This is a genomic window from Synechococcus sp. WH 7805 (assembly GCF_000153285.1).
Lineage (GTDB): Bacteria > Cyanobacteriota > Cyanobacteriia > PCC-6307 > Cyanobiaceae > Synechococcus_C.
Genome location: NZ_CH724168.1, coordinates 1 through 107031, shown reverse-complemented (window position 1 = coordinate 107031; position 107031 = coordinate 1). Strand labels below are relative to the sequence as shown.

Annotated in this window: 131 protein-coding genes, 1 tRNA gene and 2 pseudogenes (1 of these 134 only partly in view); 71 read left to right on the top strand and 63 right to left on the bottom strand. The window is 58.8% G+C overall.

Annotation, left to right across the window (positions count from 1 at the left end):
* Nucleotides 1–595, top strand: the 3' portion of a protein-coding gene (locus WH7805_RS00650; protein WP_006040965.1) for a PhzF family phenazine biosynthesis protein. 188 nt of this gene lie to the left of the window's left edge; the window shows 595 of its 783 coding nt (coding positions 189–783); the start codon falls outside the window, past its left edge; it ends in the stop codon at nucleotides 593–595.
* A 30-nt stretch (nucleotides 596–625) separates the two neighbouring features.
* Here WH7805_RS00650 and WH7805_RS00645 read toward each other — a convergent pair whose 3' ends face one another.
* From WH7805_RS00645 to WH7805_RS14615, 5 genes are all read right to left on the bottom strand, one after another.
* Nucleotides 626–1957 carry an FAD-binding oxidoreductase gene (locus WH7805_RS00645; protein WP_006040964.1) on the bottom strand — a complete coding sequence of 444 codons (1332 nt, stop codon included), beginning with the start codon at nucleotides 1955–1957 and terminating at the stop codon, nucleotides 626–628.
* Nucleotides 1958–2013: 56 nt separating this feature from the next.
* On the bottom strand, nucleotides 2014–3267 hold the full coding sequence (locus tag WH7805_RS00640; protein WP_006040963.1) for a carbohydrate porin: 1254 nt from the start codon (nucleotides 3265–3267) through the stop codon (nucleotides 2014–2016).
* Nucleotides 3268–3430: 163 nt separating this feature from the next.
* A complete protein-coding gene (locus tag WH7805_RS00635; RefSeq protein WP_006040962.1) occupies nucleotides 3431–4081 on the bottom strand; it encodes a hypothetical protein in 651 nt (216 codons plus the stop codon).
* A gap of 41 nt (nucleotides 4082–4122) precedes the next feature.
* Nucleotides 4123–4602 (bottom strand): nucleoside deaminase, encoded by a 480-nt coding sequence (locus WH7805_RS00630; RefSeq protein WP_006040961.1) that lies wholly within the window; start codon nucleotides 4600–4602, stop codon nucleotides 4123–4125.
* A gap of 59 nt (nucleotides 4603–4661) precedes the next feature.
* Nucleotides 4662–4838 carry a hypothetical protein gene (locus WH7805_RS14615; protein ID WP_006040960.1) on the bottom strand — a complete coding sequence of 59 codons (177 nt, stop codon included), beginning with the start codon at nucleotides 4836–4838 and terminating at the stop codon, nucleotides 4662–4664.
* A 76-nt stretch (nucleotides 4839–4914) separates the two neighbouring features.
* On the opposite strand from WH7805_RS14615, the gene WH7805_RS00625 reads away from it, so the two are divergent.
* Nucleotides 4915–5349: a secondary thiamine-phosphate synthase enzyme YjbQ gene (locus WH7805_RS00625; RefSeq protein ID WP_006040959.1), complete on the top strand. Its 435-nt coding sequence runs from the start codon at nucleotides 4915–4917 to the stop codon at nucleotides 5347–5349.
* The gene (locus WH7805_RS00620; protein WP_006040958.1) at nucleotides 5334–5627 is read left to right on the top strand and encodes a hypothetical protein; all 294 of its coding nucleotides are present in this window, start codon (nucleotides 5334–5336) and stop codon (nucleotides 5625–5627) included. Before WH7805_RS00625 ends, WH7805_RS00620 begins: the two co-directional genes overlap by 16 nt.
* Before the next feature lie 6 nt (nucleotides 5628–5633).
* Here the strand turns inward: WH7805_RS00620 and WH7805_RS00615 are convergent, their stop codons facing one another.
* Both WH7805_RS00615 and WH7805_RS00610 read right to left on the bottom strand, forming a co-directional pair.
* A complete protein-coding gene (locus WH7805_RS00615; RefSeq protein WP_006040957.1) occupies nucleotides 5634–5933 on the bottom strand; it encodes a hypothetical protein in 300 nt (99 codons plus the stop codon).
* A gap of 29 nt (nucleotides 5934–5962) precedes the next feature.
* Nucleotides 5963–6214 (bottom strand): hypothetical protein, encoded by a 252-nt coding sequence (locus tag WH7805_RS00610; RefSeq protein ID WP_006040956.1) that lies wholly within the window; start codon nucleotides 6212–6214, stop codon nucleotides 5963–5965.
* A 137-nt stretch (nucleotides 6215–6351) separates the two neighbouring features.
* Here WH7805_RS00610 and WH7805_RS14610 point away from each other — a divergent pair, with 137 nt between their 5' ends.
* From WH7805_RS14610 to WH7805_RS00600, 3 genes are all read left to right on the top strand, one after another.
* Nucleotides 6352–6510: a hypothetical protein gene (locus WH7805_RS14610; RefSeq protein ID WP_006040955.1), complete on the top strand. Its 159-nt coding sequence runs from the start codon at nucleotides 6352–6354 to the stop codon at nucleotides 6508–6510.
* A complete protein-coding gene (locus WH7805_RS00605; protein WP_006040954.1) occupies nucleotides 6507–6980 on the top strand; it encodes a hypothetical protein in 474 nt (157 codons plus the stop codon). Before WH7805_RS14610 ends, WH7805_RS00605 begins: the two co-directional genes overlap by 4 nt.
* An 85-nt stretch (nucleotides 6981–7065) precedes the next feature.
* Nucleotides 7066–7299, top strand: a complete 234-nt coding sequence (locus WH7805_RS00600) for a hypothetical protein (RefSeq protein WP_006040953.1) — start codon at nucleotides 7066–7068, stop codon at nucleotides 7297–7299.
* Nucleotides 7300–7310: 11 nt separating this feature from the next.
* On the opposite strand, the gene WH7805_RS14215 is transcribed toward WH7805_RS00600, so the two are convergent.
* A complete protein-coding gene (locus tag WH7805_RS14215; RefSeq protein ID WP_156783563.1) occupies nucleotides 7311–7853 on the bottom strand; it encodes a hypothetical protein in 543 nt (180 codons plus the stop codon).
* Between the two features lie 199 nt (nucleotides 7854–8052).
* Between WH7805_RS14215 and WH7805_RS00590 the strand changes: the two genes are divergently transcribed.
* A complete protein-coding gene (locus tag WH7805_RS00590) occupies nucleotides 8053–9504 on the top strand; it encodes a hypothetical protein (RefSeq protein ID WP_006040950.1) in 1452 nt (483 codons plus the stop codon).
* Nucleotides 9505–9517: 13 nt separating this feature from the next.
* On the opposite strand, the gene WH7805_RS00585 is transcribed toward WH7805_RS00590, so the two are convergent.
* Nucleotides 9518–9835: a TIGR03894 family protein gene (locus WH7805_RS00585; RefSeq protein ID WP_006040949.1), complete on the bottom strand. Its 318-nt coding sequence runs from the start codon at nucleotides 9833–9835 to the stop codon at nucleotides 9518–9520.
* A gap of 228 nt (nucleotides 9836–10063) precedes the next feature.
* On the opposite strand from WH7805_RS00585, the gene WH7805_RS00580 reads away from it, so the two are divergent.
* On the top strand, nucleotides 10064–10447 hold the full coding sequence (locus WH7805_RS00580; RefSeq protein WP_006040947.1) for a DCC1-like thiol-disulfide oxidoreductase family protein: 384 nt from the start codon (nucleotides 10064–10066) through the stop codon (nucleotides 10445–10447).
* Between the two features lie 229 nt (nucleotides 10448–10676).
* On the opposite strand, the gene WH7805_RS00575 is transcribed toward WH7805_RS00580, so the two are convergent.
* The 4 genes from WH7805_RS00575 to WH7805_RS00565 form a co-directional block, all read right to left on the bottom strand.
* Nucleotides 10677–10850, bottom strand: a complete 174-nt coding sequence (locus WH7805_RS00575) for a Nif11 family protein (RefSeq protein WP_071933719.1) — start codon at nucleotides 10848–10850, stop codon at nucleotides 10677–10679.
* A gap of 100 nt (nucleotides 10851–10950) precedes the next feature.
* The gene (locus WH7805_RS14605) at nucleotides 10951–11127 is read right to left on the bottom strand and encodes a hypothetical protein (protein WP_006040944.1); all 177 of its coding nucleotides are present in this window, start codon (nucleotides 11125–11127) and stop codon (nucleotides 10951–10953) included.
* A complete protein-coding gene (locus tag WH7805_RS00570) occupies nucleotides 11124–11597 on the bottom strand; it encodes a hypothetical protein (RefSeq protein ID WP_006040943.1) in 474 nt (157 codons plus the stop codon). Before WH7805_RS00570 ends, WH7805_RS14605 begins: the two co-directional genes overlap by 4 nt.
* Before the next feature lie 13 nt (nucleotides 11598–11610).
* A complete protein-coding gene (locus WH7805_RS00565) occupies nucleotides 11611–12399 on the bottom strand; it encodes a prohibitin family protein (protein ID WP_006040942.1) in 789 nt (262 codons plus the stop codon).
* 130 nt (nucleotides 12400–12529) lie between these two features.
* On the opposite strand from WH7805_RS00565, the gene WH7805_RS00560 reads away from it, so the two are divergent.
* The 8 genes from WH7805_RS00560 (at nucleotide 12530) to pstS (ending at nucleotide 17503) form a co-directional block, all read left to right on the top strand.
* Nucleotides 12530–12772, top strand: a complete 243-nt coding sequence (locus WH7805_RS00560; protein WP_006040941.1) for a hypothetical protein — start codon at nucleotides 12530–12532, stop codon at nucleotides 12770–12772.
* Nucleotides 12773–12775: 3 nt separating this feature from the next.
* Nucleotides 12776–13285, top strand: a complete 510-nt coding sequence (locus WH7805_RS00555; protein ID WP_006040940.1) for a hypothetical protein — start codon at nucleotides 12776–12778, stop codon at nucleotides 13283–13285.
* An 8-nt stretch (nucleotides 13286–13293) separates the two neighbouring features.
* Complete coding sequence (locus WH7805_RS00550) at nucleotides 13294–13743, top strand: low molecular weight phosphatase family protein (protein ID WP_006040939.1); 450 nt, start codon at nucleotides 13294–13296, stop codon at nucleotides 13741–13743.
* Between the two features lie 55 nt (nucleotides 13744–13798).
* Nucleotides 13799–13930, top strand: coding sequence for a hypothetical protein (locus WH7805_RS15060; RefSeq protein ID WP_255344556.1), 132 nt, complete (start codon nucleotides 13799–13801; stop codon nucleotides 13928–13930).
* 111 nt (nucleotides 13931–14041) lie between these two features.
* On the top strand, nucleotides 14042–14452 hold the full coding sequence (locus WH7805_RS00545) for a WbuC family cupin fold metalloprotein (protein WP_369775968.1): 411 nt from the start codon (nucleotides 14042–14044) through the stop codon (nucleotides 14450–14452).
* Between the two features lie 110 nt (nucleotides 14453–14562).
* A complete protein-coding gene (locus WH7805_RS00540) occupies nucleotides 14563–15708 on the top strand; it encodes an ABC transporter substrate-binding protein (protein WP_006040936.1) in 1146 nt (381 codons plus the stop codon).
* Between the two features lie 11 nt (nucleotides 15709–15719).
* Nucleotides 15720–16490 carry a DUF4239 domain-containing protein gene (locus WH7805_RS00535; RefSeq protein ID WP_006040935.1) on the top strand — a complete coding sequence of 257 codons (771 nt, stop codon included), beginning with the start codon at nucleotides 15720–15722 and terminating at the stop codon, nucleotides 16488–16490.
* Nucleotides 16490–17503: a phosphate ABC transporter substrate-binding protein PstS gene (gene pstS, locus WH7805_RS00530; RefSeq protein WP_006040934.1), complete on the top strand. Its 1014-nt coding sequence runs from the start codon at nucleotides 16490–16492 to the stop codon at nucleotides 17501–17503. The genes WH7805_RS00535 and pstS overlap by 1 nt, the downstream gene beginning before the upstream one ends.
* A gap of 188 nt (nucleotides 17504–17691) precedes the next feature.
* Here the strand turns inward: pstS and WH7805_RS00525 are convergent, their stop codons facing one another.
* Nucleotides 17692–18006, bottom strand: coding sequence for a DUF3303 domain-containing protein (locus tag WH7805_RS00525; protein WP_006040933.1), 315 nt, complete (start codon nucleotides 18004–18006; stop codon nucleotides 17692–17694).
* A 67-nt stretch (nucleotides 18007–18073) separates the two neighbouring features.
* Nucleotides 18074–18745: an SOS response-associated peptidase gene (locus tag WH7805_RS00520; protein WP_006040932.1), complete on the bottom strand. Its 672-nt coding sequence runs from the start codon at nucleotides 18743–18745 to the stop codon at nucleotides 18074–18076.
* 6 nt (nucleotides 18746–18751) lie between these two features.
* Between WH7805_RS00520 and WH7805_RS00515 the strand changes: the two genes are divergently transcribed.
* A complete protein-coding gene (locus WH7805_RS00515) occupies nucleotides 18752–18943 on the top strand; it encodes a hypothetical protein (protein ID WP_006040931.1) in 192 nt (63 codons plus the stop codon).
* A 243-nt stretch (nucleotides 18944–19186) separates the two neighbouring features.
* Here the strand turns inward: WH7805_RS00515 and WH7805_RS00510 are convergent, their stop codons facing one another.
* Nucleotides 19187–19717, bottom strand: coding sequence for a DoxX family protein (locus WH7805_RS00510; RefSeq protein ID WP_006040930.1), 531 nt, complete (start codon nucleotides 19715–19717; stop codon nucleotides 19187–19189).
* Between the two features lie 193 nt (nucleotides 19718–19910).
* Nucleotides 19911–20339, bottom strand: a complete 429-nt coding sequence (locus tag WH7805_RS00505; protein ID WP_006040929.1) for a nuclear transport factor 2 family protein — start codon at nucleotides 20337–20339, stop codon at nucleotides 19911–19913.
* Nucleotides 20340–20413: 74 nt separating this feature from the next.
* Here WH7805_RS00505 and WH7805_RS00500 point away from each other — a divergent pair, with 74 nt between their 5' ends.
* Nucleotides 20414–20629, top strand: a complete 216-nt coding sequence (locus tag WH7805_RS00500; protein WP_006040928.1) for a chlorophyll a/b-binding protein — start codon at nucleotides 20414–20416, stop codon at nucleotides 20627–20629.
* Here the strand turns inward: WH7805_RS00500 and WH7805_RS00495 are convergent.
* The 5 genes from WH7805_RS00495 to WH7805_RS00480 form a co-directional block, all read right to left on the bottom strand.
* Complete coding sequence (locus WH7805_RS00495) at nucleotides 20622–21371, bottom strand: NAD(P)-dependent oxidoreductase (protein ID WP_369776009.1); 750 nt, start codon at nucleotides 21369–21371, stop codon at nucleotides 20622–20624. The two genes, WH7805_RS00500 and WH7805_RS00495, sit on opposite strands and share 8 nt — an antisense overlap.
* Nucleotides 21305–21445: a hypothetical protein gene (locus WH7805_RS15145; protein WP_006040926.1), complete on the bottom strand. Its 141-nt coding sequence runs from the start codon at nucleotides 21443–21445 to the stop codon at nucleotides 21305–21307. The genes WH7805_RS00495 and WH7805_RS15145 overlap by 67 nt, the downstream gene beginning before the upstream one ends.
* Entirely contained in the window at nucleotides 21442–21765 is a 324-nt protein-coding gene (locus tag WH7805_RS00490) for a hypothetical protein (protein WP_006040925.1), read from the bottom strand. The genes WH7805_RS15145 and WH7805_RS00490 overlap by 4 nt, the downstream gene beginning before the upstream one ends.
* Nucleotides 21766–21816: 51 nt before the next feature.
* Nucleotides 21817–23067 (bottom strand): glutathione S-transferase, encoded by a 1251-nt coding sequence (locus WH7805_RS00485; protein ID WP_006040924.1) that lies wholly within the window; start codon nucleotides 23065–23067, stop codon nucleotides 21817–21819.
* A 66-nt stretch (nucleotides 23068–23133) separates the two neighbouring features.
* The gene (locus WH7805_RS00480) at nucleotides 23134–23406 is read right to left on the bottom strand and encodes a DUF3303 domain-containing protein (RefSeq protein ID WP_006040923.1); all 273 of its coding nucleotides are present in this window, start codon (nucleotides 23404–23406) and stop codon (nucleotides 23134–23136) included.
* An 80-nt stretch (nucleotides 23407–23486) separates the two neighbouring features.
* Between WH7805_RS00480 and WH7805_RS00475 the strand changes: the two genes are divergently transcribed.
* Nucleotides 23487–23972, top strand: coding sequence for a hypothetical protein (locus tag WH7805_RS00475; protein ID WP_006040922.1), 486 nt, complete (start codon nucleotides 23487–23489; stop codon nucleotides 23970–23972).
* Here the strand turns inward: WH7805_RS00475 and WH7805_RS00470 are convergent.
* From WH7805_RS00470 to WH7805_RS00460, 3 genes are read right to left on the bottom strand one after another with little or no spacing between them, the layout of a single operon-like run.
* Nucleotides 23962–24546 (bottom strand): pyridoxamine 5'-phosphate oxidase family protein, encoded by a 585-nt coding sequence (locus WH7805_RS00470; RefSeq protein WP_006040921.1) that lies wholly within the window; start codon nucleotides 24544–24546, stop codon nucleotides 23962–23964. The two genes, WH7805_RS00475 and WH7805_RS00470, sit on opposite strands and share 11 nt — an antisense overlap.
* Nucleotides 24536–25270, bottom strand: a complete 735-nt coding sequence (locus WH7805_RS00465; RefSeq protein WP_006040920.1) for a peroxiredoxin-like family protein — start codon at nucleotides 25268–25270, stop codon at nucleotides 24536–24538. The genes WH7805_RS00470 and WH7805_RS00465 overlap by 11 nt, the downstream gene beginning before the upstream one ends.
* A gap of 25 nt (nucleotides 25271–25295) precedes the next feature.
* A complete protein-coding gene (locus WH7805_RS00460) occupies nucleotides 25296–26288 on the bottom strand; it encodes an NAD(P)-dependent alcohol dehydrogenase (protein ID WP_006040919.1) in 993 nt (330 codons plus the stop codon).
* A 190-nt stretch (nucleotides 26289–26478) separates the two neighbouring features.
* On the opposite strand from WH7805_RS00460, the gene WH7805_RS00455 reads away from it, so the two are divergent.
* On the top strand, nucleotides 26479–26727 hold the full coding sequence (locus WH7805_RS00455) for a DUF1651 domain-containing protein (protein ID WP_038004789.1): 249 nt from the start codon (nucleotides 26479–26481) through the stop codon (nucleotides 26725–26727).
* 32 nt (nucleotides 26728–26759) lie between these two features.
* Here the strand turns inward: WH7805_RS00455 and WH7805_RS00450 are convergent, their stop codons facing one another.
* Together WH7805_RS00450 and WH7805_RS00445 are read right to left on the bottom strand one after the other, a co-directional pair.
* Nucleotides 26760–27029 carry a cupin domain-containing protein gene (locus WH7805_RS00450; protein WP_006040917.1) on the bottom strand — a complete coding sequence of 90 codons (270 nt, stop codon included), beginning with the start codon at nucleotides 27027–27029 and terminating at the stop codon, nucleotides 26760–26762.
* Nucleotides 27030–27052: 23 nt separating this feature from the next.
* Entirely contained in the window at nucleotides 27053–28375 is a 1323-nt protein-coding gene (locus WH7805_RS00445; protein WP_006040916.1) for a Rieske 2Fe-2S domain-containing protein, read from the bottom strand.
* A gap of 61 nt (nucleotides 28376–28436) precedes the next feature.
* Between WH7805_RS00445 and WH7805_RS00440 the strand changes: the two genes are divergently transcribed.
* Together WH7805_RS00440 and WH7805_RS00435 are read left to right on the top strand one after the other, a co-directional pair.
* On the top strand, nucleotides 28437–29072 hold the full coding sequence (locus WH7805_RS00440) for a bestrophin family ion channel (RefSeq protein WP_006040915.1): 636 nt from the start codon (nucleotides 28437–28439) through the stop codon (nucleotides 29070–29072).
* A gap of 26 nt (nucleotides 29073–29098) precedes the next feature.
* Nucleotides 29099–29518: a DUF1499 domain-containing protein gene (locus WH7805_RS00435; RefSeq protein WP_006040914.1), complete on the top strand. Its 420-nt coding sequence runs from the start codon at nucleotides 29099–29101 to the stop codon at nucleotides 29516–29518.
* Nucleotides 29519–29811: 293 nt separating this feature from the next.
* Here the strand turns inward: WH7805_RS00435 and WH7805_RS00425 are convergent, their stop codons facing one another.
* Both WH7805_RS00425 and WH7805_RS00420 read right to left on the bottom strand, forming a co-directional pair.
* Nucleotides 29812–30942: an NAD(P)-binding protein gene (locus tag WH7805_RS00425; RefSeq protein WP_006040912.1), complete on the bottom strand. Its 1131-nt coding sequence runs from the start codon at nucleotides 30940–30942 to the stop codon at nucleotides 29812–29814.
* A gap of 103 nt (nucleotides 30943–31045) precedes the next feature.
* Nucleotides 31046–31750 (bottom strand): SDR family oxidoreductase, encoded by a 705-nt coding sequence (locus WH7805_RS00420; protein WP_006040911.1) that lies wholly within the window; start codon nucleotides 31748–31750, stop codon nucleotides 31046–31048.
* A gap of 205 nt (nucleotides 31751–31955) precedes the next feature.
* On the opposite strand from WH7805_RS00420, the gene WH7805_RS00415 reads away from it, so the two are divergent.
* Nucleotides 31956–32186, top strand: coding sequence for a TIGR02450 family Trp-rich protein (locus WH7805_RS00415; protein ID WP_006040909.1), 231 nt, complete (start codon nucleotides 31956–31958; stop codon nucleotides 32184–32186).
* Here WH7805_RS00415 and WH7805_RS00410 read toward each other — a convergent pair.
* Nucleotides 32169–32837 carry a class I SAM-dependent methyltransferase gene (locus tag WH7805_RS00410; protein ID WP_006040908.1) on the bottom strand — a complete coding sequence of 223 codons (669 nt, stop codon included), beginning with the start codon at nucleotides 32835–32837 and terminating at the stop codon, nucleotides 32169–32171. The two genes, WH7805_RS00415 and WH7805_RS00410, sit on opposite strands and share 18 nt — an antisense overlap.
* Nucleotides 32838–32935: 98 nt before the next feature.
* The gene (locus tag WH7805_RS00405; protein WP_006040907.1) at nucleotides 32936–34471 is read right to left on the bottom strand and encodes an NAD(P)/FAD-dependent oxidoreductase; all 1536 of its coding nucleotides are present in this window, start codon (nucleotides 34469–34471) and stop codon (nucleotides 32936–32938) included.
* A 115-nt stretch (nucleotides 34472–34586) separates the two neighbouring features.
* On the opposite strand from WH7805_RS00405, the gene WH7805_RS00400 reads away from it, so the two are divergent.
* Complete coding sequence (locus WH7805_RS00400; protein ID WP_006040906.1) at nucleotides 34587–35363, top strand: SIMPL domain-containing protein; 777 nt, start codon at nucleotides 34587–34589, stop codon at nucleotides 35361–35363.
* Nucleotides 35360–35899, top strand: coding sequence for a rhomboid family intramembrane serine protease (locus tag WH7805_RS00395; protein WP_006040905.1), 540 nt, complete (start codon nucleotides 35360–35362; stop codon nucleotides 35897–35899). The genes WH7805_RS00400 and WH7805_RS00395 overlap by 4 nt, the downstream gene beginning before the upstream one ends.
* Here the strand turns inward: WH7805_RS00395 and WH7805_RS00390 are convergent.
* Nucleotides 35878–36105 (bottom strand): hypothetical protein, encoded by a 228-nt coding sequence (locus WH7805_RS00390; protein WP_006040904.1) that lies wholly within the window; start codon nucleotides 36103–36105, stop codon nucleotides 35878–35880. The two genes, WH7805_RS00395 and WH7805_RS00390, sit on opposite strands and share 22 nt — an antisense overlap.
* 66 nt (nucleotides 36106–36171) lie before the next feature.
* Here WH7805_RS00390 and WH7805_RS00385 point away from each other — a divergent pair, with 66 nt between their 5' ends.
* Entirely contained in the window at nucleotides 36172–36414 is a 243-nt protein-coding gene (locus WH7805_RS00385; protein WP_232198901.1) for a hypothetical protein, read from the top strand.
* 7 nt (nucleotides 36415–36421) lie between these two features.
* On the opposite strand, the gene WH7805_RS14595 is transcribed toward WH7805_RS00385, so the two are convergent.
* Nucleotides 36422–36595: a hypothetical protein gene (locus tag WH7805_RS14595; protein WP_006040902.1), complete on the bottom strand. Its 174-nt coding sequence runs from the start codon at nucleotides 36593–36595 to the stop codon at nucleotides 36422–36424.
* Between the two features lie 77 nt (nucleotides 36596–36672).
* On the opposite strand from WH7805_RS14595, the gene nth reads away from it, so the two are divergent.
* From nth to WH7805_RS14210, 3 genes are all read left to right on the top strand, one after another.
* Complete coding sequence (gene nth, locus WH7805_RS00380) at nucleotides 36673–37326, top strand: endonuclease III (protein ID WP_006040901.1); 654 nt, start codon at nucleotides 36673–36675, stop codon at nucleotides 37324–37326.
* Nucleotides 37327–37384: 58 nt separating this feature from the next.
* Nucleotides 37385–37621 carry a high light inducible protein gene (locus tag WH7805_RS00375; RefSeq protein WP_038004786.1) on the top strand — a complete coding sequence of 79 codons (237 nt, stop codon included), beginning with the start codon at nucleotides 37385–37387 and terminating at the stop codon, nucleotides 37619–37621.
* Nucleotides 37622–37730: 109 nt separating this feature from the next.
* Nucleotides 37731–37883: a hypothetical protein gene (locus WH7805_RS14210; RefSeq protein ID WP_006040899.1), complete on the top strand. Its 153-nt coding sequence runs from the start codon at nucleotides 37731–37733 to the stop codon at nucleotides 37881–37883.
* Nucleotides 37884–37999: 116 nt separating this feature from the next.
* Here WH7805_RS14210 and WH7805_RS00370 read toward each other — a convergent pair whose 3' ends face one another.
* Complete coding sequence (locus tag WH7805_RS00370; RefSeq protein WP_006040898.1) at nucleotides 38000–38617, bottom strand: hypothetical protein; 618 nt, start codon at nucleotides 38615–38617, stop codon at nucleotides 38000–38002.
* Nucleotides 38618–38785: 168 nt separating this feature from the next.
* Here WH7805_RS00370 and WH7805_RS00365 point away from each other — a divergent pair, with 168 nt between their 5' ends.
* Entirely contained in the window at nucleotides 38786–39625 is an 840-nt protein-coding gene (locus tag WH7805_RS00365) for a hypothetical protein (protein WP_156783561.1), read from the top strand.
* A gap of 1013 nt (nucleotides 39626–40638) precedes the next feature.
* Here the strand turns inward: WH7805_RS00365 and WH7805_RS14205 are convergent.
* From WH7805_RS14205 to WH7805_RS00355, 3 genes are all read right to left on the bottom strand, one after another.
* Nucleotides 40639–41004, bottom strand: coding sequence for a hypothetical protein (locus WH7805_RS14205; protein ID WP_156783560.1), 366 nt, complete (start codon nucleotides 41002–41004; stop codon nucleotides 40639–40641).
* Nucleotides 41005–41207: 203 nt separating this feature from the next.
* Nucleotides 41208–42572 carry a leucine-rich repeat protein gene (locus WH7805_RS13465; protein ID WP_006040895.1) on the bottom strand — a complete coding sequence of 455 codons (1365 nt, stop codon included), beginning with the start codon at nucleotides 42570–42572 and terminating at the stop codon, nucleotides 41208–41210.
* 239 nt (nucleotides 42573–42811) lie between these two features.
* Nucleotides 42812–43021: a hypothetical protein gene (locus WH7805_RS00355; RefSeq protein WP_156783559.1), complete on the bottom strand. Its 210-nt coding sequence runs from the start codon at nucleotides 43019–43021 to the stop codon at nucleotides 42812–42814.
* A 133-nt stretch (nucleotides 43022–43154) separates the two neighbouring features.
* Between WH7805_RS00355 and WH7805_RS00350 the strand changes: the two genes are divergently transcribed.
* The gene (locus tag WH7805_RS00350; protein WP_006040893.1) at nucleotides 43155–43628 is read left to right on the top strand and encodes a hypothetical protein; all 474 of its coding nucleotides are present in this window, start codon (nucleotides 43155–43157) and stop codon (nucleotides 43626–43628) included.
* A 780-nt stretch (nucleotides 43629–44408) separates the two neighbouring features.
* On the opposite strand, the gene WH7805_RS00345 is transcribed toward WH7805_RS00350, so the two are convergent.
* Nucleotides 44409–44642 carry a hypothetical protein gene (locus tag WH7805_RS00345; RefSeq protein ID WP_006040891.1) on the bottom strand — a complete coding sequence of 78 codons (234 nt, stop codon included), beginning with the start codon at nucleotides 44640–44642 and terminating at the stop codon, nucleotides 44409–44411.
* Nucleotides 44643–45199: 557 nt separating this feature from the next.
* Between WH7805_RS00345 and WH7805_RS00340 the strand changes: the two genes are divergently transcribed.
* From WH7805_RS00340 to katG, 5 genes are all read left to right on the top strand, one after another.
* Nucleotides 45200–45469, top strand: a complete 270-nt coding sequence (locus WH7805_RS00340; RefSeq protein ID WP_038004782.1) for a hypothetical protein — start codon at nucleotides 45200–45202, stop codon at nucleotides 45467–45469.
* A gap of 80 nt (nucleotides 45470–45549) precedes the next feature.
* On the top strand, nucleotides 45550–46116 hold the full coding sequence (locus WH7805_RS00335; RefSeq protein ID WP_006040888.1) for a hypothetical protein: 567 nt from the start codon (nucleotides 45550–45552) through the stop codon (nucleotides 46114–46116).
* On the top strand, nucleotides 46085–46954 hold the full coding sequence (locus tag WH7805_RS00330; RefSeq protein WP_050751971.1) for a PfkB family carbohydrate kinase: 870 nt from the start codon (nucleotides 46085–46087) through the stop codon (nucleotides 46952–46954). Before WH7805_RS00335 ends, WH7805_RS00330 begins: the two co-directional genes overlap by 32 nt.
* A 33-nt stretch (nucleotides 46955–46987) precedes the next feature.
* Complete coding sequence (locus WH7805_RS00325; protein WP_232198900.1) at nucleotides 46988–48208, top strand: amidase family protein; 1221 nt, start codon at nucleotides 46988–46990, stop codon at nucleotides 48206–48208.
* 40 nt (nucleotides 48209–48248) lie between these two features.
* Complete coding sequence (gene katG, locus WH7805_RS00320; protein ID WP_006040885.1) at nucleotides 48249–50444, top strand: catalase/peroxidase HPI; 2196 nt, start codon at nucleotides 48249–48251, stop codon at nucleotides 50442–50444.
* On the opposite strand, the gene WH7805_RS00315 is transcribed toward katG, so the two are convergent.
* From WH7805_RS00315 to psbA (WH7805_RS00305), 3 genes are all read right to left on the bottom strand, one after another.
* Nucleotides 50433–50921, bottom strand: coding sequence for an HIT family protein (locus tag WH7805_RS00315; protein ID WP_038004779.1), 489 nt, complete (start codon nucleotides 50919–50921; stop codon nucleotides 50433–50435). The two genes, katG and WH7805_RS00315, sit on opposite strands and share 12 nt — an antisense overlap.
* Nucleotides 50922–51104: 183 nt before the next feature.
* Complete coding sequence (locus tag WH7805_RS00310) at nucleotides 51105–52145, bottom strand: FUSC family protein (protein WP_006040882.1); 1041 nt, start codon at nucleotides 52143–52145, stop codon at nucleotides 51105–51107.
* Nucleotides 52146–52272: 127 nt separating this feature from the next.
* Nucleotides 52273–53352 (bottom strand): photosystem II q(b) protein, encoded by a 1080-nt coding sequence (psbA, locus tag WH7805_RS00305; RefSeq protein WP_006040880.1) that lies wholly within the window; start codon nucleotides 53350–53352, stop codon nucleotides 52273–52275.
* A gap of 152 nt (nucleotides 53353–53504) precedes the next feature.
* Between psbA (WH7805_RS00305) and WH7805_RS00300 the strand changes: the two genes are divergently transcribed.
* A complete protein-coding gene (locus WH7805_RS00300; protein WP_038004112.1) occupies nucleotides 53505–54578 on the top strand; it encodes a metallophosphoesterase in 1074 nt (357 codons plus the stop codon).
* 95 nt (nucleotides 54579–54673) lie between these two features.
* Here WH7805_RS00300 and psbA (WH7805_RS00295) read toward each other — a convergent pair whose 3' ends face one another.
* Complete coding sequence (gene psbA, locus WH7805_RS00295) at nucleotides 54674–55753, bottom strand: photosystem II q(b) protein (protein ID WP_006040880.1); 1080 nt, start codon at nucleotides 55751–55753, stop codon at nucleotides 54674–54676.
* A 267-nt stretch (nucleotides 55754–56020) separates the two neighbouring features.
* On the opposite strand from psbA (WH7805_RS00295), the gene gap reads away from it, so the two are divergent.
* A complete protein-coding gene (gap, locus tag WH7805_RS00290) occupies nucleotides 56021–57025 on the top strand; it encodes a type I glyceraldehyde-3-phosphate dehydrogenase (RefSeq protein WP_006040878.1) in 1005 nt (334 codons plus the stop codon).
* Nucleotides 57026–57115: 90 nt separating this feature from the next.
* Here the strand turns inward: gap and psbA (WH7805_RS00285) are convergent, their stop codons facing one another.
* Nucleotides 57116–58192 (bottom strand): photosystem II q(b) protein, encoded by a 1077-nt coding sequence (psbA, locus tag WH7805_RS00285; protein ID WP_006040877.1) that lies wholly within the window; start codon nucleotides 58190–58192, stop codon nucleotides 57116–57118.
* 166 nt (nucleotides 58193–58358) lie between these two features.
* Entirely contained in the window at nucleotides 58359–59717 is a 1359-nt protein-coding gene (locus WH7805_RS00280) for a YcjF family protein (RefSeq protein WP_006040876.1), read from the bottom strand.
* Between the two features lie 153 nt (nucleotides 59718–59870).
* On the opposite strand from WH7805_RS00280, the gene WH7805_RS00275 reads away from it, so the two are divergent.
* The 4 genes from WH7805_RS00275 (at nucleotide 59871) to WH7805_RS00260 (ending at nucleotide 63352) form a co-directional block, all read left to right on the top strand.
* The gene (locus WH7805_RS00275) at nucleotides 59871–60776 is read left to right on the top strand and encodes a cation diffusion facilitator family transporter (RefSeq protein ID WP_006040875.1); all 906 of its coding nucleotides are present in this window, start codon (nucleotides 59871–59873) and stop codon (nucleotides 60774–60776) included.
* Between the two features lie 80 nt (nucleotides 60777–60856).
* Nucleotides 60857–61390 carry a hypothetical protein gene (locus WH7805_RS00270; RefSeq protein ID WP_006040874.1) on the top strand — a complete coding sequence of 178 codons (534 nt, stop codon included), beginning with the start codon at nucleotides 60857–60859 and terminating at the stop codon, nucleotides 61388–61390.
* A gap of 3 nt (nucleotides 61391–61393) precedes the next feature.
* Entirely contained in the window at nucleotides 61394–62407 is a 1014-nt protein-coding gene (trpS, locus tag WH7805_RS00265) for a tryptophan--tRNA ligase (RefSeq protein WP_006040873.1), read from the top strand.
* Between the two features lie 219 nt (nucleotides 62408–62626).
* Nucleotides 62627–63352 (top strand): glycoside hydrolase family 104 protein, encoded by a 726-nt coding sequence (locus WH7805_RS00260; RefSeq protein ID WP_006040872.1) that lies wholly within the window; start codon nucleotides 62627–62629, stop codon nucleotides 63350–63352.
* On the opposite strand, the gene WH7805_RS00255 is transcribed toward WH7805_RS00260, so the two are convergent.
* Complete coding sequence (locus WH7805_RS00255) at nucleotides 63353–63748, bottom strand: DUF2752 domain-containing protein (protein ID WP_006040871.1); 396 nt, start codon at nucleotides 63746–63748, stop codon at nucleotides 63353–63355.
* Nucleotides 63745–64062 carry a DUF2605 domain-containing protein gene (locus WH7805_RS00250; protein ID WP_006040870.1) on the bottom strand — a complete coding sequence of 106 codons (318 nt, stop codon included), beginning with the start codon at nucleotides 64060–64062 and terminating at the stop codon, nucleotides 63745–63747. The genes WH7805_RS00255 and WH7805_RS00250 overlap by 4 nt, the downstream gene beginning before the upstream one ends.
* A 28-nt stretch (nucleotides 64063–64090) precedes the next feature.
* Here WH7805_RS00250 and thrS point away from each other — a divergent pair, with 28 nt between their 5' ends.
* The 6 genes from thrS (at nucleotide 64091) to WH7805_RS00220 (ending at nucleotide 72216) form a co-directional block, all read left to right on the top strand.
* On the top strand, nucleotides 64091–65926 hold the full coding sequence (gene thrS, locus WH7805_RS00245; protein WP_006040869.1) for a threonine--tRNA ligase: 1836 nt from the start codon (nucleotides 64091–64093) through the stop codon (nucleotides 65924–65926).
* On the top strand, nucleotides 65923–66342 hold the full coding sequence (locus WH7805_RS00240; RefSeq protein ID WP_006040868.1) for a DUF1824 family protein: 420 nt from the start codon (nucleotides 65923–65925) through the stop codon (nucleotides 66340–66342). The genes thrS and WH7805_RS00240 overlap by 4 nt, the downstream gene beginning before the upstream one ends.
* 89 nt (nucleotides 66343–66431) lie before the next feature.
* Entirely contained in the window at nucleotides 66432–67508 is a 1077-nt protein-coding gene (locus tag WH7805_RS00235) for a glucokinase (protein WP_038004776.1), read from the top strand.
* A gap of 14 nt (nucleotides 67509–67522) precedes the next feature.
* Entirely contained in the window at nucleotides 67523–68470 is a 948-nt protein-coding gene (gene thrB, locus WH7805_RS00230; protein ID WP_006040866.1) for a homoserine kinase, read from the top strand.
* Nucleotides 68471–68526: 56 nt separating this feature from the next.
* Nucleotides 68527–70098 carry an NAD(P)H-quinone oxidoreductase subunit 4 gene (locus WH7805_RS00225; protein WP_006040865.1) on the top strand — a complete coding sequence of 524 codons (1572 nt, stop codon included), beginning with the start codon at nucleotides 68527–68529 and terminating at the stop codon, nucleotides 70096–70098.
* A 6-nt stretch (nucleotides 70099–70104) separates the two neighbouring features.
* Nucleotides 70105–72216, top strand: a complete 2112-nt coding sequence (locus WH7805_RS00220; RefSeq protein ID WP_006040864.1) for a M3 family metallopeptidase — start codon at nucleotides 70105–70107, stop codon at nucleotides 72214–72216.
* A gap of 39 nt (nucleotides 72217–72255) precedes the next feature.
* Here the strand turns inward: WH7805_RS00220 and WH7805_RS00215 are convergent, their stop codons facing one another.
* The 5 genes from WH7805_RS00215 to WH7805_RS00195 all read right to left on the bottom strand — a co-directional run bounded on the left by WH7805_RS00215 (nucleotide 72256) and on the right by WH7805_RS00195 (nucleotide 79987).
* Nucleotides 72256–72894 carry a triacylglycerol lipase gene (locus WH7805_RS00215; protein WP_006040863.1) on the bottom strand — a complete coding sequence of 213 codons (639 nt, stop codon included), beginning with the start codon at nucleotides 72892–72894 and terminating at the stop codon, nucleotides 72256–72258.
* Nucleotide 72895: 1 nt separating this feature from the next.
* On the bottom strand, nucleotides 72896–73279 hold the full coding sequence (locus WH7805_RS00210; RefSeq protein ID WP_006040862.1) for a dihydroneopterin aldolase: 384 nt from the start codon (nucleotides 73277–73279) through the stop codon (nucleotides 72896–72898).
* A complete protein-coding gene (locus WH7805_RS00205; protein ID WP_006040861.1) occupies nucleotides 73279–74586 on the bottom strand; it encodes a glutamate-5-semialdehyde dehydrogenase in 1308 nt (435 codons plus the stop codon). The genes WH7805_RS00210 and WH7805_RS00205 overlap by 1 nt, the downstream gene beginning before the upstream one ends.
* Nucleotides 74587–74656: 70 nt before the next feature.
* Nucleotides 74657–75547, bottom strand: coding sequence for an ROK family protein (locus WH7805_RS00200; RefSeq protein ID WP_006040860.1), 891 nt, complete (start codon nucleotides 75545–75547; stop codon nucleotides 74657–74659).
* Nucleotides 75548–75550: 3 nt separating this feature from the next.
* On the bottom strand, nucleotides 75551–79987 hold the full coding sequence (locus WH7805_RS00195) for a translocation/assembly module TamB domain-containing protein (protein ID WP_006040859.1): 4437 nt from the start codon (nucleotides 79985–79987) through the stop codon (nucleotides 75551–75553).
* Between the two features lie 64 nt (nucleotides 79988–80051).
* Here WH7805_RS00195 and WH7805_RS00190 point away from each other — a divergent pair, with 64 nt between their 5' ends.
* The 11 genes from WH7805_RS00190 (at nucleotide 80052) to WH7805_RS00140 (ending at nucleotide 89248) form a co-directional block, all read left to right on the top strand.
* A complete protein-coding gene (locus WH7805_RS00190; RefSeq protein WP_006040858.1) occupies nucleotides 80052–80492 on the top strand; it encodes a Ycf51 family protein in 441 nt (146 codons plus the stop codon).
* Nucleotides 80492–80896 (top strand): DUF4332 domain-containing protein, encoded by a 405-nt coding sequence (locus WH7805_RS00185; RefSeq protein ID WP_006040857.1) that lies wholly within the window; start codon nucleotides 80492–80494, stop codon nucleotides 80894–80896. The genes WH7805_RS00190 and WH7805_RS00185 overlap by 1 nt, the downstream gene beginning before the upstream one ends.
* A gap of 108 nt (nucleotides 80897–81004) precedes the next feature.
* Nucleotides 81005–81250 carry a hypothetical protein gene (locus WH7805_RS00180; RefSeq protein WP_006040856.1) on the top strand — a complete coding sequence of 82 codons (246 nt, stop codon included), beginning with the start codon at nucleotides 81005–81007 and terminating at the stop codon, nucleotides 81248–81250.
* The gene (locus WH7805_RS00175) at nucleotides 81240–82847 is read left to right on the top strand and encodes a CocE/NonD family hydrolase (protein ID WP_006040855.1); all 1608 of its coding nucleotides are present in this window, start codon (nucleotides 81240–81242) and stop codon (nucleotides 82845–82847) included. The genes WH7805_RS00180 and WH7805_RS00175 overlap by 11 nt, the downstream gene beginning before the upstream one ends.
* Nucleotides 82848–82870: 23 nt before the next feature.
* Complete coding sequence (locus tag WH7805_RS00170) at nucleotides 82871–83617, top strand: DUF3887 domain-containing protein (protein WP_006040854.1); 747 nt, start codon at nucleotides 82871–82873, stop codon at nucleotides 83615–83617.
* Nucleotides 83618–83695: 78 nt separating this feature from the next.
* The gene (glgB, locus tag WH7805_RS00165) at nucleotides 83696–85981 is read left to right on the top strand and encodes a 1,4-alpha-glucan branching protein GlgB (RefSeq protein ID WP_006040853.1); all 2286 of its coding nucleotides are present in this window, start codon (nucleotides 83696–83698) and stop codon (nucleotides 85979–85981) included.
* Nucleotides 85982–86099: 118 nt separating this feature from the next.
* Nucleotides 86100–87158 carry a uroporphyrinogen decarboxylase gene (gene hemE, locus WH7805_RS00160; RefSeq protein ID WP_006040852.1) on the top strand — a complete coding sequence of 353 codons (1059 nt, stop codon included), beginning with the start codon at nucleotides 86100–86102 and terminating at the stop codon, nucleotides 87156–87158.
* 10 nt (nucleotides 87159–87168) lie between these two features.
* Nucleotides 87169–88161, top strand: a complete 993-nt coding sequence (locus tag WH7805_RS00155; RefSeq protein WP_006040851.1) for an NAD(P)-dependent oxidoreductase — start codon at nucleotides 87169–87171, stop codon at nucleotides 88159–88161.
* 34 nt (nucleotides 88162–88195) lie between these two features.
* Nucleotides 88196–88555: a plastocyanin gene (gene petE, locus WH7805_RS00150; protein WP_006040850.1), complete on the top strand. Its 360-nt coding sequence runs from the start codon at nucleotides 88196–88198 to the stop codon at nucleotides 88553–88555.
* A gap of 133 nt (nucleotides 88556–88688) precedes the next feature.
* Entirely contained in the window at nucleotides 88689–89051 is a 363-nt protein-coding gene (locus WH7805_RS00145) for a c-type cytochrome (RefSeq protein ID WP_006040849.1), read from the top strand.
* A complete protein-coding gene (locus WH7805_RS00140) occupies nucleotides 89048–89248 on the top strand; it encodes a Nif11-like leader peptide family natural product precursor (protein WP_006040848.1) in 201 nt (66 codons plus the stop codon). The genes WH7805_RS00145 and WH7805_RS00140 overlap by 4 nt, the downstream gene beginning before the upstream one ends.
* Before the next feature lie 4 nt (nucleotides 89249–89252).
* On the opposite strand, the gene WH7805_RS00135 is transcribed toward WH7805_RS00140, so the two are convergent.
* Nucleotides 89253–89468, bottom strand: a complete 216-nt coding sequence (locus tag WH7805_RS00135) for a hypothetical protein (RefSeq protein WP_006040847.1) — start codon at nucleotides 89466–89468, stop codon at nucleotides 89253–89255.
* A 141-nt stretch (nucleotides 89469–89609) separates the two neighbouring features.
* On the opposite strand from WH7805_RS00135, the gene clpB reads away from it, so the two are divergent.
* On the top strand, nucleotides 89610–92228 hold the full coding sequence (clpB, locus tag WH7805_RS00130; RefSeq protein ID WP_006040846.1) for an ATP-dependent chaperone ClpB: 2619 nt from the start codon (nucleotides 89610–89612) through the stop codon (nucleotides 92226–92228).
* On the opposite strand, the gene WH7805_RS00125 is transcribed toward clpB, so the two are convergent.
* The gene (locus WH7805_RS00125; protein ID WP_006040845.1) at nucleotides 92188–92688 is read right to left on the bottom strand and encodes a 6-carboxytetrahydropterin synthase; all 501 of its coding nucleotides are present in this window, start codon (nucleotides 92686–92688) and stop codon (nucleotides 92188–92190) included. The genes clpB and WH7805_RS00125 overlap by 41 nt on opposite strands.
* 68 nt (nucleotides 92689–92756) lie before the next feature.
* On the opposite strand from WH7805_RS00125, the gene hisIE reads away from it, so the two are divergent.
* Nucleotides 92757–93425 (top strand): bifunctional phosphoribosyl-AMP cyclohydrolase/phosphoribosyl-ATP diphosphatase HisIE, encoded by a 669-nt coding sequence (gene hisIE, locus WH7805_RS00120; RefSeq protein WP_006040844.1) that lies wholly within the window; start codon nucleotides 92757–92759, stop codon nucleotides 93423–93425.
* A gap of 9 nt (nucleotides 93426–93434) precedes the next feature.
* Here the strand turns inward: hisIE and WH7805_RS00115 are convergent, their stop codons facing one another.
* The 3 genes from WH7805_RS00115 to WH7805_RS00105 all read right to left on the bottom strand — a co-directional run bounded on the left by WH7805_RS00115 (nucleotide 93435) and on the right by WH7805_RS00105 (nucleotide 95402).
* On the bottom strand, nucleotides 93435–94169 hold the full coding sequence (locus WH7805_RS00115; protein ID WP_006040843.1) for a L,D-transpeptidase: 735 nt from the start codon (nucleotides 94167–94169) through the stop codon (nucleotides 93435–93437).
* Nucleotides 94170–94240: 71 nt separating this feature from the next.
* Entirely contained in the window at nucleotides 94241–94891 is a 651-nt protein-coding gene (locus WH7805_RS00110; RefSeq protein WP_006040842.1) for a matrixin family metalloprotease, read from the bottom strand.
* Between the two features lie 19 nt (nucleotides 94892–94910).
* Nucleotides 94911–95402 carry a DUF2214 family protein gene (locus WH7805_RS00105; protein ID WP_006040841.1) on the bottom strand — a complete coding sequence of 164 codons (492 nt, stop codon included), beginning with the start codon at nucleotides 95400–95402 and terminating at the stop codon, nucleotides 94911–94913.
* A 250-nt stretch (nucleotides 95403–95652) separates the two neighbouring features.
* On the opposite strand from WH7805_RS00105, the pseudogene WH7805_RS00100 reads away from it, so the two are divergent.
* From WH7805_RS00100 to WH7805_RS00080, 5 genes and pseudogenes are all read left to right on the top strand, one after another.
* A pseudogene (locus WH7805_RS00100) lies at nucleotides 95653–96680 on the top strand (RNA polymerase sigma factor RpoD/SigA).
* Nucleotides 96681–96758: 78 nt separating this feature from the next.
* Nucleotides 96759–97133, top strand: coding sequence for a YkvA family protein (locus WH7805_RS00095; RefSeq protein WP_038004772.1), 375 nt, complete (start codon nucleotides 96759–96761; stop codon nucleotides 97131–97133).
* Nucleotides 97130–97462: a hypothetical protein gene (locus tag WH7805_RS00090; protein ID WP_006040837.1), complete on the top strand. Its 333-nt coding sequence runs from the start codon at nucleotides 97130–97132 to the stop codon at nucleotides 97460–97462. Before WH7805_RS00095 ends, WH7805_RS00090 begins: the two co-directional genes overlap by 4 nt.
* Nucleotides 97463–97542: 80 nt before the next feature.
* Nucleotides 97543–97758 carry a hypothetical protein gene (locus WH7805_RS00085; protein WP_232199021.1) on the top strand — a complete coding sequence of 72 codons (216 nt, stop codon included), beginning with the start codon at nucleotides 97543–97545 and terminating at the stop codon, nucleotides 97756–97758.
* Between the two features lie 6 nt (nucleotides 97759–97764).
* Entirely contained in the window at nucleotides 97765–98328 is a 564-nt protein-coding gene (locus WH7805_RS00080; protein WP_006040835.1) for a phosphate-starvation-inducible PsiE family protein, read from the top strand.
* Here WH7805_RS00080 and WH7805_RS13645 read toward each other — a convergent pair.
* Nucleotides 98291–98752: pseudogene (locus tag WH7805_RS13645) on the bottom strand (Nif11 domain/cupin domain-containing protein); the annotation flags it as partial. The gene WH7805_RS00080 and the pseudogene WH7805_RS13645 sit on opposite strands and share 38 nt — an antisense overlap.
* Before the next feature lie 85 nt (nucleotides 98753–98837).
* Here WH7805_RS13645 and WH7805_RS00065 point away from each other — a divergent pair.
* Both WH7805_RS00065 and WH7805_RS00060 read left to right on the top strand, forming a co-directional pair.
* The gene (locus tag WH7805_RS00065; protein ID WP_006040832.1) at nucleotides 98838–99083 is read left to right on the top strand and encodes a DUF3136 domain-containing protein; all 246 of its coding nucleotides are present in this window, start codon (nucleotides 98838–98840) and stop codon (nucleotides 99081–99083) included.
* A 23-nt stretch (nucleotides 99084–99106) separates the two neighbouring features.
* The gene (locus WH7805_RS00060) at nucleotides 99107–99448 is read left to right on the top strand and encodes a c-type cytochrome (RefSeq protein WP_038004100.1); all 342 of its coding nucleotides are present in this window, start codon (nucleotides 99107–99109) and stop codon (nucleotides 99446–99448) included.
* Here WH7805_RS00060 and WH7805_RS00055 read toward each other — a convergent pair.
* Nucleotides 99424–99693: a YciI family protein gene (locus WH7805_RS00055; RefSeq protein ID WP_038004770.1), complete on the bottom strand. Its 270-nt coding sequence runs from the start codon at nucleotides 99691–99693 to the stop codon at nucleotides 99424–99426. The two genes, WH7805_RS00060 and WH7805_RS00055, sit on opposite strands and share 25 nt — an antisense overlap.
* 94 nt (nucleotides 99694–99787) lie before the next feature.
* On the opposite strand from WH7805_RS00055, the gene WH7805_RS00050 reads away from it, so the two are divergent.
* Nucleotides 99788–100159, top strand: coding sequence for an AbrB family transcriptional regulator (locus WH7805_RS00050; RefSeq protein ID WP_006040829.1), 372 nt, complete (start codon nucleotides 99788–99790; stop codon nucleotides 100157–100159).
* A gap of 3 nt (nucleotides 100160–100162) precedes the next feature.
* On the opposite strand, the gene trpA is transcribed toward WH7805_RS00050, so the two are convergent.
* From trpA to WH7805_RS00035, 3 genes are read right to left on the bottom strand one after another with little or no spacing between them, the layout of a single operon-like run.
* Nucleotides 100163–100966, bottom strand: a complete 804-nt coding sequence (gene trpA, locus WH7805_RS00045) for a tryptophan synthase subunit alpha (protein ID WP_006040828.1) — start codon at nucleotides 100964–100966, stop codon at nucleotides 100163–100165.
* A 31-nt stretch (nucleotides 100967–100997) separates the two neighbouring features.
* Nucleotides 100998–101354: a DUF3007 family protein gene (locus WH7805_RS00040; RefSeq protein ID WP_006040827.1), complete on the bottom strand. Its 357-nt coding sequence runs from the start codon at nucleotides 101352–101354 to the stop codon at nucleotides 100998–101000.
* A 1-nt stretch (nucleotide 101355) separates the two neighbouring features.
* Nucleotides 101356–101619, bottom strand: coding sequence for an NAD(P)H-quinone oxidoreductase subunit L (locus WH7805_RS00035; protein ID WP_006040826.1), 264 nt, complete (start codon nucleotides 101617–101619; stop codon nucleotides 101356–101358).
* 46 nt (nucleotides 101620–101665) lie between these two features.
* Between WH7805_RS00035 and WH7805_RS00030 the strand changes: the two genes are divergently transcribed.
* Nucleotides 101666–101751: transfer RNA gene (locus WH7805_RS00030), tRNA-Leu, on the top strand.
* Nucleotides 101752–101835: 84 nt separating this feature from the next.
* Nucleotides 101836–104532, top strand: coding sequence for a glucosidase (locus WH7805_RS00025; RefSeq protein WP_038004098.1), 2697 nt, complete (start codon nucleotides 101836–101838; stop codon nucleotides 104530–104532).
* A gap of 295 nt (nucleotides 104533–104827) precedes the next feature.
* On the opposite strand, the gene pyrC is transcribed toward WH7805_RS00025, so the two are convergent.
* Nucleotides 104828–105943 (bottom strand): dihydroorotase, encoded by a 1116-nt coding sequence (gene pyrC, locus WH7805_RS00015; RefSeq protein WP_006040823.1) that lies wholly within the window; start codon nucleotides 105941–105943, stop codon nucleotides 104828–104830.
* Between the two features lie 3 nt (nucleotides 105944–105946).
* The coding region (locus WH7805_RS00010) for a SulP family inorganic anion transporter (RefSeq protein WP_006040822.1) at nucleotides 105947–107031 on the bottom strand (1085 nt) is incomplete at its 5' end.

Genomic DNA, 107031 nt, shown 5'->3' with positions numbered 1-107031 from the left:
GTTCACCCCGAGCTGTGAGGTGGATCTCTGCGGCCACGCCACCCTGGCGGCCGCCGATGTGGTGTTCCGCCGTGAACCGGAACAACACACGCTGCAGTTTGAATCCCGCAGCGGGACGCTCAAGGTGCAACGCGAGGGGGATCGGATCACCCTCGACTTTCCAGTGCAGCGGGCTCACCCATGCCTACCGCCAGCAGGCCTGCAGGAGGCCATCGGCGCTACGCCTCAGAGCTGCCTGTTGGGAGTGGATCTGATCGCCGTGTTCGCCGATGAAGACACGATTCGAACACTGCAACCAGATCCGGAGCGCGTGGCCGCCCTCCCGGGGCGAGGCTTGATCGCCACCGCTCCAGGCAAACACGTTGACATCGTGAGCCGTTTCTTCGCGCCGGGATGTGGCATTCCAGAAGACCCCGTGACCGGGTCCGCCCACTGCAGCCTCACCCCCTACTGGTGCGAAACACTCGGCAAAGCCGTGCTCAACGCCCGACAGCTCTCCGCCCGAGGTGGCTCGCTGCGCTGCACGTTGCAGGGAGAGCGGGTGCTGATCAGTGGACGGGTGATTCCTTACCTGAGCGGCACCATCCAGGTGTGATCACCAGCAATACCACCCAGCGAACGGCGATTAAGAAGGGGGATCGAGAGATGGCAGCAGCCCGTCGGGATCCCACTGTTTCTTCATCTGCCGCAGCCGGGGTAGATCAGAGCCGTAGGCGAGCTCCAACTCCCGCTGGTAGCGGATCGTGCCCGGATGCCGCTCCACCAGGTAGACGTGGCAAGCCAACGACTCCAATGCATCGAACACCGCATCCGCCCAACGGCAGGCGGCCTGCTGATTCAGAGCATCGCCCGCCGACCAGAAGCCGGAGATCACAATCGACCACTGCGCATGACGGCCCCGGTACAGGCTGCTGGCCATCGGCCGGTCGGCGACGGCTCCTCCGATGTGCTGGAGATCAATGCGGCAGAGCCGGTTCGGCGCCTTCCGCATCGCATCCTCAAGGCGAGGTGCCAGCTCGTGACTCAGGCCTGACGGCACACTCACGGTGTAGATCCAGGAGCGAAGGCGGCGAAAGCGATCAGGCTCCACCGGTGGTTCAGGCGGCAGCACACCGTTTCGATCAGGGAGATTGAAATCGGGCAGCCACTCCTGGCCCGCCACATGGTCATGCCAGCACTCCTGGCCCTCATTCAGAAAGGCCGGCAGCATCGACTCATCGCCCTCCTGGAGCACCACGTAACGCATCAGCTGTGCTTGCTCCTGGTCGGGAGGGACACCAAGCACGAACGAGCAGGCAATCTGCCGCGGCAAGCTCTCGGCACAGTTAAGGGCATCCACAAGGAACGGGAGGGCATTGAGCTGTCGGATCCCATGCAGCGGGCGACGGGGATAGGTGCGCAAGGTCGTCTCCGTGATCACCGCCAGAAAAGGCGCCGCGCCACGCAGCAGTCGCCAAACCTCCGATCCATCAGCCTCTTCGGCTCGAATCTCGAATCGGTCCCCATTGGCACGCACTCCACGCATCGCCACCACGCAATCGAGGGTGAGTCCGAAACTGCGGCTGAGGTGACCGATGCCACCCATGGTCAACAACCCGAAACCCGGCGTGGCGTGCGTCCCCACAGGCACCATCCGGTCGTGGGGCTCTAAGGCCCGCAGAACAGCCCCAACACCGCAGCCCCCCTGCACCGTCACCAAATCTCCACTGACCGTGACGCCCCTCAAATGAGCCGCCAGGTCAAGCATCAGGGCACCGTCACCACTGCAGAAGCGACTGTGGCCGCCACTGCGCACCCGCAGAGGTCGCTTCTGTGCGCAGGCTTGTCGAACGAACGCCGCAACCTCCTGCTCATCGCGAGGCTGGGCGATGGAGGCCGGATGGGCTGCAGCAGCATCGCCATTGAACACTGCGGCCAGCGCGGTCTCATAGGCCGTTTCGCCTTGGTGAAGCTCCATCGAGCGCTGCCGTCAGTACCGCCGACCTCTCGATAGCAAAACCACCACGGTTGCCATCAAAACAACATGGTGAGCTGCAGCAGTCCGCTCAAAGAGTCATTGCCTGCATCTTTGTTACCAACACGGGGCAGCAGCGTGAGGGTTGGCTGAAGGAAGAGGGCCTCGGCCAGAGCGATCTGGGCATATCCCTGCAGCATCAATTCATGAGAGTTAAAAGCCTCGGAGAGAAAGCCGCGGGTGTTGAGGCGAGCCCATGAAAGACCCACGCCAAGGCTGTCGTTCGGACGCGCCTCAAGAGGGCCCTGCAACGTGAATCCTCCGGTGATCGACGCATTCATCTGATTGGTGATGGATGGCGACCAACCAGCGCTGAAGAATGCATTGATGCCGCTGCTGTCTTGGTCCGCTCGAAAACTGGAGAGACGCTGATCCAATAGCACATACAGTCCCCAGGCGCCCAAGTCGCTGATGCACTGCTGAGGGTCAAGAGGATTGCACAGCAACGACTCACCCCCCTGAGACCAGACCCCCACACCAAAGGAGCCGGGCTTACGGGCATCGCCAACGACCCAGCCGCTTCCCACCTCCATGATGTTGAACAGTGGACCGCTGAGCGACGGCAACGTCAACCCCGTCTGCACGGAGGCAGCGCCAAGTCCTCCCCGTCCATCAAACACACCGGCACTCAAGTACGAACGGTTGTCAAACCATCCCGGCTGAAGGGTGAACCTCAGGCCAAGCGCTGAATTGGTGTAGCCGGGCAGTCGACCCAGAAGCGTCGGCATGGAATACACCGGCGTGAAGGCCAGACTGGTGAGGCTGGAGACTTCGTAGCGGGGATCGTCGGTGGCGTCGGGCCGATTGATATTGGCGAACACAGTGCTGGCCGACTGCTTGCCGGCAACAACCCGCAGGCGCCCTTGAAAAAAGTCCTTGCGGATGGCGTACTCGAACAGCTCGGTGCGGTCCAGGGGTGGCGCCGCCGCAAGGCTATTGCTGCCCTGAACACTGCCACTGGCCGTTCCGGCGTTGGACGTGGCATTCACCTGCAGTCCCTGAACCCAGATCCAGGTGTTCTCAAGACCAATCGCCTTGCCCAGATCCAGGCTTGCCTCCACAAGCAGTGCCTGCGCTTCATCGGTAGACCTGGAGAATCCTCCAGACCACTGCTCCGTGGCGTTCCCCACCCAAACACCACTGAGTCGGAGTGCCCCATCCTCAGGGAGCCCAAGCAAACGCCCGAGTTCTCCAGTCCCAGGAGCGCTCTGGGACGCTGCCGGGTTCCCGGAAGGAGGAGGAGTCTGGGCCATTACTGGCGCTGCCAATGCAAAAACCAGCCCCAGAAGATGGCTTACCAAAAGCGACTCTGAGGGGAGATTCAAGCCACAAGTGAATCTCATCCTCTGGCGTCAAATCTGATCTATTTAAACGTGTTGACCAGATCTGACCACCACAAACCTGTTGCAACAAACATCAGAGCAACGAATTCAGAGCGCTGAACAGAACAAGAAAAAGAAACAGAAAACCAACAATCGTCAGACTGTGAATCCAGTTCCAGCGCTGAGACCGATTCGACAGCCAACCGCCATACACCCGACTCAACCAGGGGACTAGCCACCAACCCGTGACAGCAACAGTGATGGCATTGCTGATCAGCATGTTGAGAGGCAATGGCAAACGTCCCAACGTGGTCTGACCGATCAGAATCAAAATCATCACAGAGGGATATAACGCCAACCACACCAGAAGATTCACTTTCCAGGTTGGAGAACGTTGACCGCTGCGCACCGCAATCCATTGATCAAAGGATTGCGGTTCCACACTGGCGCGATAGCGATAGCCGATGGCACCTTCAGCCTCGGAGAGCAGATGCCGACGCACAGAACTATCCAACCAGCTCAGGCAAAGCTCAAGGCTTGTGAAACGAATCCGTGCGGTGCATTTAATCAGACCATCGCTCTCAATGACCTGATAGGACAATTCTTGTCCGAGATAGCCTTCGAAAGCCTTGGCGGCAACATCCAAGTCGGCTTGCAATTTGCTGAAGGCTTCCACCTGTAAGGGCAACAACTCGTTATGGAAGGTGTAAACGAATTGTTCATCACTCTGATGATGCTTATCCATGAGCTTCAGAGATCCGTCCCGTCGCTTTAACGCTGAACATCTCAGTACCGGGCACCATCGGGCAGCAAGCGAAACTCTTTCCAGACAGAACAAGCTTCGTCCTGAAGAATCTGCGTGAGCTGGATCTCCCTTTCATCCCTGGATTTCTGCATATCTTCATTGATTTCCTGATCCGAGAAGAGATCGGAATAATCCGACCATGCCGCGGCATAGAACACTTTCCGGATCCCAGCCCAGTAGGCGGTTGCGTAACACATCGGGCAGCATTCGCAGCTGGTATACATCACGCAGCCGGTGAGATCCCAAGTCCCCAGAGCTTTACAAGCCGCACGAATGGCATTCACCTCAGCGTGAGCACTGGGATCGAGGTCGCGCACCACACTGTTGCCGCTGGCGGATACCACCTTTCCATCTTTCGCAATCACGGCACCGAACGGACCACCTGATTTGTTCACCACTCCGGCTTCGCGCATGAGGCGGATGGCCTCCTTCATCAGTGTGCGGTCCTGATCAGTCGCCATAAAACCAAGGGGAAGCCGTAATAACTCTGATCGCGGTTGCATCGTTTGTCGACAACGCGTCAGCGTCGGCTCATCCAGCTCCAGACAAACCAGACAATCAAGGCCAGCAACACCCAGGGCAAAAGCGCTCGCAGCAGGATCGCCGCTACGAACAGCACCAACACACTCACGGCTGCACGCTTCACAAGAGCTTTGCTCTCATCGGTCATGTACTGCCAGCGGGGAAGAAGGGCCATGGATCCAGGGCGTCGATTGCATGTTTAGCTCCTTTGAGACGAAGACGATGCATGGATTGATCGGCAACATGAGCCCATGACTTCCCATCTCCTCCACCTCAACACCGACGCCCCCTTCCAGTGCCTGTCACTCACCGCCGAACTGCAGCGGTTTGTTCAGGTGCATGGCGAACGCGATGGAGCCGTTGTGGTGTCAACGCAACACACGACCACCGGAGTGATCGTGAACGAACTGGAGGAGAGGCTCCTTTTGGATCTGCAGCAGTGGCTTCGGCAGCTGGCACCCCCCACCACAGCTTGGAAACACAACGACCTGGAGCTGCGCCCCGGCATTCCCGACGATGAACCGCGGAATGCCCATGCCCATCTGCAGGCGTTACTGCTCGGCCATCAGGCGACCGTCTCGGTCTGCAACGGAGCGCTTCAACTTGGGCGCTACCAGGACGTGATCCTGGTGGAGCTGGATGGCCCGCGCCAGCGCACCGTGGCACTGCAATGGCTCTCGGCCTGACCGCTGGCAGCGAAAGAGCGCATGATGACGAACAGAGATGCAATCAAACGTTGATCGCACCGGTCCTGATCACCGAAAACGGCAGCGCGGTGGAAGAAGCCGTGGATCGCCTGTCGTCCAGCGTGTTTCCCCAGGCCACACTGGCGCAGCTGCTTGCCACGCTCCTCGTTGTGGGCGTGCTTGCGCTGGCGGTGGGTGTGCCCATTGCCAGGCGACGCCGTCACGTGAGGCAGTTTGAACAGCGGATTCGCGAACGCGAGGATGCGCCGGAGACGTGATGCGCTTCAGCCGTTCGTGCAGTGGATCACTGGGCCGGAAACCGGATCGGTGACGCCCAGTTCCGGGGACAGCTCCTCGAGCAGATCTCTCACTGAATTCAGATGCTGAATCATCTCCGGGCGAGCCTCCACAAGGGAATCCTGGCTGTCCCAGAGAGCCACGAAGCAGAACGCGCGCTCACCTGTTCGCGCCAGATAGCGCTCACGCATTCCCTTGGGAGACACCCAGGCCTCCACAGCATCGAGATAGCGCTTTTCACAGCCCTGCTTCACCACGACGCGAACACAATTGAGAAAATCCGCCATGGGCTTTGCGCGGGTCCACACGCACTCTCTCAGAGTTGATGCCCGCGACGCCGACCCAAGGGCTCAATCCAGTGGTCGCGAACTGTGCGGTGCTGCAGCAATCGACTCGACACTCTGCAGCCCAGATTCACGATCCCTTCATCGACCAAACGACCCAGCCGCACGGCAGCGGCTTCTTCCGTGCGAGAAAACCCGTGCTGATGCGAGGTCAGCCACTGCATCTCATCTTCCGTAATCACTCCCGTGGACAGGGATTCGAGGAAAAGCTCGCCAACTGTCATTAGCCCGATGTAACGAAGTTGTTACATCCTGACAGGCGCCGAAGCGCATCGCGGAATCGGTTTTTCCTTTTTGCAGCAGAAACAACAGCCGATGATCGTGAACTTTTTTTAAGGTGTCGTCATTCAAGCGCTGTTCCATGCAGCTGTCCCTCAGCCAAAAATTCGAGGTCGAGTCGCTCAAACGCTTGATCGACACCACCGAAAACGTTCAGGAGTTGCGCTCACTCGCTCGCGAGCTTGCCGACTTGTACATGCGCCAACGCGCAGCCACCGCCTGGGTGATCGCAGAACAATGAAACGACGCAACTGGCACAGTCTCTTCAGCCAACTTCCGGACGCCGAGCTCGACAAGCTCGCCTTGCTTCGCCTTCTCGAATGCAGCAACGGCGTGATTCAGCATCAATTCCGCGATGGCCACGAAGATGCCCTTTCTCCCGAAGAAACACGAGCGGCGATGGCCTTCTCGATGCGCTGCATCAAATCCATGGAAATCCCCTTGGGCGACGACACCATCCGCTTCGAAGGCGAGACGGCCGACCTCTTCCAAGACATCCGTACGTTGTACGTCAACGGCATGAAGCGCAACGACCCTGAAGCCCGCGAGGAATTCTTCATTGCCTCCAGTGCCAACCTTCAGGCCATCGGCCTAACCCGGCTTGAGCAGGCCAAACGCCGCTTGTTCAACGACTGCTACGAACTCCCTGTCCACACCCTCGATTGGGGACTGGATTACATCAGGGGCTTTCTCACCTCCAGTCGCCTTTGAGGCAACCTCGCCTACACAGAGGCCTGCACCGGAACGCCTTGACCCAAGCGAATTGCCGGGCTAGTACAGATGTACTCGCCCGTTCATGATGGAGTCCTGGAGCATCCTCAGTGTCAGCGATCTTCGGCTCAGCCGCGGTTCAAGCGTCTGCATCACATGCCAGCACTTCCGCTATGGCTGTGACGAGCAGGGACGCACCCTGCTCGCCTGCGAACGCCAGCATCAACAACTGCCTCAGGGAACGCACCTCACGCACCATTGCCGCCAGTGGGCTCCCAGCTGGCACCATCAGGTCGGCTGGGCCCCTGAAGTCGCCTGAAACTGGATCGATCAGACACCGAAAGCAACGGTGCAGACCGCGTTCACCAATTGCGCTTGTCCGCGACTCTCAGGAGAACGACCGTTGAGATAGCCACTGCTGCAGTCGGCGCTCATCGGAGCGCCATCAACCTTGAAGGTGATCAGATTGCCGTTCGCACGAACGCTGTCGTAATCAAGCGCATAGGAGCTGTCCGGTACCGCAATCGTTGCATTGCTCGCGTCGAAGGCACTGCTGACAAGCCCCCCGATCACGGCAGCACCAGCAAGCGCGCCAAAGGTATTCCAATTCCAACGGTTGGCGTATCCAGGTCCATACCAACGACCGTGATGGCCATACCAGTACCCCCTGCTGTAGCGGTGGTGATAGTGGTGATCGCCCGCATGACGATGGCCATCGCCGTGGTGCTCGTGATGGCCGTGATTGTGACCATGGCCGTGATGGTGACTATCACCGTGATGGTGGGAACCAGCCCAGATCTCCCGCGTGGAAACACCCTGCAAACCCAACACGCCAACAAGCAAAACTGTCGCTCCGATCCGGCAGCGATGCATTGGTCAGGCTCCTTTTTTCCTTCTACTCAAATAGTTAGCAAGAGCTGTGAAAACGTCAAAGTGAGTTGAGGCAACCAACAATGAGATCAAAGACCTGAACACTCAACAGCCACCACGCTGACGGTTCTCGGTTTCATTCACTGTCCTTCGCGACAGACCCACCTGACCTCTCTCGATCTTCACCCAGCGAGCACATTTCATGGAGCCTCAGCAGTTGCCACCGATCGCCGGACGGGAGAAGACGATCCACACACTCAGGCTGAATCCCCCTGCCCCATCAATACTCCCAGGGCACAGCAGCCTTGAAGGCCTGCAGGCCGCCTTCGCCTGCGCGCTGCACATGCATCAACCCACCGTGCCAGCAGGAGTTGATGGGGCCCTGATCTCCCACCTGCAATACATGATCGAGCGGCCGGGGGAGGGAGATAACCACAACGCTGAACCCTTCGCCCAGTGCTATCGGCGCATGGCCGATCTCATTCCCGAACTGATCAGAGAAGGCTGCAAACCCCGGATCATGCTCGATTACTCCGGCAATCTGCTCTGGGGTGTGATGCAGATGGGCCGTGATGACATCACAGAAGCCCTGCGCTATCTGGCCTGTGATGATCAGATGCAGCAGCATGTTGAGTGGCTCGGCACGTTCTGGAGCCATGCCGTGGCGCCTTCGACGCCCATTCCAGATCTGGCGTTGCAAATCAGTGCCTGGCAGCATCAATTCGCTGATCTCTTCGGCGACGAGGCTCTGCAACGGGTGCAGGGATTCTCCTTGCCGGAGATGCACCTTCCCAATCACCCAGACACCCTGTTTGCCCTTGTGAAAGCCCTGAAGGAAGCGGGCTATCGCTGGATGCTGGTGCAGGAGCACAGCGTGGAGCAATTCAACGGGACTCCCCTTGAGCACGCTCAGCGGTACCTGCCCAATCAGCTCATCGCCCGAAACTCCTCCGGCGAGGAGATCAGCATGACGGTCTTGATCAAGACCCAGGGATCTGACACCAAACTGGTCGGCCAGATGCAGCCTTGCTACGAGGCCATGGGGCTGGCGTCACAGCATCTGAATGGAAAGGACGTGCCATCGCTGGTGAGCCAGATCGCAGACGGTGAGAATGGTGGCGTGATGATGAACGAGTTTCCTGAGGCATTCCGTCAGGCCAATCGCCGAATTCGGGATGGAGAAGGCAACATCACGGCGCTCAATGGGTCCGAATATCTGGCGCATCTCGATGCCATTGGGGTTGAGACCAAGCATTTCCCAAGGATCCAGGCGGTGCTGCAGCACAGGCTGTGGCGGGAGGTGGGTGAGGCGACGCACCCTGACGCCGTCTCCACTGCGATCGAAACACTCACATCCCGTGGCGACGGTTTTTCGATGCAAGGGGCGTCCTGGACCAACAATCTCAGCTGGGTTGAGGGCTACAGCAATGTGCTGGAACCCATGCAGAGCCTGAGCGCCCAATTCCATCAACGCTTCGACGCAGCCGTTGCAACGGATCCATCCGTCACGGCCACCCCCGCCTATCAACAGGCCCTGCTCCACGTTCTGCTGCTGGAAACCAGTTGCTTCCGCTACTGGGGACAAGGGCTCTGGACAGAGTTTGCCCAGGAGATCAACCGCCGGGGGCAATCGGCACTGGCGACCGAACCATGACGATCCGGCGGGCTCAGCTCCCGGATCTGGAACGGCGACGCACAACCCTCCGTCCGTCGGGCATTTGCTCGACCTCTGAACCAGCTTTGGCGTCTGAACTCTCCTCACTGAGCGTGACGTCCTGGCCTTCAGGCTCATTCTCAGGGGGCTCCTGCTCAGCGATCAGACCGACCACCACAGCGGCCTGAATCTGATCGCTGAGATCACCGATCACCATCAGCGCCTTGAGAGTGATCTCCAACCGTGATTCCCGTGGCAGACCAGGGCGCAACTTCTTCACTGAGCTCCAGAGCTCAAGCGCCACTTCTCTGAGGAGTTCCTTGTCTGCCATTCCAGGGACGAGCGTTCCGATCGTTTCAATCAAGTCAACCTACCGTTCAGGGTGGAACGGGCCGTTCAGCGGATTGAAAAGGTCGGCTCAACCCGCGTGACCACTGCCCCCGAACAGATCGGGGAGCGATCGTGCCCGTTGCTTGAGCCTGTGCCTTCCCTAGAGAAATGGCACTGAGCATTGGCGATGAAGCCGCAGAACATCTAATGAAAACGCCAAGATGGGTCGATGACTTTCACACTCGTCTACGACGGAGGTTGTCCGTTCTGCCGGCATTTTGCCCAGCGCAGCGAACTTCTTGGGGGAGTGCCCGACCTGGTCATTCGCGATGGCCGCAGTGATCACGAGCTGAGAACCAACCTCAGACAGCGCGGATACAACATCAGCAATGGCGCAGTGTTGATGAACGGCGATCAGATCTGGCATGGAAGCGAAGCCATCGCCATGCTCTGCAAGCACCTGACGCCGACCGACCCACTCCTACGTCTTCTTCACGGCCTCTTCAGCGACACACGGCGAGCCAACCTTCTGTATCCAGGGCTCCTGGCTGCACGACAGATCGCTTTGGGACTGAAGGGTCTTCCTCTTGATCCAGATCAAAGCAGAGTCTGAGCGCCCAGACTCTGCTCAACAACGGCGGGCACATCATCTGGAGAATGTTCAACCTGGTAGGCAAACTCGTCGAGTTCAGCCTGTAGTTCCAGGAGCATCAGAGCGAGCGAACGCGCAAGGTCCCTGCTAAAGCAAGTCTCCATTCGGGATCTCAATCAGGGACTCATCAGTTTTAGATACGCGCGATCGGCAGATGTGGCTTCTGTCAACGTGCCGTCACAGACGAGCCTCAGCCGTGCTCCCTCTGCCACCGGCTGTAATTGGCGGCGGAGAACTTATGGCCATGGCGCAGGCCCACTTTGGCGACACAGATTGTGTCGCCATCACACTGATCCACCTCCCGTCGGATGTCGTCATTGCCACTGGCCTTGGCCAAAAAAGTCTCCAGCTGTTTCATCGACATGGTCAGAACCTCCAAAGGGGTTCTTCATCAGTAGGAACGGCAGCTGTGTATCAGGCAATACGTTGGGATTTCTTCGACTGCTGACAATTCGACAATTCGCTCACAGGAGCACACCTGGCTTGGCTGCAGGCTGACGGCCTGGAATCGGCACAAGCCTGCCTGGCCCCTGCTGGGGGACCACCCAAAAACGCACGCGTGTTCGCACCTGGGATGCACAGTGTGTGATGAGGCCCACAAGAAGCACAAGAACCAGTCCGGTGGCTGTGCGTTGCGTCATGGTGAGACCTCTCGCCTGGGGCAGATACTGATCAGCAACAGCACCAGAGAAGCGGCGGCGATGGGGCCATTGATCACGGCACCTGGCGCTGTGGCCGTGGTCGGGATCGGACGAAACGCCGGGATGTAGAGGGCTCTCACGCCGTATTCGATCAGCGTTAGCAAATACATCAGAGGGATCATGGACTTGTAGCGCAGCAGAACCAGCAGCTGCAGAAACGCCAGAACCAGCTGACTGAGCCCCCAGAGGGCGAACAGGCCCACGATCGTGGCAGCCGCCGGTTCCGGGTAGACGTTGAGGGGAATGTGGGCGATCGACTGGGCGCCACCATCGGCAGCCAACAGGTGATGCTGACTGCGCCAAAGCGTGACCACCATCAAGGGGACGAACAACCAGAGCGCGAGACGACGCCCTGGGAACACATTGGTGATGACAGTCGGAAGAATCAGCCCGGGATCAAGGCGAAGCATGCTGTGAACCGGTTCAACGCCGCCCGACAATCACCGGCGGGGTTCCTCCCGCGCCTCCAGGCAGGCCGGGCACCACCTGGGTCTGACCATCCCACTTATCAAGAAAGAGCTTGTACAGCACCTGGTCATCAAGGCTTTGGTTCAGCGTGTCGTAGCGAAGGGCCTCCTGTTCAGCGATCTTCACCTCGGTCTGCGCCCGCAAAAGCTGTTGTTCAGCGATCTGCTTCTGCTCAATCGCTGCCCGGTATTCCTCGGCGATCTCCAGACCGGTGAGATCAAGTCCCACCACTTTCACGTAATCGAACTGATCCAGTTCCTCCGCCACAGTGCTGGCTACCAGAGCGGAGATGTCATTCCACTCCGACGCAATCGTGACCAGCTCGTACTGCGAGAACACAGATTTGAGCGCTTTCAGAAGAGAGGGTTGGATAATCCGCGGATACACATCCCGGTCGCTGCTGGCGATCGTGCTGTAAACCCGACCGGCTTCATCAGGACGCAGGGCGTATTTGATGGTGGCTGTGGCCTGAATGACCTGGAGATCCTTCGTGAGCGTGGCGAAATTCTCAGGCCGCACCTGGGTGCGGACACTGAACGGCCACACCTGCTGAACCAGGGGCGCTTTCACGTTGAGGCCCGGTTGCCGCGGCGTCCCACTCACCTTGCCCAGGGTGGTGATCACCGCCACTTCGCCAGCGGGAACCACGAACAGAGACTGCGCAAGCAGCAGCAGACCAGCCAGCACAAGGGCCACGATGGCCACCAAGCCCCCCTCCGGACCTCCGGAGTTGACAGAACGCATCGGGGATGGACTTTGCATGCGGGGGTGGCGTCAGAGACGAATCACTCCCCACGTCCTAGCGACAGGAAAGCCGCAGTGCTCGCAGCACCATCAGAACCCTGGTAGCGTCCCACCATCCTGCCTGGGTCCCGTGCTGAGAAGCCTTCTCTCCCTGCTCTTTGCCGCTGTGATGTGGGTGCAGGTTCCCCAGTGGCAAAACGACTGGTCCCAGTGCGCTGTTGATGTCCCCGATGTGAACTGCCATTGGTACATCACAGCTCCGGACAACACCTTCGGAGAGGGATTCGACTGGGCTACGGCTCCCTGGTTCGACGTGAACGGTCTGTCCGATGTCGCCGAACTCACCGACACCCTGGCCAGCCTGCAGCACTGAGCCATGGTCAAATTTTTTGCTGCGGGACTGATCGCGCTGCTGATGCTGGTGGCCCAGCCGGCGCTCGCCGCCGACCTGCCCCTCACCGGCGTGTCGTTGGCTCCCTGTGATGCCGCAGATCCAGGAGCCCAGCCCAGCCCCTCAGCGGCCAGCAGACCCACCATCACCAGCCCGGAAGGAGCGAGTTGCTACGTGCTCAGCGGCATGGTGAACAACACCTCACGGCGTGCGGTCGTCGATACCGACGTGTATGCCCGGATCCTCGACCGCAGTGGCGAGCCCGTTCTTCAGAACCGCACCCGGGTGGGATCCATCGGTGATGTGGAACCTGGAGAGCATCCTTTCGCTCTGCGACTGGCCGTTCCCACCGGCACGCCGGGCCCGTTTGAGGTCAGGAATGCCCGCGCCAGGGGGTTCAGCGCACCGGTTCGCAGTCGAGCAACCGATGACGATGATCTGCTTCCTCTGGAACAGGGCGTGGTGCGTGCATCTCCTGCAGTCCCTCTCTCCTGACCGCAGCGATGCGAACCGTTCTCTTCCTCTGCACCGGCAATTATTTCCGCAGCCGCTTCTCGGAATTCTGGTTCAATCACCAGATCGCCCTCCAGGGCAAGGGTGATGACCTTCACGCCGGATCAGCCGGCCTGAAGGTGACATCCGGCAACGGAAACATCGGAGCGATGGCCATCGAGGCCCAGATCGCATTGCAACAGCGTGGATTTGCCGTGGATCCAACGCAACTGGCGATGCCCCGTCAGGTGAGCCGAGATGACGTGGAACAAGCCGATGTGGTGGTGGCCGTGGATGCCGAAGCCCACAGACCGATGGTGCAGGAATTGTTCCCAGATCTGGAAGCCAAGATCCGCTTCTGGAGCGTGAAGGATCTCGGCGAAGACGAGGGCACTGATCCGATCTCGCTGCTGCAACACCAGGTCGATCAACTGATCAATGCTCTGACCTCCAGCCATTGATGTTTCGGGTGTATTGATGTTTCGGGTGTTACGCGCTGGTGCAGTGATTCTGCTGATGCTGATTGGCATTGCCCTCATCGGGTACCACCCACGCGCCCAACGTCCCAACGACGGAATGCCGTCCCTGAGAGACAACAGACTGATGCCCCGCAATTCCATGCGCCGCTTGAGGGAGCAGCGCCGATGAGCCGATCTCCAATTCAGCGCATCGATCAGACCCTGTTCAACGCGCTGGCCGCGGAAGCCGCCCAGCGACCACGGAAACGCTGCAACCACAACTTCCACAAAGAAGCCGAACGTGCGTCCCCATCGCCATGTCCGCGACGTGGCAGAGGCAGGTTTCGAATGCTTTCTCGTTCTGCAGGGAGCGATCGGCCTGATGATCCTCAGCGCTGAGGGAGAGGTTGATCAACAGGAAACCATCTCAGCATCGGGTCCCATCCGTGGAGTGGAAGTGGCCGCAGGTCAATTTCACACGCTGGTGGCTCTGGAGTACGACTCCGTGATCTTCGAACTCAAGCAAGGACCCTATGTTCCTTGCCAAGACAAGGACTTCCTCCGGAACTTTCCCCAGGAAGGGACTCCTGAAGCCGAACAACAGGAACGCCGCTGGCGCGATCGGTTTATTCAAGCCGGATACCAGAACCGTGAAGCGTCCACTGCACAGCCAACGCAACCAACGCCGGCAATCACTCGACTTCACCCATAGTCCCGACTGAACACGAATGAATTGTTGCCAACACACAGTCGACTCGCTGAAATAGTGGAACCTAACGATGACCGACCTGCGTGGAAGGAGGCAACCGAAAGGTTCATCCAATGCTTCAGCAGACAACGATTACGGCTCTCTTTCTGCTTGCAGGCTTAACGAAAACGGTTCATGCTGAGGAGATCGGCGTCACGCCACGCTCGATCTTGCTCGGACAATCGGCAGCATTCAGCGGACCATCGGGTGAGCTCGGTCGAGAGTATCGACAAGGTGCGCACTTGGTTTTTGACCACGTGAATGCACAGGGAGGCATCCATGGACGCCAGGTCGTCATGGTTTATCGCGATGATCAATACAATCCAGAGCTAACACTAAATAACACCAAAAAGTTTATCAACAAGGATAAAGTCTTTGCCCTATTTGGCTACCTGGGAACACCAACAGTCAAAGCCTCACTGCCCTTGATTGATCAAAGCAAAATTCCTTTAATTGCACCGCTTACTGGGGCTCAGATCATTCGCTCGCCGATGAAAAAGAATGTATTCAACATCCGAGCCAGCTATCACCAAGAAATCAAGGCCATTGTCAGCTATTTAATTCGTTATGGACGGCAATCAATTGCCATCGCCTATCAAAATGATTCATTCGGACGTGATGGCCTAGAAGGGCTCAAAAAAGCTTTGGCGAAACATCAATTGAAACCTGTCGTAGAAACAACAGTAGAACGCAATTCCTCGAACACAAGCGATGCGGCAAGAAAGGTGGCATTAGCACGACCTGATGCTGTTCTCGTTGTTTCGTCCTACGGAACGGTCTCAAGCTTCATATCCCAACTACGCCAATTTGGCAGCAACGCTCAGGTTTTAACTGTGTCGTTTGTGGGCAGCAACGCCCTAGCTCGATCACTCCCCAAGGAACTACGACACGGAATCGGGATCAGTCAGGTCGTGCCATTTCCTTGGGACCGGCGAACTCCAGTCGTCCGGGATTACCAAAATAAAATCAGCAAACTGAAGCCGGATATTCCCTATAGCTTCGTCGGCCTGGAAGGGTACATTGCAGCATCGATGCTGGTTCAGGCACTTCAGAAGGCAGGCCCTGACCTCACACGCAAACGCTTCATCACTGCTGTTGAGTCCCTTGGGACAGTCGACCTAGGAGGCTACAAAGTGACATTCGGGCCAAGGCAACGCAATGGCAGCGATATCGTTCACCTTACATTTCTAGTAGGCCGAGACGGCTCCTTTATTAATTAATTCCAGTCCCCATGAGTGATCTACTGCTAAAGGCCGGCGTACCACTGATCTACCTCGGATTTTTATCACTGACAGCGATTGCCTTATTCCTAGCCAAATGGGTGAAGGCTCGTGGCAGCTTAAAACTTCAAGCCTCACAACTTAGCCCGCTTGGATCTCTGTATACATTGACAACGGCATTTTTACTTTCGAATGTCATTTTCCAATTCACCAATCTGCGCAATGCTGTAACGCACGAAGTCGTTACAGTCAACAAACTTGTTGCGGTGATGTCAGTGCTGCAACCTGAACAACGCATTGAATCAAGGCGATTACTTTACACCTATGCCGACAAAGTTGCGCATACCGAAGTCGACGACATGCTCCATGGTGAAAGCAGCGAAGAGGCCAGGGATTCACTCGAGCGCCTGCGTGATTTCCTGGCATCAAGTAACGCCATTCAACCAAAAGGGCAAATGATCACGCCCGAATCGGCAAATTACATTAGAAAAGCAAGCGACTTTTGCTTCGACCTCATTGACAGTCGCGAAAGGCGCCTTTCGCTCTCGAAACAGGCATTTCAAATACGCCTAACCTTTGCAATCGCTTTGATGTATTTCGCGCTTGCATTGATGGTTTTTCTGGTCAATAGCGGCAGCTGGACCCTGACCTGGGCAGCCATTGTCCTCTTACTCTCAGCCCCTGTCCCAGTCATCCTACTTTTTATTTATTCCAATCCGATAGCTCATAACCTGATCAACATCACATCAACATTTGAAAGCATCATGGAGCGCATTCAATAATGTTCAAATCATTGATTAAAACGTCTCGTTTCAAGCTTCTCTCAAGCATAGTCTTAGCGCTACTTTCAAGCTGCAGCAATTCAGCTGAGCAAAAAAATCAAGACCGAAAACCTCTCGTTCTGAACGGTACGAGTAGCACGTTTGGACTCCAGGCCTATCTTCGCTGGTTCAACCAACTAGCGGTGAATGAAGACATCTATGCAGAAATCGAAAGCATGGGGTCCGGCAAAAGCATCAGCACATTGCTTAAGGGAACAAACGACTTTGCAGGAACTGATGATCCACCCTCATCAGAGGAAGTTAAAAAGGCTCCAAAAGGCCTCTTGGCATTCCCAGTCACAGCTGGGGCCATTGCGATTGCCTACAACGCCCCAGGATGCGATTTAAGGCTGCGCCGGAGCCAACTTGCAGGTATTTTCCTTGGAAAAATCGACAATTTCTCTCAGGTTGGTTGTAACGACCTTCCCATCACCGTTTTGCATCGGGCAGGCAAATCGGGAAGTACTGAAAGCTTCACTTCAGCCCTTTCGTCGATGGACCAAGATTGGAAAAATGGGCCAGGGAACGGGCGTCTGGTGAATTGGCCCATTGGTCTTGCAGTGAAAGGATCTGATGGAATGGCAACAGCATTGAACTCCACGCCTGGAAGCATCGGATACATCGAATCCGCATACGTTCGCGAACCACTGCAAGTGGCAGCACTCGAAAATCGCCAAGGGAAATTCCTACGTCCAACTCAGGAAGCGGCCAGTGCAGCTGTCAGCACCATTCGTCTGAATGAACGCTTAGTGGGCAAAAATCCTGATCCCAATCTCGGATACCCCATCGTCACTCTGAACTGGATGCTGGTTCCGGCCCGTGGACTCGGAAACAACACTGTGGCGTTACGACGCAGCCTGGAATTCATCCTGAGCAGCCAAGGTCAGGATGATGCTGAACGCCTCGGATACGTACCACTTCCAGATCAAGTTCGTGAGCTTGGCTTAAGGCAGTTATCAAGACTCAAACGCTGAAAATGCGCAACTTCAAAATACAACCATCGTCTGGTTATTATCTTGAGAATTGTTCAACCAGATCAGCAAAATAACGGCATCTTTTGATTGAGAGAAAAACGACTGAGGGATGAACCCCGAAAGGATGATGCAATGGCGATGATCCTCTGAGTGACGCACCACCCCTCAAGTCGCGGAGCCTCGATCAGTCAGTCCTCCATTGAGGCGAACAGAACTTTGTGATTGGCCACAACCTCGGCATCACTGATCGCTGGAGTGATCTCCATCTCCACGCCGAATTGTGCCCGCCAGGGTGCGAGATGTCGGAAGAGTTCCTCAGTGCCGCGGGCTTTCATCAGAGCCACCACCTGACCTTGACCAGGAAGGTGTGCCCGCTGAACCAATTCAAAGCCCTCGAAACAATCATTTTGACAACCACCTTCGAAGTAATTGATGAATTCCCGATAAACATCAAGCTGGCTGTCAATATCAGGCATCGTGCCGATTACAAAATAGAGCTGCATGAATCTTCGAATATCTGTTTAAGAAAGCTAAGGGAAACCAAGGTTTGCCATGGTGTCTTGCGACACGCTAAAGCCTTTCAAAAAGAGAGAGCTGATCACTGTCTCCAGGCTGATCACTGTCTCCAGGCTGATCACTGTCTCCAGGCCGATCCCGAATCCAACCGGTGGGATCCCAGCTTTCCAATAAGGGTTGCAAGGCCCTTAAGCCGGCTCCATCAACAGAAGCCATCCACGCGTCCTCCAACCCTGACGGGATCACCACAGGCATTCGCGGATGTAAAGGCCGGATGAGCGCATTGGGAGTGGTGGTGAGAATCGTGGTGCTCTCGATTTCACTGCCATCGGCACCGAGCCAGCGTTCCCAGAGGCCGGCTAGCCAGAACGGTTGTTGATCTCCCCGCCGGATCCGCCAGCCTTTTTCAAAGAAACAACTGGCCGGAATCAGGCAGCGGCGATGACGCCAGGCACCCCGAAAGCTGGCTTTGTCATTCAGAGTTTCAACACGGGCATTGAAGGGTCTTGGTCCGGCTAAAGGATTCCGACACCAAGCAGGAATCAGACCCCAGAGCATGAGAGCCGGGGAGGTCCCCCTCTCATCCCGGCGCAAGGACAGGAGAGGTTCTCCAGGGCGAATCATGTCGCGAGGCTCGTAACGTTCGCGATGCACGGGATCCAGACGCTCTCGCAGGGGATGCGGGAGAGCCGAAACCGAGATGGAGAGAGCAAAACGTCCACACATCAGGCCATGATCAAGCAATATGAATTCACCCGATCGATTGCCATGAAGGAAGTCAGTGTCTTTGAGCTGCTGATCCGCAATGTGGGACGTTTCGCTGCGGGTTCAGGTGTTGTGGCCCTTCTTGTCTGGCTCACCTGGATCATGCTCGATGTGCAGCATATGCAATCAGGATTCACCTTGCCTCAGTCGAGCTACTGAACGCTCCGACAATTTAAGGTTTATCTTTGAAAATCCGTTCGAGACTCTCGCGAAATTGGGATGAAGTCAGTGGGCGCTCACCCTTTGAGCGCCGATTCCTCACCATCAAAGAACCGATCCACCAAACTTGCAGAACTGTAAATAATCCCGCAAAAACAATCAGACTCCAAATTGGTGAACTGATTGAGCTCATATCTCAAAAGAAAAAAGGGCTGAAGTTAATGACTCCAGCCTAAACAACATTCAGTTCACAGAACCTGCAAAAGCGTCAGACTCAGAACTTTCAGACGACTCTGCAGAGGAGAAACGACGAACAATTAATTCATCGATAGAAAAGCAACCGGGTCCAACAGCCAACACCGCTGCGGCAGCGGCGAAGTAAAGACCAAGAAGCTCGAGAAGATAGATATTGAAACCGGCTGTGATCACGGCGTGATAAATCGCCACAGTGATCGTTCCGAGAATGGCCAGAGCACCAAAACGAGTCAGAAGCCCAGTAATCAAGAGCCAGCTACCACCGATCTCGGAGAAGGCGGCGATGTATGAGAGAACAATCGGAAACGGTAGATGCAGAGGGCGAACAAAGGCGTCCGCGAAATTGTCGATATTGGCGAGCTTCTCGTAACCGTGGTGAATCAGAAGAGTTCCCGTGAAGACGCGGAGAACCAGCAGGCCCACATCGGCGAGAAGAGGCTTCGAAAGAATGGTTCTGAGCACGGGAAAGCCTGAATAGTTTAGAAAATTTAACGAGACCGGGCGCAAGCCCGCGAGCATTCCCCCTAGCTCACTCGGCATTAAGCAAAATTACTTAGCAACATCTGGAGTCAGTCCACGGAAAGCGCTCAAGCCCGCCAAAATATTGTGAAAGTTGTACTTCTCTTGACATGAGCAGCGAAACCTTCCTCACCCTTTTCCTCGGCTTTGGCGCGGCCGTCACCAGCCTGGCGTTCTGGAAGTTGAGCCGTTCTCAATCCACAAACCGCTTGTAAAGCCAGCGCACAAATCCGCCCAATACCGGCACAGGTCCGAAGGTCGGCCCAACGAAATCGAAATAGTCACGGTGATCGCAAACTTTTCCTTCGGCGTTGAACCGCAGACGACTCGTGCCGGGATAGATGAATTCAATCCCCTTGATTTTCAGCCCCATCTCCCATTCGATGAATGCGATGTTTCCATCGACAGCGATCGAAGAAGCAGTGAGATAAACGTCGTCGCAACGGCGCATCAATCCATCCTGCGCCTCGATGTAAGCCTTGATGCCGTCGCGCTCCTGGGTTGGATCCTGGAAATGCACAGCCTCGTCATACAGCTCCCTCCACTGATCCTCTGTAGGAGCGGCCACGCCGTAAGGCTTGGTGAACAGGGACCGGAGGTGCTCTGCATCCACGACTGACATCGCAATAACCGGTTGAACCCTATTCAGAAATCAATCGTCTCTGCATAGGCTCCAACACGAACAGAGCTAACGCCATGCCCGAACCGCGCTTCCACTACGAGCCCGTTGAAGCGTTCGGAGAAGGTCTCACCACCAACCGCCCCTGGAACACCAGCGCTCTTGCCGGAGTGGAGAGGCTGAACGGTCGCACCGCCATGGTTGGATTTGCTGCTGCTCTGATCGGCGAATGGATCACGGGTTACGGCCCGGCCGGTCAAGTGTTGGCACTGATCCGCTGGTACCTCAGCTGAGGGGCGATTCAGCGGCGGTGAGCTCATACAGGGCGCTGTAATCACCAGCGTCCAGATCCGTTCCTTCCGCACGCATCAGCAAAGAAGACAGTCCTTCCAGAGCGTCGGCATTCACTCCAGCCAAGTTTGCCTCCCGCAAAAACAGGTTCAGATCCTTGCGCAGAAGGCTGGTGCTGAAGTTGGGATCGCTGTAGTCGTGGGCCAGCATCCGCTTGAGCTTCTTGTCCACCGTCGGCGCATACAGCGCCGACGGACGCAGCACATCCATGAAACTGTCAACGTCCAGACCGGAGGCCTGAACCAATCGCAAGGCCAACGAATAGCCATGGGTGAGGCTGGCGATCAGTTGGTTGAGCGCGAGTTTCGACGCTGCCCCGGTTCCCACAGGGCCCATTCGCTTCGGCTCTTCAGCAAGGTGGCTGAGCAGGACGTGCTGCTGATCAAACACCGCCTGCTCTCCGCCAGCCATCACGAGCAGGCGTCCAGCCAGTGCCTCAGGACGACTTCCCAGAACTGGCGCCTCTAGATACAGACCGCCTTGATGCAGCACCTGGGCCTCCAGAGCCACACTTTCGCTGATGCCCATGGTGCCCATAGGCATCACACAGCTCTGATTCAGGGCACCAAGCGAGGCCACCACCTCAGACGTCACGGGACCATCCCGCAGCACGGTGATCACCGTGCTGGCCCCAGCGATAGCTTGGGCCGGGTTGTCGAAGCACTGGGCACCCGCAGAGAGCAGCCCACCGCAAGCAGACGGCTGGCGATGGCGGAACCGAGCAGACCGGTGCCAAGAAGAGCGACTGTGACCGTCAAACAGTGATTGCCTCCATTTCTGGCTCCAGGAGCAGATCGCGGGCGTTGTTGAGCTTGGTCATCATCTCGGGATCACCGCCTTTGTCGGGGTGATGCTGAACAGCCAAGGCTTTGTGCGCCCGCTTCACAGCCTGCTCTGTCAGGCGACCGGACAAGGCCAAGCCGAGGGTCTGGCGGGCACAGATCGCCTCGAAGCCGGGATCCCGACCGAGGGGACAGCGTTCCCGCTGATGATTCGACTGCCGGGGCTTGCGTTTAGAGCTGCTGCGCTTGGCGCCAGCTGCAGAGGAGCCTGTCGCTCCGAATCCATCTCCAGCCATCGGAGCATCGAGTAAGAAGGCTCCCCACCTTGCTTGATCGTGGGGACCCGATCAGGTGCCCGAGCTGACAAACGGCCTTGGATCCTGATCGAAGCGATGCTCAAACGGCAGCGGAGACGGCTGATCAACTCCTGCCAGAGACGCCGTGCTTTCCAGAGCTTGTCGCAAGAAGCGGGCGCTGTGCAGAGGCATGTCGCGGGGCACAGAGATGCGATCCCGCAGATAGCGCAGAGCTGCGGCTGACCCCGGAGCTGGCATCACAGAGGTCCCAGCGATCAGCGTCGTGAGTGCCGCGCGCAAGGGCTGATCAAAGGCCTCCCCGAGAGGGCTGCGTGCCAGCAGCGTGCTGCGATGGCGCAGCACCCGCTCCAGGGCTCTGGCCTGGGGGGTCACCTCCCCTGGAGAGGGTGACCAGCGACATTCCAGGGCACCTAGCCCCTCACCGTGATCGACTGCCGCGGCCATGCGCTGCTGCTGGGCACTGCCATCCGACCAGCATCCGCCCATTTGCGGAGGCAGATCATGCGCATGGGTGTGCACATCACTCTGGGTGCCGCGGTAGGTCTCGAGCTGCTCGAGGGCTGACAGCCAACGGTCGATGCCGCCATGGGCCTCACGCAGAGCAAACCCCTTGAAATAAGCCAGTGATGCATTCATCCGCTCCACGTAGGGAATGAACACCAGATCCGCGGTGCCGGGTATCGGCCCCATCGGATCATTGGGATCCAGCCAATGTCCGCCACCACTAGCGATCGCCTCCTCCATCTGGGCGGCCACCCGCTGGAACTGGTCCCGGGCGCGACGTTCCTGATCCTCGCGAAGGCCCGGAGAGCAGAGCCAGACACACCAGGCACGGAACAGCAGCCGTTCCAGTTCGCGCAACCGCCTCACACGCCTGTCCGTCATGCCGGCTCCCACCGGCCCGAAGGCGCGTTCGAGGGCCTCGAGGATGCGATCGCTCTCGGTGATCAGGCGACCATTGAGTTCCAGGGCCGGCAGCATTCCGGAGGGAACCAGGGCCGTGAACCAAGGCTCCTTCGGGCCATAACAGCGCATGGTGACCTTGCGGATCCGGTACGGCACCCGGCGCAGCTCAAGCCAGAGCCAGACTTTCTGGCAGTAAGGGCACCAGGCGTGGTGGTCCCGGAACAACGTCACCTGCACGTCCGCCTCGGAGTGCCCGAACAGCCGCAAGCTGGCCTGGGCGTTGGTGGGGCCTTCCACCCGCTCAGCTGCTGCCGGTGCCAGAGCCTCGAGGGCAGCCCAGGAGAGCGCCTCCGCCTTCACCGAGTCCTCTGTCATCACGCCCCCAGGTCTTGCCGCAGTTTGGCGGCAAGACGGAGACGAACGACGGCTCAAGCCGTGCGATCAGCTGTAGACCTTGCCCATCAGGGGACCGGCCTGTTCATCGGTGAACACGGGTGTCACGGTCCAGTCGAGGCATTCCGCCCATTCGGCGGCGTGCTCGTAGCAGACGCCGGCATCATCGGTTTCCACCAGGATCCAGCCCTGAACCGATCCGGGTGCGTGATAGCGCTTCCACGACTTGCAAGCCGGCAAAGGAGCACCGGTCTCCAGGAACTTGCGAGCCGCCTTCTCGTGATAGCCGGTCTTGAACTGCCAGTGCATGAGGAACAACATGAAATCGCTAAGGAAGAGGCTTCCGATTAGCACGCCTGCGCACGATCCGACAGCATGTCGGCGACAGCGTCGAGAATTCCTTGTCCATTCCGATCACCACCGTGACAGGGAACGATCTGCTGACGCGCGAGCGGCAGGTTCGCCATCAGGGAAGTGGAATCAACGCCGAAGACCTGATCGGTTGCTGGCAGCTGCAGACCATCTGGCCCAAGGGACAAAGCGACGCCAACGCTCTGAGCGGATGGCTGCTGCGCAGCCTTGGCGCCTCTCTGGAGATCAGCCTGGCCGACGACAAAGGGCTGCGCTTGCGCAACGCCGTGAACCTCGGTGCCCTGGCCCTGCAGTTCAACGGACCTGGGGAGCTGGCTGGAGGCAGACCCCTGCTGAGCTTCCACTTCGAGCAGGTCAGGCTGACGCTGGGCGCCATCACCCTGCTGCAACGGTCGCTGCCGGCTCCAGCCGCCAAGCGCACGCCGTTCTTCGCTTTGATCCACAGGGATGCAGGCGGCTGGCTGGCGGCACGGGGCCGGGGTGGTGGGCTCGCCCTCTGGACGTTCAGGGATTGAGCCGTCGCTCGGCCCAACCCTCGCCTCGATCCCAGCAGAGACGCCGGTGGGGATGGGGTTTGAGATCGAGCTGCTCCACCCGCTGAATCTGAATGCGGATCAACACCAGGTGCGGGGGCTGAGGTGCCCCGTCGGCGACCTCCTGCGGCCAGGGGCCAGCCGAATCGAAGGGCTGCCCCGGATGCGGCCAGGCCCAGACCGAGCGCCCTCCGGGCGTCAACCGCTGCCAGTGGGCGTTCAGAGCCTCCGGATCGTCGCCATCACGGAACAACTGAGCGGCTCCACGCAAACGGAACTGTTCTCTGGCCTTGCGGAACAACCAACACAGCTCCACCTGCCCCTGCCCTCTGAGTTCAACTGGTTTCTCGCTGCGGGCATCGGTGAGCAGCTCGAGGGCGCCCTCATCACTCCAGCCGCGAAACACCAGCGTGCGAACCCGCGGCGTGCCATCGGCCGCCATGCTGGCCAACTGGAGCCAGCTGGCCCCCGGAGCCCGTCCCTCCCGCTGGCGGGCTCCCCGCAGCAAAGGCCGCCAGGGAGGCAACGGAACCGGATGGCTCGGATCAACCGGCATCTGGCATCCAGGGATCGAGAAAAGCCAGCGGACGATTCATCGTTTCGGAAAACCCGAGAATGCCGCGGTCCCGATGGACGTACAGCAGGGAGTCGTCCTCCTCCAACAGAAACGTGCCTCCCCGCTGGGTGATGAAGCGATCGTCGGGCACATACGTGCCCCAGTGGCGCAGAACCTCATTCATGTTGCGCAGGCGCACCGTGGCCAATTCGAACGGTCGTTGAAACCCGCCGCCACCGGCCCGGCGAAACAGTCCGGCGGGGATCGCCGGCAACACACCGGTGCTGATCACGTCATCGTCGCTGAAACGTTGGGGCGCGGTGCGATCGCCGGTGTAACCACGCAGAACTTCAGCCAGGGTGCCGGGAGAGCCGATGCCTGCACACATCAGCAGCAAGGAAGGCCACGCTCCGCCTGGGGCCTGAAGCCCTGGAGACAGCTCCAGGGCCTGGTGCAGGCGAGCATCAGGCTCCACCTGCAGCCGCTCGCTCGGAAAACCGGTGAATGTGCAGAACCGGTCAGCGCCCTCCCGGTCTCCGATGGCGATCGCCAAGAGCTGGATCCCCGCCTGATCCAGCTGGGGCAGAGCCGGAACAAGAGCCTGGGCGTACTCCAGGGAGTCGAAATCACCGAGCTGAGTGAGCAGCACCACCAGCCGCCGGCAGCCTCGTCCCATGCCCGAAACTTCGGCGATGCGCTCCAGCAAAGAATCGGGGGCTTTCATACCTGTCTTCAAAACGCCTCCAGGTTCACGCATCGAGCACGAAGCGATAGCGCACATCGCCCTTGGCAAGTCTTTCAATCGCAACATTCACCTGATCCATTGGCAGATGTTCCACCAAGGGGAGGATGTTGTGGCGAACGCAGAACTCCACCATCTTCAGGAGGCTGGCCGGTGAGGACGTGGGGCTGCCGGTGATCGACCGCCGCGCAGAGATGAGATCGAAGGCGCCGACCTGAATCGGCTCGAGCACGGCTCCCAGTTGATGCAAGCGTCCCCGGGGCTTGAGGGAGGCCATCACCGCACTCCAGTCGAGGGGATGGTTGACCGTATTGATCACTAGATCAAACCGACGCTGAAGATCGGAAAGCGCTTCCAGTTCCTCCACGTGATGAGCTCCAAATCGGCGCGCCTGTTCCGTCTTGGCGGGATTGGTGGTGATCGCAGTGACTTCACAGCCCCAAGCCCGCGCGAATTGCAAGGCGATATGGCCCAGTCCGCCGATGCCGACCACGGCCACATGGGCCGTGGGTGACACCGCCTCATCCACAAGCGGCGCAAACACGGTGACGCCACCGCAGAACAGGGGACCCGCTTCGGCCGGATCCAATCCGGTTGGCAGCGGAATTGTCCAGTCCTGCCGAGCGACAACATGACTGGCGAATCCCCCCTGGCGCCCCACGATCGTGGCCTCCAGAGAGCTGCAGAGATTCTGATCACCCCCAAGGCAGAGGCTGCAGTGGTTGCAGCTGCCGCTGATCCAGCCCAGACCGCGGACCTCACCAATCACGCCTGGATCCACTCCCTCTCCGACCGCCGTGACCCTGCCGATCACTTCATGGCCTGGCACCAAGGGATAGCGGCTCACTCCCCAGTGATTGCCGATCATCGATAGGTCGCTGTGGCAAAGGCCGCAGTGCATCACTTCCAGCACCAGCTCATCAGCAACAGGTTGAAGTGCAGGCCGCTGGGCGCACTCAAGCGGGGCCCCTGCAGACGGTGCTTGCCAGACGGAGATCAAAGCGAAAGCCGCAACAGTGTTCCCCTGTCTTTAGTCGTGCCACACGGACAACGCCACAACGCATTGACACATCTGTACTACCTGCCTAGAACAGGTGTACCAGCAGCGTCTCCATGGCTCCGAGTTCGCCCTACGCACCGTTCAAGGCGGAGGAGTGGATGCGCGCTTCTCTGATCACCCCCCGCAAGCGATGCCCCGTCACGGCTGGATCCAGGACCCAAGCACCCAGAACACGAAGCGCTTCCATCCCGATGAAAAAAGCTGGAACCGCGACCCCCGCGTGTTCGTGGATTCAGGGAGACCTTTTCCAGACCAGCCTCCTCTGCTGACCACCCGGGTGCACCTGCGGCGAGAAACCGCGGAGCAGCTGTGGAGAGAGCTTTTGAGGGTGGGCTGGCGACCCTGCCGACCTCAGTGGGGAGCCGATGTGGATGTCTGAAGACTGCAGCGCGTCAGCAAGGAGCCCAACGTTCAACCGAACTGGTAATGCTTGCGCACGGGTTGATGCACGGTCCACGTACACCTGAGCCCGGCAGGGAATTCCACCAGATCACCCGCCTTGATGTGCACGGACTCGCCGGAGTCGGGAGTGACCGTCACATCGCCTTCCAACAGCAGGCAGGTTTCCCTCTGGTCGTAATGCCAGGGAAATTCACTCACTTCACTGGCCCAGACTGGCCAGTCATGAACCCCAAGCGCCACGATCACGCTGTCAGGGCAGGGGGAGGTCACACGGATCATCTCCGAGCCGATGATGTCATCAATCAGGTTCCATAATTGCGCGGCGCCAGCCCATCACCGGCCGTCAAACCCCGCTCCCAACGCCGCAGACGCTGGAGAAGCAGACCAGCGAAAACGGCCAGCAGCGCTCCGCAGGCACTCAACCAGCCCATCTGCCCCAGACCGATCAACACCGCAGCCGTCCAGAGGACGACCCAGCACCACGGCTGCCCGATGCGAATCCACCGCAAGGCCTGGGAACAACTGCGGCAATGCACGGTATGGCTGTGATAACGATCCATCAGAGCGTCGACCTCCTGCCTGGGAGGAAGCGGCTGTCCGGCGAAGGGCTCTCCACCATGGTTGTTGATCCACCGGTGCAACGCTGCTACATACACATCCGCTTCAGTGGGCAGGAAAAACGCGCGTTCGGCGCCAGCGCTGCCGCCAGCAGACTCCAGCACCCGTTCCTGCCAGTGCAGAAACACCTGGTCGTCTTCCAGAACTTTGTGGTTGCCGATGTGTTGCAGCCAGCGGGGGCGCAGACCCACCACCACCTTCGGTAACGCCGACTTGAACTGAAACGGGAACCGGGCGAACAAACGGCACTGCCCGCGGCGAATCGGCACGGCGTACACCACGGTGAGAATCCGCGCGAACCCCTTGGCATCGAGGTCGTGCCACATCAACTGGGGAGCTTTGAAATGGGTGAACTGGGAACCCAGCCGCCCCCGACGGGGGCCCTCGTCCCAGACAGCTTCAAAACCCGAGTCATCCTCCGACTGAATCACAGCCAGCACAGGAGCGGCGTTCTCCCGTTTTCCGACGGTTTTGTGATGGGTGAAGGGCACATGGCTCACATCCAACACATTTTCGAGCAGGGTGAGCGCGTCCATGGGCAAGTCGCGAAACGTGTCCTGCACGATCCACCCATCGGCCCAGCCATCCCCCTCTTCCTGAAGCGAAGGCACCAGAGGCAGATCGTTGGACTCAGCCTTCTCCGGATCACCACTCCAAACGAACAGCAACCCCTGGGCCGAGCGCGTTGGCAGGCTGGCGCAGTTGGACCGTCGGCCACGGGCTCTACCCGCATCCCCCATCTGGGGGATGCGGGTGCAGTGCCCCTCCCCGTTGAAACTCCAGCCGTGATAAGGACACTCCAGATCGCCCGCGGAGTTGATGCGCCCCTCGCTCAGGGGCACCAGCCTGTGCGGACAGACATCATTGAAGGCGCGCCAGGTGCTGTTGACACCGTCCCACCACAGAACGAGGTCCCTCTCCAGCAATGTGAAGCGTTGCGGCTTGCCCGGATCGAGATCACGCAAATAAGCCACCGGCCACCACTGCTCGGTCCAGCTGGCATGCATGGATTTGCCACAAGTGCAGTCATGATCGCCGTCTCGGAGGAGCGACCGCGACATCAAAACCATGATTGATCTCGGTGACTACGGCCATCCGCCCAGTACGCGGCGCCGGGACTACCCCCTGGTGCTGCTGCAGATAGCGCTGGTGTGGCAGCTGAACTTCGAGCTGCGTAATTTCTGGCATCGGGAACTCAGAGAGCTGCAGGGACGACTTCTCGATGGCCTCAAGCTGCCCCGCAACAGCAGCCTGCGTCAGCTCTGTCTGCAGCGGGCCGAATGGATCAGAGCCCTCTATCACCAAGGGCACATTGACAGTTTCGGACGGTTGCAGCTGATGCAGGTGGCCAATGCCTGCACGGAGGCCATCGGAGGACTGGAACGGATCCGCAACACACCGCTGCCCGCGTCTTATGACGTGTTCGTACGCCTTCTCACCTGGCTGTTCGGATTGCTTCTGCTTCTGTACTTTCACGAACCCGGGTCCAGGCACCAGAACCCCATCAGTGGAGTGCTGATTGTGCTGCTGTTCCTCATGGCGGAACGCATCGGCGCTTACGTCGAAGGACCGTTCGACTCCGACGGAAGCAGCTTCTCCCTTCCCCTCGACAGCATCTGCCTCACGATCAGCCACGATCTTCTCGATCGAGACGTCGATCATGTGCAGCATCTGAACTCCAAGGATCCAGTGCGCTGGACCTGAGCCGCCCACCCGCTCATCATCAAGTCATGCCCGCGTTTGCTCTCTTCGCTCTCCCCCTGGTGCTCGCGTTGTTTCATCTGGTCGGCCCGGTGCCAGAGGATCTGGGCGTCAATGGAGGCCATCTCAGCGCCTGCCCTGGGCCAGCGCACTGCGCGCGGGTCGAATGGGCTGTGACGGATTCCAGCGCAGCACTGGAGAGCCTCACCACACTGATCGAATCAACGCCCCAAGCGGAGGTGATCAGTCGGGAGGATGCCTACCTCCATGCCACGTTCAGCAGCCGCATCTTCGGCTTTGTTGATGATCTGGAGCTCAATGCATCCACACCCGAACGGATCGAAGCCCGATCTGTTTCACGCCTGGGGGACTCGGATCTTGGGGTGAATGCTCAACGCCTTCAGACCCTGGCCCAAGCGCTAGAGAATCAAGGCTTCAACCAACCTTGAAACCAACGCTCAGCGATGTTCCGTGCTGGGACGCCTCGATGTCGATCGCCCCGGTGTCGACAGAACCATGGTTTGCAGGCGACCTCGCAAGGCCACACATCCAGCGCACTGGCAGGGGTCATCGTCGTGGACGCTGGCGTGAAGCCGAACCGGCTGAAAATGCGATCGCATGGAAGGAAGCCTTTCCTCAGTTCTGACGCGCGATCCGGACCACAGCCAGCCTTAGCGGGCAATCTCGGGATTTTTTTTAGCTGATGAAACAAATCTGAGTGTTGCTTCAGCGACCGGACGCATCACTGCAGCGTTTCTGCCAGATCCAGCGCGCTCTTCAGAGCGCCTTCCGCCATCCCGAAGCCTGCGCCAGCAATCCAGTCGCCGCAGAAGCCCACCCGGGCCTGCGGACACCACTGCAGAGACCTGGGCAGCGCTTGATCCAGGGGCTGCGCCGCACCCCAGCGCATCACCCCGAGGCTTCGCGCCCCAGGGAGAGCTGCCTGCAAGGCAGGCCACGGCACAAGCAGCTGGGGCAAAACCGCCAGCAGTCGCTTCTCGTGATGCACGAGCAGATCCGGTTGGGTGTCCGGCCTGATCGCAGCACCATCGTCGAGGCCATGCACCACCAAACCGAGGCGGCCACCACTCTGTTGATGCAGAACCAGCCGTTCGACACCGCAATGATCCCGAGCCTCCGGTGTGAGCCAGATCTGTCTGGGAAACGGATCGCTGGAGAACGGATCGCCAGTGACCGAAGGCAACTCCAGCATCAGGTTCCAGCGCACGCTGGCCGTCATCACGGCAATCAACTCAAGCGCTGCATCAAGGCCGGGATCAACCCCAACAGCCACAGCGCTGCGCAATGGAACATCGGGCCAGCCCAGCATCGCCAGCGAGCGCGGATGGGCCAGCAGTGTTCCACTCAACACCAGCGTGTGTGCCCGCCAGCCACCGGGCAGCAACCAGCGTCCGTCCTCCCAGCTGAGCTTGCTGATCCGCTCCCCGAAGCAGGTGAAGACAGCGTCACCAGCGTCTGCCAACAGCGTTTCGGCCACGGCGGCCATGGTGGGCTGGCCGCGCCAGCGCGGACCGCAAAGCAACGGATGAGCGGGAGGCTCACACAGCGCGCCATCCCCATCGAGACCGACCACGGGACCAGCATCCGGAGCCAGAACCCCGCGATCGCAGAGATCGCCAACCAGCGCGCCCAACCGTCCCTGGGGTGAACCGCTGAAGCTCAGGGTCGGTGCCCCATGATCCAGTCGCCAGAGGGCATCATCCCGCCGGCGTCGCGTTGCACAACGGCCTCCCGGCCCGCGTCCGGCCTCGAAGATCACCATCGAGTCAACCGTGTGGTTGCGGCGAAGAGCCGACACCAGAGCACAGCCCGAAAGGCCGGCTCCGATCACTGCCAGATCCACATCAGCCATGAGCACGCCGTTCTCTGCGGAGAGTCTGAATAAAAAAGACGGGTGCCAGCCCGTCTTGGATCTCCCGGTTGACGCCCCAGAGCAATGCCCTTTGACGTGTCTGTTATCGCGCGGTCCCTTTGGTTGTGCCGTAGGAATCGATACTCAACATCGCCTCCGATAGCGGTTGCACGGTTTGCTCGGCGTTACTGGTGACCTCAAGGATCCGACCGATCGATCCCGGCGTATCCAAGGCCTCAAGGCAGCAACGGGCCACCAGGCGCCGGGGGATGGACTGACTGTCCTGTTGATCTGGCCCTGTCCAGACAACGCCCTCGTTCTCAAGCGACTCCTCCCGTTCCGAAAGCCCGCCAGGGCGGATCACAGTCCAATCCAAGCCGCTGCGTTCAAGACTGCGTTCCCCCACGCGCTTCCACACCAAAATCAGCCCAAACAAGTTGAGTGGATGCCTCCAGCGTCCGCTACAGAGAGAGCTCACCAGCACCACACGGCGCAGCCCCACCCGTTGGCAACTCTCCAGCTGCCGCTGCACACCCCAAGCGTCGACACGCATCGGACCAGTGAGATCCACCGACGGACGCGCTCCGGTGGCGATCACAAGCGCATCCGCGCCACGGAGGGCCCGATCCAGGGAGGAGGAGTCCATCAAGCTCAAACGGTGCTGCTCACAACCCTCCAGCGACGCTGGGATCTGTGAATCGGCGCGCAATAGCAGCCGCGGTTGATCTCCAGCCGCCAGCGCCTCTTCGGCAATTCTGAATCCGGTCTTGCCAGACGCTCCACTGATGGCGATCGTGCGCGGGCTCATGGCAGGGTCTCCTTGATCACATCGGCCAGGATCGCCCGCAAGTCTGCCAAGGCTGCAGCAGCCTGTCCCTCCATGATCTCCAGCAACGCGGCAAGATCCGTTTGGGGATCTCAGTAGCCGTTGGTGGTCATGCCCGGCTGACCATCGGCAACAGGCGAGCCCAAAGCAGCGGCATCATGAACTGCAGGCAATGAACGAAGGCTAGGTGAGCTGGAAAGCAGCCAAAGCATGGACAAGCCGCATCCCCCGGGGAGGGAGACGCCACTTCCGCCTCGTGCTCCAGGGGGGACGGGGATCCGAGCGCTGGGTGGAGCTGTGCTCAGTTCTCACCCCCGAGGTGCGGCTTCGCCTCAGCTGGAGAGAGCTCCGCGACCGATCGCTCTGGGACAGTGGCTGGCAGTCGATTCCCCCTGACGAATCAGAAGGAGACAACTGATGGAACGGGTTTGGTAGCGATCACCGCAAAGAAAGGATCGCCCTTTCCGCCCACCCATCCCATGGGACCAGGCTTGCGGGTCTCCTCAGCAACCAGTTCCGGCTTGGGCCAACCCTGGGCCATCAGCACCTCAGCGACGTAGCGGAGATGATCGCCGTCCGCTCCATCGGTCCAGATCTGGGGAGCTTTGGTGAAAAACATGCGATTGCTGAAGGCCACGATCACCTGGCCGTTGGGGCGGGTGATTCGGAGAAGCTCCTCGGCGATGGCTTCCGGTTGCTGCAGATACTGCCAACCAGCAACGATCAAGGTGCAGTCCACACTGCTGTCGTCAAGGGGCAACGACTGCAACTCGTTGAGGTTCTGAACCCAATGACGATCGAGGCGGGGATTGGCCTGCAACTCCTGGGCGTTGAGGCCATGGCCGATGACCTGCTCGTAACGCTGGTCGTCAGGGAGGTGACTCACCCAGCTGCTCATCAGATCGAGAACAACAGCACAACCGGGGATGCGCTCGCTGTAGAGCTGGGTCAGTCGCCCTCTGAAGCCAGCATCCAGATGCTGAACGAAGCGGGGTTCGCTGTAGAAGAGTGCGTCATCACTGCCATCCAGCTTGTAGCGCTCGTTGGCACTGAGAACCTGTACGACCACTGGCAGCCCTCGACATCGGCGCGGAACCTAAAGAAAGAAAAGGGAAAGCGCGTGTGGCTAAGGCCAATCGCTCCTTGGACTTGTTCAGGGCAGGGTCGTCAGAGCGCCAGGCTTTCGAGCAACTCAGCCTGGGCTTTCTTTCCGGTGATGGCATGGGCTGCCATCGCACCGCTGGCAGCCACCGGAGGGATACCGATTCCAGGAAACGTGCTGGCACCGCACTGCAGAAGCCCCTTCACCGGGGTCTGCACTCCAGGGAACAGGCCCTGAGCAGCGGAAAGGGCCGGGCCGTAGCTGCCGTTGTGCACCGACAAATAATGGCGGTGGGTCAGGGGTGTGCCCTCCATGACCACCTGGCACCGGCTACGGAGATCCGGAATGCGCTGCTCCAGCACATGCCAGAACACCTGACAGCGATCCGCACGCTGGCGTTCGTAGTCCGGCGTGGAGCGATCCAACCCGCTCCAGAGCTCCCAGGGTTCATTCGCTGGTGTGTAGGCATGCAGCACGTGCTGACCGGCAGGGGCCATGCCGGGGTCAAGCACCGACGGAATCGACACCACCACCGCGTTGCGCTCCGCGGTGATGCCACGCTCCCAGTCCCCGACCCAGACGGTGTGAATCGGCAGATCGTCCAGCCCAGAAGCATCAAACCCGAGATGAAGATGCAGGAATGAACCGCAAGCGGGCGTGTTCAAACGCTCCTGACGCCATCGCGACGCCCCATTCTCAGGCAGCAGCGCCGCCGTGCTCCAGGCGTCGGCATTGCTCACCACATGATCAGCATCCAGTTGCTCGCCGTTGGTGAGCTCCACGCCGATCACCCGATCGCCATCAAGCCTGATCTGTTTCACCCGGGCACCCAGTCGCAACGTCCCCCCATGCTTCTGCAAGCCCCGCACAAGAGCGTTCACAACACCGGCACTTCCACCCCTGGGGAAGTCAAGACAGGCGTCGGGATCAAACCACTCCCCGAACAGGGTGGCCATGGCCGCAGCATTGGTGTCCGCCATCGGCATGCCGCTGATCAGGAAACAGAGCAGATCAACCCAATGGCGTAAGAAGGGGTCCGTCAGATGACGGTCCACAAGAGGTCCAAAGGCACCGGTGAGATGCCGAAGGGCCGGAAGGTGAGGCAACAAACGGCCACTGCGTCTGAAAAGGGGCCCGATTCCATCGACTCCTCCCGCTGGAAGCGCCAGAAGGGGAAGGGCGTCAGCCGCCGCTGCGATCGGCTGCAGCATCCTGGCGAAACGTCGCCATTCCTCTAAGGCCGCATCACCGCGAAGTTGTTGCACCACCTGCTCAAAGCCTTTGGCGCCAACACCGATCCGGAGGTGGCCTTCTGGGAAGAGAACATCCCAGTCCCGGTAAGGCATCACCTCGAGGGGTTCATCGAGAGCTCGAAGAATCTGAGCGAGAGGATTGCTGCTGGGCCACCGGCCCAGTCCGCTCCAAAGCGATGGACCGGATTCGAAGTGATAACCCTGGCGCTGAAAGCCGTGGGCAGCTCCGCCTGCGGCCCCATGGGCCTCCAGGACGAGCACCTCATGGCCAGCGCGAGCACAGAGAGCTGCACAGCACAGACCGCCGATGCCGCTCCCAATCACGATCACCTCAGTTTTGGAGGTCATTGAGGGAATCGGAGAAGCGGTGAAGGATTCATAGCCGGTCACAGCTCCGTTCCGTTACGGACATGCCGGAAGACACCCCAATCCCTAGGGTTTTGATACGAACAAGAGTTATTCAGTGGGCGAAACCGAAACGCAGTCCCAACGCGAACCGGCGAGCGGCCTTCTTGGATGGATCCGCAGGACGCCCCCGCTGGTGCTGCCCATGGTGGTGCTCAGTGCCGGACTGGTGGTGGCCGGTGCTGTGGCCGTAAAAGGGGTACGCACAGCCGCGGACACCATCACCGTGACGGGAGCCAGCACGGAACGCATCCGCAGTGACTTCGCCGACTGGACCGTGGTTGTACTAGGCAGCGGAACAAGCCAACAGGCCGCTTATCAAGACCTGCAGCCTGATCTTCAGCGAACATTGGCGTTTCTGCGTACGCAGGGCGTCCCCGATGGCTCGGTTCAGCTCGCGGTTCTCGAATCGTCGAGCAATGACATCCGCAACCGCGTGAACGGGGCCTTGATCAAAACCGAGTGGTCGGCCCGGCAGCCGATCCGAATCAGCACGCCCGATGTCAACCTCGTCAGCAAGGTGTCCCGATCCATCGGTTCACTGGTGGGTGATGGCGTCTCGCTCACGATTCAGCCGCCCGCCTACACCTACACCAAACTTGCCGACAAGCGGGTCGACATGCTCGCCAAAGCCACAGCGGACGCGCGCAAACGCGCCGTGGCCATTGCACGTCAGGCAGGGTCAGGGATCGGAGCGATCACCAAAGCCGATACGGGCACGTTTCAGATCACGGTTCCGAATTCAACCGACATGGGCCGCTACGGCGCCTACGACACCCGCACGATCGACAAAGACATCACCGCCGTGATGGGTGTGACGTTCCGCGTGCAGTGATCGCGCTTCCGCTGGTCCTCCTCGGCATCGCCTGGCTCCAGGAGCTGATCGATCAACTGGTGTTCGCCGGTCGCTGGAACCTGGCCATGGGCCCGGGGACACCCTGGTGGTCGCTTGTCACGGCCCCCTTCAGCCATGGGGGCTTTGGGCATCTGCTCGCCAACAGCCTGGTGTTTCTTCCCCTCAGTTACCTGGTGCTGGCGCGCAACACCAGGGCCTATGTCGCCGTTTGGATCGCGGTCATCCTGATGGAGATCCCGGTGTGGCTCTTCTGGCCCGTCGGCGCCCATGGCCTCTCGGGCGTGGTGTATGGCCTCCTCGGCTACCTGCTGTTAATCGGCTTTCTCGAACGGCGGCCTTTCGCCATCCTGTTGAGCCTGATCACGCTGGTGCTGTTCGGCAGTGCCTTGCCCGGACTTCTTCCCTGGGCTTCTCCTGCAGGCGTGAGCTGGATCGGCCATGCCACGGGATTCATTGCCGGACTGATCACAGCGAAAGTCGTTCAGAAAGAGCCTCAGGCGTCAGGGTCATCCTGACGACCACTGCTTAGGAAACGTCCCGACGTCTTAACGGCCAGAACAGCAGCGGCCGCTCCATAGCCGATGAAGGTGGCAACTTGACCAAAACTGCCGGTCTCATAGAGGTCGGCATTGAGCAGAAGCCAGTCAACAAGTGACGAAGCGGTGCCCCAGATCACCACCCACACCGACACGTAAATCACTCCACGGGTTGTGCTGTTCAAGGAGGTGAAGGCCGCATCGAGATTGACCGTAGATCAGATCCAAATCAGCAGCTTGAGCACAATTCCATGGCTACAACCCTTTCAGGAACGACCATGGCCATGAGCGAACAGGATCAGCAACAACCCGTTGTGATCAAGCAGGGAGGCAACGGCTTCGGATTGGTGGTAGCCGCGCTGATCATCGGAGGATCCATTGTGTACGCCATCAACATCTGGTCAAACACCAAGCAGCAGATGATCAAGGCACCCGCCGAAGCAATCCAGAAGGGTGTTGAGTCTGTGAAGAAAGCGATTCAACCCGGGTCCTGATTCAGCTTCAGCCTCCCTCCATCGACTGCTGATGGCTGTGCTGTCGGTAGAGATCACTGGGGTCATCCTCTTTTGCATCTTTAGCCTTCGCCCGCCTCTCCGCCGCTTCCTCTTCTTTCTGCACCACCCGTTCATAGGCGTTCAGCGTGTCGGATTCGGGTCTGGACTCCTGGGAGCTCATCAACTGTGCCGTCAGCAGTGGTCGATGCTCGCATCCGGAAGAAAGCGCTGCAACGATGGCGTTTTCGTTTCAGCGTCATGAAGAAGCGCGAGCGGGCAGCCGTGGTTCTGGAGCGATTGAACGCGCACTATCCCGAGCCCCCGATCCCCCTCGACCACAGCGATCCCTTCACCCTGTTGATTGCGGTCCTGCTCAGTGCCCAGTGCACAGACAAGAAGGTCAATGAGGTGACACCGGCATTGTTTGCCGCTGGCCCCACCCCGGAGGCGATGGCCGCCCTGGAGGAATCAGAGATCCTCTCCCACATCCGCCAGCTTGGCCTGGCCAAAACCAAGTCCAGAAATGTTCACAAGCTGGCCCACATCCTTGTGAATGTGCATGCAGGCCAGGTTCCGGCGAGCTTCGAGGAGCTGGAAGCCCTGCCGGGCGTGGGCCACAAAACCGCCAGCGTGGTGATGGCTCAGGCGTTCGGAGTGCCGGCATTCCCTGTCGACACCCACATCCATCGCCTGGCCCAGCGCTGGGGACTGAGCAGTGGAGACTCAGTGGCGCAGACGGAAAAGGATCTCAAAAGTCTGTTTCCCAAGGACGCCTGGAACAGACTCCATTTGCAGATCATTTTTTATGGACGGGACCACTGCACAGCCCGCGGCTGCGATGGCACCGTGTGCCCGCTCTGCCGCGAGCTCTATCCCAGGCGTAGACAGCCAGTGGAGTGGAAAAAGCCCTGATCGGAGCCATTCGTCAAACAACTGTTAGGATTTGTTGCAATACGAGCGAAAGCAAGTCATGACACGTAATTCTGCGCAAGACAGCTGGTTTCAAGGTTCCGCAGCCCGGGCCATTCATGAGGAGCAGCTGGAACGGGTCGAGCGCTTTAACGGACGAGCCGCCATGCTCGGCTTTGTGATCGGCGTGATCACCGAAGGGCTGACTGGACAAGGAATCCTGCATCAGATCGGCCTAGGCCCACTGGTTGACGGCTATGCCGCCTGCAGCGCCCAGTATTTGCCCTTCTGCTTCTGATCGACACCACCTTCCACCCTCAGCTCTAGGGCTGAGGGCGGCGAGGAACAAGGGCGCTGAGCATCCACGTTGTGACTTTGCAGAGTTTGCCGAAGAGTCTCTGCACAAAATGGCTGATCGCAACATCGTGGAACTTGTGATTCTGGAGAACGGCGTCCTTGCTGCTTGTATTAAGACAAGCAATCCAAGGACTGCTCAATTACAGGCAGGCAAGCAGCGTTACCAGCAGGTGAAAGCAAAGCGTGAAGCTGAGCTAAAATGAAGTCAGTCAAATCGACTCTGCCTAGTTCAGTTGATTGCATTCAGCAGGGTTTGTGGGTGGCACCACTTCAAAAGCGCTTAGAAAACTAGGCACTTTTTTAATACAATCCAAAATGCTTACGCACGCTTACCATTCCAGTAATAATTAGCCTCGTCACCGCAATAGCCCCATATCCCCTTAAAGCTATTATCTTTAAACATAAAGGCCAATCTTCCCCAGTAATAAGTTCCGTTCTTTTCAAAATTGCACTTCTTATCTGAAACAGGTTGAAACCAGAAGCCTGTCAATGTCGCCGCAGAACGCCTGCTAATGTATGAAGTGACTATCTTTCCCCTTATTTCGTTAGTGCGAACAGGGTGAAAATAAATTCCCCGAATAGTTTTGCTATCAGGAGCTCGCATCAAAGACAGCAATCCCTCATCAGTCTCCCAATTGGTCAAATATTTCTGAGGAAAGATGTCATCTGACACTATCGTATCTACTGAATCCTTAGTGTCCGCTTTTTTCTTCGCTACCCGCGCATCAGCCGAATCCTTAGTGTCCGCTTTTTTCTTCGCTACCCCCGTATCGGCCGAATCTTTAGTGTCCACTTTCTTCTTCGCTACGTCCGCATCATCCGTTGTGATATCCGCAGAACTCTCGCCGCCGCCGGCTGTATCAGCAGTAGGTCGGTCAGACAGCCAAAAGCCGATGGCAATTAATAACAATACCAATGGTGCTATGAGCTGCCGCATAGCAAAAGGTTCCTAAAGACTACAAAGAGAATGTAGCAGGCATTGAGAAGATATCCCACACAATTCAATATTCATAGGCAATGTATCCACATAAGCAAGTGATTATCCATACGGGCGTGAGCCTATTCCGCATGAAAGAAAAAAATACCTCGTCAAAGGAGTTGCCAAATGTTCAACATTGTAAATTCAGTGCGGCCTGTTGCCGTGCTTGAAGCACCAGCATTTTTCAAAGGAAACACATGCCAAGTAGCAGTCGCAGCAACAGTAACGCTTACAGAGAAAGATGTACCGCTGATGGCTGCAATCCTCAGCCCACTCGAAAGTAATCAGCAGCGAACGATTACTGACATGTTCCGTGGATATCAGGAGCTCTCAGCAGAAGAGCAGGAGCAAACGATCCTGAATATTGGTGGGCTTAGATGGGTTTCCGATCACTATCAACTCAACACCACTAACACCGACGCCCATGAGTTCAAGGCAGCCGCTGAACTATTCCATCGTGATGTGGAGGCAGCGACAGGCCGGAAAATCACTGACCGATGCGGGTGCGACAAGGTGCGTTGGTGGGGAGGTCTGAAATCGCCAGAACATTTGCTGTTTGTACGTCCTGAGCTGGTTTCGTATGAGACACCAAAGTTAGTTGAGCGTGCTCAGAAGGATGTGGTGCGGGAGAACCCTTACCAATACAAGGCACGGGAGGTGGGCCAAAAAACAAGTGAAAGTGATTTGTCTCCAGCCACGATCTGGATTATCCATTGGATCTTTAAGAACATCCTTCCGCCACCAGATGCAGATGCGTACAACACTCTGGTAACTCCAGTAAAGGCCGTGACACGACTGGTCTCACCACAGCTCGACGAAGCTTTCTGCAACTGGATTGCACAGTCGCAGTACAGAATGCAGAAGATAGGGAATGACCCTCTTGATTTCCTCTACAGAGGAGAAGCATTCGATAACGCAAGTGTCGGCTGGTTCATAAGACGCGTCGATGAGAACGTTCCTGATTAGCGAGAATTATTTGAGGTCGAATTCGGCGCGTACACAAGTCTTGATTGTTTCAACCCTGATAAACGGCTGCAAGGAATGGTCAACTAACTGGATTGAACGCGCATCCAGGTCCAACCGGGTGGCACGCCATTCCCACACTCAACCAATTCGTCCTGGAGGGCAATGAGCGTTAACTCGGATAGCCATTAACTGCTGACGGGTGGAAAGTATGTCCATCGAGATCGGAGGAGCCCATGACGGACAACACTCCACCTGAGCAAACAGCAGAAGCAACCTGACTTTTTGGCCCCTGCTCCAACAGTTTCCACACATCAGTGAGGCTGGTCCTTTGGTAGGCATCAACTGAGCGCCACACCAATCGACACTCCAACTTGCACCGCCACAGGTGCCCCGGAGCTTCATCAGCCACACCCCTGGACTAAATGGCCCCAGGTGCCGCCACGCCAGACGCTTCGACCCTCGCCAGAAATGGCACTACGACTTGACCTCTGCCCTCTACGGGAATGAAAGGACAGTTGGTGTCGGAAGCGAGGAATAAGAGAGACCACCCCATTCCTGTCGTAGGTGGGCGGGCCTCTCAACCCCTGTTCATTCAAGGGTTGAACGATGCATGAACGAGCGACCTAGGCCGTCTTTCCATCGGGAGGGGCGGCCTTCCTCTTTGCGACTAGATGGCAATGCGCAGCAAAAACCTGATCACCGGCGCACCGTTAAGCGTGGCTGCTATCGCAAGTGGTGTGATCAGTCGTTTCATGTGGCTTGGTCGTCTGATGGCTTCGGGTTGTCCTCGGTGGGGTTTCAAGCTGTGAGCTAGGGATGCGATGGGTGATTCTGACCCACGTTGCAGGCGACGCACATCCCTAATGAGGAAGCAACAAAAACCCCGCCATTGCTGACAGGGCGAATGATTTGTCGGGAGATCGATAGCGACAACCACGCCCCCTGCTTTCCCCTTTCGGGTCTTGTATAGCTTTCAGCCCCGCTTTCCTGGCTTCAGGCTTCCCGACAGTTATTCAGCAAGACATAAATATCGCTTGCTCATATGTTTCGTTAATCGGTGAATTGCCGGAGATCCTCAGGGTGTCTACAGAGTTGCGCCCTTCATGAAGAAACTCAGCACCAATACTCATTTGACCTCTATTCAATCCATAAACCTTTTGATACCCATAACCGCCACCACTTAATGGATTGCGATTTTCTTCCGCATAGTAAACGCGCAATCTGCTTCCATCAGTAATTACAAATCTAGGATTGCCGTCATTTCTGCTAACCCCAACATTATGCTTAAGGCTATACAGCCTACCCGCTTCAGCAGGATTAGCGGTAATGAATGAAGTGCCGATAACAGCAGCGGCAGCGATTGCGTTGAAGAGTTTCATTTGAGTTAGGTGTTGTGGAGGTCGTCCCTCCGATGTATTCACCATCGCCGTTCTCTTTGGAAAGCACCTCCCCCAACTGAGGGATTGTGTTGCCCGATTTCAGGTGTCTCTATCCCCCAGCAGAGGGAGCAACAAAAAAACCCGCCATTGCTGACGGGGCTGGAGGTGGTTATTCGTTGAAGCTTATGTGTTTACTGAAAGAATCAAAGAATCAAGGAACCATCAAATAGCTCGGTGACATTCTTCAACATAATCTGCAGTTCCGCAGCAGGGTCACTGTCTGTATTCACACTAAGCAAGCCGTTAACAAAGTTGACTTGACCAGGTCTTGAGAATGAATCTGCGCCAATGAACACAAAGGATTGGTTGCCTTGGACAACAGGCTGAGCGTCAATCTCACTAAGGTCAATGGCGTCACCCTCCGAAAAGTCTGTAATCACATCACGCGTTTTCCTCGTCACACCAGAATCATTGATTGATCGGTAGACAAAGGTGTCATCGCCATTACCGCCATGAAGAGAATCGCGCCCGCCGTTGCCTATCAGAATGTCGTCGCCATTTCTGCCTTTGAGCTTGTTTCTGGAGTCATTTCCTTCAATGATGTTGGCGCGACCATTGCCAATTCCATTGATAGCTGCATCTCCGATTAGAACAATATTGTTATTGTCACTGCCTAGTTTCACGCTAGTTGATGACTCAACAATTCCAGGCTCTCTTATAATAATATCGACGCCCACGTCAAACGCATTAAAAGCCTTATTTTGCACGGCGACAGGGACTATGACTTTCGCAATTAATGTGTCACTAAATGATCTGGAACCAAGGCTCGTAACACTGTCTGGAATGAAGACCTCTGTTAACGGGTTTCTATTAAATGCACCCCCCCCAATTGAAGTGACGCTATCGGGGATAACAACACTTGTTAGTCGATTGTTAGAGAATACACCGACCCCAATTGAAGTGATGCTATCGGGGATAACAACACTTGTTAGTTTGTTGTCTAAAAATGCGTTGGCCCCAATTAAAGTGACGCTATCGGGGAGAACGACACTTGTTAGTTTGTTGTCTAAAAATGCGTTGGCCCCAATTAAAGTGACGCTATCGGGGATAACAACACTCGTTAGTTGATTATTGGCAAATGCATCGCTCCCAATTACAGTAACGCTGTCAGGGATATCAACACTCGTTAGTTGATTATTGGCAAATGCATCGCTCCCAATTACAGTAACGCTGTCGGGGATAACAACGCTCCTTAGTCGATTGCCTGAGAATGCACTCGCCCCAATTGAAGCGACGCTATCGGGGATAACAACACTCGTTAGTTGATTATTGGCAAATGCATCGCTCCCAATTACAGTAACGCTGTCGGGGATAACAACGCTCCTTAGTCGATTGTTAGAGAATACACCGACCCCAATTGAAGTGATGCTATCGGGGATAACAACGCTCCTTAGTCGTTTGCCTGAGAATGCAAAAAAGTCAATTGAAGTGAAGTTGTCTGGAATTATAATATCCAAGCCTTGCTCTTGAATCAGCGTATCGGCGTCAGAACTTGTTAGTACTGTCATTCAGGAAAGACTTACTTCAAGCAATAATCAGGACGAGTAAGGTTAGACCAATGCGACGCAGCTTACAAGCGAAAAAGTAGCCCTCGATTTCAGCCGCCCTCATCCGCCATCTGGGTCAGAGGCTCACTCCAAGGTGCCATGCCATCAGGCAGTCACGTTCCTCAGTCAGCGCCGTACATCTCGCCTACCAGTTCCTCCATTACCGCCAGAGCCTCTAGGTCTGCCAACTTCTTCTGCGCTTAGAGCACCCATACTCGTCCATGCGGAGCGCACTCAGCTACGAGAGCAGCACCCTCAGATGCCTCAACCTTCACCCGCTCAATGCAGGCTTTGATGCGCTCGCTATTGCTTGTGATGCCTTCCGTCTCTGCTGCCATGGCAGGTGTGATGCTGCTTAGAAGCAGTCGCTTGAGCGCAGCGTTAGCAGATTCAGGGGTGAGGACTGGCATGAAGCCATTGTCGCTAAGACTGATATAGAAGTCAAAGCTCACCAAAATTTATGCACTAAGAGTAAGGGATCAAATCGCATCTGATTTAAGCTCTATTATCGAGTAGTTTGATAAAAGATTCAAGCAAAATGTAATGCATAAAAGTAAACGTCCGATAAGTAGGCCGAAGAAGATTGAGAAGCGTGGACCTGGTCGCCCACGACGCACGCCACAATCCGGCGAGGACTTAAGACTTAAGGCACAGCAACGTGTACGTGAAGCCGCAGAAAAACGCAACGGCATCAGCACTCTTGACGTTGACGAGTTCGTTCACAAAATAGGAGGCATCACGGGTAAGCACAAATTCACTAGAGAAGAGATGGTCGAAATCCGCCAGCGGGTTGACCTTCTCTATCAGAAGTTTGTCACTGATAAGCAAGAAGTAGAGGCAGAAGCCAACGCAACATTCATAGACACAGCACGTCAAGCGGCTGCACTAAAGGGCGTTATGACAAGTACCAAGCAAATGAGCAAAGAAGAATGGGCGAAGGAGCATGGGCTACGCGCAAACTTGAAACACCGCAAGCCCGGTCCTCCTAAGAAAAAGAAGAGGCAGTATGGGACTTAGAACCAGGAGAGCGAGGCACTGCATCATCACCTGACGCTGCACCTGAGTTTGATATTGAAGCTGCCGAAGCCGAATACATCAAAGCAAAGATGGAAGAACACATCGCTGAGCGTGCAGAGGATGCTCAATTCCTCAAGGGCAAACACTTCAGACAAGATGAAATGCCTATCCGTCCTGCTGAATATCGCAAGGACTTTTGGATTTAACTAGCGCGATAACAAACCAATTGCTAATTCAGATATACACTGCTTAGGATTTTTTAAAACAAATCCGAGTGTATAAGGAGCCGTTGTATTGCACACCGGCCTACGCAATCTTTCGCCTTGACTGCGCCAGTTACGAATAACTTATGGCTGTGTACTTATTAAGAACAATTCCCAACAGCCAATCAAGAGTTACACACCCTTGATAATCCAGGCAAATCGATTGACAGAACTACGGCTAAGGCGACGGCACGCATCCGCAACGTATCCGTAACGCCACTGCATTTAACACGAGACTCATCAGCGCACAATCGTTTTGCATAGAAGAAATGAACTGAAGCCTGGCTGACGGCCCACTACTGCCCCGCCACATAGCACGTTCCCCTACGGGATACGGCTCAGCTGCCGCTGCCCAATGCAGACCAGCCGTGCCCGTCTCCGTATCGGCCCATAAGTAGGTGATTTACCCCTGGCAAGCGTGTATCGCTATGAACCACACTGAAGTGAGCGCAGTCAGAAGTCCGGACGGCACTGCGCCTCTTGGGGAGGCCCTGGGAATGCCCTCCCCTTTTTGATCTCAGCGTTGGCGTTTAAAGGTGTAGCAGCCCCCGTGGTAGCCGGTGAAGGGCTGGGCATAAGTCACCAGCTCCCACTCCTGGGAACCAAGCTCATTCATCAGATCTACCAGACTCACCTGTTGTGGTTGGTTCCTGGAGATCAGTTGCTTGTCGTCCAACCAAAGCTCTTCAATTTCACCTGTCCAGCTTTTGCCGCGTGGAACAAAACGGAGCTGCGTGTATTCCCAGGCCATCAACGCTTATGTAGACGGTGAATATTAAATCTAGATCTAGCGTCAGCACCTAGTAATTAAACCTCAGCTGCAGAAGTTGAGCCCATCGCCCAAGGCGTGGCGAGGGACCAGGCCTTGCACTTACGGATGAGCTGCATTCCAGGCGGCAGAAGCCGCTGCTTTAGATGACAAGACCCCAGCACCTGGCATTGAGCCAGGGATACGTACCTAAAGCTGCTGCAACTCGAGCAAGTCTGCGCCCCCTTGAAGCTCTCCAGATCACGGTCATCCACGAATGGCCATTCCTCCACGCTTCCTTCGCTGATAGTACCTTTGTATTAGCACGCTAAGTCCTGAGTGCCAGCGCTGCAACCACGCATTGCCCTCATCACCCCCTGTTGATCGATCAAAATCAGATAACAAAGCAAGTGACAACGCGAGTAACTAAAAGCAAACTCCAGCAAATCCATGCAGGCACAGACGCTCAAGGACGACTGCGCTGCAATCGATTCCAACTCTTCTCATCTATGTCTTAGACGCGAGAGTGCATTATGGTTGAGGGCTGTCAGATCAGAGGCATGCCTCGCAAGCGCCGCAAGCTCAGCAAGGAGATGGAGGCTGATATCAAAGCCGCCCAGAAAAAGGTTGAATTCATCTCCGCGATGATTCGGGATATCCGAGAAGAAGACATCCAGAACGAGTACGCGGAAGCGTTTTCTCGCGTGCACATGGCCAGCACCCACCTAGCCCAGCTCTATGAAACCGAAGGTTTCACAGAAGAAAGTGAGGGAACGCTTGCCCTCTACAAAGGGTTGCTGGCCCACTTCGAGGAGGAGTACGAACTCTGAGCGACAGAAAAGAGCGTTCAAAGTCATGCTGCCGCGTCCAGAACCCGGTACAACCGAGTTGATTGCATTGAACGGCTGCCATGACCGAGCGCGGTGACACGCGAACGCGTACGAACGATCCCCGCTGGTTCGAACTGCTCATGGCCAGTCGCTGGCCTCTGGCTGTGGTGCTGGCGGCCTGGGCCGTGGCCATCGCTGCCGTGCAGATTCTGAGAAAACCGATCCCCATCGGTCTGCCCCTCAGTCAGCCTCTGCCGGTGAAGCTCGTCGGTGGAGTGAGCGTGGAGCAGTTCAAAACCCCAGTGCGCGTCAAGAGCGAAGGGGCACTGTCTGTGGAGGCAGCCAAGGTTCTTCCAGTGAGCGGAAGCGTCAAAATTCCAGATGGAGTTGCTTTAAGCCGGCCGATCCAAGTGGACACCAGCACGCCGCTGGAGGTCAACAGTGATGTGAACGTGGCCTCCCCCATTGTCGTCTCTGAGGTCTCCAACCCAGTTTCAATTCGGGCGGTTGATGGGGAAACGCTTCAGGTGAGCACTCCCGATGGGGAGACGCTCAACATCATCGGCGGAGTCAAGGTGAACTCCGTGGGCGGCAAGATCAATGTCCGCCTTCGGGATGCAGCCCAGTCCATCCTGCCCGTCCCTTAACCCTGTGGCTTTGAGCGACCTGCCAGACCTGTCCGCATTGAACCTGGCCGTGATCGGCCATCAGGAATGGGTCACCTTTCTGGAGGTGGATTGCCTCCCCCAGCCCGGCCGAATCAGCCGGGCCTGCCGATCCCTCGAGGAACCGGCGGGCGCCGGTGCGGTGGTGGCTGTTCAGCTGGCACGTCTCACCGGAAGACGAGTGCTGTTTTTCACCGCACTCGGCAGCGATGCGATCGGACATCGCAGTGAACAACGGCTCAGGCAGCTGGGGGTGGAGCCAGTCATCGCCTGGCGTGACACTCCGAGCCGACGTGGCATCAGCCTGATGGATCCAGGCGGCGACCGTGCCATCACCGTGATCGGAGATCGACTCACCCCCTGCGCGCAGGATGCCCTCGGCTGGGAACGACTCGCGGACTGCGATGGCGTGTTCGTATCAGCGACCGATGCCGCTGGCCTGCGCCTTGCCCGCACCGCCAAGGTGCTGACAGCAACGCCAAGATTGCGTCTGCCTGTGCTTCGGGAAGCATCGGTTCCACTCGATGCCTTGATCGGCAGTGGCCTTGATCCCGGCGAACAGCTTCCCGAGGGAACCCCTGATCCCGCCCCCATGCTGCGAATCACCACGGAAGGTGCCGATGGAGGCCTCCTGATGCCTGGAGGTCGCTACGCGCCGGAGCCCCTCCCTGGGCCCATGGTCGAGTCCTACGGCTGCGGTGACAGCTTCGCCGCAGGGGTCACCGCTGGACTCGCCGCTGGCTGGGAGGTCGGCGATGCCGTCCGTCTCGGCGCCCGCTGCGGTGCTGCCTGCGCCACGCGCTTCGGCCCCTATGGCTAAAACTGTCGGTCCGCAATCCCACGCTGTTCGAGGTTGCCTTCGGCCCATGTGATGCAAGATGACACCATCTGGATTCGCCGGCTGCAGATGACCGGAAGCAAGAGAGGTCCACTCCAGGGCCACACCTTCGCAGCCAAAGATCTGTTCGATCTCAAAGGAGAACGGCGAGGCTGCGGCAACCCCCATTGGCGAAAACGACAATCCCCAAGCCTCAGCAACGCAACCGCGGTTCAACAACTGCTTGATGCGGGCGCAATCTGCACAGGCAGCACCACCATGGATGAGTTTGCCTTCGGTCTCAGCGGGGAGAGTCCCTGGACCGGGAGCCCACCCAACAGTGCCAACCCTGGGTGCATCACCGGTGGCTCAAGCAGCGGCAGCGCTGCCGCTGTAGCCAGGGGTGATGTGGACTTGGCACTGGGCACCGACACCGGTGGATCGATTCGCGTGCCGGCCAGCTGGTGCGGTCTGCTGGGTTGGCGACCAAGCCATGGTGCGGTGTCCGTTCAAGGGCTGCAGCCGCTAGCACCAAGCCTCGATACAACGGGTCTGTTCAGTCGTGACCCGCAGGTGCTGCTAGCGGCAGCCGAGGTGCTGCTTTCTTCGAACAAACAGCGCCAATCCGCTGAGGCTCCTGCGCCAACAAGGCTGTACTGGATCCCTGAACTTTGGACGGATCTCGAACACCCCGTCCGCTCGGCCTTGATCAAAAGCTCTGAACAACTCAGCCAAACAATCCACTGCGAGATCGAAGCGCTCCCCCTCGCGACCTTCGGTCTGAAGAATCCGCAGCAGCTCCAGAATCTGTTTCAGACGATCCAATGGGATGAGATAGCGGCCACATTCGCAGCACTGCCTAACGATCTGCCCTTGGGACCGGTGTTGGAACGCAACCTCGCGATGGTGCGGAACCGGTCCAAGGGTGCACAGGAGCAGGTGATTCAACACCGCCAGCAAGTCCGCGACACTCTGGCCACGGTGCTGGGTGATCACGGGCTGCTCGCACAGCCGATCACACCATGCACAGCCCCAGCGATCGGCAGCTTTTCCCTGGATCGTGGTGCGGGCTCGCTGGTGGGACAACTCATCCTGCTCAATGCCTTGGCTGGCCTAAGCGGGGCTCCTGAACTCAGCATTCCCACTGGGGGAATGGACAACAAGCCGCTTGGTCTTGGGCTGATCGCCTCTCCAGGACGCGACCGACTGCTGCTTCAGACCCTGGAGATGTGCGCTAGATCGCTGGCGGCCATCTGAGCTGATGGATAAGGTCCAAAAGTGGATGTAGACGCTTTCGATGTCAGATCTGAAATGCCCATTCAGTGGTCACACGGGAGCCGTTACACCTGCGGGGAGAACAGATAACAGCGATTGGTGGCCCAATCAGATCGACCTCGGGATCCTGCATCAACATCACCCGGCCTCCAATCCGCTGGGCGACGATTTCGATTACCCCTCAGCATTTACCGCACTTGATTACAGCGCCCTGAAGGCTGATCTTCAGGCCCTGATGACCGATTCCCAGGACTGGTGGCCCGCCGACTGGGGTCATTACGGAGCACTGTTCATCCGTCTGGCTTGGCACAGCGCAGGCACCTATCGCACGGGCGATGGTCGCGGCGGAGCAGGCCACGGCAACCAGCGCTTTGCCCCCCTCAACAGCTGGCCTGACAACACCAACCTCGACAAGGCCCGGCGGCTGCTGTGGCCAGTCAAACGCAAGTACGGCAACGCCATCTCCTGGGCTGACTTGATCATCCTGTCGGGCAATGTGGCCCTGGAATCCATGGGCTTCCGCACCTTCGGCTTCGCCGGCGGCCGTGTGGATATTTGGCAACCGGAAGAGGATGTGTTCTGGGGGACGGAAACCGGTTGGCTCAGCGATGAGCGGCACAACGAAAAGGGAGAGCTCGAGCAACCCCTTGCAGCCGTTCAGATGGGGCTCATCTATGTGAATCCTGAGGGTCCTGGTGGCGAACCCGATCCTGTGGCGTCAGGTCGCGACGTGCGTGAAACCTTTGCCCGCATGGGCATGACCGTGGAGGAAACGGTGGCCCTGGTGGCTGGTGGTCACACGTTCGGCAAGTGCCACGGTGCAGCTCCAGACAGCAACCTGGGCGCCGAGCCGGAAGGTGCTGCTCTCCATGAGCAGGGCCTTGGATGGCGAAACAGCTACGAAACGGGCAAAGGAGAACACACCATCAGCAGTGGCATCGAAGGCGCTTGGAAACCGAACCCCACCCGCTGGGATCAGGGCTATTTCCAGATGATGTTCACCTATGACTGGGAACTCACCAAGAGCCCAGCCGGCGCTTGGCAATGGACGGCCAAGGATGTGAAGCCCGAGCACATGGTCCCCGATGCCCATGTGGCCGGGAAGTCGTCAGCACCGATCATGACCACCGCTGATCTATCGCTCAGGCACGACGCGATCATGGAGCCGGTGGCCCGGCGCTTCTATCAGGACCAGGAGGCCTTCGCCGATGCGTTTGCCCGGGCCTGGTTCAAACTCACCCATCGCGATCTCGGTCCCCGTGCTCTTTACCTCGGCCAGGAGGTTCCCGAGGAGGTGCAGATCTGGCAAGACCCGATTCCTGACGTCAACCATGCGCTGATCGATGACGCTGACATCAGCAACCTCAAGCAGCAGATCCTGGCCAGTGGCCAAAGCATGTCCGCCCTCGTGGCAACAGCCTGGGCCTCAGCATCCACATTCCGCGGCTCCGATCGCCGCGGGGGTGCCAACGGAGGTCGCATCCGGCTCTTGCCCCAACGCACCTGGGAGGTGAACGAGCCCGAGCAGCTGAATGGAGTTCTCGCGGCCCTGGAGACGATTCAGTCCGAGTTCAACAGCAGCCGCACCGATGGCAAGTCGGTATCCATTGCCGATCTGGTTGTACTGGGAGGGTGTGCCGCCGTGGAGAAGGCTGCCGCTGATGGCGGCCAATCGGTCATGGTGCCGTTCAGCCCCGGTCGCACCGATGCCGGCCCGGAGCAGACCGACACCGCCTCCTTCAATGTGCTCAAGCCCTTGGCGGACGGCTTCCGCAACTGGAAACGCAGCGGCCTTCCCCTGCGGGCCGAGGAGTTGCTCATTGATCAAGCCCAGCTGCTCACGCTCAGCGCCCCTGAAATGACCGTGCTGCTGGCGGGTCTTCGCGTGCTGGGCGCCAACACCGGCGGCAACCGGCAAGGCGTGTTCACAACGAATGTCGGCGTACTCAGCAATGACTTCTGCGTGAACCTGCTGGACATGACAACCCGCTGGACACCGACCAACGAAGCCCAGGATGCGTATGTCGGTCACGACAGTGCAAGCGGAGCCGAACGCTGGAGCGCCAGCCGCGCCGATTTGGTGTTCGGATCCAACAGCCAGCTTCGCGCCATTGTTGAGGTGTACGCCCAGAACGACGGCAGCAGCCGCTTTGTGGCCGACTTCGTCAAAGCCTGGGTGAAGGTGATGGAGCTGGACCGCTTCGATCTACACGGCTGAGGCCATCAGGCTGAGGGCCTGGTGGCGTGCATCCTGAATCCAGGCATCAACCTCGGAATCAGCCGCCGCTAAGCGGCGCTTGTCTTTCACATCCCGATAGAGGTCTGCAACGGCCCACGCTTCCGTCTCGGGGATGCCGCTGGAACGCGGGATGAGGTGCAGATGGAGATGGCGCGCTCCCTCCCCGAAGGCAATGGCGTACACGCGTTCGCAACCGCTGGTTTGCTTTACCAGGAGCGAGGCACGTTGCACGATGAGGCCCCATTCCGCCGCTTCAACAGCACTGAAATCAAGAGGACCTCTGCAGTGGCGTCGGGCATCGAGCAGACACCAACCTGCGAGGGGACTGGGATGGGGATGGTGACGCAGCAACCAATGCTCACTTCTCCAGATCTCCATGGGTTCGAGCTGAGGTGAGTTCTGATGGAGCACACAGATCCCACAGGTTGGTTCTGTGGGGAGAGAAGCAGGGGGCATGAGGGCATCACCTGAAAATTGAGCCTGACGAATCAGCCAAAAGCAAGGCAACAAGAAGCCCCCCTTTCGGCGGGGGCTTTCCGATTCAACGGAAGCTGAATCTCTTGAAGACTTCAGCCTCAGCCGATGGCGGGAGCTCACAGAGCCACAGGAGTGGACTCAGCATCAGCCACGTCGATCCATTCATGATTCACTGGCACGAGGATCAATCCAAACTGCCATCAGCACGATCGCGGAGGCGATGGTGGTGTCAAGCATGCGGTTCCAGAGCGTATCGATCACAGGATCTCCCACTAGGGCAAAGGCGGCGATGATCCAGATGGTCACACCGACCACCGCTGCGGCGTAGTGCACCCAGACGTAGGCGATCAGGATCCCCGCTCCTAGCAGTGAGAGCGGTAACCAATGCGCTCCTTGTGGCCCGATCCACCGCACCACCAGTGCAATGAAACCCAGCCCTAAAAGAGTGCCGAGCAAACGATGCAGAACACGCTGACAGGTGCTGTTCAACTGAGCTCTGCTCATCCAAGCCACCGACATGGGCAACCAGTACTGATGAGGCAAGCCTGTCGATTCCGAAATAGCTGTAGCCACCATCAGAGTGATGGCCAACCGAATGCCATGCCGTACGTGCGCGTCTGATGTACGAAAGGTCCTTAGATGTCTCCAGATTGGTGGAATGCAGAGGCGCTCATGCTTCACCTGTTGGAAAGCACGAACCACTGAGCAGACGAGGGTTTGGATCACCCCCCCCAGCAGAATCAGCCCCATGTCTTGCAGGGCCGGAACAATGGGCCCGGGGTAGCCCACGTAAATCGTGAACACCACCAACGTGAGCAGACTGGTGACAGCCGTTCGCTTGTCGCGGCTTGCTGCAGAGGCGCAGATGAAGCCCATGGCTCCACTGGCGAAAACGGCCAGTGGCGTGTTTTCGCCAATAGCGGCGCCGAATCCAGCGGCGACCATGAGCCAGGTGGTGGTCCAAGCCATGGTGCGCCAGGGATGGTCGCGTCCTTGACCGGTTTCTGCAATAGCCGTGAACACCGACCCAAGGGTGAGTGGCAACAAGGCCCTGGGAGCGTTCAAGGTCAGGGCGATCCAGCCGAGCAGCGTGGTGATGCCAGCTCCGCGCATCGCATCAGTCCAGGCTGCATGCGCAGGACGGGAAAAATCCAGAAGTGAGGACAAGTTCCAGGGACCGTGACCGCTTGTAGATGGATCCATCGTTGCGACACGGTCTTGTTGGCATCGTGGCGATGCGTCCGTCGCTTCACAACCAAAAGCCCCCACCGTGAGGTGAGGGCTTTCCGATTCAACTGACGCTGAATCTTTGGGTTAAGAGACTTCAGCCTCAGCCGATGGCAGGTGCTTGCAGAGCCACAGGAGTGGACTCAGCAGCAGCCAGGTCGAGGGGGAAGTTGTGAGCGTTGCGCTCGTGCATCACTTCCATGCCGAGGTTGGCGCGGTTCAGCACATCAGCCCAGGTGTTCAGGACGCGGCCCTGACCATCAAGGATGGACTGGTTGAAGTTGAAACCGTTCAGGTTGAAAGCCATGGTGCTGACGCCCAGGGCAGTGAACCAGATGCCGACCACAGGCCAGGCAGCCAGGAAGAAGTGAAGGCTGCGGCTGTTGTTGAAGGAGGCGTATTGGAAGATCAGGCGACCGAAGTAACCGTGGGCAGCCACGATGTTGTAGGTCTCTTCCTCTTGGCCGAACTTGTAGCCGTAGTTCTGGGACTCGCTCTCGGTGGTTTCACGCACCAGGGAGGAGGTCACCAGTGAACCGTGCATGGCGGAGAACAGGGAGCCACCGAACACACCTGCGACGCCCATCATGTGGAAGGGGTGCATCAGGATGTTGTGCTCTGCCTGGAACACCAGCATGAAGTTGAAGGTGCCGGAGATGCCGAGGGGCATGCCGTCAGAGAAGGAACCCTGACCGAAGGGGTACACCAGGAACACGGCGGAGGCAGCAGCCACAGGTGCGCTGTAAGCAACGCAGATCCAGGGGCGCATGCCGAGGCGGTAGGAAAGTTCCCACTCGCGACCCATGTAGCAGAAGATGCCGATCAGGAAGTGGAAGACAACCAGCTGGTAAGGACCGCCGTTGTACAGCCACTCATCGAGAGAAGCAGCTTCCCAGATGGGATAGAAGTGCAGGCCGATGGCGTTCGAGGAAGGAACAACAGCACCAGAGATGATGTTGTTTCCGTAGATCAGGGAGCCGGCGACGGGCTCACGGATGCCGTCGATGTCGACGGGGGGCGCTGCGATGAAGGCAACGATGAAGCAGGTGGTGGCAGCCAGCAGGGTGGGGATCATCAGCACACCGAACCAGCCCACATACAGGCGGTTGTTGGTGGAGGTGACCCACTCGCAGAAGGACTGCCAGCCATTGGCGCCGGAGCGCTGCTGAATGGTGGTGGTCATGAGTACGGGGGAGAAAGCGTCAGGGAAAACCCGTCGGCGGTAAAGAAAGTCGGTTAACCGACCTTCACAATGTAAAGGAAGTTTGCTGCTCGACAACCAACTTCACACTGAAAACCCCTGACCATCGCTCATTTCAGGCATAAGCTCGGCTGATGAAACAGCCCGGACGGCGAGAATTTCTACGGCTCATGGCCGCCGCCGCGTCAGGCTCAGCCTTGGAGGTCCTGCTGAAGAAGGTGGCTGCGCAACCTCTCGCTTCAGGACAGAACAGAAACTTCCAGACACCAAACAAGCCTTTAAGGATCGGGCTGATCAGCGATCTAAACAGCTCCTACGGCAGCACCAGCTATGGGCCCACCGTTGAACGGGGAGTGAACCTTCTGTTGCAGCAGAAGCCTGACCTGGTGATTTGTGCCGGTGACATGGTCGCGGGCCAGAAGACGTCGCTGACCGACCGCCAGCTCGCAGCGATGTGGGAGGGCTTTGAGACCTTTGTGCGACGGCCTCTAGAGACAGCCGGCATTCCACTTTTGCCGGCGATGGGAAATCACGACGCATCAAGCCAGCAATCTCAGGGCCGCTGGATCTATGCACGGGAGCGTCAGCAGGCCTCTCGGTTCTGGAGCAAGCATCAAGATGCGGTGCCATCAGGACTGACGGAAGCGGACATCTTCCCGTTCCAGTACGCCTGGCATGGACCTGGTCTTTTCCTCGTTGTGATGGATGCCTCATCTTCAACGGTGAGCAGCGCTCAGCGGCAATGGCTCACCCGCACGTTGAACGCACCGCAGCGTCAGCAGGATGACCTTTGCCTTGTTGTGGGCCACCTCCCCTTAACGGCCTTCAGCCAGGGCCGCGCACGCGCTGGCGAATGCATTCACGACGCCGCTTCGCTGGCCGCTGAACTGCGCCAAGCCGATGTGGATCTTGTGATCTCAGGTCATCACCATGCCTGGTATCCCGCCGAAGCACTGGGTTTGCGGCTGCTGAGCCTCGGTGCAATGGGCAGTGGTCCCCGGCGACTACTCGGCAGCAGCAGCGCCTCACCGGCGTCTCTCACCCTGCTGGATTGGTCAGCCGCCGATCAATCGATCTCCGAGAGAACGCTGAACCTCAACAGCTTCTCTGAGATGCAGACAGACCAGCTTCCAACAACCATTGTCGCGCCTGGTTTTGCTGAAACACGTCGACGCCACACCCAGTGGCAGCGTCCTCAACGCGGTTAAGTCGTTCAATACCAACACGCAACAAAAAGCCCCCTCTCGCGAGGGGGCTTTCCGATTCAACCGAAGCTGAATCTTTGAGTTAAGAGACTTCAGCCTCAGCCGATGGCGGGAGCTTGCAGAGCCACAGGAGTGGACTCAGCAGCAGCCAGGTCGAGGGGGAAGTTGTGAGCGTTGCGCTCGTGCATCACTTCCATGCCGAGGTTGGCGCGGTTCAGCACATCAGCCCAGGTGTTCAGGACGCGGCCCTGACCATCAAGGATGGACTGGTTGAAGTTGAAACCGTTCAGGTTGAAAGCCATGGTGCTGACGCCCAGGGCAGTGAACCAGATGCCGACCACAGGCCAGGCAGCCAGGAAGAAGTGAAGGCTGCGGCTGTTGTTGAAGGAGGCGTATTGGAAGATCAGGCGACCGAAGTAACCGTGGGCAGCCACGATGTTGTAGGTCTCTTCCTCTTGGCCGAACTTGTAGCCGTAGTTCTGGGACTCGCTCTCGGTGGTTTCACGCACCAGGGAGGAGGTCACCAGTGAACCGTGCATGGCGGAGAACAGGGAGCCACCGAACACACCTGCGACGCCCATCATGTGGAAGGGGTGCATCAGGATGTTGTGCTCTGCCTGGAACACCAGCATGAAGTTGAAGGTGCCGGAGATGCCGAGGGGCATGCCGTCAGAGAAGGAACCCTGACCGAAGGGGTACACCAGGAACACGGCGGAGGCAGCAGCCACAGGTGCGCTGTAAGCAACGCAGATCCAGGGGCGCATGCCGAGGCGGTAGGAAAGTTCCCACTCGCGACCCATGTAGCAGAAGATGCCGATCAGGAAGTGGAAGACAACCAGCTGGTAAGGACCGCCGTTGTACAGCCACTCATCGAGAGAAGCAGCTTCCCAGATGGGATAGAAGTGCAGGCCGATGGCGTTCGAGGAAGGAACAACAGCACCAGAGATGATGTTGTTTCCGTAGATCAGGGAGCCGGCGACGGGCTCACGGATGCCGTCGATGTCGACGGGGGGCGCTGCGATGAAGGCAACGATGAAGCAGGTGGTGGCAGCCAGCAGGGTGGGGATCATCAGCACACCGAACCAGCCCACATACAGGCGGTTGTTGGTGGAGGTGACCCACTCGCAGAAGGACTGCCAGCCATTGGCGCCGGAGCGCTGCTGAATGGTGGTGGTCATGAGTACGGGGGAGAAAGCGTCAGGGAAAACCCGTCGGCGGTAAAGAAAGTCGGTTAACCGACCTTCACAATGTAAAGGGACTTTGCGCTTCCACAACCAAAGACACTGGCTGCGCACAACGAGGATTGGTGATGGCTTTGATAAGTCCAGCTGATCCTTGATTCAGAAGGCTGCACACGATGCGACCTGTGCGGATCCCCGCAAGGGCAGCGTTCAAGAGCGCATGAGCTCTCTATAAGCCGGAAAGGATCTGCTTTCCATCGCTCAATGGCCATCCGCATCGGCATCAATGGATTTGGCCGCATTGGCCGGCTCGCCTTTCGTCAGGCCATGACCTGCCCGGATGTGGAGGTAGTGGGAATCAATGATCTGATCGAGGTCGACTACCTGGCCTACCTGCTGCGTTACGACTCCACCCATCGTCAGTTTCAAGGCGACATCCGCGTGGAGGACGGAGCGCTTGTTGTGAACGACCAACCGATCCGGATCACCGCTGAAAGAGATCCCAGTCAGCTTCGCTGGGGCGAGATCGGCGCGGATTACGTACTCGAGAGCACGGGCTTTTTTCTCACTGCCCCGTTGGCCCAGGCTCACCTGGATGCCGGCGCCCGTCGCGTGGTGATGAGTGCTCCATCCAAGGACGACACCCCGATGTTCGTGATGGGTGTGAATCACACCAGCTACGCCGGGCAGGCGATTGTCTCGAACGCCAGCTGCACAACCAACTGTCTGGCCCCTCTGGCCAAGGTGGTGCACGACAACTTCGGGATCGTCAGCGGTCTGATGACCACAGTGCACGCCACAACGGCAACGCAGAAACCAGTGGACAGTCCCTCCCTGAAGGACTGGCGTGGAGGACGGGGAGCGGGGCAAAGCATTATTCCCAGCTCCACGGGAGCGGCAAAAGCCGTAGGCCGCGTCATTCCTGAACTGAACGGCAAGCTCACCGGCATGGCCTTCCGGGTCCCCACTCCTGATGTCTCCGTGGTCGATCTCACAGTGAATCTGGACCGTCCAACCAGCTACGAGAATCTGAAGCAGACGATCAAACAGGCCTCGCAGAATGGTCTTTCGGGCATCCTTGGCTACACGGAAGATCCAATCGTCTCCAATGATCTGCTGGGAGAAAGCTGCACGTCGGTGTTCGACGCGGGAGCAGGGATGGCTCTCAATGACCGCTTCATGAAACTGGTGGCTTGGTACGACAACGAATGGGCCTACAGCTGCAAGTGCATCGATTTAATGAGGCACATGGCAACACATCAGTCCTGAACGTTTGAACCCAAAACAAAAGCCCCCACCGTGAGGTGAGGGCTTTCCGATTCAACTGACGCTGAATCTTTGGGTTAAGAGACTTCAGCCTCAGCCGATGGCAGGTGCTTGCAGAGCCACAGGAGTGGACTCAGCAGCAGCCAGGTCGAGGGGGAAGTTGTGAGCGTTGCGCTCGTGCATCACTTCCATGCCGAGGTTGGCGCGGTTCAGCACATCAGCCCAGGTGTTGAGAACCCGGCCCTGACCATCCAGAACAGACTGGTTGAAGTTGAAACCGTTCAGGTTGAACGCCATGGTGCTGACGCCCATGGAGGTGAACCAGATGCCGACCACAGGCCAGGCAGCCAGGAAGAAGTGAAGGCTGCGGCTGTTGTTGAAGGAGGCGTATTGGAAGATCAGGCGACCGAAGTAACCGTGGGCAGCCACGATGTTGTAGGTCTCTTCCTCTTGGCCGAACTTGTAGCCGTAGTTCTGGGACTCGCTCTCGGTGGTTTCACGCACCAGGGAGGAGGTCACCAGGGAGCCGTGCATGGCGGAGAACAGGGAGCCACCGAACACACCTGCGACGCCCATCATGTGGAAGGGGTGCATCAGGATGTTGTGCTCTGCCTGGAACACCAGCATGAAGTTGAAGGTGCCGGAGATGCCGAGGGGCATGCCGTCAGAGAAGGAACCCTGACCGAAGGGGTACACCAGGAACACGGCGAAGGCAGCAGACAGCGGAGCGCTGTAAGCAACGCAGATCCAGGGGCGCATGCCGAGGCGGTAGGAGAGCTCCCACTGGCGACCCATGTAGGCGGAAATACCGATCAGGAAGTGGAAGACCACCAGCTGATAAGGACCGCCGTTGTACAGCCACTCATCAAGAGAAGCAGCTTCCCAGATGGGATAGAAGTGCAGGCCGATGGCGTTCGAGGAAGGAACAACAGCACCGGAGATGATGTTGTTTCCGTAGATCAGGGAGCCGGCGACGGGCTCACGGATGCCGTCGATATCGACAGCTGGCGCTGCGATGAAGGCAACGATGAAGCAGGTGGTGGCTGCGAGCAGACAGGGAATCATCAGTACACCGAACCAGCCCACATAGATGCGGTTATTGGTGTCGGTGACCCACTGACAGAAGCTTTCCCAGCTGCCGCGGCGACCGCTGCGAATTGCAGTAGCCATGAATCAAATGAGTACGGGAATGAATCCAAACGCTCAAATTGAAGGCCTGGATTCAGAATTAAGAGTATGGAATTGTCGATCAATAACCACCACTTCACATCATTCGAGTCATCTCGCAGCATTAATTCATAGCAGCTTCATGAATACTTCATGAATTAATGCAAAGTCAGGCGGCGCTCCAGTCGCTCCTCGCTCGGATCCAGTCGCGGGCCTGGTCTGCGAAAGCACGCAGATCGAGTCGTTCCCGGTCAGCGGCGCGGGCCACCAGCAACGGCGCCTGACGCTTGAGCTCTTCGAGGTCGGGCTCCGCAACGCCAGCATTGAGAGCCATCCAGTCCGCCATCGACGCTCCCACCACGCGGGTGAGATAGGCAGCGCTCAATGCCTGAACCGCGCCAGCCGCGAGCCAGCTCGCACCATCCAGCTTGGCCAGACCGAGCAGCGCCTGGCCGCTCCATTCCACAACGCCCTGGGCGAGAGCGGCACCCCCGAGCTGACGCACCACAGCCTGCAGGACGTCCTGACTCCAAGGGCAATTCCAGATTGCTGCCATCTCCTTCACCATCAGGCCATTGCCAACCACAACAGCCAGGAGGTCGACACTGGGAAGCGGCGACGCAGCCACCACACCGGCCACGATCCACTGGCTTTGCTGAAGCAGGGCACGAAACCGTTCGCGGCGAAACCCTTCCAGATCGGCCTGCCAGCAGCGGTGCAGGTCCCGAAGCAGTCGCTGACGGGTGATGTCTCGAACAGACTTTGGCTCATCAAGCTGACGACGAACGGGCTGGAGCACACTCCTGAGCGTCTCGGCCGTCCCGTTCCATGGAAGCAGCGATTGGTGCCAACGCTCCGGAAGCTGACAGTTCAGGGCCTGGATCTGCTCAGACCTGGACGACTCCGACTCGAGCAGCAACCACACGGGACGATCGACAGGCAGCTGCTCCAGCCAGAGCAGATCAGCCGCGCGCAGGGGCAGGGGCAGAACATGCAGAAGAACATCGAGCTGCTGCAGATCAGCTGGCCAGCGCCAGGACGTCCCAACAACAGGAAGAGGCCTTCCGATGCAGAGGTCGAGGTTGCGAACACCCGCCAGGGCGACCTGCAAACGCTCCGTCGACGGTAAAGGTGTGCCGTCTGTGGCTACCACCCCAAGACTGAGCGGCTCGTCGAAGTCCAGTAAGCGCTCGAGCTCGGCGGCTCTGGGCTTGCACAGATCGTTGAACCCGAGGACGGTCTCCAGTTCAGCGAACTGACGAAGAACATCGTTGCAACGCTGAATCCAGCCCTTGAGTGATTCGGGTTCCTGAAAAACAGGAGGCTTCACCGGACGGGACAGCCACCAAAGGCCGGCTCCAGCCGCCAGAACGCCGAAACCTCCTCCTGGGATGTGAGCGACGTCGGTGAGCAACCAGTGCCCAGCGGTGAGCACACCTGCGGAAACAGCCAGCCGACCTGCCAATCGGGGGGACAGAGACCAACCGGAAACGACCAGGTTGCGGATCGATTGCACCGGAAACTGCACGACGGGCCCACACACCCGGCTTTCCTAGCTCACCTCGATGCTTACGGCACCCGCTGATGGCCAGCCTGAAATCGTGCAGCGGGCAATCCGACCCTTCCTGACGGCCAGGACAAAGGTCTCTCCATATGGTTGAGAGGTCATCATCAGCCTTCCATGGCCAGCGATCGCAGAAACGAGGTGAAGCGGGTGCTGATGGTGGCCTTGACCATCAACCTCAGCATGACCGCACTCAAGCTTGCGGTGGGATTGGCCAGCGGATCCCTGGCGGTGATCGCGGACGCCATGCACAGTGCGACAGATGCTCTGTCAAGCCTGCTGGCGCTGATCACCAACAGCCTCTCTGACCCGAGGCCCGATCGCGACCATCCCTACGGACACGACAAATATGAGGGGATCGGAGCCCTGGCGATCGCCGGATTCATCTTCTTTACCGCGATCGAGATCCTGATCACGGGTGGCCAGCGCATTCTGGATGGACTTCCCCAGCTGAGGATTGATTGGCCCGAACTCCTGTTGCTTCTCGTTGTGCTGGTGCTGAACGTCGTGCTGGCCCGTTATGAGCGTCGACAAGGACGAAAGCTGAACAGTCAGCTGCTTCTGGCCGATGCCAATCACACCACCAGCGACATCTGGACCACGGTGATTGTGCTGGTGGGACTGACTGGTGCCTGGATCTTCAAAGTGAACTGGCTGGATCTCATTCTGGCCGTGCCCTTGGCCGTGATCCTGATCCGCGTGTGCTGGCATGTTCTGAGGGACAACCTGCCCTGGTTGGTTGATCACATCGCCATTGCCCCCGAAGCAATTCATGCGCAGGCCATGGGAGTTCCTGGAGTTTTGAATTGCCACGACATCGCCAGCCGCGGAGTCTTGGGACAGAGAGTCTTTATCGACATGCACATGGTGGTGGACGTGGATGACCTCGCGGCAGCCCATCGCATCACCGAGCAGGTCGAGGATCGACTGGAGACCCGGTTCGGACCGGTGCGCTGCACCATCCACTTGGAGCCGAGGGATTACGCGGAACAACAGATCACCTTTCGGGGTACCCACGGTTGAAACAGCTGACGAAGCTCCCCAGGACATTCCCTGGGCTGCGGTGATGCGTCACACTTGCGCCTGACTCCAGGCCCCAGGCCATGACTGATTCCTACAGCGATTCCCGCCAACAGGGCGGACCAGGTGAAGGCGGCCGCGAGGGCGGTCGTGGAGCCCGCGGCGGCCGCGGCCCCGGCAACCGAGAGGGTGGCGGCTTCAGGATCAGATTGAGCGACAACGAGATGCGATCCGCGCGGGCGCTCCAGGAAGCCCTGAATTTGCGCTCCACCGTGGCAGTGCTCGGATTTGCTGTCCGCACCCTTGGGCAGATGCTCGAGGATGGAAAGCTTGATGAGCTGGTGGCCCAGCAACGTGCCCAGGGGAACCGTGGCGGCGGTCGTCGTGATGACGAGCGGGGCGGTCGTCGTGGCGAGGGCCGGGGTGAAGGAGGTCGCAGCTCCAAGCCTGACCCGTTTGCACGACCCGCCAAGCCTCAGCCTCCTGCCCCGGAGCCCGAGCCTGAGCCCGAAACCAGCGCAGACGCTGATGTCGAACCTGCGTCTGCGGAGCCTGAAGCCGCAGGAACCGAACAACCTGCGGCCGAAGCGGCCCCGACCAGCGAGCCCGGAGCCTGATCGATGGGGAGGCCACGCGTTCTTTCTGGCGTCCAGCCAACCGGTGCCCTCCATCTAGGGAACTGGCTCGGAGCGATCCGAAACTGGGTGGATCTCCAGCACGACCACGACACGTTCTTTTGCGTGGTGGATCTCCATGCCGTGACCGTGCCCCACGATCCGAAACGCCTGGCGGAAGACACCCTCTCAACGGCGGCCCTCTACCTGGCCTGCGGGCTCGATCCTGAGCTCTGCACGATTTTTGTGCAGAGCCAGGTGCCTGCCCACAGCGAACTCTGCTGGCTGCTGAACTGCGTCACTCCTCTCAATTGGCTGGAACGCATGATCCAGTTCAAGGAGAAGGCTTTGAAACAGGGGGACAACGTGTCCGTAGGGCTCCTGGATTACCCAGTGCTCATGGCCGCTGACATCCTTCTCTATGACGCTGATCTTGTCCCCGTCGGAGAGGACCAGAAACAGCATCTTGAGCTCGCCCGTGACATTGCGCAGCAGCGCATCAATGCAAGGTTCGGAACCGAGGACGCACCGATCCTGAAGGTTCCCCAACCGCTCATCCTCAAGGACGGCGCTCGGGTGATGAGCCTCACCGACGGTCGCAGCAAGATGAGCAAAAGCGACCCGAATGAGGGAAGCCGCATCACCCTGCTCGACCCTCCGGACCAGATCACCAAGAAGATCAAGCGGGCCAAGACTGACCCGGAACGAGGCCTTGAATTCGGCAATCCTGAACGCCCAGAGACAGACAATCTGCTCGGGCTTTACGCCCTTCTAAGCGGCAGAGGGCGTGAGGCAGCAGCCGCGGAGTGCTCTGAGATGGGGTGGGGTCAATTCAAACCCCTTCTTGCAGAGGCCACGGTGGCGGCCCTCGATCCAATCCAAAAGCGCTACCACGAGCTGATGGAAGACCGTGCTCAGCTCCTCGCCGTACTGGAAACCGGCCGAGAGCGTGCTGGTGCCGTCGCGGATGCCAGCGCGCAAAGGGTTCGCGCAGCCCTCGGCTTTCTCAGAAGCAGCTGATCATTGGCAAAGGAACTAAAAAGTTTCACTAATACTTAATACATCCTGAGAGCCGCAGCGACCCGCCGGCGCCCTCTTACGGGGGATTGCCAGTCCAGAAGCAAGATCTCATGGGTCTCAGGCAAGCTCAGGCCTGAGTGTTTTTGCTCAGGCATACAGACTTCGTAGCGTCAAGGGCGACCCCGACCCACTCGCCAGAGCCCCTTCCCATTGACGAGGGTGGCGCTTCCAATCTTCTGGAGCGTTCCCGGCTTGCTGCGTCAAACCACCACGTTGATCCGCTCTTCCAAGACCTCCGGACCCAAGATCCTCGGCATTGGAGCCCTCAGCGTGGGTCTAATGATGACGTCGGGGACGGGCATCCAGGCCGAACGCTCCGAGGAGCGAGTGGATCAGGCTCAAACCGTGGCTGATGCTCTTCGTCGCCAAGAGCAGAAAGAGCGCACCGACGATCTAGAAGCCACTCCTTACACCATTACGCCGGAACGCAGGGCCCTGCTGAATACCATCCGCTACGCGGAAGGCACCTGGAAAGATGGCCGAGACCTCGGGTACCGCACCCTGTACGGCGGTGGGCTCTTTCAAGATCTGTCGCGTCATCCTGAACGTGTCGTGGTGAAGCGCTACTCCAGCGCTGCTGCCGGCGCTTACCAGTTCCTCCCCAGTACCTGGCAGGAAACAGCGCGCAAGCTCAAGCTCCCCAGCTTTGCTCCCAAGCATCAAGACCAAGCCGCTTTGCACCTGGTGAAAAAGCGCGGCGCCCTTCAGGAGGTCGACCGCAATGGGCTCACCAGGGCCGCCATGAACCGTCTGGCACCGGAATGGGCGTCTTTTCCCACCCATGCTGGACGCAGTGCCTATGGCCAACCCGTGAAGTCCCACTCCGAACTCTTGGCGTTTTACAGGAGCAATCTGAGCGAATTACGAAACGGAACCGAAAGCTGATCAAGCGGGCTGGGGAACATCCAAACCAAACCAAAGCCCCAGGCGCACGATCCAATACAAACCGAGTCCAGCGCCGAGAACGATGAGCAGGAGCCAGCGGGACGATCCCAGCCTGGGCAGCTCTCTCCCCATAACCGCCTGCCGCCATCCGACCCAACCCAGGCCCAAGACCAGGGGTGGGCCGAAGAGATGAAGCTCCAAGGCTTCTCCGAGATCACCGTGCAGCGTGGCCAGAGCCGAACGGGTGAGAAAGCAAGTGGGACAGGGAATCCCTGTGAGAGTGCGCAGAGGGCACCCTGGCAACAGCAGAGGCACGCCACGTGCGCGAAGAACGAGGGCAGCAAGCACTCCCAGGCTGAGCCAACCGCTGCGTCGATGGCCTGAAGCGCTCCTCATCGAGACGTTCTGGACACCTGAGCCGCCAGAGCCCAAACCTCCATCACCAGCTGGTGCCACGGAGCCATGGCATCCATCGACACGGCCATCGCCTCAGGACTGGCGCTCACGAGCGCTCGTGTTGCTTCGATGGCCCTGAGGCCCTCATCCAGCCGCGCCGCCATGGCCTCACGGTCCTTTCGATCCATCACAGCGTCCGGACAGACCCTCAGCAACTCTTCTCCCCGATGGAACCAGTGATTGAAATCCCTCAACAGTGAATCCAGGAGGGACTCCAGCAGAGCATCGGCTTCAGGATCCCGATCCGGCTTCATCAAAGGGTGCAGGCAGTATCCCCATAGGATGGCGAATCCCGATCAGCAGACGGTGAGCAGCGCGGCAGCAACGACCTCAGCCCCCCCCAGCCCAGTGGTGCTGCCCAAAACCAGCGAGAACGAGCAGCTGCTCAAAATCCGCCACTCCATGAGCCACGTGATGGCCATGGCGGTGCAACAGCTTTTTCCCCAGGCCCGCGTCACCATCGGCCCCTGGACTGAATCCGGTTTCTACTACGACTTCGACAACCCGGATCCCTTTACCGAAGCCGATCTGAAGGCGATCAAGAAAGGGATGATCAAGATCATCAACAAGAAACTGCCCCTCGAGCGCGTCGAGGTGAGCCGCAGCCAGGCCGAAGCAAAGATCAAGGCCCAGAACGAGCCTTACAAACTGGAGATTCTGGAAGGCCTCCAAGAGCCGATCACCCTCTACACCCTGGGTGAGGACTGGTGGGACCTCTGCGCCGGCCCCCACGTGGATCACACCGGCCAGCTCAACGCCAAGGCTTTTGAGCTGGAGAGCGTGGCGGGGGCTTACTGGCGCGGCGATGAAACCAAGGCCCAGTTGCAACGCATCTACGGCACCGCCTGGGAGACCCCCGAACAGCTGGCCGAGCACAAGCGCCGCAAGGAAGAGGCCCTGCGGCGTGACCATCGCCGCATCGGTAAAGACCTTGATCTGTTTTCAATCGAGGATGAAGCCGGTGCCGGTCTGGTGTTCTGGCACCCCCGAGGCGCCCGCATGCGTCTGCTGATCGAGGACTTCTGGCGCCAGGCCCACTTCGAAGGTGGCTACGAGCTGCTCTACACCCCCCACGTGGCCGACATCAGCCTCTGGAAGACCTCTGGCCACCTCGACTTTTATGCCGAAAGCATGTTCGGCCCGATGCAGGTGGACGAGCGGGAGTACCAGCTCAAGCCGATGAACTGCCCGTTCCATGTGCTCACCTACGCCAGCAAGCTGCGCAGCTACCGGGAACTGCCGATCCGCTGGGCTGAGCTGGGAACCGTGTACCGCTACGAGCGGCCGGGAGTGATGCACGGCCTGATGCGCGTGCGCGGCTTCACCCAAGACGACGCCCACGTGTTCTGCCTTCCAGAACAGATCAGCGATGAGATCCTGAAAATCCTTGACCTCACCGAGCGGATTCTCTCCACCTTCGACTTCAATACCTACGAAATCAACCTTTCCACTCGCCCGGAGAAATCAATCGGTGATGACGCCGTCTGGGATCTGGCCACCAAAGGGTTAATCGAAGCGCTGGAACGCAAAGGCTGGGCTTACAAGATCGATGAAGGCGGCGGGGCCTTCTATGGTCCCAAGATCGATCTCAAGATCGAAGATGCCATTGGCCGGATGTGGCAGTGCTCCACCATCCAGCTCGATTTCAACCTGCCGGAGCGGTTCAAGCTCGATTACATCGCTGCGGATGGCAGCAAACAGCGCCCGATCATGATCCACCGGGCCATCTTCGGCTCTCTGGAGCGGTTCTTCGGGATCATGACCGAGAACTACGCGGGCGACTATCCGTTCTGGCTGGCCCCCGAGCAGGTGCGGCTGCTACCGGTCACCGATGAGGTGCAGCCCTACGCCGAACGCCTGCTGGACCAGCTCACCCAGGTGGGGGTGCGGGCCACGATCGATCGCAGCGGCGACCGTCTCGGCAAGTTGATCCGTACCGGCGAACAGATGAAAATTCCTGTTCTGGCCGTGATCGGTGCCAAGGAAGCTGAACAAAATGCCGTGAGTCTTCGCAGCCGCAGGGATGGCGATCTCGGTGTGGTGACTATGGCCGATTTACTCCGCGCTGTTCAGAACGCCAACGCACAACGTGCCGCAGGACTGGAGCTGAAGGGATGACGGAGTCTGCGATCACCTCCCTCGGAGATCTGGCCCGTCTGCGCGGGGCTCCGGAGCTCAGTCCTGAGGTCTGGGAAGGCCTGCGATCCGAGCTCACCGAAGCCATGGACAGCGCCAGCTGGTTCACCGTTGGCGTCATGGCCCCCTCTGCCGCTCAAGCCTTAGCGGCCCTTCGGGCGCTCGAACGCAGCCAGGCGTGGGAGCCCATGACTGTGATAGCCAGCACCGAGGAACAAGGACCTGTATTCCTCAAAGCCAATCAGAACGGTGGATCCATCCGCATCCGCATCGAACAGGGCCTGGGGGAAGGAATCCTGATCACTGGCCATGGTGATGACGAGAGTCATCCCAGCACCACTTGGGGGCCGCTTCCGCTGAACTTCTTCAATGAAGCTGGGCCAGAAGGACAACACTGACGACCGCGATCCTTGAAGGATGTCATCCAGATTGCTTGCCGTTTAACGGCACCATCTTCACCCTTGGGATCGATGCCAGACACCACCCCATGGCAGCCAAAACATTTTTGGCCGGTGATCTCGGAGGCACCAAGACCCTGCTGGCCATCTACAGCGAAACCGATCGGGGGCTGAACAAGAAGCATTCCCATCGCTATGCGTCGGCTGAGTGGAACGATCTTGAGTCGATGCTGGGTGATTTTCTCAAGACCCTGCCTCCAGGTGTGTCCAAACCTGAAACCAGCTGTATCGCCGTGGCCGGACCAGTCCAGAACGGCACGGCAAAGCTCACCAATCTCCCCTGGAGCATGAGCGAATCCTCGCTCTGCGATGCCACAGGACTGCAACGACTTGAGCTGGTCAACGACTTTGCTGTGCTCATCCATGGCCTGCCCCACCTCAACGCATCGCAACAGGTGGTGCTGCAGACCGGAAGCGGCCGAGACACTCCGACAGAATCAGGACACGACGGCGGAGCCGTGGCCATTCTTGGTGCAGGCACGGGCCTGGGAATGGCTCGCGGCCTTCCGGCGGCCAGGGGCTGGCTGGCCTTGCCCAGCGAGGGCGGTCACCGGGAATTCGCCCCGCGAACTGAAGATGAATGGCATTTGGCCCAGTGGATGCGACGTGACCTTGATCTCGATCGACTGTCGATCGAACGCGTTGTCAGCGGCACGGGGCTTGGGTATGTGATGTGCTGGATGCTCTCCACGCATGACAACGCCGATCACCCCCTGCAGGCCAAGGCAAAAGCCTGGAGGACGCTGCCGGCAGACCACCCGGAGCATGAAGACTTGCCAGCCCACACCAGCCAGGCAGCGGTTTCAGGTGATCCTTTAGCCCAGGCCGCGATGACGCTGTGGCTCGGAGCTTATGGATCCGCTGCAGGGGATCTGGCCCTTCAGGAACTTTGCATCGGTGGACTCTGGATCGGCGGTGGTACAGCGGAAAAGGTCATCGACGGCCTGCGCTCGCCGCAGTTTTTGGAGCCTCTTCGCCGGAAAGGACGCTTCAGGCCCCTGATCGAAAGCATCACCATTCGGGCCGTGACCGATCCGGAGGCCGGATTGTTCAGTTCAGCCTGCAGGGCACGCGATCTGGCGGAGTCGGGTGGGACACTGGCCTGAGTAGATCAGTAGGGATGGCGCAGCCGCGCATAGGCCAGACCGTTGTGGTGGATGTTCCAGCCACCACAGCCAACATCGGACCAGGCTTCGACTGTCTCGGTGCAGCCCTGGACCTGAACAACCGCTTCACCATGCGGCGAATCGAGGGGGATGGTGAACGCTTCGAGCTGATCATCGAAGGGCAAGAGGGATCCCATCTCCGCGGTGGAGCCGAGAATCTGGTGTATCGAGCCGCTCAACGGGTTTGGAAGGCTGCAGGTGAAGGACCTTTCGCCCTCGAGGCCAGAGTGCGCCTGGCGGTTCCGCCGGCCCGCGGCCTCGGAAGCAGTGCCACAGCCATCGTCGCCGGCCTCGTGGGGGCCAATGCTCTGGTCGGAGAGCCTTTGAGCCGCGAGAAACTTCTGGAGCTAGCCATCGACATCGAAGGCCACCCCGACAATGTGGTGCCCTCCCTGCTCGGGGGTCTTTGCATGACAGCCAAGGCGGCATCGCAGCGATGGCGGGTGGTGCGCTGCGAATGGATGCACAGCGTCAAGGCCGTGGTTGCGATTCCCGCTATCCGTCTGAGCACCAGCGAAGCCCGTCGCGCCATGCCGAAAACCGTTCCCGTGGGAGATGCGGTGGTCAATCTTGGTGCGCTCACGCTGCTCCTTCAGGGCCTGCGCACAGGCAACGGCGATCTGATCGCCGATGGCATGCATGATCGGTTGCATGAGCCCTACCGGTGGCGCTTGATCAAGGGAGGGCAGGAAGTGCGCCAAGCCGCTCTCGAGGCGGGAGCCTGGGGCTGCTCCATCAGCGGAGCCGGTCCAAGCATTTTGGCCCTCTGCCCGGAGGAGAAAGGGCCGAGCATCAGCCAGGCCATGGTGAGAGCCTGGGAATCGGTCGGTATCGCCAGCCGTGCCCCCCTGCTGAATCTGCAGACGACTGGGAGCCACTGGCAGCCTCGCGATGCTGGGTAGTTGTACTCAAGCTCACCCTCGGAGCTGATAAGTTCAATCACAATCTTGTGGACGCCATGGACGCAAATCTGCCTTTGACGGCTGCGTCCGACGCAGGCTTTCCCTGGTTGTCGCTGATCGTGTTGCTACCTGCGGCGGCGGCATTGCTCATGCCCCTGTTGCCTGGCGACGACCAAACCCCGTCGCCGGTGCCACGCAACGTGGCGATCGGCGTTCTGCTGGTGGATCTCGTCCTGATGCTGGCTGTGTTCAGCCAACATTTTGATCCGACGAGCAGTGAGCTCCAGCTTGTTGAACGAGTCAGCTGGCTTCCGGTCATCGGTCTGGAGTGGTCCCTGGGGGCCGATGGTCTCTCCGCACCTCTTGTTGTTCTCAGCGGTCTGGTCACGCTGCTCTCCGTTGCGGCCAGCTGGAATGTCACGCATAAATCACGGCTTTACTTCGGTCTGCTGCTGGTCCAGGCCTCGGCCCAGGGCCTTGTGTTCCTGTCCCAGGATTTCCTGCTGTTCTTCCTGGCCTGGGAGCTGGAACTGGTCCCCGTTTATCTACTGATCGCCATTTGGGGTGGTCAGAACCGTCAGTACGCCGCGACCAAATTCATCCTCTACACCGCTCTTGCGTCACTGCTGATCCTGATCAGCGGGCTGGCACTCGCCCTGTCCGGCGACACCTTCACGCTCAACCTCAATGAGCTCGCACAGCGCTCACCGGGAGGAAGTTTCGGTCTTCTTTGTTACCTCGGCTTCCTTGTGGGCTTCGGGGTGAAACTACCGATGTTCCCTCTTCATACCTGGCTTCCCGATGCCCACGGGGAAGCGAATGCTCCGGTTTCCATGCTTTTGGCAGGCGTGCTTCTGAAAATGGGTGGCTACGCCCTGCTGAGATTCAACGTTCAGATGCTTCCGGATGCCCACCTCGTGATGGCACCAGCTCTGATCATCCTGGGCATCGTCAACATCGTGTACGGCGCTCTCAATGCCTTCGCGCAGGACAACGTGAAGCGCAGAATCGCCTGCAGCTCGGTCAGTCACATGGGATTTGTGCTGCTGGGCATCGGTGCCGTCGATGCACTCAGCATCAGTGGAGCCATGCTGCAAATGATCAGTCATGGCCTGATTGCCGCGGCCATGTTCTTCGTGACCGGGTGCTTTTACGAGCGCACCAAAACCCTGTCCATCCCCAACATGGGCGGACTGGCCAAGGTGCTTCCGATCACCTTCGCCTTCTTCCTCGCCAGCTCCCTGGCATCCCTCGCACTGCCGGGCATGAGTGGATTCATCAGTGAAATCACCGTGTTCCTCGGCATCACCAGCCAGGAGAGTTTCACCACACTGTTCAGGGTCACAACAATCGTGCTCGCGGCCATCGGTCTGGTTCTCACTCCGATTTATCTCCTTTCGATGTGCCGTCGGGTGTTCTTCGGTCCGCGGATTCCCGCCCTCGCATTTGTGGAAGACATGCGTCCTCGCGAGCTGGTGATCGGTCTCACCCTGCTGGTCCCCACGCTTGTGATTGGTATCTGGCCCCGGATCGCCATGGATCTGTACGAAGCTTCCACCGATGCGCTGGCGGTGGATCTGGCCAAACACACCGTCGTGGCCATGCGCGCTCTCCTCCCCACCGGCTGATCATCCATGCCCCCATCGGAACTGCTGCGTTGCGAGGGACTCCCTCAATTTGACGCCATCGATGCCGAGCAGGTGGATCAACAGATCCCGTCCCTGCTGGCTGATCTCAGTGAAAGGTTCACCGCTCTGGAGGACCAGCTTCGCGATCGCCTTTCTGAACCAGACAGCACCCCCCTGTCCTGGGACGAACTCATGCCTCCATTCCATGCTCTGGGGGAACGATTGCGCTGGAGCTGGGGCGTGGTGACGCACCTCACAGCCGTTCGCAACACGCCGGAGTTGCGTGAAGCCCACGCACGTCAACAACCTGAGGTGGTGCGTTTCAGCAACAGGGTCGGACAAAGCTCAGTCCTTCACCAGGCCCTGCGTTCCTTGCTGGAGCAACAGAACAACACGCTTGATTCAACCCAGGTCCGCATTCTCGAAACCGAACTGCTCTCGATGCAGCATCGCGGAGTTGGTCTGACAGGGGATGACCAACAGGCCTTCAACCGCACCAGCGAGCGTCTGGCAGCCCTTTCCACCAGTTTCAGCAATCACGTTCTCGACGCCACCCAGCAATGGAGCCTCGTGGTGCACGACCGCAATCAACTGCAGGGAGTTCCCGAACGCGTCCTGGAGAATCTGGCCGTTGCTGCAGCCACCGCGGGGGACCGTGCCTCCTCCGGTGCCGAGCCCACCGCCGCGGAAGGGCCTTGGCGACTGGGACTGGACATGCCGAGCTACGTGCCGGTCCTGACCCATGCCGAAGACCGCGATCTTCGCGAAACGGTGTACAAGGCCTACGTGAGCCGAGCGAGCCAGGGTGATCTCGACAATGGCCCGCTGATCGAAGAAATCCTTGCTTTACGCCAGGAGCAGGCCCAGCGACTGGGCTATGCCAACTGGGCTGAGCTGAGCCTGGCCTCCAAGATGGCCGATGGGGTGGATGCGGTGGAAACCCTTCTTGAAGAGCTCAGGGTTGCGGCCATGCCCGTCGCTGAACGGGAGCTGAAGGAACTGAACCAACTCGCCGCTAGCCGCGGTGCCATGGATGCTCTCGCTCCATGGGATGTGAGTTATTGGGCGGAGCAACTGCGCAGGGAGCGCTTCGATCTCGATCAGGAAGCCTTGAGGCCGTGGTTTCCCCTGCCCCAGGTTCTCGATGGCCTGTTCAGCCTCTGCGAACGCCTGTTTTCGATCCGCATTGAAGCGGCGGATGGTGATGCGCCCATCTGGCACGAGGACGTGCGGTTCTTCCGAGTCCTCGACCGCAGGGGAGAGGCCCTGGCTGGTTTTTACCTGGATCCCTTCAGCCGGCCGGCGAGCAAGCGCGGCGGGGCTTGGATGGATGAGTGCCTAAACCGCAAACGGCAACCCAACGGAGACTTAACCCTGCCGGTGGCCTACCTGATCTGCAATCAGACCCCACCCTCTGGAGACACCCCCAGCCTCATGAGCTTTGAGGAGGTGGAAACCCTCTTCCACGAATTCGGGCATGGCCTGCAGCACATGCTCACCACAGTCGAGCACCCCCAGGCCGCTGGCATCAACAACGTGGAGTGGGATGCCGTGGAACTCCCCAGTCAGTTCATGGAGAACTGGTGCTTCGACCGCAGGACACTGATGGGCATGGCCCGGCACTGGACAACGGGTGAGCCACTGCCCGAAGCGGATTACAACAAGCTCTGCAACAGCCGCACCTTCATGCAGGGCAGTGGCACCCTTCGCCAAATCCACTTCGCACTCACCGATCTTCGGCTTCACAGCCAATGGTCCACGAACCTCGGACTGAGCCCGGATGCCTTCCGTCGCCGTATCGCCGAGACGACGACAGTGCTGCCGCCGATCGATACCGACCGCTTCCTCTGCGCGTTCGGGCATATTTTCGCTGGCGGATATGCAGCTGGCTACTACTCCTACAAGTGGGCGGAAGTCCTTAGTGCTGACGCCTTCTCAGCATTTGAAGAGGTCGGTCTGGACCAGGATGATGCTGTGGCGGCCACGGGCGAGCGATTCCGCAACACGATCCTCAGCCTGGGGGGAAGTCTCCGTCCAGCAGAGATCTATCGACAGTTCCGAGGTCGGGATGCCAGCAGCAAAGCGCTCATCCGCCATTCGGGTTTGAAAGCCAGTTGAGTCGACTACACCGAAGTGACACCTCAGCTTCAGACAGTGTCACCCGTCCGCAGAGGATGCGTCGCGAAGGAGGGTCTGCATCAGCACATCCAACGCATGAGGATTGGATATGAGCTGCTGATGGGTCAGCACTGGGATGCTCCGCACCGTTCCGACGGGGAGATGGGCTTGCCATCCGGGCACCACCATGAGATCGCAACCGCAGAAACAACTCACACAGTCGAGGTCTTGCAGTAGCGAAGGATCCGCATTCAGAGAACGCAGCAAGGCACTGCCGCGTTTCATATCGGCCAGCCCAGCCAACAACCAGCGGGGAATCCACTGTGCCGTGAGCGTGCCGCGCTGTGGACTGCCGACACTGATGAAGCGATGGGTTCTCCGGGCTCCCCCCAACTGCTGAAGCCAAACACGACTGATGATGCCCCCCATGGAGAAACCCAGTAGATCAATCACGCAGCCATCTCCCCAGCGTTGGCGGATGTGATCATCCAGACGTTCGGCGAGAGAGACAAGCGGCACCGCACCGAGACGATGGGGAAGGTGCGGCACCGACACCGGCCACTGGTAGGCATCCAGGCGGCGAACCAAACGATTGAAGAGACGGGGGGAATCCCAGAGCCCGTGAACAAGAACGAGAGGACGCCGAACTGACGAGGGCACCGTGACCGAAGTGGTCATCTCAAGACGGCCTGTTGCGCCAGCGCTCAATGCTCACCGTACCGTTGAATCCAGCGATGGGTGGGGAACATTTGCTGAGGCGCAGATGCATCGGCAGGGCTCCATAGAGACTCTCCAAGACCTCGAAGACCCGTTCGCTGAAGTGTTCGATTGTCTGGCAACGAATCTCAGCGGCGAGAACCTGAAGTGCGTTCACAGCCAGGCTGTAGTCGGCTGTGGCATCAAGCGCATCCAATGCCGCAGCACCGGAGAGATCCAGATGCAAGGCAAGATCCAAACGGAACCATTGCCCATCCCGGCGCTCATGCTCCAGCACTCCCACATGGGCCCAGAGGCACAGGTCATCGATGCGAATCACATCGAGTGAAGGGATCAGCGAGGGCATCACAACGGCAGATCCTTGTGCGTGAAGCGACTTGCACCCGTGGCGTAGTCCGCTGCGACATGGCCATCGCCGCGCAATCGGTAGCGATACGTCACCAGACCCTCCAGACCGACCGGGCCCCTAGGCGGGAGCGTCTGGGTGCTGATGCCAACCTCAGCGCCGAACCCATAGCGGAAACCATCGGCAAAACGGGTGGAGCAGTTGTGATACACCCCTGCGCTGTCGATGGAGCTCAGGAAGCGGTCAGCGGCGGCTTCATCCTCCGTGACGATGCACTCGGTGTGACGGGAACCAAAACGGCGGACGTGCTCAACGGCTTCAGCCAGATCCTCCACCACCTTCACCGCCAGGATCAGATCGAGGTATTCAGTGCGCCAGTCATCGTCCGTGGCTGGTTCAGACACTCCCAACGCAACGCTGGCGGCGTCGCCACGCAGCACCACCCCCGCCTTGCGGAACTCCGGGATGGCAGCGGAAAGAAAGGAGGCGGCCACAGAGCGATGCACCAGCAGGGTCTCGATGGCATTGCATGCCGCCGGGTACTGGGTCTTGCTATCCAGCGCCACCCGAACAGCCTTGTCCACATCCGCTGCCGCGTCCACATACAGATGACAGATTCCGTCGGCGTGACCCAACACGGGAATCCGGGTGTTGTCCTGAATGAAACGCACCAGTTCGTTGCTGCCACGGGGAATGATCAGATCAACCAGACCATCCAGCTTCAACAGGGCCAGGCTGTCCTGACGGGTGGTCAGCAGAGCGAGTGCATCGGGGGAGATAGCACTGGAGGCCAGCCCAGCCTTGAGGGCCTCCATCACCGCTTCGTTGGTGCAGCGGGCTTCACTGCCCCCTTTGAGCAGGGCGGCGTTACCGGAGCGAATGGCCAGGGAGGCGATCTGAATCACGGCGTCAGGACGCGCTTCGAAGATCACACCCAGAACCCCAAGAGGCACTGAAACCCTCTCCAGCGCAAGGCCTTGATCCAGTTCTCGGTGCAGGTCACGCCGGCCGAGAGGGTCCCTGAGACTGGCCACCTTGCGGACGCCATCGATCGCCCCCCCAAGCTTGGCAGCGTCGAGCTTGAGCCGGGCCATCAAGGCGGGCGCTAGACCCTCGGCAGCAGAGCGTTCCATGTCTTCACGATTGGCTGCCACGAGGGCATCAGAGCGATCAGCCAGGGCCTCAGCCATGGCCTTCAGAGCCTGCATTCGCTCACCATCATCAGCCATCCCCAGATCCACCGCGGCCAGACGCACGGCGCCAGCCCGTTGCAGCAGCTCAGGGGACGGCACTGGGACTTCGTTCATGCCTGAGGGCGACTCTCACTAAGGCCATCATCAATGCCGAGGGTCTGGCGGCGTCAACACGTCTCGACGTTCAGCTCAAGCGCTGCAAAGCGAGTCGGGCTGCGCCGAGACGACCGGCTCCATTGCCCAGTGCACAGGCTTCGATGCAGAGTCCTTCCCTCGAAACGGCCTGGACCCGCTGAGCCACCTCCTGGCGAACGGCTGGAAGGAAATGGGCACTGGCTCCGGCCAGCCCTCCACCCACCAGCACCAGTTGTGGCGTGAACACATACACCAGAGACGTGATACCGATCCCCAGCAAGCGGCCGTATTCACGCCAGATCGTCAGAGCCTCGGCATCACCGCGAGAGGCAGCTTCAGCGAGAACCGCGGGATCCTCATCGCTGAGACGCCCCAGGCCGCTGATGCTGGCAAATTGTTCGAGCGATCCCTGATTGCCGCTGTTGCAGTCAGGTCCCTCCGGGTTGAGGGTGATGAGTCCAGGCTCTGCAGCGGCACCGTTGTGGCCGGTGAACAGGGTTCCTCCAAGCATCACCCCCCCGCCGACGCCCGTTCCCAGGGTGAGGAGGACCACATCCTGGAACCCTCGCGCAGCCCCCTTCCAGGCTTCTCCCACCAGAGCGCAGTTGCCATCGTTGGCCAGGGTGACCTTGCGCTTGAGGCGTGGCTCCAGCCATGCGGCCAAGGGAACCTCCTCCCATCCGGGCAGATTGATGCACACCCTCGCCACCCGGGCCGCTGCATCCATTGGTCCGGGAAGCCCAATCCCCACCAGTGCTGCCTTCCTCTCCGGATCGAGAGTGTCGATCGCCTCCACAAGCTCCATGCACACGGATCCTGGAGTCGCCGGTTGAGGCGTGGGTCGCTGGAGATCAGCCAACAACATGCCATCCGCGTCGAACAGGCCGAGCTTGAGGGCCGTTCCGCCGATATCAACCCCCAGGACACGCGGCTCAACCATGAATCAGAAACGGAAAAACACCTGAAGCTGGGACTGCCACGTGCCCTGGGTATCCACGGAGGCGGACACGCTCGTTCTGGCATTGAGCTGGTAAGAAAGCGTGCCTTGGCCGGGAATGTCGTTGCGGTCAGGAGCAGCCAAAACGGAAAAATCGAAGCGGTCGGTCAGCGCCACACCCACTTCAGTGACCAAAGCGAGCTGGGGAGGAACCTGACCCGAGGTGCGCTCCTGATTGTTCTGAACTGTCGGTGTCACGTAAGTGGGATAGAGAGCGAACTGCAGTCTTTGGTTGAAGGCATCGGTCAAAGTCCCGAGCACCGGGGAAAGAAGCGACTGGCCGAGGACCGCCGCTAAAGCAGCGCCGGCACCGGCGTTGGAGAGACCGGCCAGGGAGTTACCACCGATCAGACCAAGCAATTGCGCCTCAGGCAGCGCAGGAGAGCTTCGCAACGTAATGGCATCAGCCAAACGGTCAGCCGGCCCTGTGGCCGTGAGGAACACTTTGATCAGACGCAACTGCCCACCGGCGCCGAGATTGCCGAGTCCATTGGTATCGAACACGGAGCTGGACACTGCGTTACTACCGGTACCAAGGGTCACGCTGTCGGAAACACGGCTGGTCATGGCCACATCCACGTAGGGAATCAGACCGAGGGATGGGGTGAAGACCGCCACATTCGGAGAACGCCGATCCAGGTTGAACGTCGTCGTAAAAATCGACACGCGCCCGGTCAGCAGCTGCACCACACCTCGAAGCTGCAGGCTGGGGTCCAAGGCACCGTTCAGGGTCAACAGCCCCTCCGTGGTGAAGTTCGCCAGGGGCTGAACCTCCACCCGAAGCTTGGGCCCCAGCCTTAGGCGCAGATTATCGAAGCCGAGAAAGGGAAGATTCGGCAGCGAGGCCTTGAGCGAGCGACTGCTGTCAGCTTCGATGTTGGGGCCAAGCAGCACCAGAGGATCCTGAAAATTCCATTGCTGCTCGAGCAGGGCATCTGCAGACACAATCTGCGCATCACCATCACCCCCTTGGAGTGACATCGTTGGTAGAAGCCCTGAAGCCTCCCTGCGCTTGGGGCGCACCAACATCGAGCGTGTCGGTCGGATCGAGCCATCGCTGACCTCCAAAGTGCCTCCCACCTCAGGCTTCACCAGGGCTCCGGTGATCGTGAGATCGGCACCAACCTGAACGTCCGCGATGGTGAGCTTGATCCGGGCCTTCTCCAGCTGCAGACGCAGCGGCTTGGCCTCTGGGGCAGGGCTGAGCAGTGCCAAGGAACCACTGCCTTTGAGCTGGCCGCCTGATCCAACCCGTCCCGTCAGGGACTGAACCTCCAGCCGGTCAAAGTCAAACACCATCGACCCGTTGACCTGGGTCAGCGCCTGATCCTGAGCTTTGAACGAGGCATTCTTCAGCACCACATAGCCATTGGCTTCAGGAGCCGACAACGGTCCACTGAGCAGAAGCCGCAGGTCTGCATCTCCCTTGGTCCAAGACACCATCCCGCCGGTGAAACCGGTCAGGAAACGCAGTCCGTCACCCAGGCTGACCACCCTCACATCGAGAGGTTGATCGGAGGCCAGCGGAATGCGGCCCGTGACGGTGACAGGTTGGGCAGCCTTCTCCGCCTTGAGCGCGAGGTCCAGCGTCAAACCACCGTTCTCAAACAGCACCTGCCCTCGCTCGAGAGCGATCGGGTTGTCACCAATCTGCGCATCCTCCAGCTTGAGATCGGTGCTGAGCTCCGGTGATGCTCCGCCGAGCTTGTAGCGGCCGGTGAGCCCAACAGCTCCTTGAAGAGCTGGCGGGACGGGGGCCACGAGGGCGAGCAGGCTGAACGGGAGATGTTCAAGGGAGAAACTCCCTTCACCCCCCTGAATCGGCCCTTCGATCCTGGCGATGAAGGGTTTGACCTGGAGGGCGTAGTCCTGGTCCTGTCCTTCGATCCAGAGATGGCCCCTGGCCTTGAGATCAAGATCAAGACGACTCAGCCTGGGACCTTTCACATCGATCACCGCATCAACCTGCCCCCTCAGGTCTTTCAGATGCAGCGGGTCTCTCTCACGGCTGGTTCGGGTCGCATTCAGCAGAGCCTCCCTGGCATCGCGAAGGGCCTGCAGCTGACCATCGAGCGTTCCACCAAAGGTATTCACCAGCAGGGTGCCCAGATCTTGAGCCGTCCCCATGGAGACAAGACGCTCATCGTTGAGCTGAGGCAGGCTGAGAGCACTGTTGGTCAGCCAGCGAGCACTGAGTCCTCGCGCTTCCACACGAGCATCCAAGGCACCGTTCAGTCGACCTTTGGCATCGAGAGTGATCTGGCCCGTATCCGGTGGGAGCAGCTCACCGGTGAAGGAATAGCGACGATCCTGGTAGCGGCCACTCAGCAGGATCTGACGCAATTGAAGACCCATCAGACCAGGCCGACTGAGGCTGAGATCAACGTCCATCGCCAGAGGCTGCAGACCCAGGGTTCCCTCTCCACTCAGCCGGCCGTAGAGCCCCTCCCATCGCTGCTTCGGAGGCAAGGCCAGCTCCACCCCATCGATGGAGAGTCCCTCAGCCGTCCAGCGGTAGGCCGCTGGTGTGCCAATCATCTCCATCCGTCCGCCACGCCGGGTGAGAAGCACCCGATTCGGTAGCCAATTCGCACCAAGACTGGCTTCGAGGTCCCCCTGCACCACCGCACCGACGGAGGCCATGGTCAGGAGGCCTCCTCCTCCGGCCAGCCCTTTGAATCGCCCCTTCCAGTTCTCGGCCAAACGAATCACGCCGGCACGGGGTGCATTGACTGCGATGTTGAGATCGGGTCGAAGCGCTTGGAGCGGTCCACTCACACGACCGGATGCACTGATCGATCCGTCCATTGGGGTGCCAAGCAGTGGACCGATGCGCTTCAGCGGATAGCGATCCAGCCTCAGATCAGCCTGCAGATCGCCAATCTTCAGGCCCTCAGCGCCTAGTTCAAGCGGAAGACGGGCATCCGCTTGAAGGTCAGGACTGCGGAAGTCCTTGATCAGCAGAAGACCGGTTTCGCTGCTCCATCCGGCCCTCAGAGACCACGCCTCAAGCAGAGGATTGCTGGCCTGAGCAAGGTCGAGGCTGATCACTGGTTTCGCCGTTTCTCCTCGAAGCTTCAACAGCCCCTGGAGAGGAGCCTTCGCCCCCAGAAACTCAGGGACCAACGGCAGTCGTTTCCAGGCCGGGCCCGCGAGAGTGAGCTGTTGGCTGGTCACATCAAGCTGAGGATGAAGCATCCCCCGCGCCTGCACCGCCACACCGGGTGCCTGCAGATCCAGACGATCCAGCTGAGCCGTCCAGGCCTTGCTGTTACGCCAATCAGCCCCCAGCTGCACGGCCAACTGCAGTGGCTCATCCAGAGCCACCGTTTCGGGCAGAGCCCAGCGCCCCTTGAGTTCAACTTTCGGCCGATACCAATCGCCCAGCACACGGAAGGCCACGCTCCTGTCCTGTCCGAGCTCCCGGAAGCCACCGCGGAGATCGAAGGCGCGATTCAGGCGCACCTGACCGCCAAGATCGGCGCGATAGGTCCCATAGGCCCACTCACTGGTGGGAATCGTCAGAGCGTTGCCTCGGCAACTGATCTTCAGTTGCTTCGAACGCAGGGGTTGGTCCAGAGGTTGACCACTCACCTCAACATCAACCAGGGAAATCCCTCCGCTGCAATTCGCCTGTCCCTGCCTCCAACCGAGCCGTAGATCTCCACCCAGCTGCCCTCGCAGTTGCACGGGGAGTTTCGCGGGCAAAAGCCCCTGATAACGCTCCAGCCGGATCCGTTCCAGGCGAGTGCTGAGCTGCAGTTCCGGTCGAACCCAACGGCCCCGGCCCTTAAGAGTGATCCGGCCGCGATCCGGGAGTGCCACCTGCAGGGACACGTCAGCTCGATTCTCATCAAGGCGAACCGATGTCCAGCCCGCTGCACGCAGAGCCAGTCCGGCGGGTGCAACTTGGAGTCGCGCCGGGTCCATCAGACGCACATCCAAATCCAGTCGAGGCGGCTTGCCACCTTTCGGCAGGGGACCAGGCACCCAATACGCCCCTTGAGGATTGCGGCGCAGGTCGAGCAGAGCACCCTTGACTCCCACGGTCACCACAGGCCGAAGCCGCTGCAGACTGGCGAGCGGGTTGAAACCGATCGTCAGCTGCTGCACGGATGCAGTGGACTGATCACGGCGACCACGCTGAACCTTGATGGGACCGACCGTGATCCCTCGGAGGCTCAACCCCTGAAAACTGCCGATGCTGACAGGGTGTCCCAGGGGCTTGCCCACCTGCTCTTCAAGATCCGGGCGCAGTCGCTCGAACACAGCCGAGACAATGCGATCTGCAGCAACCCAAACAACGGCACCGCCGATCAGGACGGCACCGAGTCCAGTGAAGAGCACGCTCTTGGTTCGTCCACCTGAACCGCTTCCGAGCATCAATCTCCGTCAATTGATTGGAAGCCGACGCAATATAAGGAGCACATCAACGAGAGACCACCCCATGCCCTTACCGGAGTTGCTTGAAACCTCGAGCGGCTGGCTGGCCTGGGGCGGAGCAGCGATGTCGGCACTCACGATCGTGGCCTTCATCGCCCGCTGGGGACTGCGATTCCGTCTGGTGGGGGTCAGCAGTTTCACCCTGCTGCTATCGGCGAGCTGCTGGGCCTTTTCGGTGAGCTACACCCCCACAGTGAAGGTGGATGGTGCCGTTCGCGTCCCCATTGTTTTCGACAATGGCGACGATCTTGTGGTGGCACAGGCAGGCGTTGACTTTCCCCCTGAGGCCGTGGCACCCACCCTTGAACAGCTTGCTCAGAATGTGAGACCAGGTGGACGGAGCAGCGCGGTGGTGTCAGTGCGACTGCGCCAGCTGCAACCGGCAGGCGATGGAGCCTCGAAGCCCATCGTCCTGGGGGAACTGGAGCGGAGCTTCGAGCCCTAATGAACCCCGCCGATCCACTCAGGGAGCTCCCCCAGGGACTACGTGATGAACAGGCTCAGCTTTTGGCCTCAGGACTCAACACCTGGGGGGACGTGCAAAACCTCACCGACCATCAGATCAGTCGCCTAGCCGCCTCAGGCAGGGCCTCAGCCCGCAACCTGCGCCGCCTCAAAGGAATGGCCGATCTGGGATGCTGCCTCGACCTGGCCCCCGCCGATGCGGCCCTGCTGATGCATGCGGGCCTGGCCACAGTCGCAGCCGTGGCGGGTTCATCACCCCCCGAGCTGGTGACTCGTACTGGGCGTTTAGAACGGCAATTGCGCAGTGGCCGCCCGCCGGTGGTTGACCTGGCTTTGGCAAGGACCTGGATCCTGAGAGCCAAGGAGAGGCAAAACACGAACTGACCGCTCCGGCGAGCAAGCGGTGGTCTCACCCGTTTCAAATGAGGGTCGAACAAGGACGGCGGTCCTGTGCACTCCCTCCACATTCAGTCTCGATTGGTGGCGGCCTCCATGGCGGCCGTCCTCTCTGTGGCCTCTCCAAGCTCGGCGCAATCCACCCTTCTTGAGAGCGTCAAACGCAATCCGAAGGAAGCCAAGGCCCTGTGCCGACAGTTCGAAGCGCTCAACGCCAACGGCAAATCGGCACTGTCAGGCAAGTCCATCGGCAAGCTCGCCAACCAGCGCAACCTCAGCACCACCGATGCCGAAATCCTGGCTACATATGTGATCGGTCTGCACTGCCCGGATGTTCGCTGATCACAATCTGATCACCGGCGACGGCGTAGCACTTGCATCCAGACTCTGGCGGCCCGATGCCCCCGGACCATGGCCATGCCTGCTGATGCGTCAGCCGTATGGCAGAGCGATCGCATCGACAGTCACCCTGCCCCACCCTCAGTGGTGGTGTCGCAATGGCTTCATGGTGCTAGTGCAAGACGTGCGCGGGCAGGGAGACTCTGGGGGAGTTTTTAAGGGATTCAGTCAGGAAGCCGAAGACACAGCCACAACCCTGGATTGGATTCGGGCCCACCCAGACTGCAATGGTCGGATCGGTCTCTATGGCTTTTCTTACCAAGGGCTGACCCAGCTGCTTGCCCCGGAAGACTGTGCCCCTCCCGATTGCATGGCACCGGCCATGTGTGGGCTGGATGAGCGCCATCACTGGAGCTGCGAAGGCGGTGCCCACTGGTGGCATCTCGGCCTGGGCTGGGGCCTCCAATTGGCAGCATTACAGGCCAGGAGACGGAACGATCAGAGCGCTTGGGGGGAGATCCGCGAAAGCCTCGAGAACGGTCGTTATCTACGCAACGGTCGAGATCTGCTGGAACGCCACGATCCCGATGGCATGGCCCTGCGCTGGCTGAAACTGCCTGCAGACCAAGCCGATGGTTGGACACAGCACCACAGCCCACGATCCTGGTTGCGTCGCCCCCTGCTGCTGCTGGGCGGATGGTGGGATCCCCACCTCCGCGGCGTCCTGGATCTGGCCGAAAGGTCCCGGGCCGCAGGCGGAAGTCCCGAACTGCACATCGGGCCAGCCACCCACCTGCAGTGGTGGCCTCAAAGCAGTGCACTGCTGCTGAACTTCTTTCAGCGCCATCTGCAGGACCACTCGGCGCCCGGTGAGAACGCCGGGATGTTGAGGCTCTGGGACCAGGGGAGTGATCAGTGGATTGATATGCCCTGGACGACGGCGGACAGTCCGACAGCAAGCGCGATCGGCTGGCATCTCGCCAGTGATGGCCTGGCCTGCCTGGATCCCAACGAAGGCCGTCTTCTCAATCCACCGGAAGGCTCCGGTGGAACCGTCACGGTTGTGCATGACCCCTGGCGTCCGGTCCCGGCCGTGGGAGGTCACCTGAGTCCTTCAGCAGGCCCATGCGACCGAAGCTCCATTGATCAGCGCAGTGATGTGGCCGTGTTCACCAGTGCTCCCTTGCAGGACACACGCGTGCTGAATGGACGTCCGGTCCTGCGCTGTGAGGCCTCGGCGGACCAACCCGGATTCGATCTCAGCGTGACCCTCTCCAGACTTCCTGCGGGGTCGACAACAACCCAGCAGCTATCGATGGGGCTCCGAAGGGTTCTTGGAGACAGTGCCCTCCGGCGGGAGGAACGCTTGGTTGAACTACAGCCGGTCTATGCCAGCCTTCAGCCCGGTGACCGCCTGCGACTCTCCTTCGCTGGTGCGGCATGGCCAGCGGTTGCCATCAACCCAGGCACACCGCACCACGCCTGCGGAGCACCAAACCCTGAGTGTCGGGTGATCAGCATCGCGTTGCATCTGGACAAAGCCTTGCTCTGGATCGATCCCTTGCTGGTACTACACCGTGATGGTATTCCGGCAGACTAATCGCGATTGTTCGGACGATTGCCGTGAAGCTCACCTCCTGTCTTCTGGCTGCAGCCCTGGCCACCAGCACGCTTGAGCTGATCCCAGCATTCTCCGTTCGTGCTGAGAGCCTTGTCAGCCAGGCCACCGCGGCCCCCCGCACAGAACTCAGCCCCCGCCAGGCCACCGAGGCCGCCACGGCTCTTCTTCAGGCGATTCAAACAAAAAATGCCGCGGGGATTTATTCCCTGCTGTCCTCCCCGCTTCAGGCGGCAACAAGTGTGGAGGCCATCGCCAATCGCTTGCAATCCGCACCTGGGATTGAAACCTTCCGCGTGGTTGCCGTAAACCCCGGCATAGACGACACAACGGTGGACACGGTTGCAATCACCAACGGTGGGACTCGGGAGGTTCCTCTCCTGTTGGTGCTCGACGATGAGGGAAAGCTGCTGGCCTGGAAATGGGTGGGCACCATGCGGCCGATTGAGCAAACGGCACTCAATTTTGTGAAGGATCTGGATGCAAGCCGGTGGGTGGCAGCCCGGTACTACCTCGATCTCGATTTTCAGAAGGAGATTTCGCCGGCCGATCTGCAACGCAAATGGACCAAACTGGAAGGGCTTCTTGGTGGTGTGAAGCGCATCAAGAGCGCACTGGTCGCCAGCCAGGGCGGTGACCAGCAGCTGGTGCTGGTCACCATCGAGTTCGGGAAAATCACTGACAATCTGTTCGTGATCTTCAACCGGCAGGGCCGGATCATCAACGTGGATTTTTCAGCGGATCTGGTCTGATCACTCGCTCAGTTAGGTCGGTGCGCCGAATGTTGGGAATTTCGGCTTAAGCTCCCGGCCAACGCGGCGTCCAAAGGCATGACCAACACTGTTCTCGAGTGGATGGTTGAGGACGCACAACGGTTGGCCGAGTGCCGTCATGACCATCCGTTTGCTGTCCTCGGCCCCCAGGCTCAGGACGACGGAGGTTGGATCATCCGTGTCTGGATGCCTGAAGCAGACAGTGTGACCCTGCTCCTGGGCGATCGGGAGATGGTGATGTCAACCCCTCACCACCCCTGGATCTTCGAAGCCTCCGTCACCCAAGACCCGGGCTGCAGGTACCGGTTACGGGTTCAGCGTGGTGGGATCACCCATGAGCAGCATGACCCGTGGGCATTTCGCCAGGAATGGATGGGCGAAATGGACCGCCATCTGTTCGCCGAAGGCAACCATCACCACATTTGGCGACGGATGGGTGCCCATCGATGCGAGCGGGAAAGCATTCAGGGTGTGATGTTCTGCCTGTGGGCACCGCACGCGCGCAGCGTGAGTGTGATCGGCGACCTCAATTCCTGGGATGGACGCCATCACCCCATGCAGCAGCGTCTGGGTGGCATCTGGGAACTGTTCATCCCCGAGCTCAACGAAGGCAACTTGTATAAGTATGAAATCCGCACCCAGGACGGCCACTGCTATCAGAAGGCCGATCCGTACGGGTTTCAGCATGAGGTGCGTCCAGACACCAGCTCCGTGGTGAATCACCTGGATGGCTTCCATTGGACCGACAGCGACTGGATCCAGAAACGGGACAGCAGCAACCCCCTCGATCAACCGATCTCGGTGTACGAAATGCACCTTGGCAGCTGGATCCACGCGGCCGCCAACGAGCCGTTCATCGAAGCCGATGGCACCCCACGCGCTCCGGTTCCAGCCGCTGACCTCAAGCCAGGAGCTCGTCTTCTCACCTATCCGGAACTGGCCGATCGCCTGATTCCATACGTCAAGGAGAGAGGGTTCACCCACATCGAACTGATGCCAATCACCGAGCATCCCTTCGATGGCTCCTGGGGATATCAGGTCACCGGCTGGTATGCACCCACAAGCCGCTACGGCACACCCGATGAATTCCGGGCGTTCGTGGATCGTTGTCATGCCGAAGGCATCGGCGTGATCATCGACTGGGTCCCAGGACACTTCCCACGCGATAGCCACGGCCTCGCCTTCTTCGACGGCTGCCATCTCTATGAACATGCCGACCCAAGGATTGGGGAGCACAAGGAGTGGGGGACCTTAATTTTCAACTACAGCCGCAATGAGGTTCGCAATTTCCTCGTTGCCAACCTTGTGTTCTGGTTCGATCAATTCCACATCGACGGGATCAGGGTGGACGCTGTTGCATCAATGCTCTACCGCGACTACCTGCGGCCTGACGGCGAATGGCTTCCGAACGATCACGGCGGCAGGGAAAACACCGAAGCCGTGCAATTCCTTCAGCAGGCCAATCACGTGCTCTTCCAGCACTTCCCAGGTGCCCTCTCAATCGCCGAGGAATCCACCACCTGGCCGATGGTGACCCAGCCCACGGACATCGGTGGCCTTGGCTTCAACCTGAAATGGAACATGGGCTGGATGCACGACATGCTCGATTACTTCGAGCTTGATCCCTGGTTCCGACAGTTCCACCAGAACAACATCACATTCTCCATCTGGTACACGTACACAGAAAATTTCATGCTCGCGCTCAGCCACGACGAGGTGGTGCACGGAAAGAGCAATCTGTTGCACAAAATGCCTGGGGATGACTGGCAGAAATACGCCAACACGCGGGCATTACTGGCCTACATGTGGACCCATCCCGGGAAGAAAACCATCTTCATGGGCATGGAGTTCGGCCAAAGGGCTGAATGGAATGTCTGGGGAGATCTGCAATGGGATCTTCTCAATTACGAGCCCCATCAAGGTGTTCAGCGCATGGTCGATGACCTCAATGGGCTTTACAAAGCCGAGCCCGCCCTCTGGCGTGATGATTTTGATCAGTTTGGATTCCAGTGGATCGACTGCAACGACAACCGCCACTCAGTGATCAGCTTCATGCGTCGAGAGAGCGCCAGTGGCACCTGGCTCGTGGTTGTGGCGAACTTCACTCCCCAGAGTCATTCTCACTACCGAGTTGGTGTTCCCTTGGCCGGGTTCTACGAAGAGATCTTCAACACTGATGCCAGCAAATATGGAGGCAGCAACCTGGGCAACATGGGCGGAAAGCCCACTGAAGAGTGGGGGATCCACGGCTACGACAACTCCCTCGACCTTTGCCTGCCTCCCTTGAGCTTGATGGTGTTCAAACACGATCCCAAAAGGAGTCTCAATCAGGCTCAAGTTTGAGCAGGCCTCTCGGCCTGAGACAGTTCTCTCCATATGACGAAGACCCCGGGATGGATGCATCCCGGGGCTTTTTGTACGCATCACTCAGGTAAGTTTCCGGCTACGTCGAAAGAGCTTGATGAGCGACTCTCTGCCCCTGTTGCTGCGCGCAGCCCGCGGAGAAGCGGTCGAGCGTCCCCCTGTCTGGATGATGCGTCAGGCAGGGCGTTACATGAAGATCTACAGGGATTTGCGTGACCGGTATCCGAGCTTCCGGGAACGGTCGGAGAACCCTGATCTCTCCTATGAGATCTCGATGCAGCCCTTCAACGCCTTCAAGCCCGACGGCGTGATCCTCTTTTCCGACATCCTCACCCCCCTGCCGGGGATGGGCATCGACTTCGACATCATCGAAAGCAAGGGTCCTCAGATCGGTGAGCCGATCCGGACCATGGCCCAGGTGGATGCCCTGCATCCTTTGAACCCTGCTGAATCGATGCCCTTTGTGGGTGAAGTGTTGGGTCGTCTTCGTCAGAGCGTGGGCAATGAGGCCGCTGTGCTGGGCTTCGTCGGCGCTCCCTGGACCCTGGCCGCTTACGTGGTGGAGGGCAAGAGCAGCAAGAACTACGCCGTGATCAAGGCCATGGCTTTTCAGGAACCGGCCCTGCTGCACAAGCTGCTCGATCACTTCGCTGAATCGATTGCCCAGTACCTTCGCTACCAAATCGACTCCGGCGCCCAGGTGGTGCAGATGTTCGATTCCTGGGCCGGCCAGCTCAGCCCCGCGGATTACGACACCTTTGCGGCTCCGTATCAGAAGAAAGTGGTGGATCTGGTCAAGCAGACCCATCCCGACACACCCTTCATCCTCTACATCTCTGGCAGTGCAGGGGTGCTTGAGCGCATGGCCACCACAGGGGTCGACATCATCTCCCTCGATTGGACCGTTGATATGGCTGAAGCCTTGGCCCGGCTTCCCGAGCACATCGGAGTGCAAGGCAACGTGGATCCCGGCTTGCTGTTCGGAACGCCCGAAGCAATCGAAGCCCGAATCGACGACTGCGTCCGCAAGGCCCGAGGTCGAAAACACATCCTCAATCTCGGGCATGGAATTCTTCCCGGAACCCCTGAGGAGAATGGCGCATCCTTCTTCCGCTCCGGCAAGAGCGTGATGGACCGAATCGGCGCCGTCGCCTGAGCACCATCTGATGCCCGCTCGCATTCTGATCACCGGCGCCAGCGGCTGCGTCGGTCAGTACACCGCCGACTGGCTGCTGCGGAACAGCGATGCGGATCTCCTCCTTTGGTTGCGTGACCCGTCCAAACTCACCGCAATCCAGGCCAACAACCCGAAAGTGAGGCTGCTGGTAGGTGATCTGCGTGAAACCGACCGCTTCGCCAGCGATCTGTCCACAGTCACCCGAGTGATTCACACCGCCACAGCCTGGGGGGATCCCGAAAGAGCGCAGCAAGTGAACGTGGTGGCCGTGAAACGGTTGTTGGCACTGCTCAACCCGAATCTGATCGAACAGATCACCTATTTCTCAACGGCAAGCATTCTTGATCGCCATCTGCAGCCGCTGCCCGAAGCCCTTGCCTACGGCACGGAATACATCCAAACCAAAGCCCAGTGCTTGAAAGAACTGGAGCAGCATCCGCTCGCCGAGAAGATCGTGGCAGTGTTTCCGACCCTGGTGTTCGGCGGCCGAGTGGATGGCAGCAGCCCGTTCCCCACCAGCTACCTCACAGAAGGCCTGGCGGAAGCCAGCAAGTGGCTCTGGCTGGCACGGTTTCTAAGGGCCGACGCCAGCTTCCATTTCATCCATGCCGCTGACATCGCCGCCATCTGCGGGCACCTGGCAACGTCACCTCATGAGCGCAATTCGGAACCGGGGCAGGGAGCCGTTCGCCGGATCGTGATGGGACAGCCGGTGATCAGCGTGAATGAAGCCGTGGCCACGCTCTGCCGTTGGCGAGGTGTGGCCCGAACACCAGGGGTGCCCCTTTGGCCCTGGTTGATTGAAACCCTGATCAAGATTCTCCCCATTGAGGTGAATGCCTGGGACCGCTTCTCCATCAAACAGCGCCACTTCATCCACAACCCCGTGACCCAGCCCGAGCGCTTCGGAGGCACCAGCCATGCAGCAAATCTTGAAGCTGTGCTTCAAGACTCCGGCCTCCCCCATCGAGGCGGAGTTTAAAAGCGCTTAAGATCGTCGCAGTGTTTCTGACGTCATGCTTAAGAGCCTGAAGTCCATTGTTTCAGCAGCCATCGCATTTCTTGTGGTCTGCTCCATCGGCGTCGCATCTGCCAACGCTGCCACTGTTGAAGTGAAGCTCGGCACTGATGCCGGAATGCTGGCTTTCGAGCCCAGCACCGTCACCATCAAAGCTGGCGACACCGTCAAGTTCGTGAACAACAAGCTGGCTCCTCACAACGCTGTGTTCGACGGTCACGATGAACTCAGCCACAGCGACCTCGCCTTCGCCCCCGGTGAGTCCTGGGAGGAAACCTTCTCTGAGGCAGGCACCTACGACTACTACTGTGAGCCCCATCGTGGTGCAGGCATGGTCGGCAAAGTGATTGTTGAGTGATCCCGTTCACCTGGATCGATTGACAATTTTCTGAAAGCAACACATCAAGTCTCCGGAGGATGAAACCTTTCTTCCGGGGGCTTTTTTTATTCCCAGGTCTGGATAGGGTTTGGACAGAGATCATCAGCGTTTGATGCTGAACCCCACCTCCTTCCTGGCCTTGCTGCTCAGCATTGGCCTGGGGCTGATGAGTGCAATGCCTGCCTCTGCTCTGAGCAGTCCGGACCCAGAGCATGGAGCCCAGCTGTTCTCCGCGAACTGTGCGGCTTGTCATATGGGTGGAGGCAATGTCATCAGCGCAAGCCGCACCCTGAGCCAGACTGATCTCCAAGCCCATCTGGAGTCTTATGGCATGGACCCGCTCGAGGCGATCGAACATCAGATCGAAAACGGCAAGAACGCCATGCCTGCCTATGAAGGCAAGCTCAGCGATCAGGACATTGCGGATGTCGCGGCCTATGTGGAACGCCAAGCTGAACATGGCTGGTCCCGATGAGCAGGGAGGGATTCAGCGATTTCGTTAGAGCTCTGGAACGCAGTCCTGGCTTGAGGCGAGAGGTTCAAAACCTAGCCACACTTGATGGGGTGATCGAGCTGGCAAGACAGACGGGCTTTCCCGTTTCGGCCGACGATTTCAAGGCCGATGCGCATTGCTCCAAGATCGCAACCTGGTTTGCTGACAGCCGGATCTGAACTGTCAAGACAGCTGGCGGCATGCGTCAAGGACCGCCAGATACAGGTCTTCGTCGACCTCACGGATGTCGTACTCCGTTGGCATCGCATCATGATGATGTTCATGCACGACGGTCCAGCACATCCGCTCGGGATCCGTGAGGGTTGGGCCGTAAATCTCCTGCACCCTGCCCACAAGGTGCTTCACAAGAGATGGATCGACAGCCTTGGGCTGCTGCATCGTGAGTGGAACAATTCGGTGGACCCTACCGATTCGCATCGGTTAACCGTCGCCTGTCGTGGAGACCGAACGCAAGGGAGCGGTCTTCCAAGACTCTGATCCAAAGATCACCCATACGGTTGGTGCAGATCAAGAAGAACCATGCAACCCACGGCCGAACAATTCACTGAGAAAGCCTGGGCCGCCATCCTTTCGGCCCAGCAGCTGGCCCAGAAACGCCGACATCAGCAGCTGGAAACTGAACACCTGCTCCAAGCCCTCCTGGAACAGGATGGTTTGGCCAGCCGCATCCTCGAAAAAGCGGGAGTCACGCCTGCCGCCCTGCAGAGCAGCGTGGAAAGTCACCTCACCCAGCAACCTGCTCTGCAGACCCCGCCTGAGTCTGTGTATTTGGGCAAGGGCCTGAGCGACCTGCTTGATCGGGCCGACAGTCTCAAACAAAACTATGGCGACAGCTACATCTCCGTTGAGCACCTGCTGCTGGCCCTGGCAGACGACAGCCGCTGTGGACGACGGCTGCTCACGCAGGCCGGCGCTGACCCCGACTCACTCAAAAATGCCATCAACGCGGTGCGGGGCAGTCAGACCGTGACGGATCAGAACCCGGAGGGCTCCTACGAGTCCCTGGAAAAATATGGACGGGATCTCACAGCCGCAGCCAGGGACGGCAAGCTCGACCCGGTGATCGGTCGTGATGAGGAAATCCGCCGCACCATTCAGATCCTCAGCCGCCGGACGAAGAACAATCCGGTGCTGATCGGGGAACCAGGGGTCGGCAAAACAGCGATCGTGGAAGGACTGGCACAACGCATCGTCAACGGCGACGTTCCCCAGGCCCTGCAGAACCGACAGCTCATCGCCCTCGACATGGGCTCCCTGATCGCCGGTGCCAAATACAGAGGGGAGTTCGAGGAGCGGCTGAAGGCCGTGCTCAAGGAGGTGACCGCCTCCGACGGCGGGATCGTGCTCTTCATCGACGAGATCCACACCGTGGTCGGTGCCGGTGCCACCGGAGGAGCCATGGATGCCAGCAATCTGCTCAAGCCGATGCTTGCTCGGGGCGAACTGCGCTGCATCGGCGCCACCACCCTCGATGAACACCGCCAGCACATCGAGAAGGATCCGGCCCTCGAGCGCCGCTTCCAGCAGGTGCTTGTGGATCAGCCCACCGTGGAAGATACGGTGTCGATCCTGCGTGGACTGAAGGAGCGGTATGAAGTGCACCACGGCGTGCGCATTGCCGACAGCGCCCTCGTGGCGGCGGCGGTTCTGAGCAGCCGCTACATCGCCGATCGCTTCCTGCCCGATAAGGCGATCGACCTGGTAGATGAATCCGCCGCGCGCCTGAAGATGGAGATCACCTCCAAACCGGAGGAGATCGACGAGATCGACCGCAAGATTCTGCAGCTAGAGATGGAGAAGCTGTCTCTCGGCCGCGAGTCCGACGCCGCCAGTCAGGAAAGGTTGGAACGCCTTGAGCGAGAGCTGGCGGAACTCTCCGAACAGCAGAGCACCCTCAACGCCCAGTGGCAGCAGGAGAAAGGCGCCATTGATGACCTCTCGAATCTGAAAGAAGAGATCGAGCGCGTGCAGCTGCAGGTGGAGCAAGCCAAGCGCAGCTACGACCTGAACAAAGCTGCCGAACTGGAATACGGAACGCTGGCCACTCTGCAGAAACAGCTAGCCGACAAGGAGGCAGCCCTTGCGGCCGCAGACGACGGAGGGCAGGACAAGTCCCTGCTTCGCGAGGAAGTCACCGAAGACGACATCGCTGAGGTGATCGCCAAATGGACAGGCATTCCCGTGGCGAAACTGGTCCAATCGGAGATGGCCAAGCTGCTGAGCCTGGAAACCGAGCTGCACGAACGCGTCGTGGGTCAGCAGCAGGCGGTCACCGCTGTCGCCGATGCGATCCAGCGATCCCGTGCTGGCCTCAGTGATCCCAACCGACCGATCGCCAGCTTCCTGTTCCTGGGCCCGACCGGGGTGGGCAAGACCGAACTGTCAAAGGCATTGGCGGCTCAGCTCTTCGACAGCGAGGACGCCATGGTGCGCATCGACATGTCGGAGTACATGGAGAAGCACACGGTGAGTCGGCTGATCGGAGCACCTCCCGGCTATGTGGGGTACGAGGCCGGGGGCCAGCTCACGGAGGCTGTCCGACGCCGGCCCTACGCCGTGATCCTCTTTGACGAGGTGGAGAAGGCCCACCCCGATGTGTTCAATGTGATGCTGCAGATCTTGGATGATGGGCGCGTCACCGATGGTCAGGGGCGAACGGTGGATTTCACCAATGCTGTTCTGATCCTCACCAGCAACATCGGCAGCCAGTCGATCCTTGACCTCGGGGGCGACGACGGTCAGCACACCGAAATGGAGCGACGGGTGAATGACGCTCTGCGCGCTCACTTCAGGCCGGAATTTCTCAACAGGCTTGATGATCAGATCATCTTCCACAGCCTCAGGCGGGATGAGTTGCGCCGGATCGTGACCCTCCAGGTGGAGCGCCTGCGCTCTCGGCTGGATGAGCGCAAGCTGGGGCTCAATCTCACCGAAGCAGCCACCGACTGGCTGGCCAATGCCGGCTACGACCCTGTCTATGGCGCACGCCCACTCAAGCGCGCCGTTCAGCGGGAACTGGAAACGCCCATCGCCAAAGCCATCCTTTCCGGGCGGTACGGCGACGGTGACACCGTCCATGTGGATGTTGAACCTGTTGTCACTGGCCAGGAGAACCAGCAGCAGTTGGCCCTGCGCTGAACCACTCCGGCAGGGCCTCATAGCAGGCTCCATTGGCCCGGTTTTCCCGGGCCTCCACGCGCCAGCAGCAGCTGCGGCCATGATCTCGCTCCTTCAGGAGTGCGTTGGCCCAGCTCCACACCAACCGTGCCGAAGCCTCCATACCAACGTTCTCCATCACGCGGAGATCAAGGGCTCCCTGCACGTGCAGATCTTGCCATTGCGCAAGCAGGGGATCATCGGCATTCACCAGAAACGTGTGATCAAACTGCTCACGCAGCTGGGACTCAAGGGGTCTGAGGCTGGAGAAATCCACAACAAAACCACAAGCGTCCAGGTTGGTGGCAGCGAACCAAACCGTGAAGCTGCGGCTGTAGCCATGCACGAACCGGCAATGTCCCGGATGGCGCCACTGGCGATGACAACAGGGGTAACCGTCGAACTGCTTGCTGCAGGTGTAACCAACGGGAGGCAGGAGCATCGGGCAGACGAACGGAACGGCGCTGCGGGAGGATTCCTCCTGTCTACATCTGGACCCCACACCCAGCGATGCAGCCCCTTACCCCTGCGTTCCTCGATCAGCTCCGCTTCAACGAAGCAGGACTGATTCCAGCGATTGCGCAGGACTGGCTTGACGGTGCTGTGCTGATGGTGGCCTGGATGAACCGTGGCTCGCTGGAGCTCACCCTCAGCAGCGGCGAAGCGCATTACTGGAGCCGCTCCCGCAAGGAGCTCTGGCACAAAGGAGCCACCAGTGGACACACCCAGACGGTGCGCAACATCCGCTACGACTGCGATGCCGACGTGATCCTGCTGACCATCGAACAGCGCGGCGATGTGGCCTGCCACACCGGTGCACGCAGCTGTTTCTTTGAAGACGGAGATCACCGCAGTGAAGGCGGCCCCCAGGCCCTGCCACCACCGGCCGATGCCTGCACCGAACTGATGCGCGTGATCGAAGACCGCCGGGAGAACCCTGACGAGGGCAGCTACACCAACAAACTGCTGAGCGGCGGTGACAATCGAATCCTCAAGAAGATCGGCGAGGAAAGCGCCGAATTCGTCATGGCCTGCAAAGACGACAACCCGGAGGAGATTGCCGGTGAAGCGGCTGACATCCTCTTCCATCTCCAGGTAGCCCTGGCCCATCACGGCGTCAGCTGGCGCCAGGTGCAAGAAGTTCTTGCCGCCCGAAGAGGCGCACCGAGGCGGCACTAGACGTCGACATCAAGACACACAGGGGCTTTCGGATGTGACCACGACTTCATCACCGAGCTGAACGGTCTTAAGCAGGTCGGCCATCACCTCCTGTCCGACATTGATGCAACCACCGGTCACTGACTGACCGACTCGGCTGGGGTCGTTGGTGCCGTGAATGGCAAAGCTGTACCAACGGAACTGGCCGTCGTAGCTGTTGAAGCGGAACGGCTGGGGCGTCGGGGGAACCGGCGTCAGGCTGATGTAACCGATGCCATATTCAGCCGTTTCGCCATCTCCCTTGAAATCGATCGCACTCATGTTGCGGAAGAGGTTCTCTCGCAGATAGGCCTCACTTTTTCCAGAGGACTCCACCAGGGAGGGGTCCATCGCGAAGCGATCCGCGCTGAGCACAGCATTCACACGGAAGGTTCCCAGGGGAGTCCACCCCTCCTCGAAGCGGGTTCCCTTGCAGGCAATGCCATTGCGGCCATACCCCACCTTGAACTGCCGAGGCGCTTGTCCGCGCAGCAGCTCCCCCCGACTAGCCGAGGGATTGTCGCCATCCAATTGAATGAGGATGGCTTCAGACCTGCCAACAGACTGATCAGCTTTCGGATCCGAGGGACTGCAGCCCACCGCAGCGATCGCCAGAGCAGTCAGGGCGGGCAGGCCCACCAGTTGTCCGGTTCGCCATCTCCGCGTCATACCCAAAGTGGAAGGATTCTTGTCCTGCAGCTTGCCGGGTTTAGAGCCTGATGACATCCCAGCGACACAGCCATTAACCAGCCTCGAAAACACGAAAACGTGTCGCAAACGCTACGAAAAAGCAACGCTTACGCGTCATCAGCCCGAGCCTCTGGAGGGAGTGGCTGCCCAAAACCTGTCGGCTGGCGGCGAATCCACTCCAACGTGAGGCGATCATCCTCGGAAGGCTCAAGCACCGGAGACGCCCCCTGCACAGGCGCCATGGCGTCAGCCGGATTGTCACTATGCCCCCAGAGCCCAAACGCATGACCGAGCTCATGCAACGCCGTCGCCCTCAAAGCCAACGCACGCAGCTCCGGCGACACCAACACGGTGACCCGGGGCTCAAGTAGCGATCGATCGGCACGCTTCACCTCCAGCACCTGCAAAAGGCTTCGTCCATTACTGGCACGCCATCCTTCAGACAGCTGACGCAGTGGGGGGCGCCGCCGCTCAACCCGCACATGGGCTCGTCGGGGCTCGTCAACGCGGACAATCGGCAAGAGCTTCGCCCAGCTGTCCAGCGCTGCATTCACGCCTTGAAGCCAACGCCGCTCCCAGCGATCCGCATCACCCGCAGCAGAGGGTTGAACCCACACACACCATCGCGGCAAGGAGGGAGTTCCAAAGTCAGACCGTGCCAGCTTGTTGCCATATCCCGGGGCTGCGGCTGCAGCCCCGGCCCCGGAGAGATTCACCGTCCAGAATGCGCTCTGCCTGAGCAGGAGGGCATGGGTCAAGGTTCATTGATCGCGTGCGCTACACGCTGGGCAGCCCCACACCTCGGGCCATCAGCGTGGCGAGAAGGGGAACCAGTGAAAAGCCCACCAACTCCACATTGATGATCCAACCGAGACGAGTGGCAAGAGCTTCACTCACCTTGGGCAGTTCGCCCTTACGCAAGGGGATGGCCCAGAGGATGTAGGTGATCGTTGGGTAGAGGGAGAGAGCACCAACACTGAGATAAAGACCCACCTTCCACCAGAACAAAGGGTTCTGGGTATAGAACTCACTTCCCTGGCCGAAATAAAGAACCCTGAAGATGCCGCTCACCAGAAGCGCCAGAGCCGCGATGCCATAAATGATGTCGGTGATCACCATCGCCGTTGCCGAACGCCGATCAGGATCCGGACGCAACAGCCTGCGCTCAACCACCAGTGCGGCGAAGCAGAACATGAAGCTCACGTAGTGGATGTAGGCCACTCCCGCACTCTTGGCGATCTCGGGGGTGAGCACGGTGGCCAAAGGCATGGATTCGACGTAGGTCGGCGAAAGCGAGGGTAGCGGCAGAAGCACATCAGCCGCTGTTTTGAAAAGAGCCCAACGAAGAGCAGAAATACTCAGACAGGTAAAAAGTGAAGAAAAACCATCTCAATCATGAACAAAAAAGGAATTCAGTACAAATTCAAGATTGCGTCTAAATTATGAATTCCGCACTCTTTATTACACGGGCCAGCTGGAAAGACATTCGTCCTAGGTTCAAGGAAACAGAGCCAACAAAATGGTGAGCTCCCTGAGTGCTTTTCTGGGCGAAATCGGCAGACACCAATTACTGACGCCTGAACAGGAATTAACAATGGGCAGAAAAGTTCAGGCGATGGCAACCCTGACCGAACGCTGCATGCTGGCCGGGGGCAGCGGCCCTGCCTGCGAGTACAGCGAAGACGAAAAACGCATCATCAAACGTGGTGAAAAAGCGAAGAATCAAATGATCACAGCCAACCTCAGGTTGGTCGTGAATCTCGCAAAGCGCTACCAGGGCAAAGGCCTTGACCTTCTTGACCTGATCCAGGAGGGAACACTCGGGCTGACCAGAGCTGTTGAAAAATATGATCCAACCCGAGGGCATCGATTTTCCACCTATGCCTACTGGTGGATCCGGCAAGGCCTCAATCGTGCACTTTCAACACAAAGCCGCACCATTCGCATTCCGGTCAATGTGAATGAAAAGCTCACCAAATTACGTGCTTCCAAAGCCCGCCTGATGCAGCGAAATGGACTTTCGCCGAGTACCGAACAGCTCTCCGACGACATGAATCTCCCGATCAGCGAGGTCGAGGATCTTCTTGGTTGTGAGTTGCGCAGCGTCACCGTGAGCCTGCAAGGGGTGGTGAAATCAAAATCTGACCCGTCATGAATCTCCCGATCAGCGAGGTCGAGGATCTTCTTGGTTGTGAGTTGCGCAGCGTCACCGTGAGCCTGCAAGGGGTGGTGAAATCAAAATCTGACCCGTCTGAGCTGGTGGATGTGCTGCCCAGCGAGGAAATTCCGCCCTTGGAGCGGGCTGAGATTGCCGAGCGCACGGCATCAGCCTGGAAACTGCTTGATAAATCCAACCTCACGCCCAAGGAGCGCACCGTCGTCATGCTGCGCTTCGGCCTTGACGGCAGCAATGAATGGCGAACGTTGGCCGAGGTCGCCCGTCAGATGAACTGCAGCAGGGAATATTGCCGCCAGGTTGTGCAGAGGGCTCTGCGCAAGCTCCGCAAGACCGGAATTCAGCACGGACTGGTCGAAATGAGCGTTTGAACGGGAAACCGACCATCACCGCTTCGGCTCCCCTCCTTCTCAAGAGTGTTGGGGTGACTCAAAATAATGGTCATTTTCATGACAAGGCCCCCGTTGGAGTCCTCTTCTTCCCCCATCGATCCAAAACCTGTTGACGTCACGGTGGATGAGGGACTCCTGCGCAACCTGCTCAAGCGGAGCGGTCGACTCCTCGTACGACCAGCGCTGGAAGCGTTGGAAATGGTGCTCGAGCCGGCCACACCGCATCAGGCCAGAGTCACTGTTCTCGCTGCGCTCACTTACCTCGTCGTACCGATTGATCTGATCCCTGATCTGCTCCCTGTAGCTGGGTTCAGCGACGATCTGGTGGCCTTGACTGCACTGCTGGGACTGTGCAGGAATCACATCACTCCCGAGATCAAGCAGCGTGCTCAGCGCAGACTGGATCGGTGGTTCCCGTTGTTAAACCCATGACTGGCTGGTCTCAAGAGCTCGAGGACGACCTCGGAGCACTGATCAAGGACTGGCTCAAGCAACAGGGACGCACACAGGCCGACTTGCGTCGCAGTCTCCGTGCCACGTCAACGCGAATGCCGGCCCTTCTGGACATTCTTCAGAGAGATCACAACCTTGGTGGGATGCAGAGAGTGGCTGCCAGGCTTTGCGCCATCGAAGCCGAATGGGCAGACCATCCATCCACCTCAGACTCCGTCGAGACGTTTGCTGCAACGGGGCACTCCGATGATCCTTTTGGTCAGCTCGACCTTCTCCTTCAGGAAATTCGCGATGGTCGCGCCAGCTAAGGAGAATTCCAGGCAGAGTAGTGATTAGTGGAGAACCAACGATGCCCTACCAAATCCAACAGCTTGCTGGCATCAGCCTGATGACCGCATTCTCCTTAGTCCTTCCCCAAAGTGCCCTGGCACAGTCAGAAGTTTGGCTTCTCGGCCCCAACAGTCGCACTGGGCAACAAAGCACCGTTGTTCCTACTGATTGCGTAGAGGGTTCCGACGGCTCAATCACTTGCAACACCAAGATTGAGAACCCTCCTGGAGACACACCCGCAAAGCCCTACTACAACCCCTTCAGCAGCAACTGAACCTCCATGTCAGAACTCCGTCGCAGTCGACGAAGTTTTCTCCAATGGGTTGATCAGGGAGAAAAACAGGTCGCCATCCTTCTCACCGTGATCACGGCTGTCGTGATTGTTGCTGCCCTGATTCAGCTCACGGTCAAAGTCACCATGGCCCTGATCACCACCGATCAGGACGCTTATTGGCTTGGTGATGGACTGATCCGCATTCTCGGAGATCTTCTGACTGTCCTGATTGCGCTCGAGGTCCTTCAGAACATCACCAGCTACCTGCGTCGTCACGTTGTTCAAATCGAACTGGTTCTGGTCACCGCCTTGACCGCCGTAGCGCGCAAAGTGATCGTTTTGCCGGCTGGATCGGAGAACAAGCCCCAGCTCCTCATCGGGCTGGGAATTTCATCAATCGCCCTGGCTGGTGCTTACTGGCTGGTCAAGCGTTCGATCCAACCGGCGCATGGATCCTCCCGTCATCACCACTCCAGTACAGAGCCAACCAGGTCGTACCTGGATAAGGATCAGTCCTCTCGACCCGATGCCGACGACCAGCCGGCAACAACAGCTGATCACCAACACTGAGATCAACCCACTGGTCAGGATCACCCAACCTGAGCAGGGCGCTTCCCCTGAGAAGGGTCAACCATTCATTTTCTTTCTGCTGATACCAGAAGCCTGGAGGACTGCTGGCGGCATTCGAGCAGATCTTCACCAGCCTCCACCCAACGCCAGAACAGAGAACATCTTCCTGCTCCTCACCAGGCGAACAATCCACATCAGCTAGAAGCTGCGAGGTGTTCGTCGATGCAGAGCGAGCGTCAACGGAACGTTCTCCCCAGCGACGTCCAATCTCAAATCCCCATGAAGCCGCAAGAGACACAACGGCGTTGTGATCTGAGCAAGCGGCAAACTGCCTCCAACGTGTCGGGTCATGTTCAAGACACTCAACGAGTGCATTCAACGCTTTGACCTTCTGCAGAAATTGCTGGAGATCCTCTTCTGCCATCCGAACTGGAGCGATCTCGTGATCCTGGCAACAGACGGCAAGCAGGGGGCACCACGAAAGTCAGGGGAGCCTGACAGATTCACTCATGACAGCCTCGAGCCGCACTCTGACCATCGGTGATCTGGAAGCAGGGTTTTCGAGCTACTGCCAGGCTCTGCGTCGCCTTGTCTCAGAAGGACGATCAATGCCGGCCATTCAGCGAACCATCTGCTGGGACTATCTCCAAAGACTGCATCGGTCACTTCCACAGAGCTATCGCTCCCCTGAGGATCTCGTGCTGCGCTACCAGCGCTCCAATCAGACAAATGAAACAGCCCCAAAGGCAGACTGATCAATCAGAACGGAGTCTTGGTGATGCGATCACTGTTGGTTTTTGCTGCGCTGTTGATCGCCCTCATCCTTGCCATCGTTCCGGTTCAGAGCGTGGACGCCCTGGCACCGGACGGGGAGCAACTGTTTGATCTTCATTGCGCCGGGTGTCACCCCAACGGTGGAAACATCATCCGCCGCGGCCGTTCACTGAAATTGAAGGATCTATCCAAACGAGGCTTGGACAATCCAGAAGCGATCGCAGCCATTGCCCGAGAGGGAATCGGCCAAATGAGTGGTTATGGCCATGTCCTCGGCGAGGGCAATGACAACGTTGTGGGCGATTGGGTCTGGCTTCAAGCTCAGAACGCTTGGATCCAGGAATAGATATCAAGGCGCGTCCAGATACCCTCCCGCCAATAGACATCCGCTTCGAGCAGTGCGCGTACCGACGATTCACTCTCCGATTCAAACACTCCGAAAACATGAGTGCTTCCCTCGGTAGGCCCCAGAGTGATCAAGGTGCCGTCGTCCTTAAGACGTTGAAGACGAGCTAGATGCTCATCACGAAACGGCACTCTTTTCTCAAGTGCATCTTCGCAGTACAGCCCCCAGAGAACGAATCGAGCCATAGGTTGCTTGCCCTGTTGGTACAAAACTGAGGCAAAGGATGGCACATGCTGCACATCAAGCGCTATGTTCAGTGAGTAGATGTTTTCAACAACCATGCTTACAGGCGCTGACCTACTGAACAAAGTGAAGGAGCTGGGTGATGTCAGCAAGTCTGATCTCGTCCGCGCCTGCGGTTATGTGTCCAACAAAAAGGACGGTGGAGAGCGCCTCAACTTCACAGCCTTCTACGAAGCACTACTCGAAGCCAAGGGTGTCAATCTTGGTACCGCCGGAGTTGGAGGAATCGGCAAGGGAGGCCGCAAACTTTCCTATGTCGCCACTGTTCAAGGCAATGGCAATCTCTTGATCGGTAAAGCCTATACGGCCATGCTCGATCTCAAGCCTGGCGATGAATTCGAGATCAAGCTTGGTCGCAAGCAAATTCGTCTCGTTCCCGTGGGTGGCACTGACGAAGACGAAGAGTGATCTTCAGCCCGCAGCCTGTCTAAGTTCTCGGCAAAACTCACCAGCATTCGCCGCTGCACAACCAGGTTGTGCAGCGGCGATTCTTTTGACGAGGGCACTGCCGATGATGGCTCCGTCAGCGCCCCACTCACGCACCTGACGAACCTGATCAGCCCCTGAGATTCCAAACCCAACCGCAACAGGACCTGCATCGCATTCTTTGAGAGAAAGCACCAACTCCGCCACACGTTCCTGAAGCGATGCACGTTCACCCGTCACGCCTGTGACACTGACGAGATAGGTGAATCCTCGGCTCGATGTGGCAATTCTGCGCCTGCGATCTTCTGGAGTGGTCGGTGCCACAAGCAGAACCAGATCCAGGCCTTGTTGAGCAGCAAGGGGAGACAAACGTTCTGCTTCCTCGAGGGGAAGATCAGGCACCACAAGTCCTGAGACGCCTGCGTCTGCGGCCTCCGCAAAGAATTGTTCAGCACCACGATTCAGAAGGGGATTGCTGTAGGTAAACAGCACCACTGGCATCGTCAGACGATCTTTTAACCCACGCAGCATGCTGAGCACTTTGGATGCCGTGGTGTTCTGAGACAGTGCGCGGTAGGCAGCAGCTTGAATCACAGGTCCATCAGCCAAAGGGTCGCTGTAGGGAAGTCCCAGTTCCACCACATCAGCACCATTGGACTGCAAGCTGAGAAGGATCTCAGCCGTCGTTTCCAGATTCGGATCCCCAGCCACGATGAAAGGCATCAATGCGAGGCGATGCTCACGGGTGGTGTTTGCAAAGACCTCAGCGATTCGTGACGAGGGCTGCATTGCAGAATCTGACAACGTGACGGATGCGAGCCTAGGGTTCGATTGAATCCTTGTCCTGGGATTGAGGAGGCGTGTCGCTGGTGACTGAGGCCAGTAATGCTTGCTGTTCTTCTGGAGTCATGGCATCGAAACGAGCTTGCAACTGCTGATCCGTCAGAGCGTCGTACTCAGCCCTGTAAGTGCGCCTTTGCTGCATGTAGGTCATCCGTCCGGTGATCACGCGGAAGAGGTAACTGCTTGTCCAACCAACAACAACAAGAACCAAAAGGGATTCAGCTGCAATGCCGGCTGAAAATCCCTCAAGCCCCAATGCTTGGAAAGCTCCATATCCCAGCCCGCCGACCACAAACAGGGCGGCACCCAGTGTCAGAACTCCTGCCCGCGTCAAATCAAACGTCTCCCTGTCCGCTCAGTCGCAGATTGAGGAACGGTGCAAACAGGATCAAGCCTGGGAAGAAAAGAAACACCAGGCCGTAGATCCCTAGGCGCTCCAGCTTTCCCATCACCGTCCAACGACGGTTCATCCAGAAATAAAGAAACAGAGGAACAACCACCAGATAGGCAGCTCCGAGGACTCCATAGGCACCGATCACCAGAAGGGTGTCCTGGGGGATGGCATTCAGAAGCGTCTCGATCGTCACTGATGATTCCATGTCCTCAGGGAATCTAGGATGCCGCTACGGAGCCGGTGGGTTTCCAGGGGGCGTGGCGGAATCGGTAGACGCACACGACTTAAAATCGTTTGGGCTGAAAAGCCTGTGGGGGTTCAAGTCCCCCCGCCCCCATCCCTCGCCTTCGAGCAGACCGCAATTGCATGGGCAGTCTCTAAGTCCCTCTATACGTTCTGGGAAAAGGGATAAGCCAACTGCATGGCAACCTCCGTAATGTCCACCACCCAACTCGGCGAAGAGCCGATGGAGCTGGTTCGAGCCAGGGAGCGGGATGAGAACTTGAAGCCCTGGGATCTCTGGGGGACTTATCTCAGTGATCGCCAGTGGGGAACTGTCCGAGAGGATTATTCCGACGACGGGAACGCCTGGAACTCCTTTCCCTTTGATGACAGCCACTTGCGGGCCTACCGCTGGGGTGAAGATGGTTTGCTCGGTCTGAGCGATGCCAACGGTCTGCTCTGCTTCGCTCCCGTGCTTTGGAACGGGAAAGATCCAGTGCTCAAGGAACGCCTGTTCGGCCTGGGCAACCCCGAAGGCAATCACGGTGAAGACCTGAAAGACACGATGTACCACCTGGCGGGTACACCCACATGCAGCTATGCCAAGGCGCTGTACCGCTATCCGCAGGAACGCTTTCCCTACGAACAGCTGCGCGAAGAGAACCAACGCCGCAGCCGGGATGAGACTGAATTCGAGTTGGTCGACACCGGAATTTTCTCTGGAAACCGCTTCTTCGATCTGAACGTCGAATACGCGAAGGTGTCGCCAGAGGATCTATTGATCCGTCTCACGGTGACCAACCAGGGATCAGAAGCCGCGGAGCTTCATCTGCTTCCCAGTCTCTGGTTCCGCAACACTTGGGACTGGGGCGATGAAGACAGCGCACGTCCGCGCATTCGTCTTGCAGACGGAGCAGTGGTGAGCGATGCATTGCAAGGGTTGTCGTCTTACAACCTCAATTGCAGCGATCAAGGCACTTGGCTGTTCACGGAGAACGCAACCAACACCGAGCGCCTTTACAACCAACCGCTGCGCCAGCCCTTCGTGAAAGATGCCTTTCACCGGTATCTGATCGAAGGGCAAACAGACGCCGTGAACCCGATTGGAGAAGGAACAAAAGCGGCATTCCACCTCCAACGACATCTGGAGCCAGGTGAGGTCTGGCAGGTCAATCTTCGCCTCTGCCGGCATGACCATCACGGAACGAAAGATCCCGACCCGATGGAGTCCGCCCAAGTTGAATCAATCCTCAGTCAGCGACGCCAGGACTGGGAGGATTATCTGAGTTGGATCGCTCCAGGTCTGTCTCAAGACGACCGCGCAATCCATGCCGCTGCTGCTGCCGGATTGTTCTGGTACCGCAAGTTTTACAACTGGTACGTGGCCCGTTGGTTACGTGGTGACACCAACGGGCCAAGACCACCGGAACAGCGATGGCATACCGAGAACGCTTACTGGAGCACCCTGCGCACTCGCAACATCATCTCGATGCCCGACTGTTGGGAATATCCCTATTTCTGCCAGTGGGACCTGATGGTTCACGCTGTGGCCTTCGCCGAGATCGATCCCGGAGAAGCGAAACGTCAGGCCCGCATGCTGCGTCAGGCCAGCGTGACAGCCAACAACGGTCAGTCACCCGCTTACGAGTGGGCCTTGTCGGATGCCAATCCACCGATCGGAGCCTGGGCCACCCTGCGCATTTTTCAGATCTCGAAGCGCAGCAATGGTCAGAAGGATTTCCCCTTCCTCAGAGCGAGTCTGCGGGAACTCCTGCTCGAATACGGCTGGTGGGCCAACCGCACGGATCGCAATGGTGACAGCCTGTTTGAAGGGGGCTTTCTGGGTCTCGACAACATCGCCATCTTCGATCGTCGCTACCCCCTGAAAGACGGAAGTCGGATCGAACAATCCGATGGGACAGCGTGGATGGGCATGCTCAGTCTGAACATGCTGGAGGCCTGTGTTCTGCTCTCTGATGATCGAGCGGAGTACAAAGGGCTTTGTGAACGATTTGTCAGTGATTTCAGCAGGCTGACCTATGCCCTGAACAGTCCTTCAGGGCGAGGATTCGTGAACTGGGATGAACAGGATGGGTTCTATTACGACGTCTTGAAACGACCGGACGGGAGCTCCGACTACTTAAGGACCCGATCCCTCAGCGGTCTGATCCCTCTGCTTGCAATCGCCACCTTCGATGCCGAAACCGTGAATTCGATTCCAGCCCTGGATGTACGCAACTACATCAATGAACTGGGGAAAGAGCGCGGAGCCCCATTCGATGCGATTTCGCATCTCGGCACCTGGAACCGGGACAGGGTTCTGTTTTCGATCGTTCCTCCAGAGAGACTGCGGCGCATTCTCACCAGAGTGTTCGACGAACAAGAGTTCCTTTCTCCTTACGGCATTCGAAGTCTCTCGAAGGTGTATAAAGACAATCCCTACTCCTACCAGCAGGGAGACGACTACGCAACAATCAGCTACAGCCCAGCGGACAGTCCAGTCGCCATGTTCGGGGGCAACTCCAATTGGCGTGGACCCATCTGGATGCCGATCAACTACCTGCTGATCGAGGCACTTCAAAAATTCAGCCATTTCTTCGGCGACGATTTCAGAATGGAATTTCCTACGGGATCCGGACGAGAACTGAACCTTTGGCAGATTTCATTGGAGCTGGAGAAACGCCTGATTGGCATTTTCCGCCGCGATGCCAACGGTCGACGTGCGTTCAACGGTTCTGTTGAACAGTTCCAGAATGATCCTCTCTGGCGTGATCTCCTCCTGTTCAATGAATACTTCCACGGCTGCAGTGGAGTGGGCGTTGGAGCCAGTCATCAGACAGGTTGGAGTGCCATTGTCGCCAAGATGATCACTCAACTGAATCGCTGGCAGGGCTAAACCTTCCAAAACGCTGCGCATCCTCACGCATCTCCTGACGTCAACGGAAGCTCTTCCTACCGTTCAGGAAACGGTGCAAGCCATCAATTGATTTTGCCACCAGCTCCGCAGATCCCGGGAAAACTGTGGTGAGTTCCGAGGCCCGAGCCGGCCGAGCTTGAACTCACTGATCGTGCAGAGCTGATGTCGACTGATGCCCTCATCGTCCGTCCAGAGATGCCAATACTGTTCTGCATCGGGAGTCTGGATCTGCGAATCGCCCCTGCAATGAGGTGTACGCATGAACGAACCCTATTCAGTTGGTCTCCGCTTGCCCATCGACGTGCACCGACCAGGTCAGCGTTTCGCCGGCATGAAACAGAACCGGCCATTCACCGGCTTCGAGTCCCGCGTCCCCAAGCTGGATCGACGGCGTCGATTCGAGGCGCATGGGAACGATCTGTTCCTGTTTCACGAGCGTGAGGGTTTCAGCGTTCGGAGAAAGACCGTAGAACCGGGGCCCATGCTCACTGGCAAAGCCCTCGAGACGATCCAGGGCCCCCTCCTGTTCGAAAACGGTGGCGTAGCTCTCGAGAGCATGCATCGCGTTGAAGATGCCGGCACATCCACAAGCCGATTCCTTACCTGAACGTGGATGCGGGGCTGAATCGGTCCCAAGGAAGAAACAGGGGAGACCACTGGTGGCTGCCTTGACTAGAGCGCGTCGATGGCATTCCCTCTTCACCACCGGAAGGCAGTAGAAGTCGCTGCGCAGACCACCCATGAACATCGCATTACGGTTGAGATGCAGATGGTGAGGCGTGATGGTGGCCGCGATGCGGGAATCACCCGCCAGGCTTGCATTGCTGATGAAATCGACGGCCTGTTGAGTGGTGATGTGTTCAAGCACGATCCGCAGGGCTGGATAGCGCTTCCGAAGGGGGATCAGGTGGGTTTCGATGAACGCGGCTTCCCGGTCAAAAACATCCACATCACAATCGGTCACCTCTCCGTGAATGAGCAGGGGCATGTCGATGGCCTCCATCCGCTCCAAAACCTCACTGATCTTGGACAGATCACTCACGCCAGCGGCTGAATTGGTTGTGGCGTTGGCGGGGTAAAGCTTGGCTGCGGTGAACACACCCTCAGTGAAACCACGCTCAAGCTCGGAAGGATCCAAGTGATCAGTGAGATAGGCCGTCATCAGCGGCTCGAACCTCGTATCCGCTGGAACTGCCTCCATAATTCGCTCCCGGTAAGCGCGCGCCTGATCCACCGTGGTCACGGGTGGTTTCAGGTTGGGCATCACAATCGCCCTGGCAAACACCCTGGCTGTCGCAGGAACGACGGCTCTGAGCATGGCTCCATCCCGAAGGTGCACATGCCAGTCATCAGGACGGCGAAGCACCAGACGGCTGGGACTGTCCTGCAATGGTCAGACCTCCTGAAGAACGGGAAGCTCGCCGACGGCTCGGCGAAGAATCTCTTCGCGATCTTCGCTCACGTGGTGCTCGGGAAGAAGTTCAAGAAGCTTCAGCTTCTCGAGACGAGTGCGTGTGGCTGATCCAGCAATCACGACCAGATAAACAGAACGGCCGACTTCCACGGCTTCCTTGATGGCATTCTCCAGCGCCAACGATGCCGTCACACCCAGGTGAGAGACTTCGCTCAGGTCAAACAACACAGCGTCGCAATCTTCGATGGCGTTGTGTTCGCGACTGATCGTCTTGGCTACACCAAAAATCATCGGGCCGGTGAGCTGGAAGAGCAAAAGTCGACCTGAGGCCTGATCGAGCAAAGCCTGCTCCTGCTCAGGAAGTTCAACGTCATCATCAGTCGTGGTAATCGTCTTCACCCCTTTGGCCTGAAGCGCTGTCATCCGCTCGATCGTGAGGACATTCGCAACGAACACCCCGATGAACACGGCCCAGATCAAATCAACCAAAACAGTGAGTGCGATCACGCCATAGGTGATGCAGGCCGCCTTGATCGAGAGATGATGCGCCCGCTTGAGAAAGCTCCAGTCGATGATGTCGAAACCGACCTTGAGAGCGATGCCCGCGAGAACGGCCAAGGGGATGCGAGAAGCCAATGGGGCCGCAAGCAGGATCACCAGCATCAGAATCAGCGCACGCACGATTCCTGAAAGGGCGGATCGTCCACCGGCCTGAATATTCACAACAGTTCCCATCGTTGCCCCTGCACCGGGAAGACCGCCAAACAGCCCCGACATCACATTGCCAAGACCCTGACCAATCAATTCTTTATTGGAGTCATGCTCTGTGCGGGTGAGGCTGTCAGCCACAACAGATGTGAGCAACGCATCAATGCAGCCGAGCATGCCCAGAACCGCACCGTTCACCACCATCAGGCGAATCTGATCCGTGGAGAACGTTGGGACCTGAAAGGTGGGGAACTCAGCTGTGAACGTGCCAATTCGGCGGAGTTCCACATCCCCGAAGACCGTTAACGACAGCAACGTGCCGATCACAAGTGCCAGTAGCTGGGGAGGACAGAAAC

Coding starts and splice junctions, on each gene's coding strand:
- WH7805_RS00645 (WP_006040964.1), bottom strand. CDS start 1,957: ATGGAGCTTCACCAAGGCGAAACGGCCTATGAGACCGCGCTGGCCGCA.
- WH7805_RS00640 (WP_006040963.1), bottom strand. CDS start 3,267: ATGGCCCAGACTCCTCCTCCTTCCGGGAACCCGGCAGCGTCCCAGAGC.
- WH7805_RS00635 (WP_006040962.1), bottom strand. CDS start 4,081: ATGGATAAGCATCATCAGAGTGATGAACAATTCGTTTACACCTTCCAT.
- WH7805_RS00630 (WP_006040961.1), bottom strand. CDS start 4,602: ATGGCGACTGATCAGGACCGCACACTGATGAAGGAGGCCATCCGCCTC.
- WH7805_RS14615 (WP_006040960.1), bottom strand. CDS start 4,838: ATGGCCCTTCTTCCCCGCTGGCAGTACATGACCGATGAGAGCAAAGCT.
- WH7805_RS00625 (WP_006040959.1), top strand. CDS start 4,915: ATGACTTCCCATCTCCTCCACCTCAACACCGACGCCCCCTTCCAGTGC.
- WH7805_RS00620 (WP_006040958.1), top strand. CDS start 5,334: ATGGCTCTCGGCCTGACCGCTGGCAGCGAAAGAGCGCATGATGACGAA.
- WH7805_RS00615 (WP_006040957.1), bottom strand. CDS start 5,933: ATGGCGGATTTTCTCAATTGTGTTCGCGTCGTGGTGAAGCAGGGCTGT.
- WH7805_RS00610 (WP_006040956.1), bottom strand. CDS start 6,214: ATGACAGTTGGCGAGCTTTTCCTCGAATCCCTGTCCACGGGAGTGATT.
- WH7805_RS14610 (WP_006040955.1), top strand. CDS start 6,352: ATGCAGCTGTCCCTCAGCCAAAAATTCGAGGTCGAGTCGCTCAAACGC.
- WH7805_RS00605 (WP_006040954.1), top strand. CDS start 6,507: ATGAAACGACGCAACTGGCACAGTCTCTTCAGCCAACTTCCGGACGCC.
- WH7805_RS00600 (WP_006040953.1), top strand. CDS start 7,066: ATGATGGAGTCCTGGAGCATCCTCAGTGTCAGCGATCTTCGGCTCAGC.
- WH7805_RS14215 (WP_156783563.1), bottom strand. CDS start 7,853: ATGCATCGCTGCCGGATCGGAGCGACAGTTTTGCTTGTTGGCGTGTTG.
- WH7805_RS00590 (WP_006040950.1), top strand. CDS start 8,053: ATGGAGCCTCAGCAGTTGCCACCGATCGCCGGACGGGAGAAGACGATC.
- WH7805_RS00585 (WP_006040949.1), bottom strand. CDS start 9,835: ATGGCAGACAAGGAACTCCTCAGAGAAGTGGCGCTTGAGCTCTGGAGC.
- WH7805_RS00580 (WP_006040947.1), top strand. CDS start 10,064: ATGACTTTCACACTCGTCTACGACGGAGGTTGTCCGTTCTGCCGGCAT.
- WH7805_RS00575 (WP_071933719.1), bottom strand. CDS start 10,850: ATGTCGATGAAACAGCTGGAGACTTTTTTGGCCAAGGCCAGTGGCAAT.
- WH7805_RS14605 (WP_006040944.1), bottom strand. CDS start 11,127: ATGACGCAACGCACAGCCACCGGACTGGTTCTTGTGCTTCTTGTGGGC.
- WH7805_RS00570 (WP_006040943.1), bottom strand. CDS start 11,597: ATGCTTCGCCTTGATCCCGGGCTGATTCTTCCGACTGTCATCACCAAT.
- WH7805_RS00565 (WP_006040942.1), bottom strand. CDS start 12,399: ATGCGTTCTGTCAACTCCGGAGGTCCGGAGGGGGGCTTGGTGGCCATC.
- WH7805_RS00555 (WP_006040940.1), top strand. CDS start 12,776: ATGGTCAAATTTTTTGCTGCGGGACTGATCGCGCTGCTGATGCTGGTG.
- WH7805_RS00550 (WP_006040939.1), top strand. CDS start 13,294: ATGCGAACCGTTCTCTTCCTCTGCACCGGCAATTATTTCCGCAGCCGC.
- WH7805_RS15060 (WP_255344556.1), top strand. CDS start 13,799: ATGCTGATTGGCATTGCCCTCATCGGGTACCACCCACGCGCCCAACGT.
- WH7805_RS00540 (WP_006040936.1), top strand. CDS start 14,563: ATGCTTCAGCAGACAACGATTACGGCTCTCTTTCTGCTTGCAGGCTTA.
- WH7805_RS00535 (WP_006040935.1), top strand. CDS start 15,720: ATGAGTGATCTACTGCTAAAGGCCGGCGTACCACTGATCTACCTCGGA.
- pstS (WP_006040934.1), top strand. CDS start 16,490: ATGTTCAAATCATTGATTAAAACGTCTCGTTTCAAGCTTCTCTCAAGC.
- WH7805_RS00525 (WP_006040933.1), bottom strand. CDS start 18,006: ATGCAGCTCTATTTTGTAATCGGCACGATGCCTGATATTGACAGCCAG.
- WH7805_RS00520 (WP_006040932.1), bottom strand. CDS start 18,745: ATGTGTGGACGTTTTGCTCTCTCCATCTCGGTTTCGGCTCTCCCGCAT.
- WH7805_RS00515 (WP_006040931.1), top strand. CDS start 18,752: ATGATCAAGCAATATGAATTCACCCGATCGATTGCCATGAAGGAAGTC.
- WH7805_RS00510 (WP_006040930.1), bottom strand. CDS start 19,717: ATGCTCGCGGGCTTGCGCCCGGTCTCGTTAAATTTTCTAAACTATTCA.
- WH7805_RS00505 (WP_006040929.1), bottom strand. CDS start 20,339: ATGTCAGTCGTGGATGCAGAGCACCTCCGGTCCCTGTTCACCAAGCCT.
- WH7805_RS00500 (WP_006040928.1), top strand. CDS start 20,414: ATGCCCGAACCGCGCTTCCACTACGAGCCCGTTGAAGCGTTCGGAGAA.
- WH7805_RS00490 (WP_006040925.1), bottom strand. CDS start 21,765: ATGGCTGGAGATGGATTCGGAGCGACAGGCTCCTCTGCAGCTGGCGCC.
- WH7805_RS00485 (WP_006040924.1), bottom strand. CDS start 23,067: ATGACAGAGGACTCGGTGAAGGCGGAGGCGCTCTCCTGGGCTGCCCTC.
- WH7805_RS00480 (WP_006040923.1), bottom strand. CDS start 23,406: ATGTTGTTCCTCATGCACTGGCAGTTCAAGACCGGCTATCACGAGAAG.
- WH7805_RS00470 (WP_006040921.1), bottom strand. CDS start 24,546: ATGCCGGTTGATCCGAGCCATCCGGTTCCGTTGCCTCCCTGGCGGCCT.
- WH7805_RS00465 (WP_006040920.1), bottom strand. CDS start 25,270: ATGAAAGCCCCCGATTCTTTGCTGGAGCGCATCGCCGAAGTTTCGGGC.
- WH7805_RS00455 (WP_038004789.1), top strand. CDS start 26,479: ATGCCCCGTCACGGCTGGATCCAGGACCCAAGCACCCAGAACACGAAG.
- WH7805_RS00450 (WP_006040917.1), bottom strand. CDS start 27,029: ATGATCCGTGTGACCTCCCCCTGCCCTGACAGCGTGATCGTGGCGCTT.
- WH7805_RS00445 (WP_006040916.1), bottom strand. CDS start 28,375: ATGCATGCCAGCTGGACCGAGCAGTGGTGGCCGGTGGCTTATTTGCGT.
- WH7805_RS00440 (WP_006040915.1), top strand. CDS start 28,437: ATGATTGATCTCGGTGACTACGGCCATCCGCCCAGTACGCGGCGCCGG.
- WH7805_RS00435 (WP_006040914.1), top strand. CDS start 29,099: ATGCCCGCGTTTGCTCTCTTCGCTCTCCCCCTGGTGCTCGCGTTGTTT.
- WH7805_RS00425 (WP_006040912.1), bottom strand. CDS start 30,942: ATGGCTGATGTGGATCTGGCAGTGATCGGAGCCGGCCTTTCGGGCTGT.
- WH7805_RS00420 (WP_006040911.1), bottom strand. CDS start 31,750: ATGAGCCCGCGCACGATCGCCATCAGTGGAGCGTCTGGCAAGACCGGA.
- WH7805_RS00405 (WP_006040907.1), bottom strand. CDS start 34,471: ATGACCTCCAAAACTGAGGTGATCGTGATTGGGAGCGGCATCGGCGGT.
- WH7805_RS00385 (WP_232198901.1), top strand. CDS start 36,172: ATGGCTACAACCCTTTCAGGAACGACCATGGCCATGAGCGAACAGGAT.
- WH7805_RS14595 (WP_006040902.1), bottom strand. CDS start 36,595: ATGAGCTCCCAGGAGTCCAGACCCGAATCCGACACGCTGAACGCCTAT.
- nth (WP_006040901.1), top strand. CDS start 36,673: ATGAAGAAGCGCGAGCGGGCAGCCGTGGTTCTGGAGCGATTGAACGCG.
- WH7805_RS00375 (WP_038004786.1), top strand. CDS start 37,385: ATGACACGTAATTCTGCGCAAGACAGCTGGTTTCAAGGTTCCGCAGCC.
- WH7805_RS14210 (WP_006040899.1), top strand. CDS start 37,731: ATGGCTGATCGCAACATCGTGGAACTTGTGATTCTGGAGAACGGCGTC.
- WH7805_RS00370 (WP_006040898.1), bottom strand. CDS start 38,617: ATGCGGCAGCTCATAGCACCATTGGTATTGTTATTAATTGCCATCGGC.
- WH7805_RS00365 (WP_156783561.1), top strand. CDS start 38,786: ATGTTCAACATTGTAAATTCAGTGCGGCCTGTTGCCGTGCTTGAAGCA.
- WH7805_RS14205 (WP_156783560.1), bottom strand. CDS start 41,004: ATGAAACTCTTCAACGCAATCGCTGCCGCTGCTGTTATCGGCACTTCA.
- WH7805_RS13465 (WP_006040895.1), bottom strand. CDS start 42,572: ATGACAGTACTAACAAGTTCTGACGCCGATACGCTGATTCAAGAGCAA.
- WH7805_RS00355 (WP_156783559.1), bottom strand. CDS start 43,021: ATGCCAGTCCTCACCCCTGAATCTGCTAACGCTGCGCTCAAGCGACTG.
- WH7805_RS00350 (WP_006040893.1), top strand. CDS start 43,155: ATGCATAAAAGTAAACGTCCGATAAGTAGGCCGAAGAAGATTGAGAAG.
- WH7805_RS00345 (WP_006040891.1), bottom strand. CDS start 44,642: ATGGCCTGGGAATACACGCAGCTCCGTTTTGTTCCACGCGGCAAAAGC.
- WH7805_RS00340 (WP_038004782.1), top strand. CDS start 45,200: ATGCCTCGCAAGCGCCGCAAGCTCAGCAAGGAGATGGAGGCTGATATC.
- WH7805_RS00335 (WP_006040888.1), top strand. CDS start 45,550: ATGACCGAGCGCGGTGACACGCGAACGCGTACGAACGATCCCCGCTGG.
- WH7805_RS00330 (WP_050751971.1), top strand. CDS start 46,085: ATGCAGCCCAGTCCATCCTGCCCGTCCCTTAACCCTGTGGCTTTGAGC.
- katG (WP_006040885.1), top strand. CDS start 48,249: ATGTCAGATCTGAAATGCCCATTCAGTGGTCACACGGGAGCCGTTACA.
- WH7805_RS00315 (WP_038004779.1), bottom strand. CDS start 50,921: ATGCCCCCTGCTTCTCTCCCCACAGAACCAACCTGTGGGATCTGTGTG.
- WH7805_RS00310 (WP_006040882.1), bottom strand. CDS start 52,145: ATGGATCCATCTACAAGCGGTCACGGTCCCTGGAACTTGTCCTCACTT.
- psbA (WP_006040880.1), bottom strand. CDS start 53,352: ATGACCACCACCATTCAGCAGCGCTCCGGCGCCAATGGCTGGCAGTCC.
- WH7805_RS00300 (WP_038004112.1), top strand. CDS start 53,505: ATGAAACAGCCCGGACGGCGAGAATTTCTACGGCTCATGGCCGCCGCC.
- psbA (WP_006040880.1), bottom strand. CDS start 55,753: ATGACCACCACCATTCAGCAGCGCTCCGGCGCCAATGGCTGGCAGTCC.
- gap (WP_006040878.1), top strand. CDS start 56,021: ATGGCCATCCGCATCGGCATCAATGGATTTGGCCGCATTGGCCGGCTC.
- psbA (WP_006040877.1), bottom strand. CDS start 58,192: ATGGCTACTGCAATTCGCAGCGGTCGCCGCGGCAGCTGGGAAAGCTTC.
- WH7805_RS00275 (WP_006040875.1), top strand. CDS start 59,871: ATGGCCAGCGATCGCAGAAACGAGGTGAAGCGGGTGCTGATGGTGGCC.
- WH7805_RS00270 (WP_006040874.1), top strand. CDS start 60,857: ATGACTGATTCCTACAGCGATTCCCGCCAACAGGGCGGACCAGGTGAA.
- trpS (WP_006040873.1), top strand. CDS start 61,394: ATGGGGAGGCCACGCGTTCTTTCTGGCGTCCAGCCAACCGGTGCCCTC.
- WH7805_RS00255 (WP_006040871.1), bottom strand. CDS start 63,748: ATGAGGAGCGCTTCAGGCCATCGACGCAGCGGTTGGCTCAGCCTGGGA.
- WH7805_RS00250 (WP_006040870.1), bottom strand. CDS start 64,062: ATGAAGCCGGATCGGGATCCTGAAGCCGATGCTCTGCTGGAGTCCCTC.
- thrS (WP_006040869.1), top strand. CDS start 64,091: ATGGCGAATCCCGATCAGCAGACGGTGAGCAGCGCGGCAGCAACGACC.
- WH7805_RS00240 (WP_006040868.1), top strand. CDS start 65,923: ATGACGGAGTCTGCGATCACCTCCCTCGGAGATCTGGCCCGTCTGCGC.
- WH7805_RS00235 (WP_038004776.1), top strand. CDS start 66,432: ATGGCAGCCAAAACATTTTTGGCCGGTGATCTCGGAGGCACCAAGACC.
- thrB (WP_006040866.1), top strand. CDS start 67,523: ATGGCGCAGCCGCGCATAGGCCAGACCGTTGTGGTGGATGTTCCAGCC.
- WH7805_RS00225 (WP_006040865.1), top strand. CDS start 68,527: ATGGACGCAAATCTGCCTTTGACGGCTGCGTCCGACGCAGGCTTTCCC.
- WH7805_RS00220 (WP_006040864.1), top strand. CDS start 70,105: ATGCCCCCATCGGAACTGCTGCGTTGCGAGGGACTCCCTCAATTTGAC.
- WH7805_RS00215 (WP_006040863.1), bottom strand. CDS start 72,894: ATGACCACTTCGGTCACGGTGCCCTCGTCAGTTCGGCGTCCTCTCGTT.
- WH7805_RS00210 (WP_006040862.1), bottom strand. CDS start 73,279: ATGCCCTCGCTGATCCCTTCACTCGATGTGATTCGCATCGATGACCTG.
- WH7805_RS00205 (WP_006040861.1), bottom strand. CDS start 74,586: ATGAACGAAGTCCCAGTGCCGTCCCCTGAGCTGCTGCAACGGGCTGGC.
- WH7805_RS00200 (WP_006040860.1), bottom strand. CDS start 75,547: ATGGTTGAGCCGCGTGTCCTGGGGGTTGATATCGGCGGAACGGCCCTC.
- WH7805_RS00195 (WP_006040859.1), bottom strand. CDS start 79,987: ATGCTCGGAAGCGGTTCAGGTGGACGAACCAAGAGCGTGCTCTTCACT.
- WH7805_RS00190 (WP_006040858.1), top strand. CDS start 80,052: ATGCCCTTACCGGAGTTGCTTGAAACCTCGAGCGGCTGGCTGGCCTGG.
- WH7805_RS00185 (WP_006040857.1), top strand. CDS start 80,492: ATGAACCCCGCCGATCCACTCAGGGAGCTCCCCCAGGGACTACGTGAT.
- WH7805_RS00180 (WP_006040856.1), top strand. CDS start 81,005: ATGGCGGCCGTCCTCTCTGTGGCCTCTCCAAGCTCGGCGCAATCCACC.
- WH7805_RS00175 (WP_006040855.1), top strand. CDS start 81,240: ATGTTCGCTGATCACAATCTGATCACCGGCGACGGCGTAGCACTTGCA.
- glgB (WP_006040853.1), top strand. CDS start 83,696: ATGACCAACACTGTTCTCGAGTGGATGGTTGAGGACGCACAACGGTTG.
- hemE (WP_006040852.1), top strand. CDS start 86,100: ATGAGCGACTCTCTGCCCCTGTTGCTGCGCGCAGCCCGCGGAGAAGCG.
- WH7805_RS00155 (WP_006040851.1), top strand. CDS start 87,169: ATGCCCGCTCGCATTCTGATCACCGGCGCCAGCGGCTGCGTCGGTCAG.
- petE (WP_006040850.1), top strand. CDS start 88,196: ATGCTTAAGAGCCTGAAGTCCATTGTTTCAGCAGCCATCGCATTTCTT.
- WH7805_RS00145 (WP_006040849.1), top strand. CDS start 88,689: ATGCTGAACCCCACCTCCTTCCTGGCCTTGCTGCTCAGCATTGGCCTG.
- WH7805_RS00140 (WP_006040848.1), top strand. CDS start 89,048: ATGAGCAGGGAGGGATTCAGCGATTTCGTTAGAGCTCTGGAACGCAGT.
- WH7805_RS00135 (WP_006040847.1), bottom strand. CDS start 89,468: ATGCAGCAGCCCAAGGCTGTCGATCCATCTCTTGTGAAGCACCTTGTG.
- clpB (WP_006040846.1), top strand. CDS start 89,610: ATGCAACCCACGGCCGAACAATTCACTGAGAAAGCCTGGGCCGCCATC.
- WH7805_RS00125 (WP_006040845.1), bottom strand. CDS start 92,688: ATGCTCCTGCCTCCCGTTGGTTACACCTGCAGCAAGCAGTTCGACGGT.
- hisIE (WP_006040844.1), top strand. CDS start 92,757: ATGCAGCCCCTTACCCCTGCGTTCCTCGATCAGCTCCGCTTCAACGAA.
- WH7805_RS00115 (WP_006040843.1), bottom strand. CDS start 94,169: ATGTCATCAGGCTCTAAACCCGGCAAGCTGCAGGACAAGAATCCTTCC.
- WH7805_RS00105 (WP_006040841.1), bottom strand. CDS start 95,402: ATGCCTTTGGCCACCGTGCTCACCCCCGAGATCGCCAAGAGTGCGGGA.
- WH7805_RS00095 (WP_038004772.1), top strand. CDS start 96,759: ATGACAAGGCCCCCGTTGGAGTCCTCTTCTTCCCCCATCGATCCAAAA.
- WH7805_RS00090 (WP_006040837.1), top strand. CDS start 97,130: ATGACTGGCTGGTCTCAAGAGCTCGAGGACGACCTCGGAGCACTGATC.
- WH7805_RS00085 (WP_232199021.1), top strand. CDS start 97,543: ATGACCGCATTCTCCTTAGTCCTTCCCCAAAGTGCCCTGGCACAGTCA.
- WH7805_RS00080 (WP_006040835.1), top strand. CDS start 97,765: ATGTCAGAACTCCGTCGCAGTCGACGAAGTTTTCTCCAATGGGTTGAT.
- WH7805_RS00065 (WP_006040832.1), top strand. CDS start 98,838: ATGACAGCCTCGAGCCGCACTCTGACCATCGGTGATCTGGAAGCAGGG.
- WH7805_RS00060 (WP_038004100.1), top strand. CDS start 99,107: ATGCGATCACTGTTGGTTTTTGCTGCGCTGTTGATCGCCCTCATCCTT.
- WH7805_RS00055 (WP_038004770.1), bottom strand. CDS start 99,693: ATGGCTCGATTCGTTCTCTGGGGGCTGTACTGCGAAGATGCACTTGAG.
- WH7805_RS00050 (WP_006040829.1), top strand. CDS start 99,788: ATGCTTACAGGCGCTGACCTACTGAACAAAGTGAAGGAGCTGGGTGAT.
- trpA (WP_006040828.1), bottom strand. CDS start 100,966: ATGCAGCCCTCGTCACGAATCGCTGAGGTCTTTGCAAACACCACCCGT.
- WH7805_RS00035 (WP_006040826.1), bottom strand. CDS start 101,619: ATGGAATCATCAGTGACGATCGAGACGCTTCTGAATGCCATCCCCCAG.
- WH7805_RS00025 (WP_038004098.1), top strand. CDS start 101,836: ATGGCAACCTCCGTAATGTCCACCACCCAACTCGGCGAAGAGCCGATG.